Annotated in this window: 107 protein-coding genes and 2 pseudogenes (2 of these 109 cut by a window edge); 50 read left to right on the top strand and 59 right to left on the bottom strand. The window is 59.9% G+C overall.

The genetic code is table 11. The features are described from left to right. Positions 1–68 carry the 3' portion of an amino acid ABC transporter ATP-binding protein gene (locus tag AB4P91_RS06825; protein ID WP_395604528.1) on the top strand. Its footprint begins 670 nt before the window's first position, so 68 of the gene's 738 nt are visible here — the last part of the coding sequence; its start codon lies off the left edge, out of view; it ends in the stop codon at positions 66–68. Between the two features lie 236 nt (positions 69–304). Then, positions 305–1807 carry an exopolyphosphatase gene (gene ppx, locus AB4P91_RS06820; protein WP_150593500.1) on the top strand — a complete coding sequence of 501 codons (1503 nt, stop codon included), beginning with the start codon at positions 305–307 and terminating at the stop codon, positions 1805–1807. 255 nt (positions 1808–2062) lie between these two features. Here ppx and ppk1 read toward each other — a convergent pair whose 3' ends face one another. Both ppk1 and hemB read right to left on the bottom strand, forming a co-directional pair. Further along, a complete protein-coding gene (ppk1, locus tag AB4P91_RS06815; protein ID WP_115146609.1) occupies positions 2063–4288 on the bottom strand; it encodes a polyphosphate kinase 1 in 2226 nt (741 codons plus the stop codon). A gap of 18 nt (positions 4289–4306) precedes the next feature. Continuing rightward, positions 4307–5320, bottom strand: a complete 1014-nt coding sequence (hemB, locus tag AB4P91_RS06810; RefSeq protein ID WP_150593499.1) for a porphobilinogen synthase — start codon at positions 5318–5320, stop codon at positions 4307–4309. A 207-nt stretch (positions 5321–5527) separates the two neighbouring features. Between hemB and AB4P91_RS06805 the strand changes: the two genes are divergently transcribed. Then, positions 5528–6178 carry a DedA family protein gene (locus tag AB4P91_RS06805; protein ID WP_150593498.1) on the top strand — a complete coding sequence of 217 codons (651 nt, stop codon included), beginning with the start codon at positions 5528–5530 and terminating at the stop codon, positions 6176–6178. 290 nt (positions 6179–6468) lie between these two features. Then, entirely contained in the window at positions 6469–7137 is a 669-nt protein-coding gene (elbB, locus tag AB4P91_RS06800) for an isoprenoid biosynthesis glyoxalase ElbB (protein ID WP_042561688.1), read from the top strand. Positions 7138–7267: 130 nt separating this feature from the next. Here elbB and AB4P91_RS06795 read toward each other — a convergent pair whose 3' ends face one another. Beyond that, positions 7268–7723, bottom strand: a complete 456-nt coding sequence (locus tag AB4P91_RS06795) for a YaiI/YqxD family protein (protein WP_042561689.1) — start codon at positions 7721–7723, stop codon at positions 7268–7270. A 137-nt stretch (positions 7724–7860) separates the two neighbouring features. Continuing rightward, positions 7861–9759 (bottom strand): FTR1 family protein, encoded by a 1899-nt coding sequence (locus tag AB4P91_RS06790; protein WP_150593496.1) that lies wholly within the window; start codon positions 9757–9759, stop codon positions 7861–7863. Positions 9760–10134: 375 nt separating this feature from the next. Here AB4P91_RS06790 and AB4P91_RS06785 point away from each other — a divergent pair, with 375 nt between their 5' ends. The 4 genes from AB4P91_RS06785 to AB4P91_RS06770 are packed head-to-tail and all read left to right on the top strand — an operon-like array spanning position 10135 to position 13290. Then, positions 10135–11529 (top strand): COG3014 family protein, encoded by a 1395-nt coding sequence (locus AB4P91_RS06785; protein WP_395604527.1) that lies wholly within the window; start codon positions 10135–10137, stop codon positions 11527–11529. A gap of 15 nt (positions 11530–11544) precedes the next feature. Next, complete coding sequence (locus AB4P91_RS06780; RefSeq protein ID WP_042561692.1) at positions 11545–11919, top strand: YcfL family protein; 375 nt, start codon at positions 11545–11547, stop codon at positions 11917–11919. Positions 11920–11955: 36 nt separating this feature from the next. Beyond that, positions 11956–12543 carry a penicillin-binding protein activator LpoB gene (gene lpoB, locus AB4P91_RS06775; protein WP_007911129.1) on the top strand — a complete coding sequence of 196 codons (588 nt, stop codon included), beginning with the start codon at positions 11956–11958 and terminating at the stop codon, positions 12541–12543. A gap of 3 nt (positions 12544–12546) precedes the next feature. Further along, positions 12547–13290, top strand: a complete 744-nt coding sequence (locus AB4P91_RS06770; RefSeq protein WP_150593494.1) for a penicillin-binding protein activator LpoB — start codon at positions 12547–12549, stop codon at positions 13288–13290. A 109-nt stretch (positions 13291–13399) separates the two neighbouring features. On the opposite strand, the gene AB4P91_RS06765 is transcribed toward AB4P91_RS06770, so the two are convergent. From AB4P91_RS06765 to AB4P91_RS06755, 3 genes are all read right to left on the bottom strand, one after another. Continuing rightward, entirely contained in the window at positions 13400–14032 is a 633-nt protein-coding gene (locus tag AB4P91_RS06765; RefSeq protein WP_395604526.1) for a LysE family transporter, read from the bottom strand. Between the two features lie 125 nt (positions 14033–14157). Then, entirely contained in the window at positions 14158–14739 is a 582-nt protein-coding gene (locus tag AB4P91_RS06760; protein ID WP_150593492.1) for a mechanosensitive ion channel family protein, read from the bottom strand. Further along, positions 14739–16649 carry an ATP-binding cassette domain-containing protein gene (locus AB4P91_RS06755; protein WP_150593491.1) on the bottom strand — a complete coding sequence of 637 codons (1911 nt, stop codon included), beginning with the start codon at positions 16647–16649 and terminating at the stop codon, positions 14739–14741. The genes AB4P91_RS06760 and AB4P91_RS06755 overlap by 1 nt, the downstream gene beginning before the upstream one ends. Before the next feature lie 50 nt (positions 16650–16699). On the opposite strand from AB4P91_RS06755, the gene AB4P91_RS06750 reads away from it, so the two are divergent. Beyond that, the gene (locus AB4P91_RS06750) at positions 16700–17161 is read left to right on the top strand and encodes a TIGR02444 family protein (RefSeq protein WP_395604525.1); all 462 of its coding nucleotides are present in this window, start codon (positions 16700–16702) and stop codon (positions 17159–17161) included. Here the strand turns inward: AB4P91_RS06750 and AB4P91_RS06745 are convergent. Then, complete coding sequence (locus AB4P91_RS06745; protein ID WP_395604524.1) at positions 17158–18324, bottom strand: AlgP family protein; 1167 nt, start codon at positions 18322–18324, stop codon at positions 17158–17160. The genes AB4P91_RS06750 and AB4P91_RS06745 overlap by 4 nt on opposite strands. Positions 18325–18516: 192 nt before the next feature. Between AB4P91_RS06745 and AB4P91_RS06740 the strand changes: the two genes are divergently transcribed. Beyond that, positions 18517–19182, top strand: a complete 666-nt coding sequence (locus AB4P91_RS06740) for an FKBP-type peptidyl-prolyl cis-trans isomerase (RefSeq protein WP_150593488.1) — start codon at positions 18517–18519, stop codon at positions 19180–19182. Between the two features lie 57 nt (positions 19183–19239). Here the strand turns inward: AB4P91_RS06740 and AB4P91_RS06735 are convergent, their stop codons facing one another. From AB4P91_RS06735 to AB4P91_RS06700, 8 genes and pseudogenes are all read right to left on the bottom strand, one after another. Continuing rightward, positions 19240–19698: an Rsd/AlgQ family anti-sigma factor gene (locus AB4P91_RS06735; protein ID WP_042561701.1), complete on the bottom strand. Its 459-nt coding sequence runs from the start codon at positions 19696–19698 to the stop codon at positions 19240–19242. A gap of 183 nt (positions 19699–19881) precedes the next feature. Then, positions 19882–20433, bottom strand: coding sequence for a disulfide bond formation protein B (locus tag AB4P91_RS06730; RefSeq protein WP_395604523.1), 552 nt, complete (start codon positions 20431–20433; stop codon positions 19882–19884). A 218-nt stretch (positions 20434–20651) separates the two neighbouring features. Continuing rightward, positions 20652–21890, bottom strand: coding sequence for a heme biosynthesis protein HemY (locus AB4P91_RS06725; RefSeq protein WP_150687912.1), 1239 nt, complete (start codon positions 21888–21890; stop codon positions 20652–20654). Next, positions 21887–23029: a uroporphyrinogen-III C-methyltransferase gene (locus tag AB4P91_RS06720; protein WP_395604522.1), complete on the bottom strand. Its 1143-nt coding sequence runs from the start codon at positions 23027–23029 to the stop codon at positions 21887–21889. The genes AB4P91_RS06725 and AB4P91_RS06720 overlap by 4 nt, the downstream gene beginning before the upstream one ends. Before the next feature lie 16 nt (positions 23030–23045). Then, positions 23046–23813, bottom strand: coding sequence for a uroporphyrinogen-III synthase (locus tag AB4P91_RS06715; protein WP_395604521.1), 768 nt, complete (start codon positions 23811–23813; stop codon positions 23046–23048). Then, positions 23810–24751 carry a hydroxymethylbilane synthase gene (gene hemC / locus AB4P91_RS06710; RefSeq protein WP_395604520.1) on the bottom strand — a complete coding sequence of 314 codons (942 nt, stop codon included), beginning with the start codon at positions 24749–24751 and terminating at the stop codon, positions 23810–23812. Before hemC ends, AB4P91_RS06715 begins: the two co-directional genes overlap by 4 nt. Positions 24752–24887: 136 nt before the next feature. Next, on the bottom strand, positions 24888–25634 hold the full coding sequence (locus tag AB4P91_RS06705) for a LytTR family DNA-binding domain-containing protein (protein ID WP_042561707.1): 747 nt from the start codon (positions 25632–25634) through the stop codon (positions 24888–24890). After that, positions 25631–25771 (bottom strand): annotated as a pseudogene (locus AB4P91_RS06700) (sensor histidine kinase); the annotation flags it as partial. The gene AB4P91_RS06705 and the pseudogene AB4P91_RS06700, both read right to left, overlap by 4 nt. A 334-nt stretch (positions 25772–26105) precedes the next feature. On the opposite strand from AB4P91_RS06700, the gene argH reads away from it, so the two are divergent. After that, positions 26106–27500, top strand: a complete 1395-nt coding sequence (argH, locus tag AB4P91_RS06695) for an argininosuccinate lyase (RefSeq protein WP_150604795.1) — start codon at positions 26106–26108, stop codon at positions 27498–27500. Positions 27501–27619: 119 nt separating this feature from the next. Here argH and AB4P91_RS06690 read toward each other — a convergent pair whose 3' ends face one another. After that, a complete protein-coding gene (locus AB4P91_RS06690; protein ID WP_150593482.1) occupies positions 27620–28279 on the bottom strand; it encodes a glutathione S-transferase family protein in 660 nt (219 codons plus the stop codon). 123 nt (positions 28280–28402) lie between these two features. On the opposite strand from AB4P91_RS06690, the gene AB4P91_RS06685 reads away from it, so the two are divergent. The 3 genes from AB4P91_RS06685 to AB4P91_RS06675 all read left to right on the top strand — a co-directional run bounded on the left by AB4P91_RS06685 (position 28403) and on the right by AB4P91_RS06675 (position 32216). After that, on the top strand, positions 28403–28687 hold the full coding sequence (locus tag AB4P91_RS06685) for a hypothetical protein (RefSeq protein WP_042561710.1): 285 nt from the start codon (positions 28403–28405) through the stop codon (positions 28685–28687). Between the two features lie 245 nt (positions 28688–28932). After that, on the top strand, positions 28933–29178 hold the full coding sequence (locus tag AB4P91_RS06680) for a TIGR02647 family protein (protein ID WP_150593481.1): 246 nt from the start codon (positions 28933–28935) through the stop codon (positions 29176–29178). Between the two features lie 194 nt (positions 29179–29372). Continuing rightward, positions 29373–32216 carry a class I adenylate cyclase gene (locus tag AB4P91_RS06675; RefSeq protein WP_395604519.1) on the top strand — a complete coding sequence of 948 codons (2844 nt, stop codon included), beginning with the start codon at positions 29373–29375 and terminating at the stop codon, positions 32214–32216. Between the two features lie 6 nt (positions 32217–32222). On the opposite strand, the gene rnk is transcribed toward AB4P91_RS06675, so the two are convergent. The 3 genes from rnk to cyaY form a co-directional block, all read right to left on the bottom strand. Next, positions 32223–32633, bottom strand: a complete 411-nt coding sequence (gene rnk, locus AB4P91_RS06670; protein WP_042561713.1) for a nucleoside diphosphate kinase regulator — start codon at positions 32631–32633, stop codon at positions 32223–32225. Between the two features lie 166 nt (positions 32634–32799). After that, a complete protein-coding gene (locus AB4P91_RS06665; protein ID WP_150593479.1) occupies positions 32800–33018 on the bottom strand; it encodes a DUF1289 domain-containing protein in 219 nt (72 codons plus the stop codon). A 3-nt stretch (positions 33019–33021) separates the two neighbouring features. Then, complete coding sequence (gene cyaY, locus AB4P91_RS06660; RefSeq protein WP_042561714.1) at positions 33022–33354, bottom strand: iron donor protein CyaY; 333 nt, start codon at positions 33352–33354, stop codon at positions 33022–33024. A 303-nt stretch (positions 33355–33657) separates the two neighbouring features. Here cyaY and AB4P91_RS06655 point away from each other — a divergent pair, with 303 nt between their 5' ends. From AB4P91_RS06655 to AB4P91_RS06630, 6 genes are read left to right on the top strand one after another with little or no spacing between them, the layout of a single operon-like run. Continuing rightward, positions 33658–33831 (top strand): lipoprotein, encoded by a 174-nt coding sequence (locus tag AB4P91_RS06655; RefSeq protein ID WP_042561715.1) that lies wholly within the window; start codon positions 33658–33660, stop codon positions 33829–33831. A gap of 9 nt (positions 33832–33840) precedes the next feature. Further along, positions 33841–35088, top strand: a complete 1248-nt coding sequence (gene lysA, locus AB4P91_RS06650; RefSeq protein WP_395604518.1) for a diaminopimelate decarboxylase — start codon at positions 33841–33843, stop codon at positions 35086–35088. 3 nt (positions 35089–35091) lie between these two features. Continuing rightward, positions 35092–35922 (top strand): diaminopimelate epimerase, encoded by an 831-nt coding sequence (dapF, locus tag AB4P91_RS06645; protein WP_395604517.1) that lies wholly within the window; start codon positions 35092–35094, stop codon positions 35920–35922. Between the two features lie 13 nt (positions 35923–35935). Beyond that, positions 35936–36661 (top strand): DUF484 family protein, encoded by a 726-nt coding sequence (locus AB4P91_RS06640; protein ID WP_042561718.1) that lies wholly within the window; start codon positions 35936–35938, stop codon positions 36659–36661. Positions 36662–36663: 2 nt separating this feature from the next. Further along, on the top strand, positions 36664–37563 hold the full coding sequence (gene xerC, locus AB4P91_RS06635) for a tyrosine recombinase XerC (RefSeq protein WP_042561719.1): 900 nt from the start codon (positions 36664–36666) through the stop codon (positions 37561–37563). Continuing rightward, positions 37560–38267: an HAD family hydrolase gene (locus AB4P91_RS06630; protein ID WP_150593476.1), complete on the top strand. Its 708-nt coding sequence runs from the start codon at positions 37560–37562 to the stop codon at positions 38265–38267. Before xerC ends, AB4P91_RS06630 begins: the two co-directional genes overlap by 4 nt. A gap of 189 nt (positions 38268–38456) precedes the next feature. Here the strand turns inward: AB4P91_RS06630 and sutA are convergent, their stop codons facing one another. The 4 genes from sutA to glnK all read right to left on the bottom strand — a co-directional run bounded on the left by sutA (position 38457) and on the right by glnK (position 41236). Then, positions 38457–38783: a transcriptional regulator SutA gene (gene sutA, locus AB4P91_RS06625; protein WP_042561721.1), complete on the bottom strand. Its 327-nt coding sequence runs from the start codon at positions 38781–38783 to the stop codon at positions 38457–38459. Positions 38784–38883: 100 nt separating this feature from the next. Beyond that, positions 38884–39309 carry a secondary thiamine-phosphate synthase enzyme YjbQ gene (locus AB4P91_RS06620; RefSeq protein ID WP_150593475.1) on the bottom strand — a complete coding sequence of 142 codons (426 nt, stop codon included), beginning with the start codon at positions 39307–39309 and terminating at the stop codon, positions 38884–38886. Positions 39310–39522: 213 nt separating this feature from the next. Then, positions 39523–40860 (bottom strand): ammonium transporter, encoded by a 1338-nt coding sequence (locus tag AB4P91_RS06615; protein ID WP_150593474.1) that lies wholly within the window; start codon positions 40858–40860, stop codon positions 39523–39525. A 37-nt stretch (positions 40861–40897) separates the two neighbouring features. After that, positions 40898–41236: a P-II family nitrogen regulator gene (glnK, locus tag AB4P91_RS06610; RefSeq protein ID WP_002555808.1), complete on the bottom strand. Its 339-nt coding sequence runs from the start codon at positions 41234–41236 to the stop codon at positions 40898–40900. 414 nt (positions 41237–41650) lie between these two features. Here glnK and AB4P91_RS06605 point away from each other — a divergent pair, with 414 nt between their 5' ends. The 4 genes from AB4P91_RS06605 (at position 41651) to AB4P91_RS06590 (ending at position 44687) form a co-directional block, all read left to right on the top strand. Continuing rightward, positions 41651–41911, top strand: a complete 261-nt coding sequence (locus AB4P91_RS06605; protein ID WP_007920416.1) for an accessory factor UbiK family protein — start codon at positions 41651–41653, stop codon at positions 41909–41911. Positions 41912–42454: 543 nt separating this feature from the next. After that, positions 42455–42817 carry a hypothetical protein gene (locus AB4P91_RS06600; RefSeq protein WP_395604516.1) on the top strand — a complete coding sequence of 121 codons (363 nt, stop codon included), beginning with the start codon at positions 42455–42457 and terminating at the stop codon, positions 42815–42817. A 34-nt stretch (positions 42818–42851) separates the two neighbouring features. Next, positions 42852–43022, top strand: a complete 171-nt coding sequence (locus AB4P91_RS06595; protein WP_395604515.1) for a hypothetical protein — start codon at positions 42852–42854, stop codon at positions 43020–43022. Between the two features lie 171 nt (positions 43023–43193). Then, on the top strand, positions 43194–44687 hold the full coding sequence (locus tag AB4P91_RS06590) for a YifB family Mg chelatase-like AAA ATPase (protein WP_150593471.1): 1494 nt from the start codon (positions 43194–43196) through the stop codon (positions 44685–44687). Here the strand turns inward: AB4P91_RS06590 and AB4P91_RS06585 are convergent. The 3 genes from AB4P91_RS06585 to AB4P91_RS06575 form a co-directional block, all read right to left on the bottom strand. Then, complete coding sequence (locus AB4P91_RS06585; RefSeq protein WP_395604514.1) at positions 44684–45898, bottom strand: aldose 1-epimerase family protein; 1215 nt, start codon at positions 45896–45898, stop codon at positions 44684–44686. The two genes, AB4P91_RS06590 and AB4P91_RS06585, sit on opposite strands and share 4 nt — an antisense overlap. 219 nt (positions 45899–46117) lie before the next feature. Next, positions 46118–48094: a methyl-accepting chemotaxis protein gene (locus AB4P91_RS06580; protein ID WP_150593469.1), complete on the bottom strand. Its 1977-nt coding sequence runs from the start codon at positions 48092–48094 to the stop codon at positions 46118–46120. A 186-nt stretch (positions 48095–48280) separates the two neighbouring features. Beyond that, positions 48281–49201: a LysR substrate-binding domain-containing protein gene (locus tag AB4P91_RS06575; RefSeq protein ID WP_150593468.1), complete on the bottom strand. Its 921-nt coding sequence runs from the start codon at positions 49199–49201 to the stop codon at positions 48281–48283. Between the two features lie 157 nt (positions 49202–49358). Here AB4P91_RS06575 and AB4P91_RS06570 point away from each other — a divergent pair, with 157 nt between their 5' ends. Continuing rightward, positions 49359–50753: a NorM family multidrug efflux MATE transporter gene (locus AB4P91_RS06570; protein WP_395604513.1), complete on the top strand. Its 1395-nt coding sequence runs from the start codon at positions 49359–49361 to the stop codon at positions 50751–50753. Positions 50754–50861: 108 nt separating this feature from the next. Here AB4P91_RS06570 and AB4P91_RS06565 read toward each other — a convergent pair whose 3' ends face one another. After that, positions 50862–52535 (bottom strand): bifunctional diguanylate cyclase/phosphodiesterase, encoded by a 1674-nt coding sequence (locus AB4P91_RS06565; protein ID WP_150593466.1) that lies wholly within the window; start codon positions 52533–52535, stop codon positions 50862–50864. A 264-nt stretch (positions 52536–52799) separates the two neighbouring features. Between AB4P91_RS06565 and rep the strand changes: the two genes are divergently transcribed. Together rep and AB4P91_RS06555 are read left to right on the top strand one after the other, a co-directional pair. Next, complete coding sequence (gene rep, locus AB4P91_RS06560) at positions 52800–54809, top strand: DNA helicase Rep (RefSeq protein WP_042561732.1); 2010 nt, start codon at positions 52800–52802, stop codon at positions 54807–54809. A gap of 54 nt (positions 54810–54863) precedes the next feature. Further along, positions 54864–55436 (top strand): xanthine phosphoribosyltransferase, encoded by a 573-nt coding sequence (locus AB4P91_RS06555; protein ID WP_042561733.1) that lies wholly within the window; start codon positions 54864–54866, stop codon positions 55434–55436. Between the two features lie 140 nt (positions 55437–55576). Here AB4P91_RS06555 and AB4P91_RS06550 read toward each other — a convergent pair whose 3' ends face one another. From AB4P91_RS06550 to dadA, 6 genes are all read right to left on the bottom strand, one after another. After that, positions 55577–57499 (bottom strand): acetyl-CoA hydrolase/transferase C-terminal domain-containing protein, encoded by a 1923-nt coding sequence (locus tag AB4P91_RS06550; protein ID WP_395604512.1) that lies wholly within the window; start codon positions 57497–57499, stop codon positions 55577–55579. Positions 57500–57892: 393 nt separating this feature from the next. Next, positions 57893–58306 (bottom strand): cytochrome c5 family protein, encoded by a 414-nt coding sequence (locus tag AB4P91_RS06545; RefSeq protein WP_150593750.1) that lies wholly within the window; start codon positions 58304–58306, stop codon positions 57893–57895. A 182-nt stretch (positions 58307–58488) separates the two neighbouring features. Then, the gene (locus tag AB4P91_RS06540) at positions 58489–59037 is read right to left on the bottom strand and encodes a cupin domain-containing protein (protein ID WP_025112726.1); all 549 of its coding nucleotides are present in this window, start codon (positions 59035–59037) and stop codon (positions 58489–58491) included. An 88-nt stretch (positions 59038–59125) separates the two neighbouring features. Further along, on the bottom strand, positions 59126–60199 hold the full coding sequence (gene alr / locus AB4P91_RS06535) for an alanine racemase (RefSeq protein WP_150593463.1): 1074 nt from the start codon (positions 60197–60199) through the stop codon (positions 59126–59128). A gap of 95 nt (positions 60200–60294) precedes the next feature. Further along, positions 60295–60648, bottom strand: a complete 354-nt coding sequence (locus AB4P91_RS06530; RefSeq protein ID WP_038359209.1) for a RidA family protein — start codon at positions 60646–60648, stop codon at positions 60295–60297. Then, the gene (dadA, locus tag AB4P91_RS06525) at positions 60620–61924 is read right to left on the bottom strand and encodes a D-amino acid dehydrogenase (protein ID WP_150593461.1); all 1305 of its coding nucleotides are present in this window, start codon (positions 61922–61924) and stop codon (positions 60620–60622) included. Before dadA ends, AB4P91_RS06530 begins: the two co-directional genes overlap by 29 nt. Before the next feature lie 155 nt (positions 61925–62079). Between dadA and AB4P91_RS06520 the strand changes: the two genes are divergently transcribed. Then, positions 62080–62568 (top strand): Lrp/AsnC ligand binding domain-containing protein, encoded by a 489-nt coding sequence (locus AB4P91_RS06520; protein WP_003206849.1) that lies wholly within the window; start codon positions 62080–62082, stop codon positions 62566–62568. A gap of 144 nt (positions 62569–62712) precedes the next feature. Here AB4P91_RS06520 and AB4P91_RS06515 read toward each other — a convergent pair whose 3' ends face one another. Next, positions 62713–63066 (bottom strand): YkgJ family cysteine cluster protein, encoded by a 354-nt coding sequence (locus AB4P91_RS06515; protein WP_395604511.1) that lies wholly within the window; start codon positions 63064–63066, stop codon positions 62713–62715. 146 nt (positions 63067–63212) lie between these two features. Here AB4P91_RS06515 and AB4P91_RS06510 point away from each other — a divergent pair, with 146 nt between their 5' ends. Beyond that, complete coding sequence (locus AB4P91_RS06510; protein WP_150688323.1) at positions 63213–64523, top strand: FAD-binding oxidoreductase; 1311 nt, start codon at positions 63213–63215, stop codon at positions 64521–64523. Between the two features lie 126 nt (positions 64524–64649). Here AB4P91_RS06510 and AB4P91_RS06505 read toward each other — a convergent pair whose 3' ends face one another. Continuing rightward, a complete protein-coding gene (locus tag AB4P91_RS06505; RefSeq protein ID WP_047304150.1) occupies positions 64650–64895 on the bottom strand; it encodes a DUF1127 domain-containing protein in 246 nt (81 codons plus the stop codon). 179 nt (positions 64896–65074) lie between these two features. On the opposite strand from AB4P91_RS06505, the gene AB4P91_RS06500 reads away from it, so the two are divergent. Beyond that, on the top strand, positions 65075–66493 hold the full coding sequence (locus tag AB4P91_RS06500) for a PLP-dependent aminotransferase family protein (RefSeq protein ID WP_150593459.1): 1419 nt from the start codon (positions 65075–65077) through the stop codon (positions 66491–66493). Here the strand turns inward: AB4P91_RS06500 and AB4P91_RS06495 are convergent. The 3 genes from AB4P91_RS06495 to AB4P91_RS06485 form a co-directional block, all read right to left on the bottom strand. Beyond that, positions 66476–68857, bottom strand: coding sequence for a fimbria/pilus outer membrane usher protein (locus AB4P91_RS06495; protein WP_395604510.1), 2382 nt, complete (start codon positions 68855–68857; stop codon positions 66476–66478). The genes AB4P91_RS06500 and AB4P91_RS06495 overlap by 18 nt on opposite strands. Positions 68858–68922: 65 nt before the next feature. Further along, complete coding sequence (locus AB4P91_RS06490; protein WP_150593457.1) at positions 68923–69630, bottom strand: fimbria/pilus chaperone family protein; 708 nt, start codon at positions 69628–69630, stop codon at positions 68923–68925. Positions 69631–69767: 137 nt separating this feature from the next. Next, positions 69768–70418: a DUF1120 domain-containing protein gene (locus AB4P91_RS06485; protein WP_150595970.1), complete on the bottom strand. Its 651-nt coding sequence runs from the start codon at positions 70416–70418 to the stop codon at positions 69768–69770. 279 nt (positions 70419–70697) lie between these two features. Between AB4P91_RS06485 and AB4P91_RS06480 the strand changes: the two genes are divergently transcribed. Continuing rightward, positions 70698–72266, top strand: a complete 1569-nt coding sequence (locus AB4P91_RS06480) for a phospholipase D family protein (protein ID WP_150595969.1) — start codon at positions 70698–70700, stop codon at positions 72264–72266. 11 nt (positions 72267–72277) lie between these two features. On the opposite strand, the gene AB4P91_RS06475 is transcribed toward AB4P91_RS06480, so the two are convergent. Both AB4P91_RS06475 and AB4P91_RS06470 read right to left on the bottom strand, forming a co-directional pair. Next, the gene (locus AB4P91_RS06475) at positions 72278–73420 is read right to left on the bottom strand and encodes an MFS transporter (protein WP_150688319.1); all 1143 of its coding nucleotides are present in this window, start codon (positions 73418–73420) and stop codon (positions 72278–72280) included. 188 nt (positions 73421–73608) lie between these two features. Beyond that, entirely contained in the window at positions 73609–75102 is a 1494-nt protein-coding gene (locus tag AB4P91_RS06470) for an aldehyde dehydrogenase (protein WP_150593453.1), read from the bottom strand. A gap of 236 nt (positions 75103–75338) precedes the next feature. On the opposite strand from AB4P91_RS06470, the gene AB4P91_RS06465 reads away from it, so the two are divergent. Continuing rightward, positions 75339–75701, top strand: coding sequence for a cupin domain-containing protein (locus tag AB4P91_RS06465; RefSeq protein WP_042561748.1), 363 nt, complete (start codon positions 75339–75341; stop codon positions 75699–75701). 204 nt (positions 75702–75905) lie between these two features. On the opposite strand, the gene rpmG is transcribed toward AB4P91_RS06465, so the two are convergent. Next, positions 75906–76061 carry a 50S ribosomal protein L33 gene (gene rpmG, locus AB4P91_RS06460; protein ID WP_016772554.1) on the bottom strand — a complete coding sequence of 52 codons (156 nt, stop codon included), beginning with the start codon at positions 76059–76061 and terminating at the stop codon, positions 75906–75908. An 11-nt stretch (positions 76062–76072) separates the two neighbouring features. After that, positions 76073–76306: a 50S ribosomal protein L28 gene (rpmB, locus tag AB4P91_RS06455; protein WP_007920377.1), complete on the bottom strand. Its 234-nt coding sequence runs from the start codon at positions 76304–76306 to the stop codon at positions 76073–76075. A gap of 447 nt (positions 76307–76753) precedes the next feature. On the opposite strand from rpmB, the gene AB4P91_RS06450 reads away from it, so the two are divergent. Then, positions 76754–78340 carry an ABC transporter substrate-binding protein gene (locus tag AB4P91_RS06450; RefSeq protein ID WP_395604509.1) on the top strand — a complete coding sequence of 529 codons (1587 nt, stop codon included), beginning with the start codon at positions 76754–76756 and terminating at the stop codon, positions 78338–78340. Between the two features lie 127 nt (positions 78341–78467). Here the strand turns inward: AB4P91_RS06450 and radC are convergent, their stop codons facing one another. Continuing rightward, complete coding sequence (gene radC / locus AB4P91_RS06445) at positions 78468–79142, bottom strand: DNA repair protein RadC (RefSeq protein ID WP_150595964.1); 675 nt, start codon at positions 79140–79142, stop codon at positions 78468–78470. Positions 79143–79277: 135 nt separating this feature from the next. Here radC and coaBC point away from each other — a divergent pair, with 135 nt between their 5' ends. The 4 genes and pseudogenes from coaBC (at position 79278) to argB (ending at position 83418) form a co-directional block, all read left to right on the top strand. Then, positions 79278–80486: a bifunctional phosphopantothenoylcysteine decarboxylase/phosphopantothenate--cysteine ligase CoaBC gene (coaBC, locus tag AB4P91_RS06440; protein WP_150593450.1), complete on the top strand. Its 1209-nt coding sequence runs from the start codon at positions 79278–79280 to the stop codon at positions 80484–80486. Between the two features lie 5 nt (positions 80487–80491). Beyond that, on the top strand, positions 80492–80947 hold the full coding sequence (gene dut, locus AB4P91_RS06435; protein WP_042561752.1) for a dUTP diphosphatase: 456 nt from the start codon (positions 80492–80494) through the stop codon (positions 80945–80947). A 171-nt stretch (positions 80948–81118) separates the two neighbouring features. Further along, positions 81119–82495, top strand: a pseudogene (locus tag AB4P91_RS06430) (phosphomannomutase/phosphoglucomutase); the annotation flags it as partial. A 17-nt stretch (positions 82496–82512) separates the two neighbouring features. Further along, positions 82513–83418 (top strand): acetylglutamate kinase, encoded by a 906-nt coding sequence (gene argB, locus AB4P91_RS06425; RefSeq protein WP_150593448.1) that lies wholly within the window; start codon positions 82513–82515, stop codon positions 83416–83418. Between the two features lie 701 nt (positions 83419–84119). Here the strand turns inward: argB and pyrE are convergent. Continuing rightward, on the bottom strand, positions 84120–84764 hold the full coding sequence (gene pyrE, locus AB4P91_RS06420; RefSeq protein ID WP_395604508.1) for an orotate phosphoribosyltransferase: 645 nt from the start codon (positions 84762–84764) through the stop codon (positions 84120–84122). Positions 84765–84846: 82 nt separating this feature from the next. Here pyrE and AB4P91_RS06415 point away from each other — a divergent pair, with 82 nt between their 5' ends. Continuing rightward, a complete protein-coding gene (locus AB4P91_RS06415) occupies positions 84847–85626 on the top strand; it encodes an exodeoxyribonuclease III (RefSeq protein ID WP_007920349.1) in 780 nt (259 codons plus the stop codon). Positions 85627–85704: 78 nt separating this feature from the next. On the opposite strand, the gene gltS is transcribed toward AB4P91_RS06415, so the two are convergent. The 3 genes from gltS to rph form a co-directional block, all read right to left on the bottom strand. Beyond that, positions 85705–86913, bottom strand: coding sequence for a sodium/glutamate symporter (gene gltS, locus AB4P91_RS06410; protein WP_395604507.1), 1209 nt, complete (start codon positions 86911–86913; stop codon positions 85705–85707). A 345-nt stretch (positions 86914–87258) separates the two neighbouring features. Then, positions 87259–87624, bottom strand: coding sequence for a DUF4870 domain-containing protein (locus AB4P91_RS06405; protein ID WP_150593445.1), 366 nt, complete (start codon positions 87622–87624; stop codon positions 87259–87261). A gap of 29 nt (positions 87625–87653) precedes the next feature. Then, positions 87654–88376: a ribonuclease PH gene (gene rph / locus AB4P91_RS06400; protein ID WP_042561757.1), complete on the bottom strand. Its 723-nt coding sequence runs from the start codon at positions 88374–88376 to the stop codon at positions 87654–87656. 270 nt (positions 88377–88646) lie between these two features. Here rph and AB4P91_RS06395 point away from each other — a divergent pair, with 270 nt between their 5' ends. From AB4P91_RS06395 to AB4P91_RS06370, 6 genes are all read left to right on the top strand, one after another. Beyond that, positions 88647–89510 carry a YicC/YloC family endoribonuclease gene (locus AB4P91_RS06395; protein WP_150593444.1) on the top strand — a complete coding sequence of 288 codons (864 nt, stop codon included), beginning with the start codon at positions 88647–88649 and terminating at the stop codon, positions 89508–89510. 12 nt (positions 89511–89522) lie between these two features. Beyond that, complete coding sequence (gmk, locus tag AB4P91_RS06390; RefSeq protein WP_042561759.1) at positions 89523–90143, top strand: guanylate kinase; 621 nt, start codon at positions 89523–89525, stop codon at positions 90141–90143. 167 nt (positions 90144–90310) lie between these two features. Beyond that, the gene (gene rpoZ, locus AB4P91_RS06385; RefSeq protein ID WP_016985812.1) at positions 90311–90574 is read left to right on the top strand and encodes a DNA-directed RNA polymerase subunit omega; all 264 of its coding nucleotides are present in this window, start codon (positions 90311–90313) and stop codon (positions 90572–90574) included. A gap of 57 nt (positions 90575–90631) precedes the next feature. Next, positions 90632–92737, top strand: coding sequence for a bifunctional GTP diphosphokinase/guanosine-3',5'-bis pyrophosphate 3'-pyrophosphohydrolase (gene spoT, locus AB4P91_RS06380; RefSeq protein ID WP_007920338.1), 2106 nt, complete (start codon positions 90632–90634; stop codon positions 92735–92737). A 24-nt stretch (positions 92738–92761) separates the two neighbouring features. Then, positions 92762–93142, top strand: coding sequence for a RidA family protein (locus AB4P91_RS06375; RefSeq protein WP_003229509.1), 381 nt, complete (start codon positions 92762–92764; stop codon positions 93140–93142). Between the two features lie 68 nt (positions 93143–93210). After that, positions 93211–93951 carry a hypothetical protein gene (locus tag AB4P91_RS06370; RefSeq protein WP_395604506.1) on the top strand — a complete coding sequence of 247 codons (741 nt, stop codon included), beginning with the start codon at positions 93211–93213 and terminating at the stop codon, positions 93949–93951. A 141-nt stretch (positions 93952–94092) separates the two neighbouring features. Here AB4P91_RS06370 and AB4P91_RS06365 read toward each other — a convergent pair whose 3' ends face one another. Beyond that, positions 94093–94950, bottom strand: a complete 858-nt coding sequence (locus AB4P91_RS06365) for an SDR family oxidoreductase (protein WP_150593442.1) — start codon at positions 94948–94950, stop codon at positions 94093–94095. A gap of 188 nt (positions 94951–95138) precedes the next feature. Between AB4P91_RS06365 and exbB the strand changes: the two genes are divergently transcribed. The 6 genes from exbB (at position 95139) to AB4P91_RS06335 (ending at position 102032) form a co-directional block, all read left to right on the top strand. Next, positions 95139–96092 (top strand): tonB-system energizer ExbB, encoded by a 954-nt coding sequence (exbB, locus tag AB4P91_RS06360; RefSeq protein WP_150593441.1) that lies wholly within the window; start codon positions 95139–95141, stop codon positions 96090–96092. 6 nt (positions 96093–96098) lie between these two features. Further along, complete coding sequence (exbD, locus tag AB4P91_RS06355) at positions 96099–96527, top strand: TonB system transport protein ExbD (protein ID WP_103302606.1); 429 nt, start codon at positions 96099–96101, stop codon at positions 96525–96527. Then, positions 96524–97270, top strand: a complete 747-nt coding sequence (locus AB4P91_RS06350) for an energy transducer TonB (RefSeq protein WP_150595960.1) — start codon at positions 96524–96526, stop codon at positions 97268–97270. The genes exbD and AB4P91_RS06350 overlap by 4 nt, the downstream gene beginning before the upstream one ends. Positions 97271–97537: 267 nt before the next feature. Beyond that, positions 97538–98467 carry a hydrogen peroxide-inducible genes activator gene (locus tag AB4P91_RS06345; RefSeq protein ID WP_042561765.1) on the top strand — a complete coding sequence of 310 codons (930 nt, stop codon included), beginning with the start codon at positions 97538–97540 and terminating at the stop codon, positions 98465–98467. A gap of 9 nt (positions 98468–98476) precedes the next feature. Next, positions 98477–100552, top strand: coding sequence for an ATP-dependent DNA helicase RecG (gene recG / locus AB4P91_RS06340; RefSeq protein ID WP_395604505.1), 2076 nt, complete (start codon positions 98477–98479; stop codon positions 100550–100552). A 79-nt stretch (positions 100553–100631) separates the two neighbouring features. Further along, on the top strand, positions 100632–102032 hold the full coding sequence (locus tag AB4P91_RS06335; RefSeq protein WP_115146639.1) for an aminoacyl-tRNA deacylase and HDOD domain-containing protein: 1401 nt from the start codon (positions 100632–100634) through the stop codon (positions 102030–102032). A 95-nt stretch (positions 102033–102127) separates the two neighbouring features. Here AB4P91_RS06335 and AB4P91_RS06330 read toward each other — a convergent pair whose 3' ends face one another. The 10 genes from AB4P91_RS06330 to AB4P91_RS06285 all read right to left on the bottom strand — a co-directional run. Next, the gene (locus AB4P91_RS06330) at positions 102128–102511 is read right to left on the bottom strand and encodes a helicase (RefSeq protein WP_150595957.1); all 384 of its coding nucleotides are present in this window, start codon (positions 102509–102511) and stop codon (positions 102128–102130) included. A 240-nt stretch (positions 102512–102751) separates the two neighbouring features. After that, the gene (locus AB4P91_RS06325; protein ID WP_395604504.1) at positions 102752–103123 is read right to left on the bottom strand and encodes a hypothetical protein; all 372 of its coding nucleotides are present in this window, start codon (positions 103121–103123) and stop codon (positions 102752–102754) included. 10 nt (positions 103124–103133) lie between these two features. Further along, positions 103134–103634, bottom strand: coding sequence for a hypothetical protein (locus AB4P91_RS06320; protein WP_395604503.1), 501 nt, complete (start codon positions 103632–103634; stop codon positions 103134–103136). Between the two features lie 44 nt (positions 103635–103678). After that, entirely contained in the window at positions 103679–106129 is a 2451-nt protein-coding gene (locus AB4P91_RS06315) for an alpha/beta hydrolase (protein ID WP_395604502.1), read from the bottom strand. A 9-nt stretch (positions 106130–106138) separates the two neighbouring features. Beyond that, a complete protein-coding gene (locus AB4P91_RS06310) occupies positions 106139–107533 on the bottom strand; it encodes a TIGR01777 family oxidoreductase (RefSeq protein WP_395604501.1) in 1395 nt (464 codons plus the stop codon). A gap of 87 nt (positions 107534–107620) precedes the next feature. After that, on the bottom strand, positions 107621–108499 hold the full coding sequence (locus AB4P91_RS06305; RefSeq protein WP_150593435.1) for a hypothetical protein: 879 nt from the start codon (positions 108497–108499) through the stop codon (positions 107621–107623). Further along, entirely contained in the window at positions 108496–109503 is a 1008-nt protein-coding gene (locus AB4P91_RS06300; protein ID WP_150593434.1) for a DUF2515 family protein, read from the bottom strand. Before AB4P91_RS06300 ends, AB4P91_RS06305 begins: the two co-directional genes overlap by 4 nt. After that, a complete protein-coding gene (gene tssI / locus AB4P91_RS06295) occupies positions 109500–111725 on the bottom strand; it encodes a type VI secretion system tip protein TssI/VgrG (RefSeq protein WP_395604500.1) in 2226 nt (741 codons plus the stop codon). Before tssI ends, AB4P91_RS06300 begins: the two co-directional genes overlap by 4 nt. A gap of 28 nt (positions 111726–111753) precedes the next feature. Continuing rightward, positions 111754–112755, bottom strand: a complete 1002-nt coding sequence (locus AB4P91_RS06290; RefSeq protein ID WP_395604499.1) for a serine/threonine-protein kinase — start codon at positions 112753–112755, stop codon at positions 111754–111756. After that, positions 112752–113389 carry the 3' portion of a PP2C family serine/threonine-protein phosphatase gene (locus AB4P91_RS06285; RefSeq protein ID WP_042561783.1) on the bottom strand. It continues 91 nt past the right edge of the window, so the window shows 638 of its 729 coding nt (coding positions 92–729); its start codon lies off the right edge, out of view — the gene reads right to left on this strand; it ends in the stop codon at positions 112752–112754. The genes AB4P91_RS06290 and AB4P91_RS06285 overlap by 4 nt, the downstream gene beginning before the upstream one ends.

Genomic DNA, 113389 nt, shown 5'->3' with positions numbered 1-113389 from the left:
TGTTGTTTGCCAATCCGCAAACGGCGGAGCTGGCGAATTTCATTGGCACGGTTGAAGCGGTGGCCTGAAAAAGAGATGCAGGGGCTTTTAAGGCCTCATCGCGGCAAGCCCGCTCCCACACGGTTCTATGCAGGAACACGATTGTGCATTCGACGCCAAAACCTGTGGGAGCGGGCTTGCCCGCGATTGACCGCGCAGCGGTCACCTGCATTCCTGTGTCAGATCAAGGGTTTGAACCGTGCGCGTTGGCGTCAGCCGTTGATCGTGGCACGATGTCGGGGTTATCGACCGAGACCCCCTGACCATGCCGCAATCCAAAGCCAAGAATCTGTCCCTGATCGCTGCCATCGACTTGGGCTCCAACAGCTTTCACATGGTCGTGGCCAAGGCGCAGAACGGCGAAATCCGTATCCTTGAGCGCCTCGGCGAGAAAGTCCAACTGGCCGCCGGCATCGACGACCAGCGCCAGCTCAACGAAGAGTCGATGCAACGTGGCCTCGATTGCCTCAAGCGTTTTGCCCAACTGATCAACGGTATGCCGCTGGGCGCCGTGCGGATCGTCGGCACCAACGCCCTGCGTGAAGCGCGCAACCGCATTGAATTCATTCATCGCGCCGAAGAAATCCTCGGTCATCCGGTGGAAGTTATCTCCGGCCGCGAAGAAGCGCGGCTGATTTATCTGGGTGTGTCGCACACCCTCGCCGACACCCCGGGCAAGCGTCTGGTCGCCGACATCGGCGGCGGCAGTACCGAATTCATCATCGGTCAGCGCTTTGAACCGTTGCTGCGTGAAAGCCTGCAAATGGGCTGCGTCAGCTTCACCCAGCGCTACTTCAAGGACGGCAAGATCACCCCGGCCCGTTACGCCCAGGCGTACACCGCGGCGCGGCTGGAGATCATGAGCATCGAACACGCCCTGCACCGCCTGACCTGGGATGAAGCCATCGGCTCCTCCGGCACCATTCGTGCCATTGGCCTGGCGCTGAAGGCCGGCGGGCACGGCACTGGCGAAGTGAATGCCGAAGGCCTGGCCTGGCTCAAACGCCGACTGTTCAAGCTGGGCGATGTCGACAAAATCGATTTCGATGGCATCAAACCTGACCGTCGGGCGATTTTCCCGGCAGGCCTGGCGATTCTCGAAGCGATCTTCGACGCCCTCGAACTGCAACGCATGGATCACTGCGACGGCGCGCTGCGTGAAGGCGTGCTCTACGACCTGCTTGGCCGTCATCATCACGAAGACGTGCGCGAACGCACCCTGACCTCGTTGATGGAGCGTTATCACGTTGACCTGCAACAAGCGGCCAGGGTTGAGCGCAAAGCCTTGCACGCGTTCGATCAAGTCGCCGCTGACTGGGAGCTGGATGACGGCATCTGGCGTGAACTGCTGGGCTGGGCCGCGAAAGTGCACGAAGTCGGCCTCGACATCGCTCACTACCACTATCACAAGCACGGCGCCTATTTGATCGAACACTCTGATCTGGCCGGGTTCTCCCGCGTAGACCAGCAGATGCTCGCCCTTTTGGTGCGCGGCCATCGCCGCAATATCCCCAAGGACAAGTTTGCCGATTTTGGTGCCGACGGCGACAAGCTGATCCGCCTCTGCGTGCTGCTGCGCTTTGCGATCCTGTTCCACCACATCCGTGGTACGCAGACGATGCCGCAGGTGGTGCTGCATGCCAAAGGCAATAACCTTGATGTGGAATTTCCGCAGAACTGGCTGGATGAAAATCAGCTGACTCAGGCGGATTTCGGGCTTGAGGCTGATTGGCTGACGCGGGTGGGGATTGTTCTCACGGTTCACTGAGTAATTGGCTGGGACAAAAAAGGCGATCCTTCTGGATCGCCTTTTTTATTGGGTGTTCGGCTGGGATTTAGTGGTGTGCGTGAGATCAATGCCCCTCACCCAACCCTCTCCCGAGGGAGAGGGGGCCGATCTTCGTGCTTTTCAAATCTGTGTTCGACTCGATATCTCAGGTCGGCGTAGCTCGACCACTCAGCTCGGTCAGTCCCCCCTCCCTCGGGGAGAGGGTTAGGGTGAGGGGCTTTTGACTTTCAGCCCTCAGCTGCTCACCGGCAGAATCGGGCTACCCAACCGCTCCAACAACGTCGCCTGCGCACTCCTCGGGTTCTGGTTACCCGTTGGCGTGTTGCGGATGTAACGGCCATCCGACTGCAGGCTCCAGCTGTGGGTGTTGTCGGTCAGGTACAGCTCCAGCTCTTTCTTCACCCGGGTCAGCAGCTTCTTGCCTTCCACCGGGAAGCAAGTCTCGACGCGCTTGTCGAGGTTGCGCTCCATCCAGTCGGCGCTGGAGAGGAACATCTGCTCCTCGCCGCCATTGAGGAAGTAGAACACCCGGGTGTGCTCAAGGAAGCGACCGATGATCGAGCGCACGTGAATGTTGTGCGAAACCCCGGCGATACCCGGCCGCAGGCAGCACATGCCACGCACCACCAGATCGATGCGCACACCGGACTGGCTGGCCTTGTACAGCGCGCGGATGATCTTCGGATCGGTCAGCGAGTTGAACTTGGCAATGATGTGCGCCGGTTTGCCTTCGACAGCGAACTGGGTTTCGCGGGCAATCATGTCGAGCATGCCCTTTTTCAGGGTGAACGGCGCGTGCAGCAGCTTCTTCATGCGCAACGTCTTGCCCATGCCGATCAACTGGCTGAACAGTTTGCCGACGTCTTCGCACAAGGCGTCGTCGGAGGTCAGCAGACTGTAGTCGGTGTAGAGCTTGGCGTTGCCGGCGTGGTAGTTACCGGTACCCAAATGCGCGTAACGCACAATCTCGCCCTGCTCACGGCGCAGGATCAACATCATTTTGGCGTGGGTCTTGAAGCCGACCACGCCGTAGATCACCACCGCACCGGCCGCTTGCAGACGGCTGGCCAGTTGCAGGTTGGACTCTTCGTCGAAGCGTGCGCGCAGCTCGATGACCGCCGTCACTTCCTTGCCGTTACGCGCGGCATCCACCAGCGCATCGACGATTTCCGAGTTGGCGCCGGAGCGATACAGGGTCTGACGCACAGCCAGAACGTGCGGGTCTTTCGCGGCCTGACGCAGCAGGTCGACCACCGGAGTAAACGACTCGAAGGGGTGCAGCAACAGGATGTCCTGCTTGCTGACCACACTGAAAATGTTCTCGCTGTTCTGCAGCAGTTTCGGGATCTGCGGAGTGAATGGCGTGTATTGCAGCTCCGGATGGCTGTCCAGGCCGGTGATGCTGAACAGACGCGTCAGGTTGACCGGGCCATTGACCTGATACAACTCGGTCTCGCTCAGGTTGAACTGCTTGAGCAGGTAATCCGACAGGTGTTTCGGGCAGGTGTCGGCCACTTCCAGACGCACCGCGTCGCCGTAACGACGCGAGAACAGCTCGCCACGCAGCGCGCGCGCCAGGTCTTCGACGTCTTCGGAATCGAGTGCCAGGTCAGCGTTTCGAGTCAGACGGAACTGGTAGCAGCCCTTGACCTTCATGCCTTGGAACAGGTCATCGGCGTGAGCGTGGATCATCGACGAGAGGAACACATAGTTGTCGCCAGCGCCGCCGACTTCTTCCGGCACTTTGATGATGCGCGGCAGCAAACGCGGCGCCGGGATGATCGCCAGACCGGAATCACGGCCGAAGGCGTCGATGCCCTCCAGTTCGACGATGAAGTTCAGGCTCTTGTTCACCAGCAACGGGAACGGGTGCGTCGGGTCGAGGCCGATCGGGGTGATGATCGGCGCGATCTCGTCGCGGAAATAACGGCGCACCCAGGTCTTGATCTTGGTCGTCCAGTTGCGGCGACGGATGAAACGGACCTGATGCTTTTCAAGCTCCGGCAAAAGAATGTCGTTGAGGATCGCGTATTGGCGATCAACATGGCCGTGCACCAATTCGCTGATGCGAGCCAAGGCTTGATGCGGCTGCAAGCCATCGGCACCGGCCTGTTCGCGGGCGAAGGTGATTTGCTTCTTGAGGCCGGCGACGCGAATTTCGAAGAATTCGTCGAGGTTGCTGGAGAAGATCAGCAGGAACTTCAGCCGCTCGAGCAACGGATAGGACTCGTCCAGCGCCTGTTCGAGCACGCGGATGTTGAACTGCAATTGCGAGAGCTCACGGTGGATGTACAGGCTGCTGTCATCCAGGCCGGGAATGGCGATCGCCGGCACCGCCGCAGCGGTTTCGGTGACCGGCGCGGGTGGCGCTGGCTCCAGTTCCGGCGGGGTTTCGGTGATTTGTTCGACCACCGGCTGAGCTTCTTTTACGGCAACTTCAGTGAGTCCTTCGGTATTCATGGAATGTTCCTGGGAGGGCTATTTCTGCTCTCGTAACAATTGAGCGGCACGGACAGCAAAGTAAGTCAGGATGCCATCAGCGCCAGCACGTTTAAAGGCGGTCAGTGATTCGAGAATCACCGCTTCGCTCAACCAGCCATTCTGGATCGCCGCCATGTGCATGGCGTATTCGCCACTGACCTGATAGACGAAGGTCGGCACCTTGAAGGCATCTTTTACCCGGAAAAGAATGTCCAGGTACGGCATGCCCGGCTTGACCATGACCATGTCCGCGCCTTCAGACAAGTCCGCACCGACTTCGTGCAGCGCTTCGTCACTGTTGGCCGGGTCCATCTGATAGGAGGCCTTGTTCGCCTTGCCCAGGTTCGCGGCCGAACCCACGGCGTCGCGGAACGGGCCGTAATAGGCGCTGGCGTACTTGGCCGAGTAGGCCATGATGCGCACGTTGACGTGACCGGCAATTTCCAGCGCTTCACGAATCGCCTGGATGCGCCCGTCCATCATGTCCGATGGCGCGACAACCTGCGCGCCGGCTTCGGCATGGGACAGTGCTTGCCTGACCAGCGCATCGACAGTGATGTCGTTCTGCACATAGCCGTCTTCGTCGAGGATGCCGTCCTGACCGTGGGTGGTGAACGGATCGAGGGCGACGTCGGTGATCACGCCCAGCTCGGGAAATCGATCCCGCAGAGCGCGGGTCGCGCGCTGGGCAATGCCCTGCGGGTTCCAGGCTTGCGCAGCGTCGAGAGATTTCAGTTCCGGTGGCGTCACCGGGAACAAGGCCAGCGCCGGAATCCCCAACTCGACCCATTTGGCAGCTTCTTCCAGCAGCAGATCAATCGTCAACCGCTCTACGCCCGGCATCGACGCCACGGCTTCGCGGCGGTTTTCACCGTCGAGCACGAACACCGGCAGGATCAGGTCATCGACCGTCAGCACATTTTCCCGCACCAGCCGACGCGAAAAATCATCACGACGGTTGCGACGCAGGCGGGTTGCAGGGAACAGACGATTGGCGGGGGTAAAGCTCACGGCGGACTCCTGAGCCCGCGCAAACGGGCGAGCGTGACAGTTATAGACGGCCATTATGACGAACAGATGACAGTTGTGCGTGCACCGTGACATGTAGCCGCATTCCATTGTCAGTGCAGGAATAGTTCACGTCGAGACACATTTGGACACTTTCATGAATGTGCCCGAAGGGTTAGGCTGCGCGTTCATTTCGCCAGCACCCAGACAATGCTCCAACAATTTCTGCATGACTTTGGCTACTTTGCCCTGTTTCTCGGGACGTTCTTCGAAGGCGAAACCATTCTGGTGCTCGCGGGCTTCCTTGCGTTCCGTGGCTACATGGACATCAATATTGTGGTCGTCGTGGCGTTCTGCGGCAGTTATGCCGGTGATCAGCTGTGGTACTTCCTGGGGCGCAAGCACGGGCGCAAATTACTCGCGCGCAAACCGCGCTGGCAATTGATGGGCGATCGGGCGCTGGAGCACATTCGTAAGCATCCTGACATCTGGGTCCTGAGCTTCCGCTTCGTGTATGGCTTGCGCACGGTGATGCCCGTGGCGATCGGCCTGTCGGGTTATCCACCGGGGCGTTATCTGCTGCTGAACGGCATCGGCGCAGCCATCTGGGCCACCGCGCTGGCGGCTGCGGCTTACCATTTCGGCGCAGTGCTGGAAGGCATGCTTGGCAGCATCAAAAAATACGAACTGTGGGTCCTCGGCGCCCTACTGGTACTGGGTGTTGGCCTGTGGCTGCGTCGCCGCTTCAAGAATGCCCGTCTGGCGAGGAAGATCTACGCCGACGAGCAAGCCGCAAAAGCCGCGCAGTTGCAGCAAGTCGAACTGGCCAATCCCGCTGAACCCAAGACGCCAGCCGAGTAACTCGCTGGCGGGTGGCGCCCGCCATCCCACACTGCGCACAGCAGTGTGGTTCCTCCCGAAAATCATCAGTTCATCGTCGCCCTCTTCCTGGCGCGAGCCGAACAGTCTACTCAAATAATGAACACCCCGCCGTCGTTGCGATCCATGTAGAAAGCGCTCTGTGCATGCTGTGTCCGATACTTGGACGGCGTGAGTCTTGAGGCTGATCCCAAGGGTCGCCGCCCATGAACCCTATGGCAACCCGCGATAAATTAGTGGACATTTAGCGCTATGAATCTGGAGAGAAAACCATGAGCAAAAAAGTCGCAGTGATCCTGTCCGGCAGTGGCGTTTACGACGGCGCCGAGATCCATGAAAGCGTCATTACCCTGCTGCGCCTCGATCAACGCGGCGCGCAGGTGCAGTGTTTCGCCCCGAACATCTCGCAATTGCACGTGATCAATCACCTGACTGGCGAGGAAATGCCCGAGTCGCGCAACGTGCTGGTGGAATCGGCGCGCATTGCTCGCGGCAATATCAAGGACATCCGCGAAGCCGACGTCGAAGACTTCGATGCGCTGATCGTGCCCGGCGGTTTTGGCGCGGCGAAGAACCTCTCGAATTTCGCCATCGAAGGCGCCGGCTGCACTGTGCAGCCGGACGTGCTGGCCTTGGCCGAGGCATTTGCCGAAGCGGGCAAACCGGTGGGGCTGATCTGCATCTCGCCGGCACTCGCGGCAAAAATCTACGGCCCGGGCGTAACCTGCACCATCGGCAACGATGCCGACACCGCCACGGCGATGAACAAGATGGGCGCCACCCACGAAGACTGCGCCGTGACCGACATCATCGAAGACAAGGCGCGCAAACTGGTGACGACTCCGGCGTACATGCTGGCGCAGAACATCAGCGAAGCGGCCTCGGGGATCAACAAACTGGTCGACCGTGTGCTCGAACTGACCCACGAGAACGACGCCTGATACCCCGGCAGCACAAAAAACCAAATGTGGGAGCGAGCTTGCTCGCGAAAGCGGTGTGTCATTCAACTCAATGTTGTCTGATACAACGCCTTCGCGAGCAGGCCCGCTCCCACATTGGATTTGTGCAGAGTCAGGGTTTGCGAGCAAGGCGAGTCAGGATGCGGTCCAGCGCATTGGCAAACGCCTGCTTCTCGCGATCGCCGAATGGCGCAGGGCCGCCGCTCATTTGGCCCTGCTCGCGCAGATCGGTGAACAGGTTGCGCACCGCCAACCGGTCACCCATGTTCTTCTCGTCGAACTCCTTGCCACGCGGATCCAGCGCTGCCACGCCCTTCTTCACGAGCCGATCGGCCAGCGGAATATCGCTGCATATCACCAGCTCACCGGGCACCGCGTGCTCGACCAGATAATCGTCCGCCGCGTCCGGGCCGCTCGGCACCACAATCAACTTGACGATGGCCAGCCCCGGCTTGGTCTGCGGCTGCCCGGCCACCAGCACCACTTCGTACTGTCGCTTGAGGGCAAACTTCACCACCAGATCCTTTGCCGCCCGCGGACAGGCGTCGGCATCGATCCATACACGCATTTTGTTTACCTCTTAAAAGCAAAAGATCGCAGCCTTCGGCAGCGCCGACAGGGTTTTCGGTGGGTCACAAATAGTGTGATCACCTCTATCCCCCTGTAGGCGCTGCCGCAGGCTGCGATCTTTTCAGGATCACACAATCAAGCAGCAGAAACCCGCTTCTTCTCCGCCACCCAACTACGCCCATACAACACAACAATCGCCAGAATCGCCACCGCCTGTGCCGCCAGCGAATACGCATCGGCGTGAATCCCCAGCCAATCGAAATCGAAAAACGGCACTGGCCGCGTACCGAAGATCCCGGCTTCCTGCAGCGCCTTGACACCATGCCCGGCAAACACCACCGACAACGCACACAGCAGCGCGGCGTTGATGCTGAAGAACAGCGTCAGCGGCAGTTTCGCCGAACCGCGCAAGATCACCCATGCGAGCCCGACCAGCAGCACCAGTGCAGTCGCGCCACCGGCCAGCACGGCGTCATGCCCGGCGGGGCCAGCCTGCAGCCAGAGGGTTTCGTAGAACAGGATCACTTCGAACAGCTCGCGATACACCGAAAAGAACGCCAGGATCGCAAAGCCGAAACGCCCGCCACCGCCGACCAGACTGCTTTTGATGTAATCCTGCCAGGCTGCCGCGTGCCGACGGTCGTGCATCCACACGCCGAGCCACAGCACCATCACGCTGGCGAACAGCGCCGTGGCGCCTTCGAGCAATTCGCGCTGCGAGCCGCTGACGTCGATCACATACGCCGCCAGCGCCCAGGTACCGAGACCGGCCAGCAACGCCAAACCCCAACCGACGTTGACGCTGCGCACGGCCGACTGCTGACCGGTGTTGCGCAGGAACGCGAGGATCGCCGCCAGCACCAGAATCGCTTCCAGACCTTCGCGCAGCAGAATCAGCAGGCCGGAGATGTAGCTCAGCGACCAGCTCAAACCGTCGCTGCCGAGCAACCCGGCGGACTCTTTCAGCTTCGCCTTGGCGGCGTCCAGACGCTGCTCGGCCTGCGCGACCGGCAAGCCATCCTGCAACGACTGCCGATAGGCCATCAGGGATTTTTCGGTGTCCTTGCGTACGTTGGCGTCGACGTTATCCAGCGAACTCTCGACCAGCTCGAACCCTTCCAGATACGCCGCCACCGACAGGTCGTAGGCCTGATCGTGCTCACCCGCGCGGTAGGCCGCGAGGCTCTTGTCCAGCGTCGCAGCGGTGTAGTCGAGCAACTGCGCCGGGCCACGTTTGACCTGCGGCGGCTGCGCACGCTGAGCGCGGAAGGTCGCGGCGGCTTGCGCGCCTTCGGCGGCCTGCACTTCGGTCGGTGTCTGGCGCGCCAGATCAGCGATGTTGTAATTCTTTTCGGATTTGGCCGCCGCTGCATCGGCACTGAACCCGGCGATGTAAGTGGCCAGATCCCAACGCTGGCGATCATCGAGCTGATCGGCAAACGCCGGCATGTCGGTGCCTTCGACGCCTTGGCCCAGCGTGCTGTAGATCGCGTACAGGCTGAGATGATCCATGCGCGCCGCATCACGCAAATTGGCGGGCGCCGGTGTCAGCCCCAGACCTGCCGGGCCGTCACCGGCGCCTGTATCGCCGTGGCACACCGAGCAATTCTGCGCATAGAGCGGCGCACCACGGGTTGGGTCCGGGGTGATGATCGGCGCCTGGCTCACTTCATACGCCACCGCCAGTTTCGCCCCCAGTTGCCGCGCCTGACGGGCCACTTCGGCGCCGTCCTGCTTGGCGGTAATGGCTGCATGCAACGCATCGACGCCCTGCTCCAGCGCAGCTTTCTCGGGTTTGGCCGGCAGGTTGGCGATCAAGCCTTGCAGCGCTTGGGTGAATTCCAGCTGTTCGCGGTATTCGGAGTCATCCATGACTTTGCCCGCGGCTACCGTTGGCGGGTAGTCAGCGCTGATGTAATCAAGCAGGTGCAGCGCTTGCGGCGCGCCTTCCACGGTGTCGGCCAGCAGGTTGAAGCTGCTCAGGGCGAACAACGGAAACACCAGCCAAGCCAGGAAGCGGGACGAGGCAGTCATGAATGATTCTCAAATGGAAATACGAAGTTACATATTGTTCACTTCGACGACGATTCACTCAAGCGTTGTCTGAGTTTCTGATCCTACTAGCAGGATTACCTGACAGATCTTTGGCATTTCGCACGCTTAGAATTCGTTCAACGCGCACCACTGTGGCTTCGGAGCGGATGATGGCCCATACCAACCGGTGCGCAATTAAAAAGCTATTACATAGCCATCATTGGTTGCTTATAATGCCGCGCCCTCGCTATCGCGAAGCGGCATTAAAGCTCCTCTGGTTATGAGGAATTGGCAGGAGGCCAGCGCCTCCGCCAAACGGTCCCAGCAGCCCGACCCGCACACGTGGCTGCAGTAATTCAGGGAAGAAGTACCCCTATGGCATTCCGCGCCCCTACTCTGATCGCCCTCAGCGCCGTCACTCTGCTGTCCGGCTGTTCGGCGTTTCGCAATTACGATTCCGAACTGGCACAAACCAACCAGCAACTGGCTTCCGGCAATGTCGACGCCGCGCTGACCCTGCTGGAAAAGAACAACACCAGCCCCGACAAAGACCTGCTCTATTACTTCGAGAAAGGTGAGTTGCTCCGCGCCAAGGGCGATCTGTCCGGCAGCCAGAATGCCTGGTCCAGCGCTGATAAGGTCGTCGGGCAGTGGGAGGATTCGGTCAAGCTCGATACCGGCAAATACCTCGCCCAGTTCGGCAGCTTCGTGGTCAACGACAAGGTCCGCCGCTACGAAGGCTACGACTATGAAAAAGTCATGCTGACCACGCAGATGGCCCTGAACCTACTGGCGGTCAACGACTTCGACGGCGCTCGCACTGCGATCAAGAAGACCCACGAACGTGAAGCGGTGATCGCCGACCTGCGCGACAAGGAATACCTCAAAAGCGAGGAAGAGGCCGAGAAAGAAGGCATCAAGACTCAGTACAAGGATCTGCAAGGCTACCCGGTCGCCAGCCTCGACGCACCGGACGTGGTCAGCCTGAAAAACAGCTACCAGAGCGCGTTCAGCCATTATCTGGCCGGTTTCGTCTACGAAGCCCTGGGCGAGAAAGACCTGGCTGCACCGGGCTACCGCAAGGCTGTCGAACTGCGCCCGAACACGCCGCTGCTGGAACAGGCACTGGTCAACCTCGACAAGCCGGGCAAAAGCGATGACAGCGACATCCTGATCGTGGTGCAAAGCGGTCTGGCGCCAGCACGCGATTCGATCCGCGTGCCACTGCCATTGCCGATCTCCAACAACGTGGTGATCACACCGCTGTCGTTCCCGATCATCAAGGCCGACACCTCTACCGCGCCGTTCGCGCAGATCGGTGTCGATGGCCAGCAAGTCAACCTGACTGCGCTCAACAGCACCACCGCCATGTCCCGTCGTGCCCTGCGTGATGACATGCCCGGCATCATCCTGCGCACCACCGTGCGCGCAATCACCAAAGGTGTCGCGCAGAAGCAGATCAACGAAACCAACCCACTGGCGGGTCTGGCAGTAGGTATTTCTTCAGCCGTGCTCGAAGGTGCCGATACCCGTACGTGGCGCACCCTGCCAGACAACACCCAAGTGGTGCGTCTGCGCTTGAAGAAAGGTGAACACCAAGTGACTCTGCCGAGCGCCGTGGGCGGATCCGTGGTCAGGGTCACCGTCGATCAGCGTTATCAGGTGATCAGTCTGCGCGCCGTAGGCAATCAGGTGTTCGCTGGAGGTCTCGCCGCCCACGTGATCCCGAGCGCCCGTGCGACCAACGTCGCCAGCCTCAAACAACCTTAAGAACGGAGTCTTTACATGCGCTTCAAACTCATCGCCGTCGCCGCCCTCGCCTTGCTGGCCAGCGGCTGCGCCACCCCGCCACCTCCAGAGCCGGGCAGCGCCGCGAGCAAAGTCGTGGCCATGGGCCCGCAGAAACACATCGTGGTCGGCGCCATGCGCGTCGCCCGCGAAAACGGCTTCATGACCGTCAACGTGCAGTTGAGCAACACCCTCAACAGCAACAAGATTTTCTACTACCGCTTCGCCTGGCTCGGCGCGGAAGGTTTCCCGGTTGCTGAAGAAGAAGTCTGGAAAAGCCAAATGATGTATGGCGCCCAGACCAGCTTCATTCAGGCGATCGCCCCAACGCCTAAAGCCGTGGACTTCCGTCTGGAAATCAAGACGCCTTAAGCCCGCCACCCTATTCCTGTTTTAGAGAGCACTGACATGTTTGTTCGCTTTTCCTGCATCGCCGTTATCGCCCTGCTGGCCTCCGGTTGCGCCAACACCTCGCCGACCCTGGGCAGCAAGAACATCAGCTACGGCGACACCAAGGCTGTTGAAACCGTCACCAACGAATTCGGTTCGACCGACCTGCAGATGATCGCCGAGTCGATGACCCGCTCGCTGGCTCAGTCCGGCATTCTGCAGGGTCGTCCGGTGGTTCAGGTCTACGACGTGAAGAACAAGACCAGCGAGTACATCGATACCCGCGAAATCACCACCAGCATCAAGACCCAGCTGATGAAGACCGGCGTTGCCCGCTTCGCCAGCGACAACAACGCGATGCAGAGCCAGGTTGACCAGCTCAAGCTGCAAAACCAGAGCGGTCTGTACAAGAAGAGCACCGTGGCCAAGACCGGCAACATGGTGGCTGCCAAGTACCGCATCGAAGGCTCGATCAGCTCCATCGTCAAGCGCAGCAGCGATTACAAGGACGTCTTCTACAAATTCAGCCTGCAATTGATCGACGTTGAAAGCGGTCTGGCCGAGTGGATGGACGAAAAAGAGATCCGCAAAACCACGGAGCGTTAATCGATGCGCACATGGATTGGCATCATGGCCCTGGCTTGCGCGTTTGGCGCGCAAGCGGCCCCGAAAGTCGCGGTGACGGATCTGGCGTATCAGGAACGTGTGGAGCAATACATCCACATCGTTTCGGCGCAGAGCAACTATCGTGAGGGTTACTACAGTGCCAGTGGTTCTTCGAGCTATAACGAGATCGAAGCCACCACCAGCTACATCGAGCAGACCGAGCTGCGCAAGTTCACCGGCGACATCAAGGGTGAAATCCTGCGTACCGGCATGTTCCAGCTGGTGCAGGGCACGCCGTACACCGCGTCATCCAAGGGTGACATTTACGACGTGATCAAGCGGATCAAGGCCGGCAACTTCAAGGGTGCCGACTATGTGCTGTTCGGCACCGTGTCGGACATCGACTTCACCCAGGACATGAACGAGCTGGCGCACACCGACAGCTATTCAGCGGTACTGGGCCTGACGTTGGTGGCGGATTTCAGCCTGATCAACACCAAGACCTTCGAGATCACTTCGGCCTTCACGGCGATGGGTGAAGCGCAAGACACCAAACTGGTGAACGGCCGCGACATCAAGATCTCGCTGAATCGCCCACGGGTGGTGCGCGAGGTGTCGAAGGCGCTGGGCGAAGACGTGGCCGGGCAACTGAGCCAACAGCTCGGTGGCGGTGGTTACGAGCAGCCGCGCGAGGCGCAGCAGCGCAACAATCTGCCGCGCGATACGGCGCCAGTGATTTTGCGCTGATTCATGGGATGACCTGTGGCGAGAGGATTTACCCCTCGGCGCAAGTCAGTGCCAGACAGAGCAATAAAAAAGGCGACCCCACAGGGTCGCCTTTTTTGTGTCTTGCGGTTTAGACCGCCGCTTTGCGCAACGTCGCCATAAACGCTGCGGCGCCAATGAACAACCCGGCAAACGTGCGGTTCATGCGTTTTTGCTGCTTGGGCGTACGCAACAGGCGCAAGACCTTGGACGCCAGACCGGTGTAGGCGGCCATGACAATCAGGTCGACAAACACCATTGTCGCGCCGATCACCAGATACTGAATAAGCAGCGGCGCATGGGGATTGATGAACTGCGGTAGCACCGCCAGCATGAACACCAGTGCTTTGGGATTGCCCATGTTGACCAGGAAACCACGGAAGATCAGAACCAGTGGCTTGCCCATTGGGCGAATGGCCGCGTCATCGCTCATGTCGCTGGGCAGTGCGCGCCATTGCTTGATCCCCAGGTAGACGAGATAGCCAACGCCGAACCATTTGATTGCATAGAAGGCTGTAGCGGAAGCCGCGAGGATCGCGCCGACACCGGCGCCGACAATTGCGATTTGCAGGGCCAGCCCCAATTGCAACCCCAGCGCGTTCCAGTAACCACGCCAGAAACCGTATTGCAGACCACTGGACATCGACGCGATAGCACCCGCGCCGGGCGTAAGACTGATCAACCAGCAGGCGGCAAAGAATGCCAGCCAAGTTTCAAGCTCCATCGCACACCTCAACTCTGACTCGTGACGAACGACTAAGCTAATTCGACTTGGCGCCGCTGACTATCGATTTTTTGTAGGAAAAGGGGACTACAGAAAACCCAAAATAAAGGATCCTGCTTTAAAAGTTACTTCTCGAATCCGCTCGAAGGAAACACATCAGTCCCCCGCCAACGCCGCACTGATCGCTGGAAGAACAAGCTGTTCGGCACCTGCACCATCGCGCTACCGGTGCCCAACTCCTCGGCCTCGATCAACGTGGTGTAGAGCAGATTGATCGCCACCACCCGGCCTTTGACCCCAGGCTTGTCGGTGGTGTCGACCAGTTCGACCACATCGCCCAACCGAAACGGGCCAACGGTGAAAATCAGAATCGCGCAGAGCAGGTTCGAGAGCACGCTCCACATGGCGAAAAACGCCACCGCCGCCACTGCAACGAAACCCGACAGCGCCGTCCACAACACCGTGGCCGACACGCCGAGGCGTTGCAGCACAAAGATCACCGCACTGCCCATGATCAGCCAGCGCAACACGCCACGCAGTGGCATCAGCAGTTGTGGCGGAAACGGATAGCGTTCGCCCAGACGGGTCAGACATTTGGCCACGAAGCGCTGGGCCAGGTAACCGGCCAGCAGGATGAGCAGAATCTGCACGCCGAGCCAGATCGGCTCGACCCACATCGCCGGCAGCGGCAGCTTGAACGCTTCCATCAGGACAGCGCCTCCAGCTCCGCCTGCATGCTTTCCAGCGTCTCCAGCGCTTCCATCCACGCCTCTTCCAGCTCGCCTTCGCGCACTTTCAATTTCGCTTGCTCGGCCAGCAGATCACGCAAATCGTTCTTGCGCGCCGGCTCGTAGATGTCGCTGTCGCCGAGGCTGGCGTCAACCTTGGCCAGCTTCTCGTGGAGCTTGCCCAATTCGGCTTCGAGCTTGTCGGCCTCGCGCTTGTGCGGCGCCAGTTGCTGACGCAACGCAGCCGCAGCTTGACGCTGGGCTTTCTTGTCAGTCTTGTCCGGGTTCACCGGAGTATTACTGACCGGCGCATTGCGCTGACGGTATTCCACCAGCCAACGGGCATAGTCTTCGAGGTCGCCATCGAACTCTTCAACCTTGCCATCGGCCACCAGGTAGAAGTTGTCGGTGGTGCTCTTGAGCAAGTGCCGATCGTGAGAGACCACCAGCACCGCGCCGCTGAATTCCTGCAGCGCCATGGTCAGCGCCAGGCGCATTTCCAGGTCGAGGTGGTTGGTCGGTTCATCGAGCAGCAACAGGTTCGGCCGTTCCCAGGCGATCAGCGCCAGGGCCAGACGCGCCTTCTCGCCACCGGAGAAATTCAGCACAGGCTCATCGAGCCGCGCACCGCGGAAGTCGAAACCGCCGAGGAAGTCGCGCAACGCTTGCTCACGCTCAGTGGGCGCCAGACGCTGCAAATGCAGCAACGGGCTGGCCTTGGCGTCCAGCGAGTCGAGTTGATGCTGGGCGAAGTAACCGACCACGGTGTTTTCGCCACGGGTCAGGCGCCCGGACAGCGGTTCGAGCTCGCCGGCGAGGTTCTTGATCAGTGTCGATTTACCCGCGCCGTTAGGGCCGAGCAAACCGATCCGCGCGCCGGGGGTCAGTTGCAGTTTGACCTTCTCCAGCACGGTTCGGTCGCCGTAGCCCAGGTTCGCATCGGACAGATCGATCAGCGTGCTGGAGATCTTGGTCGACTCGCGGAACACGAAGTCGAACGGCGAATCAACGTGAGCCGCCGACAGCTCTTCCATGCGTTCCAGTGCCTTGATACGGCTTTGTGCCTGACGGGCCTTGGTCGCTTGCGCCTTGAAGCGGGCGATGTAGCTTTCCATGTGCGCACGCTGCGCCTGCTGCTTCTCGTAGGCCTGTTGCTGCTGGGCCAGACGTTCGGCACGGGCACGTTCGAACGCGGTGTAGCCGCCGCGATACAAAGTGATTTTGCGCTGATCGACATGGGCCACATGGTCGACGACTTCGTCGAGGAAGTCGCGGTCGTGGGAAATCAGCAGCAAGGTGCCGGCGTAACTTTTCAGCCAGTCCTCGAGCCAGATGATGGCGTCGAGGTCCAAGTGGTTGGTCGGTTCGTCGAGCAGCAACAGGTCCGACGGGCACATCAATGCCTGCGCCAGATTCAGACGCATCCGCCAGCCACCGGAGAAATCTCCGACCTGACGATCCATCTGTTCGTTGGTAAAGCCCAGACCGGCCAGCAACTTGCGGGCGCGGGCGTCGGCAGTGTAGCCGTCGGCGCTGTCGAGTTCGACGTGCAGACGCGCCAGGGCAACGCCGTCGTGCGCCTCTTCGGCCACGGCGAGATCACGTTGCACCTCGCGTAGACGCAGGTCGCCATCGAGCACATAGTCGACTGCCAGGCGCTCAAGCGTGTCGACCTCCTGGCGCATGTGCGCGATCCGCCAGTCGGCCGGCAGCAGGCAATCGCCCGAGTCCGGGTGCAATTCGCCGCGCAGCAAGGCAAACAGGCTGGATTTGCCGGCACCGTTGGCGCCGATGAGGCCAGCTTTGTGGCCGGCGTGCAGGGTCAGCTCGGCGTCTTCTAGCAGACGTTGCGGGCCACGCTGTAAAGTCAGGTTCTGAAGTCGGATCATAATGGCGGCGGAGTCTACCAGCTTCGCTCACAACTAGCGCGAGTAGCACGATGTCCTCTGACCTGTGGAGCTTTTCCCTTGCCACCTACGCCCGTCCGGGCGTGGAAGACGCTTGTCTGCAACTGCAAACGGCGGGGGTCAATGTGTGCCTGTTGCTGTGCGGTTTGTGGCTGGAGCAACGCGGCGCGATTTGCGATGAAAAGCGTGTGGAGCAGCTTCAGGCGCTGACCGGGCCTTGGGATATCGAGGTTGTGCAGCCGCTGCGAACCCTGCGCATGCAATGGAAGGCGCGGGCTGTGGATGATGGGGTGTTGAAGGGCATGCGCGAACAAGTCAAAGCGCTGGAGCTGGAAGCCGAGCGTACGTTGCTGTCGCGGCTGGAGGGCATTGCTCAGGTGTGGGGGCGCAGCGGAGCGGGATCAGTTGGCTGGCTGGAAGCGCTGGCTGGCTCGGCGGCCAACCTGAACCACGACGCGCTGCAAGTGCTGCGCGTCGCGGCGAGCAGCACTTAGGAAGCGCTGGTCGGGTTGCTGCTGATGCTCGACGCAGCGGCTGGCGATGGCGCAGTCGAAGTGGTCGAGGTAGTGGCGGCAGGTGCAGCTGGCGCAGCCGGGGTTGCCGGTGCGGCAGGCTTGGCAGCTTGCGCGGTAGCCGGTTTGGCAGCGGCTGGCTTGGCGGCCACTGGTTTTTTAGCGGCAGGTTTTGCGGCTGGCTTGGCTGCAGGTTTAGCAGCTGCAGGCTTGGCTGCGGCAGTTGCCGGTTTAGCGGCGGTAGCTGGTTTCGCGGCTGGCTTGGCTGCCGGTTTGGCGGCGGCTTTCACTGCTGGTTTCGCAGCTGGCTTGGCGGCCGGTTTTGCGGCAACTTTGGCCGCTGGTTTTACTGCTGTTTTAGCAGCAACAGGTTTGGCGGCAGACTTGGCTGCAGGTTTCGCAGCGGCAGTTTTAGCAGCAGGTTTCACTGCGACCTTGGCAGCCGGCTTAGCGGCTGCGGTTTTCGCTGGAGCAGCTTTGGTCGCGGCGGGTTTGGCAGCAGCCGTTCTGCGCGCAGCTGGTTTCGCAGCGGTGGTTTTAGCCGCTGGTTTCGCAGCGCTCGCCGAGGCTGGTTTTTTCGCCGCAGGTTTTGCAGCAGGTTTCGCCGCGGCTTTCACTGGCGTTTTGGCAGCCGGTTTTGCGGCAGCTTTCGCCGCGGGTTTGGCTGCAGCGGTTTTAGCCGGGGCTTTGGCAACAGCGGGTTTGGCTGCGGCTTTCTTCGCCGGTGCCGAAGCAGGTTTGGCCGCACGGGAGGTCAACACCTTGCCCACCGCTTCTTGCACACGGCCCACACCCTGGGCCAGTTTCAGGCTTTCCTGGGCATCGCGCTTGAGTTGCAGAATGTAGCTGCGGGTATCGGACTGACGATCCTTCAAGGCATCAAGCAGTTCTTCAAGTTCTTTCACGGAGCCTTTGGCTTTGGTCTGCGCCTTGGCTTTGCCGGCGGCAGCTGCGTCCTGCAATTTGGTGCGGGATTTGTGCAGTTTTTCTTGCGCCTTGCCGCGTTGCTTTTCGAGTTTGGCGAGCAGTTTTTCAGCATCAGCCAAGGCTTGCGAGCAAGCGTTTTCCAAATGCTCGAGCAAGCTGCCCGAGAGTTGTTGGAGTAAGTGCAACGGAGTATTTACAGGCTTCTTGGTGGCCGACATGGTTTACCTCCTGGCTGACGTGAGTGCGGCTCATACTAGACCTCTGCTGCTACCGCCGCTAGGTCATCTTGACAGTATCAATTGCGTTGCGTTGCACCGAGGTAAAAATGTTATGCCCGCAGCCAAAAGCAGTTCACCGATGCAGACGTTCGCGCTGGCATAATCCACCGCATCTCAGGACGGAGAGTGCCCATGTCGCGCTACCTTTTTTTATCCCTCTGCATGATTTTTTCCAGCGCCCACGCCGATGAAAAAACCACCGCGAACGACGCTCATGATCTTGCCTACAGCCTGGGTGCCAGTCTCGGTGAACGGTTGCGCCAGGAAGTCCCGCAACTGCAGATTCAGGCCCTGATTGATGGCTTGCAGCAGGCTTATCAAGGCAAGCCGCTGGCCCTGAGCGAAGCGCGGATCGAACAGATTCTGGCCGATCACGAATCGCAAAATGCCGAACACAACGCGCAGCCTTCGAGCGACGCCGCAATGGAAAACGAACAACGTTTCCTCACCGCGGAAAAAGCCAAACCGGGAGTAAAGGAACTGGCTGACGGCATCCTGCTGACCGAGCTTGCCCCTGGCACGGGCACCAAGGCCGGGCCCGATGGAAAAGTGCAGGTGCTGTATATCGGTCGTTTGCCGGACGGCACCGTGTTCGATCAGAACAGTCAGCCGCAATGGTTCAACCTCGACAGTGTGATTGCCGGTTGGCGCACTGCACTGCAAAACATGCCGGTGGGGGCGAAATGGCGACTGGTGATTCCCTCGGATCAGGCTTATGGCGCCGATGGTGCCGGGGACCTGATCGCGCCCTTCACGCCGCTGGTATTTGAAGTCGAATTGCGCGGCGCGACGAGTTGATCAGGCATAAAAAAACGGTGCGCTTGAGGCGCACCGTTTCTTATTGAGCAAAGCCGATCAGGCCTGAACTGAATCTTCTTCCTTGTGCGCCGTGTGCAGCACTTCAATCAGGCAGTCTTCCAGCTCGAAGCGCTCGTGAAGCAGGCCGCCGAGCTCTTTGAATTTCTCGACAACGCACTTGCCTTCATCGCAAAGGTCGTTGAACGCGAGTAGCTTTTCGGTGATCACATCGATGCGCGGGTAGATCGTCTCGGCGAGTTCCAGACCGCGCTTGTCGTTGAACGCCTTGGCTTCGCCCGTCAGCTGTTCATAGATTTCGAAGTGCCCCGCCGATACGTAATCAACCAGCACGCCGCAGAATTCCTGCAAGGGCTTGCGGCTCTCGGACAGCGTCTGAGGCTCCGCGCCGAGATTATCGTAGGCATCGATCAGCTCCTTGCGTTCCTGGAGCCAGCGGTCGATCAGCAGATGAACTCCACCCCAACGTTCCTGAGCATTCTGACAACTTTCGAGCATGGCGATCTCTCTTCCCTTGTGGGTCATGCTGCTCTACGCCCGTGTCCCGCTTTAGGTTTTAGCATGGGGGACGGTCGGGCAGAGTGTCATCGAGCAACATAAATCCAATGACACGTGCGGGCCAGATTATGCCCGCACGCCTATGGCTTCAAGGTACGCAGGAGATAAAGTTCATACAAGTGTTTAATCCCGCAGCAGCTCCCGGTGCGACGCTTCGCCGCTGAGCGGCCGTTGCAGAGCACTCCAGACCAATCGCAATAATTGATATACCGCAAGAATTGACACCGCGACAAAGAACAACAGGCTCCATTCCGGGATCGTCAGGTCAAACAACGTCCAGGAGATTTGCGCGCAGTCATTGCCGCCTTTAAACAGTTTCTGCAATGCGCAGATCCACGACAATGCGCTGAACAGCGCTTCGGAGCTCGGAGCACATTGGACCGATTGCAGCACTGGATCACTCTGGATCAATACCTGCCGCCAGGCCGCCGTGGTGCCACCCACACTCGCGCCCAGCGCAAACAACCAGTAAAGCCAAAGACCGACACGCTTGGGGCCATGCACCGCCGCCAGACCACAGCAAACGCACAGCAAGGTGAGGAACAGCCGCTGCACCAGGCACAAGCTGCACGGCGTCAGACCCACCGCGTATTCGAGATAATAGGAAGCTCCCAGAGCAAAGGCACTCGCAGTGAAAGCCATGAAGAACAAGGAGCGTGAGCAGGCCAACGACATGGCTTTTCCGTAACAGTAGAGACAGATGGTTACGGTAGAGGAAAGCGTGTCAGCCTTTCAAGGCAAGGGCCTGCCGACAGTTCACCAGAGGTGTAGGGAAAACCCGACAGCTTCGAGAGGATTCTGTGTAGGCCGCTGTAGGACTTTGCCCCAATGGCTCACTAAAGGTGAATTTTCGCTCGGCAAAGGTGTGCGAGGGAGTGACCTCCCTCACCACTTCAGACGCGAGCCAGGGCCGGCAGTGGCGCGGCCAGCAGGCGTTCATCCAGCAAACCGAGGCCTTCCTGGAACAGCTGATTGCTTCGCTCGGTATCGCCAAGCTGTGCGAGCAAGCGCGCCAGTTCCGCGCAGGCTTCCGGATTGCGCTGCACACGCAGGCTGCTTTCCAGATAATCCCGGGCCTTGCCCCATAGACTCGATTGCAGGCACAGACGGCCCAGGGTCAGCAGCAGGCTCGGATCGTTCGGATGATCCTTGAGCCAACCTTCGGCAGTTTGCAACTGACGCGCCGGATCACTCCCGCGCACCAGCCCATAAAGACGCGCCAGATGACTGTCGTACTTGCGCTTGAGGGCCGTGCGCAGCACTTCTTCCGCCTCGACCTGAGCGCCCAGCTGACGCAGCTGTTCGGCATAAGCCAGCACCAGTGGCGGCTCCTGGCGTTGCGCCGAGGTCAGCTGTTGCCAGGCGCGCGTCAGCGACTGCAAACCCACCGCGCCGTCCTCTTCGCGCTGCGCGGCCAGCGACAGGTTTTCACCCCAGGCGCGACGCTCGAGTTCAGCCAGTTCGGCGGGCGGCAGGACTTTATCCTTGCGCAGCTCCGGCAGCAAGCGAATCACCGCCGACCATTCGCCGCGCTGTTGGTACAAGCGCTGCAACTGACGCAGCGTCTGCACGTTATGAGGGTGACGCTCGTGCATCGCCTGCAAGGTCACCAAAGCGCCGTCAGTGTCGCCACGGTCGGTCTGCAACTGTGCGTGGCTCAAGGCGATTGCCAGCTCTGCCTGAGGCTGGCGCTCCAGCGCACGCTCAAGCAGACGATCGGATTCCTCGTAATGGCCCTGCTCGTTCGCCGCACGGGCAGCGCCGAGGTAGAACAGCAGCGGTTGGCGCTCGGCTTCAGCGGCCCGGGACAAATGACGCTGGGCACTGGCCCAACGACCTTCGGCCAGATCCAGTTGGCCGTGCTCGATCGCCACTTGCACCCGACGGCTGCGGTTGCGCCGCGACCATGGATTGACCACGCCGCTGGACGCCATCACCAATTCGATTAGAGCCTTGATGCCCCAGACCAGCAACCACAACACTGCGATCAGCGCCAAAGTCGCCCACAGGCTCGACTCGTAACGGAACGATTGGTAAGCGACCAACACGTAACCGGAATGCTCGGCAATCGCCAGGCCCAGCGCCGCAGTCGCTGCGATCACCAGAAACACGATCACATAGAGGCGCTTCATGGCGTGGCCTCCTGCGCGGTGTCGGCGGCAGGTTTGGCGAACGGTTTCACCGATTCTTCGGCGTTGACGTTACGCCGCTCGAGATAGCCTTGCACCGCACTCAAGGTGCCGGTCAGATCCGGCGTCTTGACCGCGACCGGTTCCTTGCTCAGCTCACCCACCTGTTCCAGCATCACTTTGCTTTGCGGATTGTCCGGATTGAAGTTGCCCGCGAGCACGTCGCGTGCCTCGGCCAGGGCCTGGGTGTAAACCGCCGCCTGACCATTGAGGGCCGCCCATTGCGCCTGCTCCAGCGCAAGGCTCAGGGCCAGACGCACCTGGCTCAGACTCTGTCCGGCCAACAGTGGCTTCACATTCTTGTCTGCATTGAAATCGATACGGATGTAGTGCGAAATCTGATCCCACCACTGTGCCCAGCGACTGGCGCCGTCACCCTCTGCGGTCAAGCCGAGCAGCGATTCGCCACGATCCTTGTATTCCGGCGCCAGTTCGGTGAGGTCGATGACCTGATCACGCAGGGCCCCCAACCGCAGGAACAAACCCGTGCGATCCGGCTGCTCGGTGCTGCGCAGCGCAACCAGGGTTTTGGCCACTTGCTCACGGGCGGCAAAGGAGCCGGGATCATTCTGTTCGCGGAGGATTTCGTCGGCACCCTGCACCAGTGCCTGAGCGCTGCTGATGTCCTGCAACGCGGAAAGGCGCAGGCTGGCCAGACGCAGCAAGTGCTCGGCCTCGGCCAGACGCCAGTCCTTGCGGCTGGCGCCGAGGACGGTTTCCAGACGTTGATTGAGGCGCTGCTGATCACCCTGAAGTTGCGCCACCAGACGCTGGCGTTCGGCGAGTTCTTCGGCCCCCGGCAACTGCGCGAGACGCTCGGTCAGACGCTGCTCGTTGAGCTTCAGGGTCTGCGCCTGATCATTCAACGCCTGCACCTGACCCGATTGTTGCTGAGTGTTGGTTTGCAGGTGTCGCACCTGCCAGACTCCCCAGCCACCAATCGCGACCCCGGCTGCACCGAGCAACAGGGCGACGATGGCCAGGCCATTGCCTCGGCGCGGCGCTTGCGCCGGCGGTGGAGTTTCAACTTGTGCATCAATCACAGGTTGGACGTCATCTTTTGGCAAGGCTGTTTCGCTCACGTATCCATCCTTTGCATTAGAAAACGGGTACGGGATGCTCCCGCAACGCCGTCAGCAAAGCCGCGGCACTCGCGCCGCGGCAATCCACAACTGTTTGAGCCCCGGCGGCACGTGCCAGCTCGGCGACTCTTGGGCTTGGAACAAACAACGGTAACCGCGCAATCGACGGCCAGGTATCGCCGGCCATTTGGCGCAGGTGCTCGAAACCCTGTCCACTGCTGACCACCAGCCCGTTCAAGCGTTCCGCTGCGATCCGCTGCGGCAGTACTTGCGCTGCATAGGCCGGCAGCTCGCGTCGATACAATTCCAGATACTCGACACTAGCACCAAGCTCACGCAGGCGCTCGGCAAGCAGTTCACGGCCGCCCTCGCCGCGCAGGATCAACACCTGCGAATTCGGCTGGGCGACGGCTTCTCGCAGACGCGGCAATTGCAGCAACGCTTCGCTGTCATCGCCGTCGGCCGGACAATGTACGTCGAGGCCGCGCTCCTGAAGAATCTGCGCCGTTGCCGCACCGACACTGAACCACGGCATCGCCCACGACTGCGCCCCTTGGGCATCGAGCAGTGCCAGCGCAATCCGCGCTGCTGGCTTGCTCACCACAATCACTGCGCTGCAATCGGGCAATCGCGCCATCGCCAGACGTATGTTCTCAGAGACCGGCAACGGGGCAATTTCCAAAAGCGGCAGACAACTACCGAAAATCCCCTGCCCGGCCAACGTCTCTGCAAGCGCCGCACAATCATCCGCAGGGCGCGTCAGCAGCAGGCGCCAGCCAGTCACTCGTGACCTGCCTCGCCGTAGACTGCTTTAAGAATCTCTTCGGCACCTTGGGCGAGCAGATCTTCAGCGACTCTCACACCCAATGCTTCGGCATCAGCGCGAGGGGCCCGCGCTTCGGCGCTGATCAAGCGGCCGCCACTCGGCTCGCCCACCAGGCCACGCAACCACAACTGCTCGCCTTCAAGCACGGCGTAGCAGGCGATCGGCACCTGGCAGCCGCCATTCAAATGTTTGTTGAGGGCACGTTCAGCGGTAACCCGCGAAGAGGTATCAGCATGATGCAGCGGTTCCAGCAAAGCGTGGATTTCGCTGTCGGCGCTACGGCACTCGATACCGACCGCGCCCTGGCCACCGGCGGGCAGGCTGTCATCGACGCTGATTGCCGAGGTGATGCGATCCTCGAAACCGAGGCGGATCAAACCGGCGGCCGCGAGGATGATCGCGTCGTACTCACCCGCATCCAGCTTGGCCAGACGAGTGTTGACGTTGCCGCGCAAGAAACGGATTTCAAGGTCAGGACGGCGGGTCAGCAGCTGTGCCTGACGGCGCAGGCTCGACGTGCCGACGATGCTGCCGGCAGGCAGCGCCTCAAGGCTTGGATAGGTATTGGAAACGAATGCATCACGCGGGTCTTCGCGCTCACAGATGCAGAACAGACCGAGGCCTTCAGGGAAGTCCATCGGTACATCTTTCATCGAATGGACGGCGATGTCGGCTTCGTTTTCCAGCAGCGCGGTTTCCAGTTCCTTGACGAACAGGCCCTTGCCGCCGATTTTCGACAGCGGCGAATCGAGCAGCTTGTCGCCGCGACTGACCATGGGCACCAATGTGACCCGCAGACCGGGATGGGCCGCTTCCAGACGGGCTTTGACGTATTCGGCCTGCCAGAGGGCCAGCGCACTTTTACGGGTGGCGATGCGGATTTCGCGAGAGGACATGGATCAATCCGTACTGAATAGATACGGCGGATAATAACAGCTCAGTCAAATCCACTTTGACTTGAATCAGAAACGGCGCGGCCTCCCTGGCCTGCAATGCCCGCTAACGAGAAATGAGCCCTCCGAAAAGTCCGGGTTAAAGGCCCTGCATCATTTTGCGCACACCCGCCACATGCCGGCGACTGACAATCAGCGCATCGCCATTGAGGCCTTTGAGAAATAGCTGGAAATGCCCCAACGGCGTGCGTTGCAGACGCTCGATGCGGTCGCGGGCGACCAGCGCGTTGCGGTGGATGCGCACGAAGCGCTCGCCAAACTCGTCTTCGAGGGCTTTGAGCGGCTCGTCCAGCAGCACTTCGCCGCCTTCGTGGCGCAAGGTCACGTATTTGTGGTCGGCAATGAAATAGACCACCTGATCCAGCGGGATCAGTTCGATGCCTTTACGGGTACGGGCGCTGATGTGACTGCGCGGGCCGGTGCCACTTTCGGCAGCGGGACGGGTCAGGGCCGAGAGTTGCGCCCGATTGGGACGTTCAGCCCGTTTCAGGGCGTCATGCAAGTGTTCGGTTCGCACGGGTTTCACCACATAGCCCACGGCGCTGGCCTGCAAGGCTTCCACGGCAAATTCATCGGGACTGGTGAAAAACACCACGGCGGGCGGTGTTTCTCGCTCGCACAGACGGGCAGCAACCTGCAGGCCATCGAGGCCCGGCATGCGGATATCGAGCAGCACGATATCCGGTTTGTGGCTGTCGATCAGTGCCAACGCCTCTTCGCCATTCGTGGCGCTGGGCTCCAGGACTGTATAACCCTCAAGCTCGCTCACCATACGGCTGAGGCGCTCGCGAGCCAGTGGTTCGTCATCAACGATCAGGACATTCATATTGCGCTGGATTCCTGCGTGAGTCTCGCACAAGGATAGCGTAGACAGGTGAAGTGACGTCCGTCACCGCGATCCACGCTAAGACTAGCCCGAGCGCCAAAAAGTGCCGTACGTCGGCCAGCAATATTTGCCAGTGTCCGGGTCGTACTGCTCAAAGCCCGCTGTTTCCTGCGTTTCTCGCGGGGTTTGTCGAAGGACAAGACACCCACCTCCACTTCTTATAGTCGGCGGCCAGACCTTTACGCGATCCGCAGTCGCGCCGACCCTTATGTCCTACTGTAGACGCTCGTCGGGCCGATATTGCTCAATCGAAAAATATCGTTGTGCAAATTCCCCGCGCAGCACACCGACTATGCATGACACGTTGCGAAAAAAACGTATCGACCGGTGTCAACGACAGGATTGGCAACCCTGTTATTATCCGCGCCAGCGTTTCACGCCTTTTTTCTTCAAGCCGATACGAGCGAATTCATGAGCACTGACAAGACCAATCAGTCCTGGGGCGGCCGCTTCAGTGAACCCGTCGACGCCTTCGTCGCCCGCTTCACCGCCTCCGTCACTTTCGACCAGCGCCTGTATCGCCACGACATCATGGGCTCGATCGCCCACGCCACCATGCTGGCCAAAGTCGGCGTGCTGACCGATGCCGAGCGCGACACCATCATCGATGGCCTGAACACCATTCAGGGCGAAATCGAGGCCGGCCAGTTCGACTGGCGCATCGATCTCGAAGACGTGCACATGAACATCGAGGCGCGTCTGACTGACCGCATCGGCGTCACCGGCAAGAAACTCCACACCGGCCGGAGCCGCAACGACCAGGTCGCCACCGACATTCGCCTGTGGCTGCGCGACGAGATCGACCTGATCCTGGCCGAAATCACTCGCCTGCAACAAGGCTTGCTGGAACAAGCCGAGCGCGAATCCGGTAGCATCATGCCCGGCTTCACGCACTTGCAGACCGCTCAACCCGTAACCTTCGGGCACCACATGCTGGCCTGGTTCGAAATGCTCAGCCGCGATTACGAGCGTTTGGTCGATTGCCGCAAGCGCACCAACCGCATGCCGTTGGGCAGTGCCGCGCTGGCCGGCACCACCTACCCGATTGATCGCGAATACACCGCGCAACTGCTGGGTTTCGATGCCGTGGGCGGCAACTCGCTGGACAACGTTTCCGATCGCGATTTCGCCATCGAATTCTGCTCGGCCGCGAGCATCGCGATGATGCATTTGTCGCGCTTCTCCGAAGAGCTGGTGCTGTGGACCAGCGCGCAGTTCCAGTTCATCGATCTGCCGGATCGCTTCTGCACTGGCAGCTCGATCATGCCGCAAAAGAAAAACCCGGACGTGCCGGAGCTGGTACGTGGCAAGACCGGCCGCGTGTTCGGCGCACTGATGGGCCTGCTGACCCTGATGAAAGGCCAGCCACTGGCCTACAACAAGGACAACCAGGAAGACAAGGAACCGCTGTTCGACGCCGCCGACACCCTGCGCGATTCGCTGCGTGCGTTTGCCGACATGATTCCGGCGATCAAGCCCAAGCACGCGATCATGCGTGAAGCGGCTCTTCGCGGTTTCTCCACCGCAACCGACCTGGCTGATTACCTGGTGCGCCGCGGCCTGCCGTTCCGTGATTGCCACGAAATCGTCGGCCACGCTGTGAAGTACGGCGTCGACACCGGCAAGGACCTGGCTGAGATGAGCCTGGAAGAACTGCGTCAGTTCAGCGATCAGATCGAGCAGGACGTGTTTGCCGTGCTGACGCTGGAAGGCTCGGTAAATGCCCGTGACCATATCGGCGGCACTGCGCCAGCGCAGGTCAAGGCAGCCGTTGTGCGCGGTCAGGCCCTGATCGCCAGCCGCTAAAAGCATCGCTGGCAAGCCAGCTCCCACAGGTTCTGCGTCGAACACGTATTCGTGTTTCAACCCAGAATCCTGTGGGAGTTGGCGTGCCAGCGATTACTGACATAAGACCGCTAAAAAACTCACTTTTTGGCAGCGATCATCGCCAAAAACGCCGGCATCGCCGCATCTTTGTCCGCCGCAATCTTCTGCACATGCGGATTCTGCTCAAGCCGCTCCAACAGCGCCTTCGCCTGCGGCATTTCTGCCAGCAAATCGATCCCGAACAGCTTCTGCCCCACCGCACAGGCCAGCGGCACGCTGTAGAGGAAATACAAATCCGCGATGCTCAGACTGTCGCCCGCCACATACGGGGCGAACTTGCCGTGCCGGCCGAGCGCCGCGAAGCCCAGCAGCAATTCTGATTGGGTCTTTTCCTTGATGGCGTCCGGCAACGTCATGCCAAAAAACGCTTCGCCATAACAGGCACGTCCCGGCAGCTCGATGTAAAGCTCGATTTCCTTGGCAATTGCCAGCACCTGCGCCCGTTCGAAAGGATCGCTGGGCAGCAGCGGCGTGCCTTTCTGGGTCAGCTCGAGGTATTCAAGGATGATCGCTGTTTCGTTGATGTAACCGCCATCAACACCCAGCACCGGCACTTTGCCGCGCGGGCTGATAGCCAATGATTCAGCGGTCTGCGCGGGATAGAACGTGACCTCTTCAAACGGCAGGCCTTTTTCCAGCAGTGCCAGTTTGACCATGTTGTAGTAATTGCTGACAGAGAATCCGTAGAGCTTGAGCATCACATAGCCTCCAGGCCGTGCGGGGTGGGCAGTGCCTGTTTATAGATCGCCCGGACAATTCCTGCCAGCAGCATCACGCCGCTGAATGCGGGTAAACTGGCGCCTTTCCTTGAGGAGCCTGCCATGAGCGAGCCGACAGACATCGACAACGACGAAGAAGAGTTCACCGAGAGCACGCTGATCGAAGCGATCGAGAACCAGATCGAAAGCGACAACCCGCCTGCGGCCAAGGCTACGCTCAACAAGCTGACCCTGGTCGGCGTTGAACGCGAAGAAATCCTCAATCTGATGGCGCATGTGCTGGCCTACGAGATTGACGCGATGCTGGATGAAGATCGCCCATTCGATACCGCATGGTACGAAGCCGCACTGCGTGCGCTGCCTGAGTTGCCGCCCGAAAAGCAGTAATCGCGCTTTCCCTGCGGGAGCAAGCCTGCTCGCGACGAGGCAGTAGCCTTCGCCGGACACGCCGCATTCGCGAGCAGGCTCGCTCCCACACAATTTGTCACCCATCCCTCCGGCCATCTCCCCGGCCCCGACTACACTGGAATTCGCCTCAAGAGGAAATCCCTGATCTGAGCACTGGACATGCCGCACAAGCGGGTTCACCTTAGGGGCGCTGCGTTCCAATTCCTAGAAAGTCTGGAGTCCTTATGTCGCTTACCCCTGAGTTGGTTGCCGAACTGGAAGTCCTTGCACTCTTTCCCCTGGACAGTTCCCAGGAAGGTTTGAAAATTCATCAGACCGCTGCCCCGAAGCACATCGCTGCTGCCCAACGCCTCTTTGACAAAGAACTGACCGATCAGCCCGATGGCGGATACCTGACCAGCCTGGGTCGCGACGCCGCGCAAAATGTCCAAACCGTGCTGACGATCCTGAGAGAGCCGGAAACAGCCTGATTCTTCCTGACTTCGCCCACGGGAACCCCTGTCACGGGATTTCCGCGGGCTCGTCCAGACGTCAACAATCGCCTCGCGGTTGAAATCTGACGTCAAAAAACAAAATCTGCTTAAAACTCCCGCCGCGCAAAGGCTAAACTGCCCCCCATTCCGAGACCCTCTACGTCCGAGCCTGCGAGCCGGTTTGAGCTGACATGACGCGCACCCATGAAATCCGCCCCGACCTGGACGAAGGAATCGACCGCAAGGTGCTCAACCAACTGCGCGCGCGGTTTCTAAAACTCAATGAAGGCCGCCTCGGCCGCGCTCTTGAAGGTTTGTCGACGCGCCAGCAAGCGGTGCTGACGCTGCTGCCGCTGTTCTTTCACGTCAACCATCCGCTGCTGCCGGGTTACGTCTCGGGCAGTACGCCGGCCGGCCTGTCGAATTACGAGCCGGACGCCAATACCCTCGCCGAAGCCCAGCGCCTGACGCGTTCCTTCTCCTACAAGCCGCGCCACGGCAGCAATCCGCCGCGACCGATTCATGGCCTGTTTCTGATGGGCAGTCTCGGCACCCTGGCCCAGGCCGATCAAAGCGACATGGACGTGTGGGTGTGTCACGCGGCGGATCTGAGCGAAAACGAGCTCACGGAACTGAGCAAGAAATGCCAGCTCCTCGAAGCCTGGGCCGCGAGCCAGGGCGCCGAAGCGCATTTTTTTCTGATCGACCCGGTGCGTTTCGTCAAAGGTGAACGCGACACCCAGCTCAGCTCCGAAAACTGTGGCAGCACCCAGCACTACCTGCTGCTCGACGAGTTTTATCGCACCGCGATCTGGCTGGGCGGACGCACGCCGATCTGGTGGCTGGTGCCGGTATACGAAGAAACGGCCTACGACCTTTACACCCACACGCTGCTGTCCAAGCGCTTCATCCGCGCCGACGAAACCCTCGACCTTGGGCATTTGGCGACGATTCCACCGGGAGAGTTCATCGGCGCGGGGCTGTGGCAGTTGTTCAAGGGCATTGAGTCACCTTACAAATCGGTGCTCAAACTGCTGCTGACCGAGGTGTATGCCAGCGAACACCCGCAGGTGCAGTGCCTGAGCCTGCGCTTCAAAAAAGCCGTGTTCGCCAATCAACTCGATCTGGATGAACTGGACCCTTACATGGTCGTGTATCGGCGCATCGAGGAATACCTCATCGCCCGCAACGAACCGGAACGTCTGGAGCTGGTGCGACGTGCGCTGTACCTCAAGGTCAATCGCAAGCTCACGGGCAATAGCCGCACGCAGAGCTGGCAACGTTCACTGCTGGAACGACTGGCCAACGAATGGCACTGGGATCAGCGGCAACTTGCCCTGCTCGATAGCCGCAGCCAGTGGAAAGTCCGGCAGGTCAGCGCAGAGCGCCGTGCGCTGGTCAACGAGCTCAATTACAGCTATCGCTTCCTGACCCAGTTCGCCCGCACCGAGCAGACCGTCAGCCTGATCAACAAGCGCGATCTCAACGTGCTGGGCCGCAGGTTGTACGCGGCATTCGAGCGCAAGGCCGACAAGGTCGAGTTCATCAACCCCGGCATTGCTCCGGATCTGGCCGAAGACACCCTGACCCTGGTGCAATCGCGCAACAAGAAGGAACCGGGACAAACCCAGTGGGGCCTGTACAACGGCAGCCTTACGGCGCATGAGTGGGAACATTTCGCGCCGATCAAACGCAGCCGCGAGCTGTTGGAACTGTTGACCTGGTGCCACCGCAACGGCGTGATCGACAGCAGCACCCGCCTGGCCTTGCACCCCGGCAACAGCGACCTGAGCGAGTTCGAACTGTTCAACCTGCTTGGCAGCCTGCAACAGTGCATCGCCCTGCCCTTGCCCACTGTTGCCGAAGAGCCGCTGCTGCGCGCCGCCGTACCGAGCGAAGTACTGATGCTGGTGAATGTCGGCGTCGATCCGCTCAAGCATCACCGTGACCTCAACATCCTCATGACCACCGAGCGCACCGATTCGCTGAGCTATGCCGGCGTGCGCGAGAACCTCGTGCTGACCCTCGATCAGGTCACGCTCAACAGCTGGAACGAAGTGCTGGTCAACCGTTTCGACGGACCTCACGCCCTGCTCGACTGCTTGCGCGATTATCTCAACAACCTGCCGCGCGGGCCGTTGCAGCCATCGCTGAAGGTGCGCTGCTTCTGCCACAACCGTGCTCAGTTCATCGCCCGACGCGTGGAAGAAATCGTCGACACCGCGCAGAATTTGCTGCTCAGCGAATTGAATCACCGCTACCTGATTCAGGTGCAACAGCACTATCACGTGCTGGAACTGGTGCCCGGACAAGTCAACCACATCGCGCTCGCCACCCTGCCGGCGCTGCTCGATTACCTCGGTGAGGAGCAGGCGCGCTACAGTCCGCTGCACCTTGATCCGATGGCACTGGAAGATCACGACCTTGCGCTGATCCTGCCAATGGGCCAGCCGGAATGCATTCAGGTGTTCTACCGGATCACCGAGCAGCACGCCGAGGTCTGCGTTCTGGACGAATTCAATGCGCTGTGGCAACAGCGCTTGCCGTATCACGACGAGCAAAGCCTGCTGGCGCCGCTGCAACGTTTCCTGCAATCGATCCAGTATCGGCGTGAGGCGCTGCTGCCGATGGACGTCGCTCCCTCGGCCAGCCTCCAAATTTTGTATTACCAGCTCTTGCCTTCAGGCCCGGGACGGGCGCGGCGCGTCGAGGCGCGGCCAATGCCGCAGACGCCAGCCAACAAACCGTTCTACGACGTGCAGGCGATCATCGGCAAAGCCGCACCGGGGCAAGTGCAGGTCACGCTGTATTGCAATCAACGGGAGTTCAGCGAGCTGGAACATGGCGACCAGCTGTTCAGCGTGGTCGCCCGGGAGATCGTCGAGCAGCGTCGTGAGACCGAACGCTATCGTTGCTACATCACCGACCTGGACCTGTCCGGCCTGCTCGGTGACGGGCAAAGCTCAAGCAATCTGTATCTACGCTACAAGGCCGACCTGGAGCGCGCCCTGAACGAGGCACTCGAACAGGTCTGAGTGAATTTACTCGGGGAACGCGCCACCGTTGGCCGGTTGCGATTCGACTTCAAGCAGGGTCAGTTTCAGGGTCTTGCCGCCCGGTGCCGGCCAGTCGATGTGCTGCCCGACCTTCAGGCCAAGCAATGCGCTGCCGACCGGTGCGAGAATCGAAATCTTGCCTTCATCGGCATTGGCATCCTTGGGATAGACCAGCGTCAGATGGTAATCCTTGCCACTGCCTTCTTCGCGGCAGTGCACGCGGGAATTCATCGTCACGACATCGGCAGGCACTTCATCGTGGCTGACCAGCGTATCGGCGCGATCCAGTTCGGTTTGCAACGCAATCACGCCCGGCAGCGTGTCATCCAGGCTGTCGATCAGGCGCTCCAGACGTTGAACGTCCAGACGGGTAAGAGTGATGGAAGGTGCGGTCATGATCCGGGCAGACTCCTTTCTTCTGCGCAAAAAAAGCAAAAAACCCCGCCAAAAAAGGCGGGGTTTTCACCAGGCCTCGATGGGTTGAGGCGTTTCCGGACACTATCACAGCTCAAAAAATATACAAGTCATGCCCTGTGGGCATAAGAAAAACCCCTGCGGCTGATCAACGCTGGAGTTTGCGTGCAGCCGCCTGGGTGACGATCACTCGCCGCCGCTCATCATCCGCCGAGCGCCACTCACGAATGTCTTCAACATGCCGGAAACAGCCGAGGCAGACTTTTTGTTCGTCCAGCCGGCACACGCCGCTGCACGGCGAAGGCACCGCCGGGCTGATATTGCTGTAGAGCGGCTTGGGCGGACGAACGGGAGCGGTGTCAGTCACGAATCACAGGCCTTCGAAATCGAATTCGGCGCCAGCCTGTTGCTTGACGATGCGTTCAAGCATCTCGCCCAACTGCTCTTCGCTCTTGTCACACATCCAGCGCTCGCTTTCTTCGTCGTAATCGAAGTGAAAACCACCCGAGACGGCCGCCAGCCACAGCTGACGCAGCGGCTCCTGACGGCTGAAAATCAGCTGCGAGCCGTTTTCGAACTTGACGGTCAGCACACCGGCCGAACTTTCCAGATCGATATCCAGATCGCTCTCGTCAAAGATGTCTTCCAGTTTTTCCTGGGTGTCATCGACCAGATCGTGGAAACGGGCTTCGGACAAACTCATTGTGGCAACCTCAAAAAATGTCTGATCAGGCTCAAGCGCCGCAAGATACGGACGCTGCTGGCCGATTGCAAAGGATAACGACCAAGTGCCTGCACCGCCCCTGTGGGAGCTGGCTTGCCAGCGATGAGGCCGGCAGATTCACCATCGATAGCAACTGAAGCTCCGCTATCGCGGGCAAGCCCGCTCCCACAGGGTTTTGTGTGTAACCGGTCAGCCCCGCCGGACGGGAGGCCCGTCGCATAGGCAAGCTGCCGGGTGGTCGGTATACTCCGGCGCAATTAACGTATTTTCAAGGATTTCGCCATGAAGCGCCTGATCTCTTCCCTTGCTGCGCTCGTCGCGGTTGCCTGCCTCGTTTCGGCCTGTGGTCAAAAAGGCCCGCTGTACCTGCCGGATGACGATCAGGACCCGGCCGAGCAAGCCCAGTCTTCGCAAAAGCAGCCTGCTTCCAAAGCACACAAGCACGACGTTTACTAAGGGATCGCCATGGACGCTTTTAACTACCGTGGCGGGGAGCTGTTCGCGGAAGGTGTGGCGCTGTCCGCCATCGCCGACCGCTTTGGCACGCCCACTTATGTCTACTCGCGCGCGCACATCGAAGCCCAGTATCTGGCCTACGCCGATGCGCTGGCCGGCATGCCGCACCTGGTGTGCTATGCCGTCAAAGCCAACTCCAACCTCGGCGTGCTGAATGTCCTGGCCCGTCTCGGCGCCGGTTTCGACATCGTCTCCCGTGGCGAGCTGGAACGCGTGCTGGCCGCTGGCGGCAGCGCCGACAAGATCGTGTTCTCCGGCGTCGGCAAGACCCGTGACGACATGCGCCGTGCGCTGGAAGTCGGCGTGCACTGCTTCAACGTCGAATCCACCGACGAGCTGGAACGCCTGCAAGTTGTCGCCGCCGAGCTGGGTGTTCGCGCCCCGGTTTCGCTGCGTGTGAACCCGGACGTCGATGCTGGCACCCACCCGTACATTTCCACCGGTCTCAAAGAAAACAAGTTCGGCATCGCCATCGCCGACGCCGAAGACGTGTATGTACGCGCCGCGCACCTGGCGAACCTGGAAGTGATTGGTGTCGACTGCCACATCGGTTCGCAACTGACCACGCTGCCACCGTTCCTTGATGCGCTCGACCGTTTGCTGGATCTGGTCGATCGTCTTGGCGATTGCGGCATTCACCTGCGCCACATCGATCTCGGTGGTGGTTTGGGCGTGCGTTATCGCGACGAAGAGCCGCCATTGGCTGCCGACTACATCAAAGCCGTGCGCGAACGTCTGAACGGTCGTGATCTGGGACTGGTGTTCGAGCCGGGCCGTTTCATCGTCGCCAACGCCGGCGTGCTGCTGACTCAGGTCGAGTACCTCAAGCACACCGAACATAAAGATTTCGCCATCGTCGATGCGGCGATGAACGACCTGATTCGCCCGGCGCTGTATCAGGCGTGGATGGACGTCACGGCAGTCAAGCCGCGCGACACCGCCGCGCGTCAATACGACGTCGTTGGCCCGATCTGCGAAACCGGCGACTTCCTCGCCAAGGATCGCGCGCTGGCCCTGGCCGAAGGCGATCTGCTGGCGGTGCATTCGGCCGGCGCGTACGGTTTCGTCATGAGCTCCAACTACAACACTCGCGGCCGTGCGGCCGAAGTGCTGGTGGACGGTGATCAAGTATTTGAAGTGCGTCGCCGCGAAACCGTGGCCGAGCTGTTTGCCGGCGAAAGCCTGCTGCCGGAGTAACCCATGCTGCTGCGTTTTACTAAAATGCACGGTCTGGGCAATGACTTCATGGTTCTCGACCTGGTCAGCCAGCACGCGCATATTCAGCCCAAGCACGCCAAGCAATGGGGCGATCGACACACCGGCATCGGTTTTGACCAGTTGCTGATCGTCGAAGCGCCGAGCAACCCGGACGTCGATTTCCGCTATCGGATCTTTAACTCCGATGGCTCGGAAGTTGAGCAGTGCGGCAACGGTGCACGCTGCTTCGCGCGTTTCGTGCTCGACAAGCGTCTGACTGCCAAACGACAGATCCGCGTCGAAACCAAGGGCGGCATCATCGAACTGGATGTGCGTAACGATGGCCAGATCGGCGTGAACATGGGCGCCCCGCGCCTCGTGCCGGCGGACATTCCGTTTGAAGCACCGGCGCAGGCCTTGAGCTATCAGCTGGACGTCGACGGCACCACAGTCGAACTGGCCGCCGTGTCGATGGGCAACCCGCATGCCGTATTGCGCGTGCAGGACATCAACAGCGCTCCGGTGCATGACTTGGGGCCGAAAATCGAGCACCACCCGCGCTTTCCGGCGCGGGTCAATGTCGGTTTTATCCAGATCATCGACCGCAACCGTGCCCAACTGCGCGTCTGGGAACGTGGCGCCGGGGAAACCCAGGCCTGCGGCACCGGCGCCTGTGCGGCGGCGGTCGCTGCAATCAGTCAGGGGTGGATGGATTCGCCGCTATTGATCGACCTGCCTGGCGGGCGTCTGTCCATTGAATGGGCAGGTCCTGGCCAACCGGTGCTGATGACCGGCCCGGCAGTGCGTGTATACGAAGGACAAGTGCGTCTTTGAGTGAGCAGAAACCATGACCGATAAGCCTCAGGTACCCGCCCGACAGTCCGACGAATCAGCGTCCGAGAGCCTGGAGGCGGCAGCGGTTGCCGCGTACCTGGAGGCTCATCCGGAGTTTTTCGTCGAGCACGAAGAACTGCTGCCAGCCATGCGCATTCCCCACCGACGGGGTGACACCGTGTCGCTGGTCGAGCGGCAGATGACCATCCTGCGCGAACGCAACATCGAGATGCGTCATCGCCTCTCGCAATTGATGGACGTCGCCCGCGACAACGATCGCCTGTTCGACAAGACCCGTCGCCTGATTCTTGCCCTGATGGACGCGACCAGCCTGGAAGACGTCGTCATCAGCGTCGAAGACAGCCTGCGTCAGGATTTCCAGGTGCCCTTCGTCAGCCTGATCCTGCTCGGCGACAACCCGGCGCCGGTCGGGCGCTGGGTCAGCCACGCCGACGCACAAGTCGCCATCGGCGGCTTGCTCACCGAAGGCAAAAGCGTGAGTGGCACCCTGCGTGACCATGAGCTGGACTTTCTGTTCGGTGAAGAACAACGCAAACAGATCGGTTCCACCGCGGTGGTCGCCATCAGTCATCAGGGCATTCACGGCATTCTGGCCATCGCCAGCCGTGATCCGCAGCACTACAAGAGCTCGGTCGGCACACTGTTCCTCAGCTACATCGCCGAAGTCATGGGCCGCGTGCTGCCACGGGTCAACAGCTCGCTGCGCTCGGTACGCTGAGCATGGAACGACAACTGGACGCTTACTGCGAACACCTGCGCAGTGAGCGACAGGTGTCGCCGCACACGCTGTCGGCCTACCGCCGCGACCTCGATAAAGTCCTCGGCTGGTGTGTCAAACAGAACATCGGCAGTTGGGCCGCACTGGACATCCAGCGCCTGCGCAGCCTGATCGCCCGCCTGCATGCTCAGGGCCAGTCCTCGCGCAGCCTCGCCCGCTTGCTCTCGGCAGTGCGCGGGCTCTATCACTATCTGAACCGCGAAGGCCTCTGCGATCACGATCCGGCCACCGGCCTCGCGCCACCGAAAGGTGAACGTCGTCTGCCAAAAACCCTCGACACCGACCGTGCGTTGCAGTTGCTTGAGGGTGCGGTCGAGGATGATTTTCTTGCCCGGCGTGATCAGGCCATTCTGGAGTTGTTCTATTCCTCCGGCCTGCGCTTGTCGGAGCTGACGGGGCTCAATCTCGATCAGCTCGACCTCGCCGACGGCATGGTTCAGGTGCTCGGCAAGGGCAGCAAAACCCGTCTGCTGCCGGTCGGCAGAAAGGCCCGTGAAGCCCTCGAACAATGGTTGCCGTTGCGGGCCATGACCAACCCGGCAGATGACGCCGTTTTCGTCAGCCAGCAAGGTCGGCGCCTCGGCCCGCGAGCCATTCAGGTGCGGGTCAAATTGGCCGGTGAGCGTGAATTGGGGCAGAACCTGCATCCGCATATGCTGCGGCATTCCTTCGCCAGTCACTTGCTGGAATCCTCGCAGGACCTGCGCGCGGTGCAAGAGCTGCTCGGCCACTCTGATATCAAAACCACGCAGATCTACACCCATCTGGACTTCCAGCATCTGGCGGCGGTCTACGACAGCGCCCATCCACGGGCCAAACGCATGAAAGGCGATGATTCATGAGCATCCAGTTGATCACCTTCGACCTCGACGACACCCTGTGGCACACCGCTCCGGTAATCGTCAGTGCCGAAGCGATATTGCGCGAATGGCTGAGCGAACATGCGCCGAATCTGGGCGCGGTGCCGGTGGAGCATTTGTGGTCGATCCGCGAACGGGTGCTGGCTAATGAACCGGGCCTCAAACACCGCATCAGTGCCTTGCGCCGACGGGTGTTGTTCCACGCCCTGGAAGAGGCGGGTTACGCCCATGGCGAAGCATCGGAGCTGGCGGACAAGAGTTTTGAAGTGTTCTTGCATGCGCGGCATCAGATCGAGGTGTTCCCCGAGGTCGAGCCGGTACTGGAAATTCTCGCCAACCATTACGCCCTCGGCGTGGTCACCAATGGCAATGCTGATGTGCGTCGATTGGGGCTGGCGGATTACTTCAAGTTTGCGCTCTGCGCCGAAGACATCGGCATCGCCAAACCGGATGCACGACTGTTTCACGAAGCGTTGCAGCGCGGTGGCGTGAGCGCCGAAGCCGCGGTGCATATTGGCGATCATCCGGGCGATGACATTGCCGGGGCGCAGGAGGCAGGGTTACGCGCGGTGTGGTTCAACCCCGCGGGCAAGGTATGGGAAGCGGAGCGCTTGCCGGATGCCGAGATTCGCAGCCTGACGGATCTACCGGCGGTGCTGGCGCGCTGGAATGCCGTGTCCAGCTAACACTGGACACCTGTGGGAGCTGGCTTGCCAGCGATGAGGCCGGCGCATTCAACATCAATGTCGTCTGACAGGCCGCCATCGCTGGCAAGCCAGCTCCCACAGGGTTTGTGTTTCATTCAGATTTTTTTGTTTCACCCATGAAAAAGCCCGCAGCGACGGCGGGCTTTTTCAGCAAGCAATCGGCACGCCTCAGATAGGGCGGCTGCCGTACTTGTTGTCCGGCTTCTTGGGCGGATCGGCGACCACATTGGCCTCCACTTCCTGCACTTTTCCGCCACGCGACAGAAACTCTTCCATGGCCTTGGCCAGGGCATCGCGCTCTTTGTTCTTGGCTTCAATGCTCGGCAAATCGTCTACCGACACCGCAGCCTTGGCTTTGCCTTTGGCAGCCGGGGCCGGCGTATCTTCGCCGCCATCGTCGTCAGCAACGTCTTCCGCTGCTGCTTCCAGGCCTTCCTCGGCCTCGTCTTCGTCGCCTACTTCGAGGTCGTCGTTTTCCAGATCATCGTCGCTCATGTTCTACCTCATGACTTGCGAAAAGCAGATTAGTTATAGACCAGCTTTGGCAACTGTCGAAGTCGCCGTTAAAAAATCGTTCGCCGCTGCTGACCAGCGGCTATGCCCCTTCACCGTGCAAGGTGGCGAGGACTTTACGAGCACCGCCGTGATCACGGTGCTCGCCCAGATAAACACCTTGCCAGGTTCCCAGTGCCAATCGACCTGCCGAAACCGGCAGACTGATCTGGCAGCCAAGCACGCTGGCCTTGAAGTGCGCCGGGAGGTCGTCCAGGCCTTCGTCGTTATGCTCATAGCCGTCTGTTCCTTGTGGGATCAGACGATTGAAAAATCGTTCGAAGTCGCGACGGACCGCCGGATCGGCGTTCTCGTTGATGGTCAACGATGCCGAGGTGTGCTGCAGCCACAAATGCAACAGACCGACCCGACACTCCCTGAGTTCAGGCAAGCCATGAATCAACTCGTCCGTTACCAGATGAAAGCCCCGGGGCCTTGCCCGCAGGGTTATCAGAGTCTGTTGCCACATACAGTTCTCCGCACGTTCGGGGCGCATTCTAGCGCGCTCTGGGAAAAAACAAAGGCCCTAATATTCCTGCAATGATGTAAGCCTTTGGCCGTAGAAAAACGCTCGTCGTAAACGCGACTAAAGGCGTACGAAAAATCCTTTCAGCTGTTCCTTTAACGACAAATCCCGGACAAAAAAATGCCCGGCAAGCCGGGCAATTTTTTACTTCGCGTCTTACAGGTTGTAGCCGCGTTCGTTGTGTTGTGCCAGATCGAGGCCAACCGACTCTTCTTCCTCGGTCACACGCAGACCCATTACGGCGTCCAGGACCTTGAGAATGACGTAGGTGACGATCGCGGTGTAGATGACCGTGAAGCCGACGCCTTTGAGCTGAATCCAGACCTGCGCACCGATGTCGGTGACAGTGCCGAAGCCACCCAGGGCAGGCGCGGCGAAAACACCGGTGAGGATCGCGCCGAGGATACCGCCGATGCCGTGCACGCCGAAGGCATCCAGGGAGTCGTCGTAACCGAGTTTGCGTTTCAGGGTAGTGGCGCAGAAGAAGCACACCACGCCTGCCGCCAGACCGATCACCAGTGCACCCATCGGGCCGACGGTGCCGGCAGCCGGCGTGATCGCCACAAGACCGGCAACCACACCCGAAGCAATGCCCAGTGCGCTTGGCTTACCGTGGGTGACCCACTCGGCAAACATCCAGCCCAGTGCAGCAGCAGCGGTCGCGATCTGGGTGACCAGCATCGCCATGCCTGCGGTGCCGTTGGCCGCCGCAGCGGAACCGGCGTTGAAGCCGAACCAGCCGACCCACAGCATCGCGGCGCCCATCAGGGTGTAACCAAGGTTGTGTGGCGCCATCGGCGTGGTCGGGAAGCCTTTGCGCTTGCCCAGTACCAGGCAGGCAATCAGACCGGCAACACCGGCGTTGATGTGCACCACGGTGCCGCCCGCGAAGTCGAGTACGCCCCAGTCCCACATCAGGCCGCCGTTACCGGACCAGACCATGTGCGCGATTGGTGCATACACCAGAGTGAACCAGATGCCCATGAAGATCAGCATCGCGGAGAACTTCATCCGCTCGGCGAACGCACCGACGATCAACGCCGGCGTGATGATCGCGAAGGTCATCTGGAAGGTGATGAACACCGCCTCAGGGAACAGCGCCGCAGGACCAGTAATGCTTGAAGGCGTGACACCGGCGAGGAACGCCTTGCCCATGCCGCCGAAGAACGAGTTGAAGTTGACGACGCCCTGCTCCATGCCGGTGGTGTCGAACGCAATGCTGTAGCCATAAATGACCCACAGGATGCTGATCAGACCGGTAATGGCGAAGCACTGCATCAACACGGAAAGAATGTTTTTCGAGCGAACCATGCCGCCGTAGAACAGCGCCAGGCCGGGAATGGTCATGAACAGCACGAGGGCCGTCGAGGTGAGCATCCAGGCAGTGTCGCCGGAATTGAGGACTGGGGCCGCCACTTCGTCTGCCGCCATTGCAAGGCTGGGCATTACGATGGACAACAGGGCTCCTAGCCCTGCGAATTTACGCAGAGTCATATTGTTTTCTCCTGGGGCGTTGGGTTTGTGGCGGCGCTTAAATCGCGTCGGTATCGGTTTCGCCGGTACGGATGCGAATCGCCTGTTCCAGATTGACCACGAAGATCTTGCCGTCACCGATCTTGCCGGTGTTGGCCGCCTTGGTTATCGCTTCGATAACCCGATCCAAATCCTTGTCGTCGATGGCCACGTCGATTTTCACCTTGGGCAGAAAATCGACCACATATTCCGCGCCGCGATACAGCTCGGTGTGACCCTTCTGCCGGCCGAAGCCTTTGACTTCAGTAACGGTAATGCCCTGCACGCCGATTTCGGACAGCGACTCGCGCACGTCGTCCAACTTGAACGGCTTAATGATGGCAGTGACTAGCTTCATGAAAACTCTCTCCCGAATTGGTGGACTTGCCCCAGGAAAACAAACCCGACTCAAGTCTAAGCGCAGTGCCTGGCTTTGTAACGCATCGTCGGCCATACCTGCCCGACTGACGCCAGCTAACCGCTGCGGACGAAACTCCCCGCTTCGTCTGCCGCACTGCATTCGTCACAGCGACTGCATCAGTGCATGGGTCAAGAGTGACTAAGCAGAAACCTTGCCATCTCGGCAAAAACCTCTGATTTCAATCCCTTGGCCGCTACCGCAAGCACTCGCGTGCAAAACGCTTCGCGGATACGCACAACAACGGTGCGTCACCGTCCGTCCGCCTGCGCGAAAAGCGTGCATCCCTGACGACGAGATTGACTATAGACACTGCGTGATACACTGCCGGCCATTGTTTCCAGGACATTTCCCATGCTCGCGCCCAAAGACTTCCTCGACGCCCTGAGCGGCACCGCTTCCCGCCTGTTCAGCGGCGACACCCCGCTGCCAAAAGCCGAAATCGAAAGCCAATTCAAGATGCTGCTGCAAAGTGCCTTCAGCAAACTCGATCTGGTCAGCCGTGAAGAGTTCGATAGTCAGATGGTGGTGTTGGCCCGCACCCGTGCCCGCCTCGAAAGTCTCGAAGCGAAAGTTGCCGAGATGGAAGCGAAGCTGACGCCGCCCGCCGAGTAACACTAAATCCCCCTGTAGGAGCTGCCGAAGGCTGCGATCTTTTGATCTTCAGCCTTTCAATCATCTCGGCTACGTCCTACAACCTGAATGACCGCCGTCCGAAGGATTCTCAGACCTTGGCCTCACTGTGGCCTGCAAACTGAAAGCGCCTCCTCTAGGAGGTTTTTTTCATCTCGATTTTAATTGGGCGCACTCCTTTCTCACATCTATCTCATGGCGTGTGGCGCCTGCCACCAACCATGAACTAGCCAACTCCAATGTCCTTCACTTACGTAAGCAGCGTCCTACAACGCCTGTCCCCTACGGCTGATTACGTAACCACTCCTGCCTTGGATACTGTCTGCTGCCTGATACAAACAGAACACAAATAATGCGAAGACAAGGGAAAGGCACCGAGCTCCGAAACCAGACATACAAATCTGAAGCCCGCAAACTTGCACATCAAACAATGTCGATGGACCTAGAGGCATTGGCAGCCGGAATTGATGCTCTATCACTCAGGATCGATCCCATTACTCCATTGGCAATCAATGCATATCACCAGTGGATTGGACCATTGGCTATCCATGGGACGCCGTGCAGGACTGGAAGATTAAAGATCCAAAAGGCTTGGATCTGGCTTTTTGGTACGAAGAAGAACTGTGCGGCTTGTGCTACGCAACGCCGCGAAGAAGCAGGATCTGTATGAAAATCGTTCTTTTGCAGGGACGCACTTGTAACGCGCATCCCTTGCGGGGCTGGATCGCTCCGATGGCATTGCTGACAACGGAGTTCTACGCCCGGAAGCTGGGATGTACGCAAATCGAAGTACAAGAGCCAGACTCAGGCGCTATTCCTTACTATCAAACGCTGGGATTTTATTTTGATACAACCGGCAGCCTTGTCTTTGCATTGGACGATCAATAAGATCGAATCAAGCATCCCGGCACGTGAGGTGTCCATGAAACAGAAGAAGCAAAAAGCCCAACCGGCACCGGCTTCGAAACCTGGTACCGAGGCACTCGGTTTGCCGGACAGAGTTTCAGCCAGTCAGCGGCATTTTCTGAAAGTGGCCGCGACCTATGGCAAGGAAATGGAGCCCGATGGTTGGCTCGCCGGTGGTGAAACCTGAGTAACGCCAAATGACCGCCTGATGGGCGGTTTTTTTATGCCTGAGGATTAATGTCTCCTGCAACATCCAGTGAAAATTCGATCTCAAAACCATCCCACCAACACCCTCTCCCAAGACTACCCTTCAAAAACCCGCAGGAAGCGGCTCCCCGATTCAGCTCAAGGAACGACCATGTCCCTCTCCATCGTCCACAGTCGCGCCCAGATTGGCGTGGATGCTCCCGCCGTTACCGTCGAAGTCCATCTGGCCAACGGCCTGCCGTCGCTGACCATGGTTGGCCTGCCCGAGGCGGCGGTGAAGGAGAGCAAGGATCGGGTGCGCAGCGCGATCATCAATTCCGGGCTGCAGTTTCCGGCGCGGCGGATCACCCTAAATCTTGCACCGGCGGATTTGCCCAAGGATGGCGGGCGGTTTGATCTGGCGATTGCCTTGGGGATTCTGTCGGCGAGTGTGCAGGTGCCGTGTCTGACGCTGGACGATGTTGAGTGTCTCGGTGAGCTGGCGTTGTCCGGTGCTGTGCGGCCGGTACGAGGGGTATTGCCGGCGGCATTGGCGGCGCGCAAGGCCGGGCGGGCGTTGGTGGTGCCGCGAGCGAATGCCGAGGAGGCGTGTCTGGCGTCGGGGCTGAAGGTGTTTGCGGTGGATCATCTGCTGGAAGCGGTGGCGCATTTCAATGGGCATACGCCGGTGGAGCCTTATGTATCGGACGGTTTGATCCATGCCGCCAGACCCTATCCCGATCTCAATGAAGTTCAAGGGCAGATGGCCGCCAAACGCGCGCTGCTGATTGCCGCAGCGGGTGCGCATAACCTGCTGTTCAGCGGGCCGCCGGGGACAGGCAAGACGCTGCTGGCCAGTCGACTGCCGGGCTTGCTGCCACCGTTGTCCGAATGCGAAGCGCTGGAGGTGGCGGCGATTCAATCCGTCGCCAGCGGCGTGCCACTGACCCATTGGCCGCAGCGCCCCTTTCGCCAGCCGCATCACTCGGCGTCAGGCCCGGCACTGGTCGGCGGCAGTTCGAAACCACAACCCGGCGAAATCACCCTCGCCCACCACGGCGTGCTGTTTCTAGACGAGTTGCCGGAGTTTGATCGCAAGGTCTTGGAGGTGCTGCGCGAGCCGCTGGAGTCCGGGCATATCGTGATTGCCCGGGCCAAGGATCGCGTGCGTTTCCCGGCGCGGTTTCAGTTGGTGGCGGCGATGAACCCGTGTCCCTGTGGATATCTTGGTGAGCCGAGTGGCAAATGCTCGTGCACGCCGGACATGGTGCAGCGCTATCGCAACAAGCTCTCGGGACCGTTACTGGACCGGATCGATTTGCACCTGACGGTGGCGCGGGAAGCGACGGCGTTGAACCCGCAAGTGAAACCGGGAGAGGACAGCGCCAGCGCCGCGGCGTTGGTGGCCGAGGCCCGTGAGCGGCAGCTGAAGCGTCAAGGCTGCGCCAATGCATTTCTCGATCTGCCTGGACTGAAAAGGCACTGCAAGTTATCCACAGCCGACGAAACCTGGCTGGAGTCAGCCTGCGAAAGGCTGACTTTATCGCTTCGCTCGGCACATCGGTTGCTCAAGGTTGCCCGCACACTGGCAGACCTTGAGCAAGTCGATGCAATCAGACGTGAGCACCTGGCCGAAGCGCTGCAATACCGGCCGGCGACGCCTTAATGCTCGGTCAGATCAACCAGCGGCGTTTGCCGCACTTCGGTTTCACGCCCGGCCTGAATTTCGGTCACTCGCTTCAAGGCGTTATCCACGGCAGCTTTGTCCGCGAGCAGGCTGTAGCTGATCTGGAACTGTTTGTATTCCTTGGGTGCAATGGTCGGGACCAGATTCAGCGGACGCTGATAGCGGCGGTTGTAGGAAAAACTGGTGCCCGGCTCCAGTCCCGTGACATAGCCCTGCCCTTGGGTGTCAGTGTTTTTCCACAGGGAAAACACCGGCAACTGCCGGGTATTGAAACCGACAGAGACACCAAGGCTACCGGCCTTGTTGTGCAAAACGGTCAGGGTTTCACCTTTGGCATCCGCATAGGGCACAACGTTGTAGACGGTTTCGTCGTAATCCTTGGTTGGCGCGCGGTAGGTCTGCCAGTCGGCCAAATCGCCCTTGGCCTTGTCGTTGAAGGGCGACACCTGTTTTACCGGTGCAGCAAAACGTGCGCCCTGCTCAAGGAATGGCGTACTGAAGTTGCTGTGATACAGCGCCTGGTATTCCTTTGGATAATCGCCATTGTTGGTCAAAGTATCGTTGAGTGCGAAACGCACGCTGCCAGGCTCGGTGACCAGTTCAGTGACGACCGAAAAGTCGACTTTCTTGAACGCCTGCTCCTTCAGTTCGCCGCGCAAACTGATGGCGTAGGGAGGCTTTTCATCGATGTGCAGCGTGACGGTACTGGCCGGAATGTTGGCGGCGCGTCCGTGCAGGGTCAGCAGCTCACCCTTGTCCATGCCGGGATGGCCGACCCATTCGTAGCCACAGCGGGTCACCAACTCGTTGAAACCTTCCAGCCAGCCCAGACCACCGCGCCCATTGAGCTCAATGAATGCCGGGTTGACCACGTCCTTGACCGGCGAATCCCAGCCCATCCGCACGCTGCCAACGGAGGCGTGCAGGACATTCATGCCACGGGTTGGCACCACCGACAGTTTCATCGTGCCGTTATCGATGTCGACAATGCTAACGCCTTCCTGCCGCCCACCGTGCAAGGTTCGCAGGCTCACAGAGAAAGGTTTGTCGGTTTTCACGCCGAGCTGCTCACTGGTGACAGTCCAGTTTTGCGCGGGTTTGTCAGTGTCGAGGAGGACGTAATCCCAAGCCATGGCGTGGGAGGCAGCGGACAGTGCGCCGAGTGCGGCGACAAGTTTGAGCGGGGTCATGGCAGCAGCCTTTATTGGAGTTGTGCCATTTTTATAGCGCTGCGGAAACGTTTCAGCAAGTAGAGATGGGAGATGCATAGGCTGATTTGTCACGGGTCGGCGGCGTTGCCTTCGCGAGCAAGCTCGCTCCCACAGGTTTTTGGGTTGTTCACACGATTAGTGAGCGACCCCGCAAACTGTGGGAGCGAGCTTGCTCGCGAAAGCTACTTCAGGCGCACATCAACGGAAGCGATCAACCTCCGAACGCAAATCCGCCGCCAGCTTCTCCAGCTCTTTAGCAGTGACCGCGAGGTTCGACACCACCTCACGCTGCTCACTGTTAGCCAACGCAATGCTCTGCAAGTTGCTGCTCAACAACGTCGCGGTACTGCTCTGCTCCTGAGTCGCCGTCGTGATGGCCGCAAACTGCTGCCCCGCCGAGCGGCTTTGCTCATCGATGCGCGCCAGTGCCGAGGCAACGTTGGCGTTACGCGACAAGCCTTCCTGCATCAGCACGTTGCCCTGCTCCATGGTGCTGATCGCGTTGCCGGTTTCCTGCTGGATGCTGTGGATCATGCTGGAAATTTCATCCGTCGCCTGACGGGTGCGCGAGGCCAGGCTGCGCACTTCATCAGCCACCACGGCAAAGCCGCGCCCTTGTTCACCGGCACGGGCCGCTTCAATCGCAGCGTTGAGCGCCAGCAGGTTCGTCTGTTCGGCAATCGAGGTAATCACGCCAACGATGCCGCCAATTTCCTGCGAGCGCTGACCGAGAGTGTTGATCACTGTTGCGGTACTGTTCAGAGCGCCAGCAATCTGCTCCAGAGAAGACGAAGCTTCTTCCATCGAGCTGCGGCCGATCTGCGTTTGCTGAGCGTTTTCCTGTGCCAGGCGCTGGGTCGACCCCATGTTGTCGGCAATATCCAGCGACGTTGCGCTGAACTCTTCAACCGCGCCGGCCATGCTGGTGATCTCGCCGGATTGTTGCTCCATGCCTTCGTACGCGCCGCCGGACAATCCGGACAGCGCCTGGGCACGGCTGTTGACCTCTTCCGAGGCGCGGCGGATGTGCTCGACCATGGTCGACAGTGCTTGGCTCATTTGATTGAAAGCGCGGGACAGTTGACCGATTTCATCGTTGCTCGACACGTTCAGCCGCACGCTCAGATCACCAGCGCCCAAGGCCTCGGCCTGACGCACCAGGTCACCCAACGGCGCCAATTTGCTGCGCAGCAACCAAACCACAGAGCCAACCGCCAGCAGCATCGCCAGCAAACTGCCAATGGCCAATTGCGTGCCTACACTCCAGGTCACCGCACGAATTTCGGCTTTCGGCATGCTCGCCACCACCGACCACGGTCCGTCCTCGAAAGGTACGGCAACGCTGTAGAAGTCTTCGGACGAGTCACTCCAGAACTGACCCTTTCCTGGCGCTTTCACCAGGCCGTTGATGACCGGAGCAGCTTTATCCAGCGCATCGACGCCAGCGATCGGCACCAGCCATTTGTTCTGTTCATCGAGCAACGCCAGAGAACCGGTCTGACCGATACGGAAGCGCTTGAGGTTGGCGAACTGCGCATTTTGCGCATCGGTGTAATCAAAACCTACGTACAAAACGGCGATGACCTTGCCGCTGCCGTCGCGCACCGGAGTGTATTGCGACATGTAGTAGCGCTCGAACAGCAGAGAACGACCGACGTAGCTCTGGCCTGCCATCAAACGTGCGTACGCCGGGTTGGCATGGTCAAGCACTGTGCCGATGGCGCGGCTGCCGTCCTGCTTGCTGACGTTGGTACTGACGCGAATGAAGTCCTCGCCACTGCGCACGAACAACGTGGCCACGCCGGCGGTCATCTGCTTGAACTCGTCGACTAGCTTGAAGTTGTTGTTCAACACTTCATCGCCCAGGTGCAAGCCCGGCGTCTGCGTGCCGGCCACGGTTACGGGCTCATCCGGGTGAATGCTCAGACCACTGCCAAAACGCTTTTCAAACAATCCGCTCAGACGCAGCGTGCTTTCACGCAACGTACCGTGGAAGGTGCTGAGTTGGTCGGCCAGCAGCCGAGCCTCACTGGCCAAATGCTCTTCACGGGTGGCGAGGTTGGCAGTATCCAGCGAACGCAGAGCAAAAACTGTACTGCCGCTGATGACAATCGCCAGTATCACAGCGAGCGCGAGGCCCAGCTGTGAGGCGATCCGAGCGCGAGGTTGAGACATGGACAGCTCCTGGCCGAGCTACCGGATCCTCCTTGATCGCAGCCATGCTCGGAAATTTTTTAATAATGGGGTGAATCGTGAAACCGGCACGACAGTTCCACCTGCTCGTAGTCGGCGGTAAAACCGAATACTTGAGCGAAAAGCGGGGATATGGCGTAAGGCCGCTATTGTCGCGGCTCTAACGTTTCAGCTCAAGCGCGCAACCGCCGGCAGTTCCATGGCACGGACCTCGCCTTGCAGGAAGTCGCTGAGACGACGCAAACGTTCACCTCCCGGACGGGTTTTGGGCCACACCAGGTAATAATTCAGGCCACTGGCAACAGCCGTAGGCCACGGCAGGCTCAAGCGGCCTTGCGCCACATCTTCAGCCACCATCAACAAATCGCCCATCGACACACCGTAACCCCGCGCCGCAGCGATCATCCCCAACTCCAGCGTATCGAACACCTGCCCGCCCTTGAGCGACACGTGATCGGCCAACCCCATGTGCTCCAGCCAACTGCGCCAATCGCGGCGATCCGGGGTCGGATGGAGCAACTCGGCAGCAGCCAGTCGGGCCACATCCCAAGGTTGATCGTGCAGCAGAGTGGGCGCGCCAACGGGGATCAGTTCCTCGGGAAACAACAGACTGGCCTCCCAGTCCGGCGGAAAATGGCCGTCGCTCAGCAACACCGCGCAATCGAACGGCTCATCGTTGAAGTCCACCGAGTCGATGTCCATCCACGCACTGGTCAACTGCACCTCGTTGCCCGGCTGCAAATGCCGGAAGCGACTCAGGCGCGCCAGCAACCAGCGCATGGTCAGGGTCGACGGTGCCTTCATGCGCAGGATGTCGTCCTCGGCGCGCAAGGTATTGCAGGCGCGCTCCAGCGCCGTGAACCCGTCGCGGATGCCCGGCAACAGCAGGCGTGCCGCTTCGGTCAGTTGCAAATGGCGTCCGCTGCGGTGAAACAGTCGACAGGCGAAATGATCCTCAAGCGTTCGAATATGCCGACTCACCGCACTCTGGGTGATGGATAGTTCCTCGGCCGCACGGGTAAACGAGCTATGTCGCGCTGCCGCTTCAAATGCGCGCAGGGCATACAACGGAGGAAGTCGACGGGACATGCACAAAGCTCCTGTAGCGGGATGCGGCCAACTTAGCAGAATTCTTTCATGATGAGTTTTAATCATGCCAGCCATCCTTTTTATCCCTTTGTGCAATCCCTTCCAAGCGCCGAGAATCGACGTTCTCTTGTTCCCCTATTGATGGCGGGTGATGACCATGCAGCATCCTGTGCGTACTGAACTCTGGGCCATCCTGCGGCTGGCGGGGCCGTTGATTGCCTCGCAGTTGGCGCACATGTTGATGGTGCTGACCGACACCTTGATGATGGCGCGCCTGAGCCCTGAGGCGCTGGCCGGCGGCGGCCTGGGCGCAGCGACTTACTCGTTCGTGTCGATTTTCTGCATTGGCGTGATAGCGGCGGTCGGCACGCTGGTGGCGATCCGCAAGGGCGCGGGCGACATTATTGGCGCCGCACGCCTGACCCAGGCCGGGTTGTGGCTGGCGTGGCTGATGGCGCTCGGTGCCGGACTGCTGTTATGGAACCTGAAACCGGTGTTGCTGCTGTTCGGCCAGACTGAAACCAACGTCAACGCCGCCGGGCAATTCCTGATTGCCCTGCCGTTCGCCCTGCCCGGCTACCTGAGTTTCATGGCCCTGCGCGGCTTCACCAGTGCCATTGGCCGGGCGACGCCGGTCATGGTCATCAGCCTGGTCGGCACAGTGGCGAACTTCCTGCTTAATTACGCGCTGATCACCGGCATGTTCGGCCTGCCGAAACTGGGCTTGATGGGCATCGGTCTGGTCACGGCGATCGTTGCCAACTGCATGGCACTGGCCCTGGCGTGGCACATTCATCGGCATCCGGCGTACGACGCTTATCCATTGCGCGCAGGGTTGTCGCGGCCAAACCGGCAGTACCTCAAGGAGCTGTGGCGCCTCGGCCTGCCAATTGGCGGCACCTACGCGGTGGAAGTCGGGCTGTTCGCCTTCGCCGCGCTGTGCATGGGCACCATGGGCAGCACGCAACTGGGCGCGCATCAGATTGCTTTGCAGATCGTGTCGGTGGCATTCATGGTGCCGGCGGGGATGTCATACGCCATCACCATGCGTGTCGGTCAGCATTACGGTGCTGGGCAATTGGTCGCTGCGCGAATGTCCGGGCGAGTCGGGATCGTGTTCGGCGCGGTGGCGATGCTGGGTTTTGCGATGGTGTTCTGGCTGCTGCCGAATCAGTTGATCGGCCTGTTTCTCGACCATAACGATCCGGCGTTTGCCGAGGTGATCCAATTGGCCGTGAGCCTGCTGGCGGTAGCGGCATGGTTCGAGCTGTTCGACGGTACACAGACGATTGCCATGGGCTGCATTCGTGGGCTCAAGGACGCCAAGACCACGTTTTTGGTCGGGCTCGGCTGCTATTGGCTGATCGGTGCGCCGGCGGCGTGGTGGATGGCGTTCCACCTCAACTGGGGGCCGACGGGTGTCTGGTGGGGGTTGGCGCTTGGGCTGGCGTGTGCGGCAGTGAGTCTGACGCTGGCGTTCGAGTGGAAGATGAAGCGGATGATTCGGCGTGAGCCGCAATCTCGGGGCTTCAACATCCCTCAGCCTGAATGAAGTTCCCCTGTGGGAGCGAGCTAGCTCGCGAAAGCGGTGTACCTGACACATGTATGCTGAATGTGTCGCAGCCTTCGCGAGCAGGCTCGCTCCCACAGGGTTATGTGTTCAGCTTACGATTTCGAGCGCTGGCTGTTGGCTTGAGCCGAAGGTGAGATATTCAACCAGCTCCGCCAACGGCAACGGCCGGCTGATCAGATACCCCTGCACCTGATCGCAACCAAATCCGCGCAGCAGTTCAAGTTGCTCCGTGGTTTCCACGCCTTCAGCCACCACTTCCAGATGCAGGTTGTGCGCGAGGTTGATCATCGCGTGCACCAGTTTGCGGTTCTCTTCGCGCTGTTCCATGCCACCAACAAAGCTCTTGTCGATCTTCAGCAACGTGATCGGCAGGCTGTTGAGGTGCACGAACGATGAAAACCCTGTGCCGAAGTCGTCCAGCGAGAAGCGCACGCCGAGGCGGCCGAGGGCGTCCATGGTCTGTTTGACCAGATCACTGCGGCGCATCACTGCGGTTTCGGTCAGTTCAAATTCCAGCCACTGCGCCTCGACGCCACGTTCGGCGATCAAACGGCTGAGCGTCGGCAACAACTGGCTGTCCTGAAACTGACGGAACGACAGGTTGATCGCCATGTGCAGCGCCGGCAAACCGCGCTCGCGCAAGGCCTGCATGTCGCGCAGGGCCCTGGAAATCACCCAGTAGCCCAACGGCACGATCAAACCACTCTGCTCGGCCAGCGGCACGAATTCACTGGGTGGCAGCAGCCCACGTTCACCATGGCGCCAACGCACCAAGGCTTCGAGGCCGACGATCTGGCCGTCTTCGATATTCAGACGCGGCTGGTAATGCAGCTCCAGCTCGTCGCGACGCAAGGCCCGGCGCAGTTCGCTTTCGAGGTCGGCCATGCTCCGCGCGTTGCGGTTGATGCGTTCGTTGAAGATGTGAAAGGTGCAGCCCTGCGTGCTTTTCGCCTGCTGCATGGCGATGTGCGCATGCCACATCAACGGGTCGGCGCCACCCTGCGCGCGGGCATGGGCGATGCCGAGGCTGGAACCGATCAACAGGCTTTCGCCGTCGACCCAGTAGGGTTCGGCCAGGGCTTCGGTGATGCGTTCGGCCATCCACTCGGCGCGTTGCGGCGCGCGGCGAGTGTCGATCAGCAGGGCGAATTCGTCACTCCCCAGGCGCGCCAGTTGATCACCGGCCTCCAACTGACTTTTCAGCCGCGCAACGACTTGCAGGATCAAGCGGTCGCCAGCCTGATGGCCTAAAGCGTCGTTGGCGTGACGGAAGTTGTCGAGGTCGAGATGCCCGAGGGCCAGGCCTCGTCCGTCGTTTTCCGCCAGGCGCGCGGCGAGCAAGGTCTGGAATCCCTGACGGTTGGCGATACCGGTCAACGGATCCTGTTCGGCGAGGCGCTGCAGAGTGTTTTCCAGTACGCCGCGTTCGCGAACGTGGCGCAGGCAACGACGGAGCATGCCAGCGTCGAGCGCATCAAACACCAGCCAGTCGCTGACGCCAACGGGCGCGGTGACCGGTTCGTGCTCCAGCAGCAACACCGTCGGCAGGCTGCAACGGCCCGGCGCCGGTTGCAATGCAGGGAGGGTCAACAACACCGCGTTACGGTTGTCTTCGAACAAACGGCTGACCGACTCCCAGTTCGGCGCGCTGATCAGCACTGCCGCGCTCCCCATTGGCGCCAGACACTCGCGCAATAGCGCTGTCCACGCTGGCTCTTCGGCCAGTAACAGCAAACGCAAGGGTTCCACAGGCGTAGTCAAGCTGACTCCCTAGACTCTGCAATGATGTGGGCGGCGGGCATTATGCCGGTGCGCAGACCAATCTCCAAATGACAACGGTTATCAAAAACCGAACACGCGTCATGAATGAGAACATTAGCCGCAAAATCACCATGCATCCTGCGTGAAAGTAACAAAACCGGCAAATTTGAATCGCGTGGTGCGTCACAAGTCGGACAGAGCAGCACAAATCGCTGAGCCTGTTAAAATGCCGGCCCATTTCGTCAACGACTCCCGAATTTTCGTATGTCCCGACTCAATCCCCGGCAGCAAGAAGCCGTGAGCTACGTCGGCGGCCCTCTTTTGGTGCTCGCCGGCGCTGGCTCCGGCAAAACCAGCGTGATCACGCGCAAAATCGCGCACCTGATCCAGAACTGCGGTATCCGCGCCCAGTACATCGTCGCCATGACCTTTACCAACAAGGCTGCGCGCGAGATGAAGGAGCGGGTCGGCAGCCTGCTCAAGGGTGGCGAGGGCCGTGGCCTGACCGTGTGTACATTCCACAACCTGGGCCTGAACATCATCCGCAAGGAACACGTGCGGCTGGGCTACAAACCGGGCTTCTCGATCTTCGACGAGACCGACGTCAAGTCCCTCATGACTGACATCATGCAAAAGGAATACGCGGGCGACGACGGCGTCGACGAGATCAAGAACATGATCGGCTCGTGGAAAAACGACCTGATCCTGCCGGCCGAAGCGCTGGAAAACGCGCGCAATCCCAAGGAACAGACCGCCGCCATCGTCTACACCCACTATCAGCGTACGCTCAAAGCGTTCAACGCAGTGGACTTCGACGACCTGATCCTGCTGCCGGTGAAGCTGTTCCAGGACAACGCCGACATCCTCGAAAAGTGGCAGAACAAGGTCCGCTACCTGCTGGTGGACGAATATCAGGACACCAACGCCAGCCAGTATCTGCTGGTAAAACTGCTCATCGGCACGCGCAATCAGTTCACCGTGGTAGGCGACGACGACCAGTCGATCTACGCCTGGCGCGGCGCGCGGCCGGAAAACCTGATGCTGCTCAAGGATGACTATCCGTCGCTGAAAGTGGTGATGCTCGAGCAGAACTACCGCTCCACCAGCCGCATCCTGCGCTGCGCCAACGTACTGATCTCGAACAACCCGCACGAATTCGAAAAACAGCTGTGGAGTGAGATGGGCCACGGCGACGAGATCCGCGTGATCCGCTGCCGCAACGAGGACGCCGAAGCCGAGCGCGTGGCCATGGAAATCCTCAGCCTGCACCTGCGCACCGACCGCCCGTACAGCGATTTCGCCATCCTCTATCGCGGTAACTATCAGGCCAAGCTGATCGAGCTGAAACTGCAGCACCATCAGGTGCCGTATCGCCTGAGCGGCGGCAACAGCTTCTTCGGCCGCCAGGAAGTAAAGGACCTGATGGCCTACTTCCGCCTGATCGTGAACCCGGACGACGACAACGCCTTCTTGCGGGTGATCAACGTGCCGCGCCGCGAGATCGGTTCGACCACGCTGGAAAAACTCGGCAACTACGCCACCGAACGCAAGATCTCGATGTACGCCGCCACCGATGAAATCGGCCTGGGCGAACATCTGGACAGCCGCTTCACCGATCGCCTGTCGCGCTTCAAGCGCTTCATGGACAAAGTGCGCGAGCAATGCGCCGGCGAGGACCCGATCTCCGCCCTGCGCAGCATGGTCATGGACATCGACTACGAGAACTGGCTGCGCACCAACAGCTCCAGCGACAAGGCGGCGGACTACCGGATGAGCAACGTCTGGTTCCTGATCGAGGCGTTGAAAAACACCCTTGAGAAGGACGAGGAAGGCGAAATGACCGTCGAGGACGCCATCGGCAAACTGGTCCTGCGCGACATGCTGGAACGTCAGCAGGAAGAAGAGGACGGCGCCGAAGGTGTACAGATGATGACCCTGCATGCGTCCAAGGGACTGGAATTCCCCTACGTGTTCATCATGGGCATGGAAGAGGAAATTCTTCCGCACCGCTCCAGCATCGAAGCCGACACCATTGAAGAGGAGCGCCGCCTGGCTTACGTGGGCATCACCCGCGCCCGCCAGACCCTGGCCTTCACCTTCGCCGCCAAGCGCAAACAGTACGGCGAGATCATCGATTGCGCGCCTAGCCGCTTCCTTGATGAACTGCCGCCGGACGATCTGGCCTGGGAAGGCAACGACGATACACCGACCGAAGTCAAAGCCGTGCGTGGCAACAGCGCATTGGCTGATATACGCGCGATGTTAAAGCGCTAGAATTGACCACTTTTCAAGATTAGGGCGCGCGTGCGCCAATAGAGGAAAAGCTTCATGGAAGCACTGCACAAGAAAATTCGCGAAGAAGGCATCGTGCTTTCCGATCAGGTCCTGAAAGTCGACGCCTTTCTGAACCACCAGATCGACCCGGCCCTGATGAAGCTGATCGGCGACGAATTCGCCTCGTTGTTCAAGGACTCGGGCATCACCAAGATCGTCACCATCGAAGCCTCGGGCATTGCCCCGGCGATCATGACCGGGCTGAACCTTGGCGTGCCGGTGATCTTCGCCCGCAAACAACAGTCCCTGACCCTGACTGAAAACCTGCTGTCGGCGACCGTTTACTCGTTCACCAAGAAGACTGAAAGCACCGTGGCCATCTCCCCGCGTCACCTGACCAGCAGCGACCGCGTGCTGATCATCGACGACTTCCTGGCCAACGGTAAGGCATCCCAGGCGCTGATCTCGATCATCAAACAGGCTGGCGCCACCGTCGCCGGTCTGGGCATCGTCATCGAGAAGTCGTTCCAGGGCGGCCGTGCCGAACTGGATTCGCAGGGCTATCGCGTTGAGTCGCTGGCTCGCGTGCAATCGCTGAAGGATGGCGTTGTAACCTTCATCGAGTAACTGCTGAAAGCCGCAAGCACACCCTGATACCTGTGGGAGCTGGCTTGCCAGCGATGAGGCCCTGTCAGCCAACATTGATGTTTGCTGAAACACCGCCATCGCTGGCAAGCCAGCTCCCACAATGGTTTCTGGGTCGGTGCCTATTGCGCGGTGGCTTTGAGGCCGGTGAGCAGTAATCGCTGGAACAGGTCCTCTTTCAAGCCTTCCGGGTTCGCCAGTTGCATCCGCTCCAGATGCTCCGGATACAGCGAAGCCTGCGGGGCATCCAGCGCTGCCTTGCCCAGCTCCAGAATCTCGGTCAGCTTGAACTTGCTCTTCAGCCAGTTCAACGCCCGCAACAGATCCCGCTCGATCGCTGTGAAATCACAGCCCAACGGATATTCCGGAAACAGATTCGGATGGCGTGCGGCAATTGCCTGCAAACGCTCTGGCGTGTTGTCGGCAAAGCGCGGATCAATACGGAAATCCTTCGGCAATTTGCCGACCTTCTGCGCTTGTTCGATCAGTCCCGGCTGGAAGCGTGAGTCGCTGATATTCAGCAGCGCTTCGATCACGGCCGCATCGGTTTTGCCGCGCAGATCGGCGATGCCGTACTCGGTGACCACTATGTCGCGCAGGTGCCGCGGGATGGTGCAGTGACCGTAATCCCAGACGATGTTCGAATTCACCTCACCGCCGGACTCGCGCCAGCTGCGCAGAATCAGCATCGATCGCGCACCTTGGAGGGCATGACCCTGGGCGACAAAGTTGTACTGCCCGCCGACGCCGCTGAGCACCCGACCGTCTTCCAGTTGATCGGCCACACCGGCTCCGAGCAACGTCATGTTGAACACCGTGTTGATGAAACGCGCATCAAGGCGTTGCAGCCGCTTGAGCTCTTCCTGCCCGTACAACTCGTTGATGTAGCTGATACGGGTCATGTTGAATTCGAGGCGCTTGCTCTGCGGCAATTCACGCAGGCGCTCGTAGAAACTGCGGGGGCCAAGGAAGAAGCCGCCATGCACCGAGATGCCGTCAGTCTGCGCCGCTTCATCAAGCGTGCCGGCGATGGCTTGTTCTTGCGTTGGCACATCCGGGTAAACCTTGCGCCGGATAATCCCGGCATCCGCCAGCACCAACAGGCCGTTGACGAACATTTCGCTGCAACCGTACAGGCCTTTGGCGAACGGCCCCGTCCCGCCCTCGCGCTCAATCAATTGCGCCCACTGGCTGAGGTTTACATCCGCGAGCAAGGCTTGATAACCCGAGTTATCGGCCTGACGCGCCAACAGTGCGGCGGTCAGCGCATCGCCCATCGAGCCAATGCCGATCTGCAACGTGCCGCCGTCGCGCACCAACACACTGGCATGCAGGCCAATGAAGTGATCCTGAAAACCGACGGGCATGTTCGGGGTGGAAAACAGCGTGCTGCTGTCCTTCTCATCGACCAGCAAGTCGAACGTGTCGATATCAACCTCGGCGTCGCCGGGCATGTACGGCAGCTCGGTGTGTACCTGACCGACCAACAAAATCGTCTCCCCGGCGACCCGGCGCTTGGCGATCATCGGTAACAGGTCGAGGGTGATGTCCGGGTTGCAGCTCAGGCTCAAACGATCCGGATGTTCGCTGCTGCTGGCCAGCAGTTGCGCCACCAGGTTCAGACCGGCGGCGTTGATGTCACGGGCGGCATGGCTGTAGTTGCTGCTGACGTAATCCTGCTGGGCCGGCGCGCTATTGAGCAGGCTGCCGGGCTGCATGAAGAACTGCTGAATGCGGATGTTGGCGGGCAGGCTGTCGCGGTGCAGATCGGCGAGAAAATCGAATTCCGGGTAGTCACCGAAGACGCGCTCGACGAAGGGCTCGATAAAGCGCTTCTGCAAACCGTCGCCCAGACTCGGACGGCCCAGACACAGCGCCGTGTAAATCGTCAGTTGCCGATCGGGCAGCCCTTTGACGCGCCGGTACAACGCGTTGACGAAGTGATTGGGTTTGCCCAACCCCAGCGGCAGGCCCATGTGGATATGCGCCGGCAACCGCGCCAGCACGTCATCCACTGCCTGTTCGATCGAACACAACTGCACCATCTGAAGCCTCCCGCCCGTTCCGTTGATAGGGGTAGACCGAGATTGCCTTGAGATTGCTGCAATGGATAGCCTCTGAGTGATTGCGTGCTGTTTTTGAAATGCTTTTTTGACTTGAGATTTTTGCCCCTCACCCTGGCCCTCTCCCGGAGGTAGAGGGGACTGATTGGGGGATACTTTGAAGTTACATCGACCTGAAAGTGCTCTACCGAATTCGTAATCGACGTGAAAGAGGTTGTGCCGAATCCATAATCGATGAAGTCTTTCAGGTCGATGTCGGACGCCAGACACCTCGGTCGGCCCCCTCTCCCTCTGGGAGAGGGCTGGGGTGAGGGCTCTTGAATCGCAGACACAAAAAAACCGTCCGAAGACGGTTTTTTTCATCAGCAGTACGCCCTACTTCAGGCCGGACATCTTCTCGATTGCACCTTTCAGATCGGCATCCGAGCAATCCGCGCAGGTACCTTTCGGCGGCATGGCGTTGATGCCGGTGATCGCCTTGGCCAGGATGCCGTCGAGGCCGCCCTGGTGATCGGCGCGTTCTTTCCACGCTGCGGTGTCACCAATTTTCGGCGCGCCCAACAGGCCGGTGCCGTGACAAGCGTTGCAATGCTTGGCAATGATTGAATCGGGAGTCTTGGCATCACCACCACCGGCAGTCGCTGCCACTTCCATCCCTTTGCATTCCTGACCTTGCACACACACCTGGCCGACGGGCTCAAGGCGTTTGGCAATGTCGTCGTTCGTCGCAGCTTGAGCGCTGACAGCCCAGAGGGCCAGTACGGTTGCTGGTGCAGCCAGCATTTTCATAATTAGGTTCACGCGTTCACCCTCAATGGTGGCTATTCACGCCTGCGGCCACGGTTCGCAGGCGGGCGCAAGTATAGCGGTTAGCCCGCTACACTGAAACAACCCCATAGTCGAAGGGGTTATACCGCGCTGTGGAAAAACTGTTCGGATGCCTTTGCCGTTATGGCTTGGCGCCTCTTTGTTTAAAAATTCGCCGGCGTCGCTGCGCTGATTAGTCGCGCAGGCAAGTCGAACGGATTACGAAAACGATGCGGCTTGGTACTTTCAAAGTAGTAGCTGTCGCCGGCTTCGAGAATAAAAGTTTCAAGACCCACCACCAATTCCAGACGACCCTCCACCAAGATCCCGGTTTCCTCGCCCTCGTGGGTGAGCATTTCTTCGCCGGTGTCGGCGCCCGGCGGGTAGATTTCGTTGAGAAACGCGATGGCCCGGCTAGGGTGCGCGCGACCGACCAGCTTCATGGTCACGGCGCCGTCGGAAATGTCGATCAGCTCGTTGGCTTTGTAAACGATCTGGGTCGGTATTTCCTGCAGGATCTCTTCGGAAAAGAATTCGACCATGGACATGGGAATCCCGCCCAGAACCTTCCTCAGCGAACTGATCGAAGGGCTGACACTGTTCTTTTCGATCATCGAAATGGTGCTGTTGGTGACGCCCGCGCGCTTGGCGAGTTCACGCTGGGAAAGCCCTTTGAGCTTGCGGATCGATTGCAGTCGTTCACCGACGTCCAAGGCTTAAGCCTCCTGATGTTGTAGAAATATTGAGCGTTATCATGGCGACAGCGTTCAGTATTTACAACACGTGGGCTCTGTAGCGCCCTCAACCCTCGGAATAGAGCCTTGGCACTCGACGCAGGTTGCAGAAAATCTGGTAGGGAATGGTACCGGCCCACTGCGCCACTTCGCTGGCGAGGATGTTTCTGCCCCACAGCTCGACGGTCGAACCCAATCCGGCTTCTGGCACATCGGTGAGGTCGATGCAGAGCATGTCCATCGATACCCGGCCGATGATGCGGCTGCGTTTGCCCGCGACCAAAACCGGCGTGCCGGTCGGCGCCTGACGCGGGTAACCATCGGCGTAACCCATGGCAACCACGCCAATGCGCATCGGTTTGTCGGTGATGAACTTGGCGCCGTAACCAACAGGTTCGCCGGCCGGCAACTCACGCACGCAGATGACTTTCGATTCGAGGGTCATCACCGGCAGCAGACGCCCGGCCACGGTGTGGGATTCTTCGAACGGCGTGGCGCCGTAGAGCATGATCCCCGGGCGCACCCAGTCGCTGTGAATCTGTGGCCAACCGAGCACGGCTGGCGAGTTGCGCAGACTGACTTCGGCGGCGAGCCCCTGCCGCGCGGCTTCGAACACGGCGACCTGATCGGCGCTGCTCTGCTCGTGCAGTTCGTCGGCGCGGGCGAAGTGGCTCATCAAGACGATCTTCGCCACTTTGCCGCTGGCCAGCAGGCGTTGATAGGCGGCCGGGTAGTCCTTGGGATGCAGGCCGACGCGATGCATGCCCGAATCAAGCTTCAGCCACACGGTGATCGGCTTGCTCAGCGCGGCCTGTTCAATTGCTTCGAGCTGCCACAGCGAATGCACCACGCACCAGAAATCATGCTCGACGATCAACGCCAGCTCATCGGCTTCAAAAAAGCCTTCAAGCAACAGCACCGGCGCACGAATGCCGGCGGCGCGCAGCTCCAGAGCCTCTTCGATGCAAGCAACGGCAAAACCGTCGGCCTCTCCTTCCAGCGCCTGGGCGCAACGCACCGCGCCATGGCCGTAGGCATCCGCCTTGATCACCGCGAGCGCCTTGGCGCTGGTGACTTCACGGGCGATTCGGTAGTTGTGACGCAGGGCTTGGAGGTCGATCAGGGCACGGGCTGGACGCATGGCGGCAGACTTCTAGGCGGTCAGGGGAATAAAAACCGGCGCTGGCTGACGGCGGGAACCGCCAACAGCGCCGGGAGAGGGATCTTTACAACGTATTACGGCAGTGCGGCGACGATGGAGATCTCAACCAGGATGCTCGGTTTGGCCATCTTCGCTTCGACGGTGGCACGGGCCGGGGCAGCACCTTTGGGCAGCCACTGATCCCACACCGAGTTCATCCCGGCAAAGTGTGCCTCGATGTCGTTGAGGTAGATGGTCGCCGACAGCAGATGCTGCTTGTCAGTGCCCGCCAGATCCAGCAAGCGCTCGATGTTGGCGAGCACATCGCGGGTCTGCTGTTCAATTCCGGCGTCGAAGTCGTCGCCGACCTGCCCGGCCAGATACACAGTGCCGTTATGGCTGACGATCTGACTCATGCGCTCATTGGTGAGCTGGCGCTGGATTGCCATGTTTTGCGGACTCCTGAATTTTGTTGCCGTAACGGGAAATATCGAGGCCTTCGGCGCTGATTTGCGGCTTTTTCTTCGCCATCAGGTCGGCCAGCAAACGACCGGACCCGCACGCCATGGTCCACCCAAGCGTGCCGTGACCCGTGTTGAGGAACAGGTTCTTGAACGGCGTCGCGCCCACGATCGGCGTGCCGTCCGGAGTGGTCGGACGCAGGCCGGTCCAGAAGCTCGCCTCGGCGAGATTGCCTCCCTGAGGATAAAGGTCGTTGACGATCATCTCCAGGGTTTCGCGCCGACGCGGGTTCAAAGACAGGTCAAAACCGGCGATCTCGGCCATGCCGCCGACGCGGATGCGGTTATCGAAACGGGTGATCGCGACCTTGTAGGTCTCGTCAAGAATGGTCGAAGTCGGGGCCATTGCCGGGTTGGTGATCGGCACGGTCAGCGAGTAACCCTTGAGCGGATAAACCGGCGCCTTGATGCCCAGCGGCTTGAGCAGTTGCGGCGAGTAGCTGCCGAGGGCCAGCACGTAGCGGTCGGCGGTTTCCAGCTTGCCGTCGATCCACACGCCGTTGATGCGATCACCGGCGAAGTCGAGTTTCTGGATGTCTTGGCCGAAGCGGAATTCCACACCCAGTTGCACCGCCATTTCGGCGAGACGCGTGGTGAAGATCTGGCAGTCGCCGGTCTGGTCGTTCGGCAGGCGCAGGGCACCGGCGAGAATATCGGTAACGCCCGCCAGGGCCGGCTCGACGCGGGCAATGCCGGCGCGGTCAAGGAGTTCAAACGGCACGCCGGATTCTTTCAGCACGGCGATGTCTTTGGCGGCGTTATCGAGTTGCGCCTGGGTGCGGAACAGTTGAGTCGTACCGAGGCTGCGACCCTCGTAGGCAATGCCTGTTTCGGCGCGCAATTCGTCGAGGCAGTCGCGACTGTACTCGGACAGACGCACCATGCGCTCCTTGTTCACCGCGTAACGATTGGCGGTGCAGTTGCGCAGCATCTGCGCCATCCACAAGTACTGGTCGATGTCAGCGGTGGCCTTGATCGCCAGTGGCGCGTGGCGTTGCAACAGCCACTTGATGGCCTTGAGCGGCACGCCCGGCGCTGCCCACGGCGAGGCATAGCCCGGCGACACCTGCCCGGCGTTGGCGAAACTGGTCTCCATGGCGGCGGCTGGCTGCCGGTCCACCACCACCACTTCAAACCCGGCACGGGCCAGATAGTAAGCACTGGCGGTACCGATGACGCCGCTACCCAAGACCATAACGCGCATTTTTGTATCCCTCATCGCGGCGTGCCGCGTACGTCTGTTGTTAGAGCAATGATGCGCGCAGTGTAAGAAAGATTTGCCAGTGCTTTTCACTGTATAAGCGCCTATATTTGGCGACAATTCTCGGCAAAAACCCTTTTCACGGAGGCGCATCCCCTATGCGTACCAACACTCAGACCAAACGTGAGCTGGACAAGATCGACCGCAACATTTTGCGGATCCTGCAGGCGGACGGACGGATTTCCTTTACCGAACTCGGGGAAAAGGTCGGCCTCTCCACCACGCCGTGCACCGAGCGGGTGCGGCGTCTGGAGCGCGAGGGAATCATCATGGGCTACAACGCCCGGCTGAATCCGCAGCACTTGAAGGGTAGCTTGCTGGTGTTCGTCGAGATCAGCCTCGACTACAAATCCGGCGACACTTTCGAAGAGTTCAGACGCGCGGTGCTGAAGTTGCCCCACGTGCTGGAGTGTCACCTGGTGTCAGGGGATTTCGACTATCTGGTGAAGGCGCGGATTTCCGAGATGGCCTCTTACCGCAAGCTGCTCGGCGACATTCTGTTGAAGCTGCCGCATGTGCGTGAATCGAAGAGCTATATCGTGATGGAAGAGGTTAAGGAAAGCTTGAACTTGCCGATCCCGGATTGATATGTGTGGCGTCTGACCTGGCCCATCGCTCGCAAAGCCAGCTCCCACAGTGATCATGGGTGCTCACGATACTTGTGTTCACCCAGAAAACCTGTGGGAGCTGGCTTGCCAGCGATGGCGTCAACTCGGTTCGAAGCGAACCTGTTAGACCAACACCTGCCGATTCGCCGCCATGTATTCGAAGATTTGCTTTTCAGCGCGGGGATGAATGAGTTCCACCGGCCCGCGCCCATTCGGACACGGCAACGTCTTCGTCGTACCAAACAACCGGCAAATCAGCGGCCGTTCGACGTACACCGTGCAGCCATTCGGCCCAAGGTGCACGCAGTTCAGCTCGTCCATCGCCGCATCCTGTTCGGCGCGGGTCTTGCGCGGCAGGCGCGCCATCTCTTCGGGCGAGGTGGTCACGGGCCCACAGCAGTCGTGGCAACCCGGCACGCACTCGAACGTGGGGATCTGCTGACGCAGGGTGCGGATTTTCTCGCTGTTGCAGCTCATCGAAACATCGACCGACGTGGAGTAGGCGGCAATTGTGCCGCAAAAGCCGTGATCCAGACACCGCAGGCCGACCAGTGTTGCCCGACTTCGCACGTGCGGCTTATGCTCCGTCAAATTTTCTCGACACCCCGCTCAGGATGACGCCCATGACTGCCCGCGCCCACACCTCCGCGAGCCAACCTCACGCCGCCTCTTATTACGCCGCCAGCAGCCTGCCGCAACCGGACCATCCGTTGCTGCAAGGCGAGGTGATTGCGGACGTGTGCGTGGTCGGCGGTGGCTTTTCCGGGCTGAACACCGCGCTGGAACTGGCCGAACGCGGCCTCAGCGTGGTGTTGCTGGAAGCGCACAAGATCGGCTGGGGCGCCAGCGGTCGCAATGGCGGGCAACTGATTCGCGGGGTTGGCCATGGTCTTGATCAGTTCACAAACGTGATCGGCGCCGATGGCGTGCGGCAGATGAAACTCATGGGCCTGGAAGCCGTGGAAATTGTCCGTCAGCGCGTCGAGCGTTTTCAGATTGCCTGCGATCTGACCTGGGGCTATTGCGACCTCGCCAACAAGCCGTCGGACCTCGAAGGCTTTGCCGAAGATGCCGAAGAACTGCGCAGCCTCGGTTATCGACACGAAACCCGACTGCTGCAAGCCAATGAAATGCACACCGTGGTCGGCTCCAAACGCTACATCGGTGGTTTGATCGACATGGGTTCCGGCCATCTGCACCCGCTGAATCTGGCGTTGGGCGAAGCCGCAGCAGCGCAGCAACTGGGCGTCAGACTGTTCGAGCAGTCGGCCGTCACACGCATCGATTACGGCCCGCAAGTCCGCGTACATACCGCCCAGGGTTCCGTTCGCGCCAAGACCCTGGTGCTGGGCTGCAACGCCTATCTGAACAACCTCAATGCGCAGCTCAGCGGCAAAGTGTTGCCCGCCGGCAGCTACATCATCGCCACCGAGCCGTTGAGCGAACAATTGGCTCAGCAGCTGCTGCCGCAAAACATGGCGGTCTGCGACCAACGTGTGGCGCTGGATTACTACCGGCTCTCGGCGGATCGCCGCTTGCTGTTCGGCGGTGCCTGCCATTACTCGGGGCGCGACCCGAAGGACATCGGCGCGTACATGCAGCCGAAGATGCTTGAAGTATTTCCGCAGTTGGCCGGGGTGAAAATCGATTATCAGTGGGGCGGGATGATCGGCATCGGCGCCAACCGTTTACCGCAGATCGGCCGGCTCGCGGATCAGCCGAATGTGTATTACGCCCAGGCGTATTCGGGGCACGGCGTGAATGCCACGCACCTCGCGGGCAAGTTGCTGGCCGAAGCGATCAGCGGGCAGCACGGCGGCGGGTTTGATCTGTTCGCCAAAGTGCCGCACATCACCTTCCCCGGCGGCAAGCATTTGCGCTCGCCTTTGTTGGCGCTGGGGATGTTGTGGCATCGCCTCAAAGAGTTGGTCTGAGGGCATTGCTGCGAACCTGAAGCCAGCTCCCACAATGATCATGGGTGTTCACGATATTTGTGTTCACCCAAAAACCTGTGGGAGCTGGCTTGCCAGCGATGGGGCCCGAAAGCGCACCACAACCCTTCAGATCCGCCAGAACGGCTTCAAACCCTCCTCCAGCGCCTGCTCGCGCGACAACCCGACATCCTTGAGCTGATCGTTTGTCATGTTCAGCAATGCCTTGCGCGTGTGCAGACGATGCCAGAACAGGCCCCAGCGACTTAGGCCGGACGGTGCGTTGCGCATGGCGCTGTTCCATGCACTGTCCTCCTGCCCTGCCTCCAGTTCCTGACTGTGTAACGTCAGCCGCACATCGCTCAAGCCGTTCATTTTTGTCGCTCCTGTTTACTTGGGTAGCCAGAGATTCCATGATGCGCGGGCCGGCAAAAGCATTACAGATTCAACGCATCTGTATTACTTCCATACAGATTTGCTAATCCTGCTACTGAATTGTCGATTTATGCCGCATCTGTACTGGTTTTTCGAATCACCTGCATCGAGGCAGTGCCATGACGCTTTATGTGAATCTCGCCGAACTGCTCGGCACACGCATCGAACAAGGCTTCTATCGACCAGGTGATCGACTGCCGTCGGTGCGCGCCCTGAGCGTAGAACATGGCGTCAGCCTCAGCACGGTGCAGCAGGCTTATCGCATGCTTGAAGACGGTGGCCTGGCCACACCGAAACCCAAATCCGGTTACTTCGTGCCGGTCGGACGCGAGCTGCCGGATCTGCCCGCCGTCGGCCGGCCGGCACAGCGACCGGTGGATATCTCGCAGTGGGATCAGGTGCTGGAGCTGATTCGCGCGGTGCCGCGCAAGGACGTGGTGCAACTCGGTCGCGGCATGCCCGACATCAGCTCACCGACCATGAAGCCGTTGCTGCGTGGACTGGCGCGGATCAGTCGCCGCCAGGACATGCCCGGCCTGTATTACGACAACATCCACGGCACCCTCGAATTGCGTGAGCAGATTGCCCGGCTGATGCTCGATTCCGGCTGCCAGTTGAGCGCCAGCGATCTCGTCGTCACCACCGGTTGCCACGAAGCGCTGTCCACCAGCATCCGGGCGATCTGCGAGCCCGGCGATATTGTCGCGGTGGATTCGCCAAGCTTCCACGGTGCCATGCAGACACTCAAGGGGCTGGGCATGAAGGCCCTGGAAATCCCCACCGACCCACTCACCGGCATCAGTCTCGAAGCGTTGGAACTGGCGCTGGAACAATGGCCGATCAAGGTCATCCAGCTCACGCCCAACTGCAACAACCCGCTTGGCTACATCATGCCGGAGTCGCGCAAACGCGCCCTGCTCAACCTCGCACAGCGCTTCGACGTAGCGATCATCGAGGACGATGTGTATGGCGAACTGGCCTACACCTACCCGCGTCCACGCACGATCAAATCGTTCGATGAAGACGGCCGCGTGCTGCTTTGCAGTTCGTTTTCCAAGACGTTGGCGCCGGGGCTGCGCATCGGCTGGGTTGCGCCGGGTCGATATCTGGAACGGGTGCTGCACATGAAATACATCAGCACCGGCTCGACCGCGCCACAGCCGCAAATCGCCATTGCCGAGTTTCTCAAGTCCGGACACTTCGAACCGCATTTGCGGCGGATGCGCACGCAATACCAGCGCAATCGCGACATGATGATCGACTGGGTGACCCGCTACTTCCCTGCCGGCACGCGCGCCAGTCGCCCGCAAGGCAGCTTCATGTTGTGGGTCGAACTGCCGGAAGGGTTCGACGCCCTGAAACTGAATCGTGCGCTGCTCGAGGAAGGCGTACAGATTGCTGTTGGCAGCATCTTTTCCGCCTCGGGCAAGTACCGCAATTGCCTGCGGATGAACTACGCCGCCAAACCAACACCGCAAATTGAAGAGGCGGTGCGTAAGGTTGGCGCGGCGGCGATCCGGCTACTGGCCCTCGGCTGATTGGCAGATCGCGTCGACCGTTGCATAGAGTTTATCGGTGTCGCTGCTTGCCGGTGCATCGACCTCGACCTGACAGGCTTGACCGATGCCGGAGTCGATCCGCAACCGCACCAGGGCTGGTGCATCGGTCAGGTACACCAGCCCGGCATCCACCACACTGGTCAGGTAGTTACCCTGGCCATCCTGCACCGCTACGCCTTTGGGGACGGGCAAACCGTCAGGCGTACGCACCTGCAGCATCAGACGGCGCACGGTGTCTACGGGAAAGTCCAGGCGCGGCACGGCGCCACGTCCGGCTTCGACTTCCTGATAACCATTGAGCACATCAACATTGCGCGGCAGGCTGCGGGTGTCGATTTCGACTCGATTCGTGCGCCACGCCGACAAACTCGAAGCCACTGCCCGCCCCGCGCCATCGGTCCAGACCGGACCTTGCGGCGTGCTCAGCTGGATACCGGCACTCTCACCTGCCTTGACCAGCGCAAAAGTCTCGCGCACCGGATAAGGCGAAAGCGTCACGCCCCCTTCGTGCAGCACCAGACCCCCGCGCAGCCCGGCGTCATAACGGCTCAAGCCGACGCTGTTACGCGAGTAGCCAAGGTCGACGCTGGTGTAACGCGGCAATGCGCTGAGTCGGGCACTGAAGTCGGTTTGCCCGTTCTGTACGCGCGTCATTTCCACGCTGTAATTCAGCGTGTCGCTCAATGGTTCGGCATAACGGGTACCCGTGCGCAATCCCCGCTGCTCGTCGTGCCGGGCGAATGTGTTCACCCTGCCTTTGCTTCCCAGCGGAAAACCAACGGTCAGATAGGCACTGCCACCTCGCCCTCCCATGGTGGAACCGCTGCTTTCGCGCTGAACACTGAGCGATAAGTTGGCCTTGGAAAAAGTCTGCGACCATGTCGCCCCCATCCGCGAATGTTGCGTGCTGCCCTGCCCCGCATACGTTGACCAGAAGCCGGAAAAGGCGCCCCAGTCACGACTCGAGTAGTTGACCCCGGCGCCCCATTGTCGCTCGCCCTGCTGGTCGAGCTCCTCTTCAGCACCCTGCCCCGTTTGCGCCAAGTTACGAAAACCCGCACTGCGCCGGCTCATGTTGAGACTGGCTGACAGGCCATAGCCCAAAGGCATACCGAGCGCCGCTTGCGTTCTCCGGCCCTGGCCCGAATTCACGGTCATGGAATTCAGCTGCTGCACGCTGACCACCGCCCCCATGCCCAGAGCCTGCTTTAACTCCCATCCTGCGGAGCGATAGTCGTCGGCAGCCATGATCCCGGCACTGAAGCCAGTCGCCGACCCCAGCAACCAGTCTTTGCTGGCCGCCACGAAAGCCGGCGCTTCGCGGTCATCATTGCGCATTCGCCGGACCTTTCCTGCCGCGAGCCCATATCCGGGTTTCGCCGGCAGGGTCGGGGCTCTCAAAGAGGCGGCCGGAACGAGAAATACGTGACGCTCACCACTTTCGGCCACGACGGTGACTTCCAGATCCAGATGACGGCTCAACAGCGGCAAATTACGCAGTGCAAATGGCCCGCCGGGTACCACTGTGGAATAGACCAACACGCCGCTCTGCCGAACTTCGATGCGCGCGGGCGATGGTGCATGACCTTCCACGACCGAGCCGCTACCGGGATCGTCTGCCACGGCCCCGGCCAAGGCCGAGTCAGGCAAGATTTGCACACCCGTGAACGGCTCCCCCGCGAACAACGATGAACGCATGTTGAGCTGCCCGACTTGCACCTCCGCCGCATACGCCTCCCATGTGCGCGAAGCGTGGGTATAGAGAAGATCGAAACGCTCGACACCCGCAGATGAGTTGTAGTTCTGCCGACTGCGCACCACCCAGTCGGCGGCGTTGAACCCCAACTCGGTAGCAAGGTTTAGATAGTGGTTCGACTGGCCGGGGCTGGAGTCGCGCACCACGAGCGCGTCGTAGTTGAACAACCCGGCACTGCCGCCCGATTGCCAGCCGCGCGCGCCAGACTTTGGTTCAAGCAGCAAACCTGTCGGTACCAACAGCATCACTCTTTGCGAACCGGGATCAAGCCGTACCTGCACGCCGGGCAGATGCTGGTCCACGTGAACACAGCTGCCCTTGTTGGCGTTGTCGGGCAAGCCGGAAGGCACTGCGATGGACGCCTGATCCAGCAACCGGTTATCGAGACATAACTGCCCGTCGCCATCAAACCTCGCCACAACCGAACCCACAGCCCTGCCGTTGACCTCAAGCGCCACTCGACTGCGTCCGGCCGTGAATCGGGGTTCCACGCCGAAAAACCGAGCGGTGGCAGGGTCGATGCCGCGAGCTTCCAGTACCGCCGGATCGAATTCGGTATATGTCTGAGCCGCGGCTACTGAAGGCATCAGAAGGACCGGTGCGAGCCAGCCGGGGACAGCGCAAAATGCCCGCAGGAGCAGCGCGCCGCGTTTCATCTTTGAACGATCAACGGCGCGTCGTAGCTGTCGACGGCAAAACCGTACGTTGTCGCCGGAAACAACCGTACGTGAGTGCCCAATGTCGACGATGTGTCGAGCATCAGCACTTCGCCCGGCAGAATGTAAGTGCGTTGCAGATCGAGGGTGACGCCACCGGGAATCAGGTTCACCGCTTTGGACAGCCTGACCACATACGGACTCGGGTTACTCACGCGAATTTGTTGACCGGCAACGCTCCAGACCAGGCGTTTCCAGGGCATGCGGTCGATAGCCAGATTGGGCGGCCGGACAATCACCGGGATGTTCTGGCGCACGGTCAGATGCACCTGCGCGCCGCTCCCGCCTTGCCGCGGGCTGATCCCTTCGAAAACCACGCGTTGCAGGCGCTCGGTTTTCAGCGGTCCGACCTCTCGCAAAATGAACCGCACCTGCTGACTTTTGCCCGGCTCGACACGAGCCACCGGCGGATTGAGCAATAGCAGCGGCTCGGCATCCTCAGGAATGTGCTCGATGGTGCTGTAGAGCAGTGCCGGCTGGTCGTCGGAGTTGCGGACATTCAGGGTCGCCTCCCCCGACGCTTGATCGACCACCACAACCGGCGTTTCCGGAACCATGCCAGCGGCATGGCTACTGGCGCTCATGAATGACAGGCACACGGCCACGAAGGCGGCAGGCACCTGGAAAGAAAAAAGGGGATACATGAAAATCTCCAGCGGGTATCGGCCAAATCCGCCAGGCGATTTCGGCCGATACCTTGATGCGAAAAAATATGCGCTAACGCTATTCAGGCCCTGCGAGGCGCATCACGCGATCCGCACGGGCTCGTCAGTTTTTCGACTCAGAGGTAGAACACGTTGAACGTCACCGAACCATCGAGCTGGAACTCGTCGGTGGTCGGCGGCAGATCGGCGGTCGGGCGAATCGCTGCCGCGACTTGCATCGGGAACGTGTGCAACCGAGCAGCGGCAGGGCCCGCCGCAGCACTCGGCCCCCACGAATACGTAACAGGTGCGTTGGATACCAGGCCGGCGGCCGGTACACGCCATACGCGGTTTTGTGGGTTGCGCACCAGGAAGGTTTGTGGAGTGCCATCGGCCAGTGGCTGGCCGGTCAACAGACCGAAACCGCCAATGCCGACACCTTTTGTGTTGCCTAGACCGAAATAAAGCGTGTCAGAAGTCCGGCCATTGAACGTCAAGCCTGTCACTTTGGTGGCGGCACGGTTGTCAGTCGCCGAGATTTCAACCGCCGCCGGTGCATCGCACGCAACCTTTAGGGTGATGTCCCTTGGGGGCAGATCGTTCTGCTGAGTCGCGCTCAGACTGGCGGAAAAAATACGCCCCAGATTCACGTCGCCGCCACCGGCGAACGCCGGAACGCAGGCCGTTGGAATCACTGTGCCGGAGACTGTCAGGTCGAGGGTGTTGGCCTGAGCCGCAAAGGGTGACAGCGCCAATATCAAGGCACTGGCTGCAGAGAGTTTTTTCATTGTTATTTACCGGTTGATGGTTGGATTCATAAACGGGTCGTTTCAGGACGTTGCGCAGTCCTGAGCGGCCGTTATGCCCGCACATCATTCCCGGTTCAGAAAGGCTTTTCTGTAGGTTCCAGTCACCTGGTAGGCATAGCGTTTTCGACGTACTGCGTAGTCCGTTTCAGCGAGCTTCGACAGAGCTGACTCAAAGTCCAGAGTGAATTTAATCTAAACAAAGAATGTCCTACGCCCGTGCCATACTTCGACCTTCGACCCGCCATGAGATGATCCTCCTTGAGATCCAGAACGGTCCTACTTTTCCCTGTACTTCTCGTGCTCCTGCTCAGCAGTTGCGCGAGCCTGAACGCCCCACGCGAACAGAGCCAGGCGTTGCCAGCGTCCGACTCGGCTTTCGGCCGGTCGATTCAAGCTCAGGCGGCGCCGTACGGAGGGCAATCCGGTTTTCGTTTGCTATCCAACAGCACCGAGGCGTTCACCGCCCGTGCCGAACTGATCCGTCACGCGCAAAGCAGCCTCGATTTGCAGTACTACATCGTGCATGACGGCGTCAGCACACGGATGCTGGTGGAAGAATTGTTGAAAGCCGCCGACCGTGGCGTACGTGTGCGGATTCTGCTCGACGACACCACCAGCGACGGTCTCGACCAGATCATCGCGACACTGGCGGCGCACCCGCAGATCCATATCCGTCTGTTCAATCCGCTGCACTTGGGGCGCAGCACCGGCGTGACCCGGGCTGCCGGACGACTGTTCAACCTGTCGCTGCAACACCGGCGCATGCACAACAAGTTATGGCTGGCGGATAACAGCGTGGCCATCGTCGGCGGACGCAATCTGGGCGACGAGTACTTCGATGCCGAGCCCAATCTGAATTTCACTGACATTGACATGCTCAGCGTGGGGCCGGTGGCCGAGCAGCTGGGGCACAGTTTCGATCAGTACTGGAACAGCGCGTTGAGCAAACCCATCGACGAGTTCCTCAGCAGCAAACCGACGGCCAGGGACTTGCAAAACACCCGCATGCGCCTCGAAGAGTCGCTGGAGGAAACCCGAAAGCAGAACCACGCGCTGTATCAGCAGTTGATGACGTTCAAGACCGACCCGCGCATGGACATCTGGCGCAAAGAGCTGATCTGGGCCTGGAATCAGGCGCTGTGGGATGCGCCGAGCAAGGTGCTGTCCAAAGGCGAGCCGGACCCGCACTTGCTGCTGACCACGCAACTGGCGCCAGAGCTTACGGGGGTCAGCAAAGAACTGATCATGATTTCGGCCTATTTCGTACCGGGCCAGCCGGGGCTCGTGTACCTGACCGGGCGTGCTGATGCCGGGGTTTCGGTAAGCCTGCTGACCAACTCGCTGGAGGCCACGGATGTCCCAGCGGTGCATGGCGGGTATGCGCCGTATCGCAAGGCGCTGCTGCAGCATGGCGTGAAACTGTACGAACTGCGCCGCCAACCGGGGGACGGTGGCGGCAGCGGCCCGCATGTGTTTTACAGCAAGTCGTTTCGCGGCTCGGACTCCAGCCTGCACAGTAAGGCGATAATCTTCGACCGGCGTAAATCATTTATTGGCTCTTTCAATTTCGACCCTCGTTCAGTGCTGTGGAATACCGAAGTCGGCGTGTTGGTCGACAGTCCCCAGCTTGCCGAGCATGTGCGCGAGCTGGCGCTGCAAGGCATGGCGCCGGCACTCAGCTACGAAGCGAAATTGCAGGACGGGAATATCGTCTGGGTGACTGAGGATAACGGTCAGATGCACACGTTGAGCAAGGAACCGGGCAGTTGGTGGCGCCGGTTCAATGCGTGGTTCAGTACAACGGTCGGCTTGGAACGGATGCTATAAAAGCAAAGGATTCAAGCCGCCTGCGCCGCGCCAAATGCCCCCTGACGCATGAGCAGAATCACCAACCCGAACGCCCCCGCCGCCATCAACCACGGCAACGCATGGCCGCTGATCCACTGACTGCCCGCCCCCGCCGCCAACGGCCCGAGCAGACAGCCAACGCCCCACAGTTGCGCGATATGCGCATTGGCTCGCACCAGCGCGTCATCACGGTAACGCTCACCGATAAGGATCAGCGACAGCGTGAACAAACCACCGGCACTGGCGCCAAACAACACCCACAGCGGCCAGATCAGTAACGTGTCGATCAGCATCGGAATCGCCAGGCTCGACAGCATCAATATCACCGCGCACCCGGTGAACAGGGTGCGCCGCGACAGGTAATCGGCTAATGCGCCAATCGGCAATTGCAGCAGCGCATCGCCCACCACCACAGTACTGACCATCGCCAAGGCGATTTCGGCGGTAAAACCCTGTTGCAGGCAATACACCGGCAGCAACGTCAGGATCATCGCCTCGAACGCGGCAAACAACGACACCGCCCAAGCAATCGCCGGCAACTCGCGGGCAAAGCCCCACAGGTCGCGGAAGGTCACGCTGCTCGCTTCACTGCTCGGCGCACCGCTACGGCGCAGCAACAGCAAAGGGGAAATCATCAGCAGCGCGACACCGACCCAAAAGCCGTAATCATTTTCGGTGCCGAGCGCGCCCAGCAGCAAAGGGCCAGACAGCTGGCTCAGCGCATAACTGCTGCCATACAGCGCCACCAGTCGACCACGCCAATGCTCGACCACCAGCTGATTGATCCAGCTCTCGCCGAGGATGAACACGATGGTCAGGATCACGCCGATCATCAGGCGCAGCACCAGCCAGACCGGATAGCTCGGCAATAACGCCAACAGGCCAATGGACAGCGCTCCGGCCCACAGGCACAGACGCATCAGGTTCGCCGTGCCGAAACGCGCCGCCAGGTGACTGGAGATTTTCGCGCCCAACAACACGCCGATGGCCGGCATCGCTGCCATAACGCCAATGGCGAAGGCGCCGTAGCCCCAGCTCTCCAGCCGCAACGACACCAACGGCATGCTGACCCCCAGGGCCAGGCCGACACTCAAGACAGACGCCAACACGGCGAAATACGTCGCCCACCGCATGTTCCACGCTCCTGTGGATATTCTTTTTGTATTCACCCAAAACACTGTGGGAGCGAGCCTGCTCGCGAAAACCGTTTCACATTCAGCACCTGGGCTGACTGATAAACCGCTTTCGCGAGCAGGCTCGCTCCCACAGGGGATCTCTGCATGGCTGGGGAGCCCGACTGAATCAGGCTCCCTTCAACGGTTTACAGTTTGATCCACGTCGCCTTCAGTTCGGTGTACTTGTCGAACGCGTGCAGCGACTTGTCACGACCGTTGCCCGACTGCTTGAAGCCACCGAACGGTGCAGTCATGTCGCCGCCGTCGTACTGGTTGACCCACACGCTACCGGCGCGCAGCGCCTTGGCGGTCAGGTGTGCCTTGGAGATGTCCTGAGTCCACACCGCAGCGGCCAGGCCGTAAGGCGTGTCGTTGGCAATCTGGATGGCTTCTTCAGCCGTGTCGAAAGCGATGACCGACAGCACCGGGCCGAAGATCTCTTCCTGTGCGATCTTCATCGCGTTGCTCACGCCGTCGAAAATCGTCGGCTCGACGTAAGTGCCACCGGTTTCCTGAAGAATGCGCTTGCCGCCAACCACCAGTTTGGCGCCGTCGGTATGACCGGACTCGATGTAGGACAGCACAGTGTTCATTTGCTGGGTATCGACCAGCGCGCCGACGTTGGTCGCCGGATCCAGCGGGTTGCCCGGCTTCCAGGCTTTCAGCGCCTCGATCACCATCGGCAGGAATTTGTCCTTGATCGAACGCTCGACCAGCAGACGCGAACCGGCGGTGCAGACTTCGCCCTGGTTGAAGGCGATGGCGCTGGCGGCGGATTCGGCAGCGGCTTGCAGATCGGGGGCATCGGCAAAGACGATGTTCGGGCTCTTGCCACCGGCTTCCAGCCACACGCGTTTCATGTTCGATTCGCCGGAATAAATCATCAATTGCTTGGCGATCTTGGTCGAACCGGTGAACACCAAAGTATCCACATCGTTGTGCAGGGCCAGCGCCTTGCCCACGGTGTGGCCGTAACCCGGCAGCACGTTGAGCACGCCTTTCGGAATGCCGGCCTCGACAGCCAGCGCCGCGATACGGATGGCGGTCAGCGGCGACTTTTCCGACGGTTTGAGGATCACCGAGTTACCGGTCGATAGCGCCGGGCCGAGTTTCCAGCACGCCATCATCAGCGGGAAGTTCCACGGCACGATGGCGCCAACCACGCCGACTGGCTCGCGGGTCACCAGACCCAGTTGATCGTGCGGCGTAGCGGCGACTTCGTCGTAAATCTTGTCGATCGCCTCACCGCTCCAGCTCAGCGCTTGCGCCGCGCCCGGCACGTCGATGTTCAGCGAATCGCTGATCGGCTTGCCCATGTCGAGGGTTTCGAGCAGTGCCAGCTCTTCGGCATGCTGTTTCAACAGGCCGGCGAAGCGAATCATGGTGGCTTTGCGTTTGGTCGGCGCCAGGCGCGACCACACGCCTGAATTGAAGGTAGCGCGAGCGTTTTCCACAGCACGCTGGGCGTCGGCGGCGTCACAGCTGGCAATTTTGCCCAGCAGACGGCCATCGACCGGGCTGATGCATTCGAAAGTCTCGCCGGAGACGGCGTCGGTGTATTCGCCATTGAGGTAGGCGCGGCCTTCGATCTTCAGGTCGCGGGCGCGTTGTTCCCAATCGGCACGAGTCAGGGTGGTCATTCAGGTGTCCTCCTCTTGTTGAATACGAGCGCCGCGCGATCTTCGCCGACGTCCTCAGCAATTCTGCCCGGCCAGCCTGCATTTCGGCCCGAGGCACCCGCCACCCTAAACCAGCGGCCGGGTTTGTTTCAATATATTTGACATAAGGCGGCCATACGACCTTGCAGTGTTGATTTTAATCAACATAGACTTTGGCCTTTTCCAGCCTTGCGCCGCATTTACGGGAGATAACAACAATGAACATCCAGAACGTCGTCGACATCAGCCTGACCTCCAGCGAAGCCGAACGCTATCGCCCGGACCCGGCCAAAGTACTCAAGGGCGATCCCGAGCAGGCAGTGTTCCATCAATATGAAAGTCCTTGCGGGCAGATGGGTGTCGGCGTGTGGGAAGGTGCGGTGGGTCAGTGGACGGTGAACTACACCGAGCATGAATACTGCGAAATTCTCCAGGGTGTTTCGGTGCTGCGTGACAGCGACGGCAACGCCAAGACGTTGCGCGTGGGTGATCGTTTTGTGATTCCGGCAGGGTTTCGCGGCACGTGGGAAGTGCTGGAGGCTTGCCGCAAGGTCTATGTGATCTTCGAACAGAAGGGCTGAGGATTTTCGCTGGCTGATCTGGCCACATCGCTGGCAAGCCAGCTCCCACAGGTTTTTGGTGAACGCATAATTTGTGAACTCCCCCAGTTACTGTGGGAGCTGGCTTGCCAGCGATGAGGTCCGGACGGGCGCGACAAAACCTGAGAAACAAAAAAGGCCCGTATCGTGAGATACGGGCCTTTTTTGTAAGTCGGGAAAAATCAATTACTTGATTTTGCCTTCCTTGTACATCACGTGCTTGCGAACAACCGGATCATATTTCTTGATCTCGATTTTGTCCGGGGTAGTACGCTTGTTCTTGTCGGTAGTGTAGAAGTGACCAGTACCGGCGCTCGAGATCAAACGAATCAATTCACGCATGATTAGCTCCCTTAAATCTTGCCATCGCGGCGAAGTTCGGCGAGCACGACAGTGATGCCACGCTTGTCGATGATACGCATGCCTTTGGCAGATACGCGCAGACGCACAAAACGTTTCTCTTCTTCAACCCAGAAGCGGTGATGCTGCAGGTTCGGCAGGAAACGACGACGGGTTTTGTTGTTTGCGTGGGAAATGTTATTCCCAGTCACCGGACCCTTACCGGTAACTTGACATACTCTCGACATGCCTCAGCCCTCTAAAACCACATGCCCAACCCGGCATGGGTTGGCCGCTTAATCTCTCAGTCATTTGGCGCCAGGCGCCGCGTTTCTTTAGAGGTCTTACCGGCTACACCTACAGTGAAGGAACCGGGCCCCTAGAAAAGAGCGCTGCTTTATACCAGAAAGACTGGGGTGCAACAACTTTCCGTGTGCAATCAATCCACAAAAAGGCGCAGATTCTGCTCGCGAACGCCTTGGACAAAGGCCGCGACGGGGTTTTACCACTCGTCGAAGAAAACCGCTCATGCGCCCGACTCTTGCTCGTCGTTGCACCGGGCACACACCGGAGCTGCGTAAAAACGTCCCCAAAAATACAAAAGGGGATAGTCATTTGCAATCGCGACCTCTAGGGTAGGACTTTTCCAGACTGCACTTGCAGATGGGCCTTCGATCTGTAAAAGGAAACCGACCATGCGCCTCGCTGCCCTACCCCTGCTGTTCGCCCCGCTCCTGCTAAGCCCTCTGGCCCAGGCCGCCGCGCTAAGCGTCTGCACCGAGGCGAGCCCTGAAGGCTTCGATGTGGTGCAGTACAACTCGCTGACCACCACCAATGCATCGGCCGATGTGCTGATGAACCGCCTGGTTGATTTTGACACTGCCAGCGGCAAGGTCATCCCGAGCCTGGCCGACAGCTGGGAAATCAGCACCGATGGCCTGACTTATATCTTCAAATTGCACCCGCAGGTCAAATTTCATACAACCGAATACTTCAAGCCAACCCGCGAGCTGACTGCCGAAGACGTCAAATTCAGTTTCGACCGCATGCTCGATCCGGCCAATCCTTGGCACAAAGTTGCCCAAAGCGGCTTCCCTCACGCGCAATCGATGCAGCTACCGGCGCTCATCAAGAAGATCGACGCGCTGGATCCGCTGACTGTGCGCTTCACACTTGATCACCCGGACTCGACGTTTCTGGCGACCCTGAGCATGGGTTTCGCCTCGGTCTATTCCGCTGAATACGCCGACAAACTGTTGAAGGCCAACGCCACCGACAAGCTCAACAGCCAGCCCATCGGCACCGGCCCGTTTGTCTTTACGCGATTCCAAAAAGACGCCGCGGTCCGCTACAAGGCCAACCGGGACTACTTCCGTGGCAAGCCCGCCGTGGACCCGCTGATCTTCGCGATCACGCCAGATGCCAACGTGCGCCTGCAAAAACTGCGACGCGATGAATGCCAGATTGCCCTGTCGCCAAAACCCTTGGACGTACAGGCTGCGCTGAAAGAGCCGACGCTGAAAGTCGAAAAAACCGACGCGTTCATGACCGCCTTCGTCGGCATCAACAGCCAGCATCCGCCACTGGACAAACCGGAAGTGCGCCAGGCGATCAACCTTGCCTTCGACAAGGCCAACTACATCAAAGCCGTGTTCGAAGACACGGCTGAAGCGGCCAATGGCCCTTACCCGCCGAATACCTGGAGCTACGCGAAAGGCCTTCCGGGCTACCGGCACGACGTGGCGAAAGCCAAGGCGCTGATGGCCAAGGCCGGCTTGAAGGATGGCTTCCAGACCACCATCTGGACGCGGCCGTCGGGCAGTCTGCTCAACCCGAACCCGAGCCTGGGCGCACAGATGCTGCAATCGGATCTGGCGCAAATCGGCATTCAGGCGGAAATCCGTGTGATCGAATGGGGCGAGCTGATTCGCCGCGCCAAGGCTGGCGAGCATGATCTGTTGTTCATGGGCTGGGCCGGCGACAACGGCGACCCGGACAACTTCCTCACGCCGCAGTTTTCCTGCGCCGCGGTCAAGTCCGGCACCAACTTCGCACGCTACTGCAACGCTGATCTCGACAAGCTGATCAGCGCCGGCAAGACCACCAGCGAACAAGGCGTGCGCACCAAGCTCTACGAGCAGGCGCAGACGCAGATTCAGCAGCAGGCCCTGTGGCTGCCGCTGGCACACCCAACGGCGTTCGCGCTGACACGTAAAGACGTTCAGGGTTACTCGGTCAGCCCGTTTGGCCGGCAGGACTATTCCAGGGTCAACCTCAAGTAACCGTCACGCTATAAAAACCTGTGGAAACTGGCTTGCCAGCGATGAAGGCGGCACATTCAGCTTGAATGTTGCCTGTCGGCCATCGCTGGCAGGCCTGCTCCCACAAGGTTGTGCATGATCCTGAGACTTACATCCAGCCGCACTCCGCCATCGACAGCGGCTCACCCTCCCCCACGATGAAGTGATCGAGCACCCGCACATCAATCAGGTCCAGCGCCTCTTGCAAACGCTTGGTCAACAACTGATCCGCCTGACTGGGATCGCTGTTACCGGACGGGTGGTTGTGACAAAGGATCACCGCCGCCGCGTTATTGGCCAGACAACGCTTCACCACCTCGCGGGGATGTACGCTGGTATTGTCGATGGAGCCGCGAAACAGCGCCTCGAACGTCAACACTTGGTGCTTGGAGTCCAGAAACAGACAACCAAATACCTCATGCGGCTCGTGGCGCAGCATCGATTTGAGGTAATCGCGGACCGCCTGCGGATTCTCCAGTGCGGGTTTCTTGCGCATACGCTCAGCCAGATGCCGACGGCCCATTTCCAGCACCGCCTGTAACTGAGCGAACTTCGCCGGCCCTAATCCCAATTCCTTGCTGAATTGTGCAAGATCGGCCTCCAGCAACACGCGCAGGCTGCCGAATTGAGTCAACAGGTGTCGCGCAAGATCCACCGCGCTTTTTCCAGTGACTCCAGTGCGTAAGAAGATCGCCAGCAATTCGGCGTCGGAAAGGCTCGCAGAGCCCTGTTCAAGTAGCTTCTCCCGCGGTCGCTCCGCCGCAGGCCAATCACGAATACTCATACACTTTCCCTGTCTGTGGGCGCCGCTGTTCCGTAGCGGTCGCTGTGATATCTTAGCCCATCTTTTTTGCGGGCGGATTCACCCTGGGGAGGGGGTTTCGCCACGTATGTCACCCACGAAATCAAAGGCAGACCTATGCAGCGGCTGTATCGGAAACGCATCGTTCTGGGCGTCGGCGGCGGCATCGCTGCCTACAAGAGCGCCGATCTGGTTCGTCGCCTGATCGACCAGGGCGCCGAAGTGCGTGTGGTCATGACCCATGGCGGCGCCGAGTTCATCACCCCGCTGACCATGCAGGCGCTGTCCGGGCACCCGGTTCACCTGGATTTACTCGACCCTGCCGCCGAAGCGGCGATGGGCCACATCGAACTGGCCAAGTGGGCCGATCTGGTGCTGATCGCCCCGGCCACCGCCGACCTGCTCGCCCGCCTGGCCCAAGGCATCGCCAACGATTTGTTGACCACGCTGGTGCTGGCCACCGACGCCGTCGTGGCGCTCGCTCCGGCAATGAATCAGGCGATGTGGCGCGACCCCGCGACCCAAGCCAACCTGCAACTGCTTCAAAGCCGCGGCCTGAAGACGTTCGGCCCGGCCTCCGGCAGCCAGGCCTGCGGCGACGTCGGCATGGGCCGCATGATGGAAGCTACCGATCTGGCGCAGTGCGCGGCGGACTGCTTCCAGCGTCAGGCGCTGACTGGCAAGCACGTCGTCATTACGGCCGGCCCGACCCAGGAAAACATCGATCCGGTGCGTTACATCACCAACCATAGCTCCGGAAAAATGGGCTTCGCCTTGGCCGAAGCGGCGGTGGAAGCCGGCGCCCGCGTGACCTTGATCAGCGGCCCGGTGCACCTGCCGACCCCGGATCGCGTCACGCGCATCGACGTGGTCAGTGCCCGCGACATGCTCGCGGCGTGCGAATCCGCGATCCCTTGTGATGTGTTCATTTCCTCGGCAGCGGTGGCGGATTACCGTCCGGAAGTCATCGCCCCGCAAAAACTCAAGAAAGATCCTACGAGCGGCGACGGCTTCGTCCTGCAAATGGTGCGCAACCCAGACATCTTGGCCACCATCGCGACCCGCCCCGATCGTCCGTTCAGTGTCGGTTTCGCCGCCGAGACCGAACACCTGCTCGACTACGCTGCACGCAAGCTGAAGGACAAGAATCTCGATTTGATCGTCGCCAACGACGTCGCCAACCCGAGCATCGGTTTCAACAGCGAAGAAAACGCCTGCAGCGTAATTGACCGTGAGCTTCACGCCACGGTTTTCGCCCAGACCAGCAAGAGCAAGATCGCTCGCCAACTGGTCACTTTTATCGCCGAACGTCTGAACCAGGTTTAATTTACATGCACGCTTTGCAAGCCAAGATCCTCGACCCACGCATCGGCACCGAATTCCCGCTGCCACAATACGCCACCCCGGGCTCCGCCGGCCTCGACCTGCGCGCCATGCTGGAGCAGGACATCGTGATCAAACCGGGTGAAACCGTACTGATCCCGACTGGTCTGTCGGTCTACATCGGTGACCCGAACCTCGCCGCGCTGATCCTGCCTCGCTCGGGCATGGGCCACAAACACGGCATCGTGCTGGGCAACCTGGTTGGCCTGATCGACTCCGATTACCAAGGCCCGCTGATGGTTTCCTGCTGGAACCGCGGCCAGACCGATTTCACCATGGCCGTCGGCGAACGCCTGGCGCAACTGGTGCTGGTGCCGGTGGTACAGGCGCATTTCGAGATGGTCGAAGCGTTCGTCGAAACCGAACGCGGTACCGGCGGTTTTGGCCATACCGGCACCAAATAATTCGTGCGGGAGCCATGCCATTTGCCCTGTCATGGCCCTTTCATACCACGAACTCTCTGCGGAAAACGCCGTCATACCCTTCAGTTTGAGCTTGCCGTCGAATGAGTCGTCGGTCTGTCCAGTCACTTTTGAGATGGAGCATTTCCGCAGATGACCACCCCCGCCCAAGTTGCACCAAAGCTGCCCGACAGCATCTTCCGCGCCTATGACATTCGCGGCACCGTGCCGGAATTCCTCAACGCCGAAACCGCTTACTGGATCGGCCGCGCCATCGGCTCGCAGAGCCTTGCCCAAGGCGAACCCAATGTGTCCGTCGGTCGCGACGGCCGCTTGTCCGGGCCGGAACTGGTCGCTGAACTGATCCGCGGTATCGCCGAGAGTGGCTGCCACGTCAGCGATGTCGGCCTGGTGCCCACTCCGGCGCTGTACTACGCCGCCAACGTCTTGGCCGGCAAGTCCGGCGTGATGCTCACCGGCAGCCACAACCCGTCGAACTACAACGGTTTCAAGATCGTCATCGCCGGCGACACGCTCGCCAACGAACAGATTCAAGCTCTGCACGAACGCCTCAAGACCAACAATCTGAGCAGCGGCAACGGCAGCGTCACCCAGGTCGAGATCCTCGACCGCTACAACACCGAGATCGTCCAGGACATCAAACTGGCGCGGCGCCTGAAAGTCGTGGTCGATTGCGGCAACGGCGCGGCTGGCGTGATCGCACCGCAACTGATCGAAGCGCTGAACTGCGAAGTCATCCCGCTGTTCTGCGAAGTTGACGGCAATTTCCCCAATCACCACCCGGACCCGGGCAAGCCGGAAAACCTCGTCGACCTGATCGCCAAGGTCAAGGAAACCAACGCTGATATCGGTCTGGCGTTCGATGGTGATGGCGACCGTGTCGGCGTAGTAACCAATACCGGCAGCATCGTTTTCCCGGATCGCCTGTTGATGCTGTTCGCCCGTGACGTGGTGGCGCGCAACCCCGACGCGGAAATCATCTTCGACGTCAAATGCACCCGTCGCCTGGTACCGCTGATCAAGGAGTACGGTGGTCGGCCGCTAATGTGGAAGACTGGTCATTCGTTGATCAAAAAGAAAATGAAACAATCCGGCGCGCTGCTGGCCGGTGAAATGAGCGGGCACATTTTCTTCAAGGAACGCTGGTTCGGTTTCGACGACGGTATCTACAGCGCCGCACGTCTGCTGGAGATCCTCAGCAAGGAAAAATCCACCGCGGAGGAGCTGTTTGCGACCTTCCCGAACGATATTTCTACGCCGGAAATCAATATCCATGTGACCGAAGAGAGCAAATTCAGCATCATTGATGCACTGCACGACGCACAGTGGGGCGCAGGCGCTGACCTGACCACCATCGACGGCGTGCGTGTCGACTACGCCAAAGGCTGGGGCCTGGTGCGCGCGTCCAACACCACACCGGTGCTGGTGCTGCGCTTCGAGGCCGATGACGAGGCTGAATTGCAGCGCATCAAGGATGTGTTCCACGCCCAACTGAAACGCGTTGCACCTGATCTCCAACTACCGTTCTGATCCACCCGGAGCCCTGAATGACCCTCGAACGCGAAGCCGCCGCCAACACTGCCAAGGTCCTGTCCGAAGCACTGCCTTACATCCGACGCTATGTCGGCAAGACCCTGGTGATCAAATACGGCGGCAACGCGATGGAAAGCGAGGAGCTGAAAACCGGCTTCGCCCGCGACATCGTGCTGATGAAAGCCGTGGGTATCAACCCGGTGGTTGTGCACGGCGGCGGTCCGCAGATCGGTGATCTGCTCAAGCGCCTGTCGATCGAGAGCCACTTCGTCGACGGCATGCGCGTCACCGACGCCGCAACCATGGACGTGGTGGAAATGGTCCTCGGCGGCCAGGTCAACAAAAGCATCGTCAACCTGATCAACCGTCATGGCGGCAGCGCCATCGGTCTGACCGGTAAAGATGCCGGGCTGATTCGTGCGAAGAAACTGACGGTCACTCGCCAGACCCCGGAGATGACCCAGCCGGAAATCATCGACATCGGTCACGTCGGCGAAGTGGTCGGGATCAACACCGAACTGCTGAACCTGCTGGTCAAAGGCAATTTCATCCCGGTGATTGCGCCAATCGGTGTGGGTGAGAACGGCGAGTCGTACAACATCAACGCCGATCTGGTGGCCGGTAAAGTTGCCGAAGCGCTGAAAGCCGAGAAGCTGATGCTGCTGACCAACATTGCCGGCCTGATGGACAAGTCAGGCACGGTTCTGACCGGCCTGAGCACCCAGCAGGTTGACGATCTGATCGCCGACGGCACGATCTACGGCGGCATGCTGCCGAAGATCCGTTGCGCACTGGAAGCGGTTCAGGGTGGTGTGGGCAGCTCGTTGATCATCGACGGGCGCGTACCGAATGCGATCCTGCTGGAAATCTTCACCGACACCGGTGTGGGTACGCTGATCAGCAATCGCAAGCGTCCCTGATCGCTGAAACGTAAAGGTCGCAGCCTGCGGCAGCTCTTACAGGAACTTCATTTGTATGAAGCCCCTGTAGGAACTGACAAAGTCTGCGATCTTTTTTATGCGCGCAGGAAGCGTCTGACTTAACACAGCGAAACGTCCGACATCCCCTCAGAACAAATCTCCCTAGGATCTTCCCCTCATCCACCGGAGATTTACCCATGCAAAAAGACTACGTTCCATACGGCAGTGACATTTCAGCAGGTAGCTACGCCTGCCTGGACTGTGGCCGAGAGTATTCAGGCCCCTCGCAAACATCGATGCCACCCTGCCCTGACTTCACCGAAGTCTCTCACCCTCTGAAAGGCTGGAAAGTACTCACGGGCCAAGGGGATGCCTCCCAGGATCCGTACCCGGCAGACAGCGAAAAATAACCCCGGGGACTTAGTAAGTTGTGCGGTGCCGCTGACTTGCGCTTTTGCAGCGATGTTTTACGTCAACCTGCCCGCCGCTGTGCGCATCTTTCGCAGCAGCACGCTGGGCCTTTGGGCCTTCGATGCCGATCGCACGCTGTGCGTGATGGTTGGTGATGGCGCTACTGGCATTTGCACTGTTTAACGCCGGATTGACGGCGAAATTGCTCAGAAAATAGCGAAGTCTGCGATACAAAAAGACCCCGTTCAGCCTGACTGAGCGGGGTCTTTTTTATTTCTGCAGGCGCCGCGTCAAACGCCGAACTGGGCGCGGTACGCTTCCACGGCTGGCAAATGCTGCTTGAGCTGCGGATCGTCAGCGAGGAACTCCAGCACCTGGTTCAGCGACACAATGCTGATGACCGGGATGCCGAAATCGCGCTCCACTTCCTGGATTGCCGACAACTCACCGTTGCCGCGCTCCTGACGGTTCAGGGCGATCAGCACGCCGGCGGCCTTGGCACCGTCCTGGGAAGCGATGATCTGCATCACTTCGCGGATCGCGGTACCGGCGGTGATCACGTCGTCGATGATCAGCACATCACCGGTCAGCCGGGCGCCAACCAGACTGCCGCCTTCGCCGTGGGCCTTGGCCTCTTTGCGGTTGAAGCACCATGGCAAGTCACGGTCGTGATGCTCGGCCAGCGCGACGGCGGTGGTCGCTGCCAACGGAATGCCTTTGTACGCCGGGCCAAACAGCACGTCGAAAGAAATGCCGCTCTCGGCAATGGCTGCGGCGTAGAACCGACCCAGCTGCGCCAGGGCCGAACCCGTGTTGAACAGGCCGGCATTGAAGAAGTAAGGACTGGTGCGCCCGGACTTCAGGGTGAACTCACCGAAGCGCAAAACGCCGCGATCGATGGCAAAACGAATGAAATCGCGCTGATACGCTTGCATGAAAAAAACCCCAAATACCACGGATTTAGCTAATTAGCTTGACGCCGTGTATCATACACGCACGCGATTTTTGGGGCCATTTATGCGGATCATCAGTGTGAACGTCAATGGTATTCAGGCTGCAGTCGAGCGTGGTTTGCTCAGTTGGCTGCAAGCACAGAATGCCGACGTCATCTGCCTGCAGGACACCCGTGCCTCCGCCTTTGAACTGGATGACCCAGCCTTCCAACTGGATGGCTACTTCCTTTATGCCTGCGATGCTGAAGTCCCCGCCCAAGGTGGCGTGGCTTTGTACTCGCGGTTGCAACCGAAGGCTGTCATCAGCGGTCTCGGTTTCGAGACGGCCGACCGCTACGGGCGCTACCTGCAAGCAGATTTCGACAAAGTCAGTATTGCCACCTTGCTGCTTCCTTCGGGGATGAACGGCGATGAGGATTTGAACCAGAAGTTCAAGCTCATGGACGACTTCGGCAAGTACCTGGACAAACAGCGGCGTAAACGTCGCGAGTACATTTATTGTGGCTCGCTGTACGTCGCGCAGCAGAAGCTCGACATCAAGAACTGGCGCGACAGCCAGCAATCCCCGGGCTTCCTGGCGCCAGAACGCGCCTGGATGGACGAGATTGTCGGCAACATGGGCTATGTAGATGCCCTGCGCGAAGTCAGCCGTGAAGGCGACCAGTACAGCTGGTGGCCGGACAATGAACAGGCCGAGATGCTCAATCTGGGCTGGCGCTTCGACTACCAGATCCTGACGCCAGGCCTGCGGCGCTTTGTGCGCAGCGCACGCCTGCCGCGTCAGCCTCGGTTCTCGCAGCACGCGCCGCTGATCGTCGACTACGACTGGACGCTGACCATCTAAGCTTCGTTTCAGACAAAAAAATGCCCGTATCGCGAGATACGGGCATTTTTTGTGCCTCAGATTAAAGTGGTCCGAAGCTCAGACGGCGACAAAAAACGGCAAGACCAGGTAGAGCTTGATCACGATGACATTGATGATGTCGATGAAGAATGCACCCACCATCGGCACCACGAGAAAGGCAATCTGCGAAGGACCGTAGCGTTGTGTCACCGCCTGCATGTTAGCGATGGCCGTCGGTGTCGCACCCAGCCCAAAACCACAGTGCCCCGCTGCCAATACCGCCGCGTCGTAGTTACGGCCCATCATTCTGAACGTCACGAAAATCGCAAACAGCGCCATGACCAGTGTTTGCGCAGCGAGGATGATGAATATTGGTAGTGCCAATGCCGCCAGGTCCCACAGCTTGAGCGACATCAAGGCAATCGCCAGAAACAGCGACAGACTGACATTGCCCAACACCGAGACTTCGCGCTCGAATACCTGATACAAGCCCAGCGCTGACAGGCCGTTACGCAGAACGACACCCACGAACAAGACGCAGACAAACGTCGGCAACTCGAATGCGGTGCCGTGCAGCAACCCATTGAGCAGATTGCCGGCCAACAGGCTGACGGCGATCAGCGCAAGCGTCTCGATAAACGAAAACGGGGTGATCGAGCGCTCCTTGTTCGGCTGCTCGAAACCTTTTGGCAATCGCGGCGTTTCTTGCGGGTGGCATCCGGGCACCCGAACACGCTTGATGAGCAGGCGAGCCACGGGACCACCAATCAACCCACCCAACACCAGACCAAACGTCGCAGATGCGATGGCGAGCTCGGAAGCGGATGCCAGACCGTACTTTTCACTAAACACCGTGCCCCACGCAGCGCCTGTGCCATGACCGCCCGCCAGCGTTATCGAACCTGTCAGCAGGCCCATCAACGGGTCCAGCCCCAGCGCAGTGGCAAGACCGATGCCCAAGGCATTCTGAACCACCAGCAAGCCGGTCACCGCCAGCACGAATATGCCCACTACACGCCCGCCTTTCTTCAGGCTTGCAAAATCGGCACTCAAGCCAATAGTGGCGAAAAACGCCAGCATCAAAGGGGTTTGCAGTGAAGTGTCGAAGCGAACCTCGATGTCGAACGTTCGTAGCAACAGAAGAGCCAGCGCGACGACCAGGCCACCGGCGACGGGCTCAGGAATATTGTAATTACGCAGAAAAGCAATACGTGTAACAAGTCCGCGTCCTAGCAAAAGCACCACGGAAGCGGCCACAAGCGTTCCATAAAAATCGAGCTGAATCATTGGGATTATTCTTGGCTATATATTCAGAGGCGAACTTTATACCCGTCCACACCTCATGAATTGGCTGACTGTCTCAACACTGATTGAATTGGATTTCAAGGACCTTCGCTGGCCTGAATATATCGAAATATTCTGCAGGAATATGACGTGCGGGGACTTTAACAACCACTCCGTCTGATTGCCAAGGATGTGGGCAATACTATGTTGGCGCAGTTGTGACTAAAGATGTAAAACACTGATGTATATAGCAATCTCAACGACCACTCATCGCAGCAAGATTATTCCTACACACTTTTCAAACTGGGTTAATTGCATAAATGCAAAATCTTTTGTAGGTGTTGATCGCTACTTGATCAGGCGCCAAGTAAACGGATAGCGATAGGGAAAACCTTCGTTAGCTTTCACACCACCGATGATCGCCAAAACCAACGCAGCAATGGTAACCAGCCCATAAAGGAAGAAACCTACGATGACCAGCATCAGCAGAATGCAGATCGCCGTAGCAATCGCGACGGTGATCTGAAAATTCAGCGCCTCTTTGCCCTGTGCATCGATAAACGGATCCGACTCACGCTTCATCTGCCACAAAATCAGCGGCCCGATCAGATTGCCGAAAGGAATCCAGATCCCCAGCAAGGCGGACAAGTGACAAAACATCGCCCATTGACGAACCTTCTGGCTCGGTTTGGGCAGCAACTCCTGATCACTCATCGCGTCCTCCTTGCGGGTTATCAACCTGATCAGTCAGCCAATGCTGACTTCTGCAGTTCGAAGATTTCGTTCATGCCTTTCTTGGCCAGTTCCAGCATGGCGTTCAGGTCTTCAGGCTGGAACGGCGCGCCTTCAGCGGTGCCCTGCACTTCGATGAAGCCACCGGAGCTGGTCATCACCACGTTGAGGTCGGTCTCGGCGGCGGAATCTTCAAGATAGTCCAGATCCAGCACTGGCTCGCCTTGATACATGCCCACCGATACAGCGCCGATCATTTGCTTGAGCGGGTCGCCGCCCTTCAGGCCGCCGCGCTTCTTGATGACCTTCAACGCATCGACCAGGGCCACCATGGCGCCGGTGATGGAGGCGGTGCGGGTGCCGCCGTCAGCCTGAATCACGTCGCAGTCGACATAAAGGGTGACGTCGCCCAGCTTGGACATGTCCAGCGCAGCGCGCAGGGACCGGCCGATCAGACGCTGGATCTCCAGGGTGCGGCCGCCCTGCTTGCCGCGACTCGCTTCACGCTGGTTACGCTCGCCGGTGGCGCGCGGCAGCATGCCGTACTCGGCAGTCAACCAGCCCTGACCCTGGCCTTTGAGGAAACGCGGCACGCCGTTTTCGACGCTGACGGTGCAGATGACTTTGGTATCACCGAATTCGACCAGTACGGATCCCTCGGCGTGTTTGGTGTAGTTGCGGGTAATGCGGATCGAGCGGAGCTGATCGGCAGCGCGACCACTTGGACGTTTCATAGGAAATACCTGTACTGGGGACGGAAAACTGCCGAGCATTATAGAGCGGTGCACCGCCACTGGGCACGGGTTAAAAATCCGCGACGACGACCGAAGGCCCTCAAACACCTATTACCGACGGGCTGCAGCCCTTTGTCACACCGTGTGTTTGGGCGCATTCGCCGCACTGCGCTACAATCCTGCGCCTTTGCTGCCAGTCGGCTTAAATTCATTGATATCGCGCCTGCGGAACTCAGTTTCCGCGCCGATCTGCATTGCGAGGTCACCGCCATGGTGCACAGCATGACCGCCTTCGCCCGCGTCGAAAAAGCCGGCGCACAGGGCACCCTGAGCTGGGAATTGCGCTCGGTCAACAGTCGCTATCTGGAACCCCACCTGCGTCTGCCGGAGTCGTTTCGCGACCTCGAAGGGGCCGTTCGTGAAGCACTGCGTCAGGGCCTGTCGCGGGGCAAGCTGGAATGCACCCTGCGATTCACTGAAGAAAGCACCGGCAAAACGCTGCAAGTTGATCGCGAGCGCGCCGCGCAATTGGTCGCCGCCGCCGAAACGATTGCCGGCCTGATCAAAAATCCTGCTGCTCTCAATCCGCTGGAAGTGCTGGCCTGGCCCGGCGTTCTGGTCGCCGATGCCAGTGACCCGCAAGCACTGAATGCCGAAGCCCTGGCCCTGTTCAATCAGGGGCTGAAGGAACTCAAGGCCGGTCGCGAGCGTGAAGGCTCGGAGTTGGCACGGCTGATCAACGATCGCCTGACTTCCATCGAAGAAGACGTCGTGACCCTGCGTGAACTGGTTCCGCAGATGCTCGCCACCCAACGTCAGAAAGTCCTCGACCGCTTTGCCGACATGAAGGCCGAGCTGGATCCGCAGCGTCTGGAACAGGAAATGGTCATCCTCGCGCAAAAGAGCGATGTGGCCGAAGAACTGGATCGCCTGAGCACTCACATCATAGAAGTACGCCGAGTGCTTAAATCCGGCGGTGCAGCCGGACGGCGCCTCGACTTCCTGATGCAGGAGCTCAACCGCGAAGCCAATACACTGGGCTCCAAAGCCTTCGACCCGCGCAGCACCCAGGCGGCCGTCAACCTCAAAGTGTTGATCGAGCAGATGCGCGAACAAGTACAGAATATTGAGTAAGGCTACCCCGACATGACCCACAGTACCGGCACCCTGTACATCATTTCCGCGCCATCGGGCGCGGGCAAGAGCAGCCTGGTCAAGGCTTTGACCGATGCCAACCCGGAGATCCGCGTGTCGATCTCCCACACCACCCGCGCTATGCGCCCGGGAGAAGTGAACGGCGTGAACTATCACTTCGTAACCCGCGAAGCCTTCGTAAAGATGGGCGAGCACGGTGATTTCCTTGAACGCGCCGAAGTCTTCGGCAACTTCTACGGCACCTCGCAAAGCCATCTGCAACAGACCCTCGATGAAGGCCACGACCTGATTCTGGAAATCGACTGGCAGGGCGCCGAGCAAGTGCGCAAGCTGATGCCGCAGGCACGCTCGATCTTCATTTTGCCGCCATCGCTGCAAGCGCTGCATCAGCGTCTGACCAATCGCGGCCAGGACAGCGACGAGATCATCGACGGGCGGATGCGCGAAGCGGTCAACGAGATGAGCCACTACGTCGAATACGATTACCTGATCATCAACGACGACTTCGCTCATGCGCTGGACGATCTGAAGGCGATTTTCCGTGCCAATCAGTTGCAACAGAAACGCCAACAGGTGCGTTTCGGCAAATTACTGGCCGAATTGCTCGGTTAATCAGCACTTCCCAAAAGCGCTGCAAGGGCTTTACATTGGCACTTGCAGCGCGTTGAAGAGGTTGATCAAAAAATCAGCGCTTCCCTAATCGCTGGTGTTTTTTTAAACTGCTCAGTCCGCTCGCCCAACCGGGCAGCGCGCATATTGCATTCGCTCCGAGGAATACCATGGCCCGCGTAACCGTTGAAGACTGCCTGAACCACGTGGAAAACCGTTTTGAGCTGGTCATGCTCTCTACCAAACGTGCCCGTCAACTGGCCACCGGCGGCAAAGAGCCACTGGTTCAGTGGGAAAACGACAAGCCTACCGTTGTAGCGCTGCGTGAAATCGCTGAAGGCCTGATGAGCTACGAGTTCATCGCCGAACAGGAAATCGTCCAGGATGAACCGCTGTTCGCAGCGTTCGAGGACGAGTCCAACGAGGCCGTCTAAGCCTATGCCTGGTCGACGTAGCACGGCGCAGGGTCACAACGTACGGCAGGAGTCATCATGCCGAGCATAGACGCCCTCGCCGATCGCTTATCGACCTACCTCGGCAATGACCAGGTTAACCTGGTCCGCCGAGCGTATTTCTACGCCGAACAAGCCCACGACGGTCAACGCCGACGCAGTGGCGAGGCGTACGTCACGCATCCTCTTGCCGTGGCAAATATTCTTGCCGACATGCACATGGACCATCAGAGCCTGATGGCTGCGATGCTGCATGACGTGATCGAAGACACCGGTATCGCCAAAGAGGCGCTGCAAGCGCAGTTCGGTGAAACCGTGGCCGAACTGGTCGACGGGGTCAGTAAGCTGACCCAGATGAACTTCGAGACCAAGGCCGAAGCCCAGGCTGAAAACTTCCAGAAAATGGCCATGGCCATGGCACGCGACATCCGCGTGATCCTGGTCAAGCTCGCCGACCGCCTGCACAACATGCGCACGCTGGAAGTGCTGTCCGGAGAAAAACGCCGCCGGATCGCCAAGGAAACCCTCGAAATCTACGCGCCCATCGCCAACCGGCTGGGCATGCATGCCATTCGCATCGAATTCGAAGACCTCGGCTTCAAGGCCATGCATCCGATGCGTTCCGCGCGGATCTACCAGGCGGTCAAGCGCGCTCGGGGCAACCGCAAGGAAATCGTCAACAAGATCGAAGAATCCCTCGGCCATTGCCTCGCTATCGACGGCATCCAGGGCGAAGTCAGCGGTCGCCAGAAACACCTCTACGGCATCTACAAGAAAATGCGCGGCAAGCGTCGGGCCTTCAACGAGATCATGGACGTCTACGCGTTCCGGATCATCGTCGACAAGGTCGACACCTGCTACCGCGTACTGGGTGCTGTGCATAATTTGTACAAACCGTTGCCGGGGCGCTTCAAGGATTACATCGCGATCCCCAAGGCCAACGGCTATCAGTCGCTGCACACCACGCTGTTCGGCATGCACGGCGTACCGATCGAGATCCAGATCCGCACCCGCGAAATGGAAGAGATGGCCAACAACGGCATCGCCGCCCATTGGCTGTACAAATCCAGCGGTGACGAGCAGCCGAAGGGCACTCACGCCCGCGCTCGCCAGTGGGTCAAAGGCGTGCTGGAAATGCAGCAACGGGCCGGCAACTCGCTGGAATTCATCGAGAGCGTGAAAATCGACCTGTTCCCGGACGAGGTCTACGTGTTCACGCCAAAAGGCCGGATCATGGAGCTGCCGAAAGGCTCCACGGCGGTCGACTTCGCCTACGCGGTGCACACCGATGTCGGTAACAGCTGCATCGCCTGCCGGATCAACCGCCGCCTCGCACCGCTGTCCGAGCCGTTGCAAAGTGGCTCCACGGTCGAGATCGTCAGCGCTCCCGGCGCACGACCGAATCCGGCCTGGCTCAACTTCGTGGTCACCGGCAAGGCGCGTACGCACATTCGCCACGCGCTGAAACTGCAACGCCGCTCCGAATCCATCAGCCTCGGCGAACGCCTGCTGAACAAGGTACTCAACGGTTTCGACAGTTCGCTTGAGAAGATTCCGGCCGAGCGCGTCAAGGCGATGCTCACCGAGTACCGCCTCGAACTGATCGAAGACTTGCTCGAAGACATCGGCCTGGGCAATCGCATGGCCTACGTGGTCGCCCGTCGCCTGCTTGGCGAAGGCGAGCAACTGCCTAGCCCGGAAGGCCCGCTGGCGATTCGCGGCACCGAAGGTCTGGTGCTGAGCTATGCCAAGTGCTGCACGCCGATCCCGGGCGACCCTATTGTCGGGCACCTGTCGGCGGGCAAGGGCATGGTCGTGCACCTGGACAACTGCCGCAATATCAGCGAAATCAGGCACAACCCGGAAAAATGCATCCAGCTCTCGTGGGCCAAGGATGTCACCGGCGAATTCAACGTCGAACTGCGTGTCGAGCTGGAACACCAGCGCGGCCTGATCGCCCTGCTGGCCAGCAGCGTCAACGCAGCCGATGGCAATATCGAGAAAATCAGCATGGACGAACGCGATGGTCGTATCAGCGTCGTCCAACTGGTGGTCAGCGTTCACGACCGTGTGCACCTGGCCCGCGTAATCAAGAAACTGCGCGCACTGACCGGGGTGATCCGCATCACCCGCATGCGTGCATAAGTCCACCCTTACAAGGAGTCATGCATGACCAAGACAGTTATCACCAGCGACAAGGCCCCGGCCGCCATCGGCACTTACTCCCAGGCGATCAAGGCTGGCAACACCGTCTACATGTCGGGCCAGATCCCGCTGGACCCAAAAACCATGGAACTGGTTGAAGGCTTCGAAGCCCAGACCGTCCAGGTGTTCGAGAACCTCAAAGCCGTGGCCGAAGCCGCCGGCGGTTCGTTCAAGGACATCGTCAAACTGAACATCTTCCTCACCGACCTGAGTCACTTCGCCAAGGTCAACGAGATCATGGGCAAATACTTCGACCAGCCGTACCCGGCCCGCGCCGCCATTGGCGTTGCTGCCCTGCCAAAGGGTTCGCAGGTTGAAATGGATGCCATTCTGGTCATCGAGTGATGCGCACGGCGCGGCCTTCATACGCCTCGCCGACTGCTCTGCAAGAAAGGTTTTGAAAGGATTCCACCATGCGCAAAGCGCTTGCTCTCTCGCTATTCGCCATTTTCCTCGGCGGCTGCGCCAGCGACCCTGCCGACCGTGACATCAGCGGCACCTGGATCAATCAGGTGGCGATTGATGCTGCCACCCGGGGCGGCTCCCTGCGCGAAGCGCTTCAGGCTTACGGCCCGAACCTGGAGTGGGACGTCAACACCAAGGCCGGCCAAGCCCGCTACACCAACGGTTTTGAGAAAGTCGAAGGTCGGCTGCTGGGCGAACAGTCTGGTGCCTGGAAAGTCGACTTCTATGGCAGCTCCGCCAGCGAGCTGAAGCGCGACGGCAAGCAACTGCAACAGGCCGCCAGCGACAACGAACCGGAACAGCTCTTCGACCGCGCGCAGATCCCGGTGCCCGAGGGCGCGCCGCTCGGTGCGAGCTTCGAACGCGCACTGTATTCAACCTACATGGGCGGCACTTGGAAAATCGCCAATGGTCAGGGCGAAGGCAGCACCGTGCAGTTTCAGGCCGACGGCCAGGTCTCCGGTCTGCCGGGCGCCGATCGTTACGCGTTGTGCCTGGCGGGCGATTGCGCCTCGATGAGCAGTGGCAACGACAGCATGTGGTTGCAGCAGAACGGCCAAGGCAACAACTGGATCTTTGTGCGCAAGGGCAAGGAACTGGAAATCCTGCAAGCGGTAAACACCGCTCTGGCGGATGAACAACCACAGTTCACTGCAGGTGAGCGCAAGTGGTTGCTCGAGAAGCAGTAACCCGCTGCTGAAATCATCGAAGATCCAAATGTGGGAGCGAGCCTGCTCGCGAAAGCGGCGTCACAGTCAGCAGAGATGTTGAATGTGACGACCCCTTCGCGAGCAGGCTCGCTCCCACAGTTGTGTTGGGGAGCCTGAGATTCAGCATTTACCTTCGAGAATCGCCGCATACCCTTCTCGATAACTCGGATACTTTGGCGCCCAACCCAGCGCTTTCGCCCGCGCGTTGCTGCAACGCTTGCTACCGGTACGCCGAACGCTTTCATCTTCCGACCATTCAGTGACCCCCATAAACTCGCGCAGCCAGCCCACCACCTCGGCCAGCGGCGCCGGCGCATCATCGACACCGATGTAGACCGGTTCAAGCGCCACGCCCCGACGGTCAGCCTCAAGCAGAAACGCCAACAACCCCGCCGCGTCATCAACATGAATACGATTGCCATACAGCGGCGGATCAACGGCCACGCGATAGCCACGCCGTACCTGAGTCAACAGCCATTCCCGGCCCGGGCCGTAAATACCGGTCAGGCGCAAGATGCTCGCCGGGATACCACTGTTGAGCGCTACCTGCTCGGCTTCAAGCATCAACCGACCTGAGTAACCGGACGCGACGGTCTCGCTCGTTTCATCAACCCACTCGCCGTCCAACTGCCCAAAAACACTGCTGCTGGACACGAAAATCAGCCGATCCGGCACTTGGCCGTAGTCGTCCAGCCAACTCAGTACATTCTGCATACCCTGCACGTAAGCCGCGCGATAACCGGCCTCATCGTGATCGGTGGCAGCGGCGCAATACACCAGGTAATCCACCGCGCCGACCGGCCAGGTCGCCGGGCAGTCTTCATTGAACAGGTCGCCGGCAACGCCGATGACCCCTTCAGGCAGACGCGAAACATTTCGGCGCAAGCCATGAACTTCCCAACCGGCAGCCAACAACTGCGTGGCCAGACGGCTGCCGACATCACCACAACCGGCGATCAAAACAGAAGGCGCGGACATCAAAAAACTCCCATCGGAAAGGCACAGACTAGCCTCGGCAGAGGACGAGCGGCTAGTAATGAAGGAAAAAAAGTTACTCTATTACTTTTGTTAACAAGAATTACTTGCAATAATGCCTGCCACTTTTGTTCTCGGCCTCACGAGGCCTGGAAGAGCATTACCGTTTTTCTATCTCAGGTCCGGCCAGCATGAATCGTAATCAAATCCCCGCTTCGCCAACCAAACGACCTCGCGCCTGGAGCGCGGTGGCGGCTCTGTTGCTCAGCCTGATGCTGACGCCAACCGCCGCTTTCGCCGACGCTCAGGCACCTGCTGCTCCGGCCGCCTCCGAACAGAGCGCTCCAGCGGCGGCTGCACCGGATGCAACGGCTCCGGTCCAAACCCTCGACGCCACCCCTGCCGAAGCGCCAGAAGCCCTTGAAGCCGACAACACCCTGGGCATGGCCCACGACCTGTCGCCCTGGGGCATGTACCAGAACGCTGACATCATCGTGAAAATCGTGATGATCGGCCTGGCCATCGCGTCGATCATCACCTGGACCATCTGGATCGCCAAAGGCTTTGAGCTGATGGGCGCCAAGCGTCGTCTGCGTGGCGAAATCGCCGCCCTGAAAAAAGCCACCACGCTTAAAGAAGCCAGCACCACTGCCGCAAAAGAAGGCACCCTTGCCAACCTGCTGGTCCACGACGCCCTTGAAGAGATGCGCCTGTCGACCAACAGCCGAGAGAAAGAAGGCATCAAGGAACGCGTCAGCTTCCGTCTTGAGCGTCTGGTCGCAGCCTGCGGTCGCAACATGAGCAGCGGCACCGGCGTGCTGGCCACCATTGGCTCCACCGCACCGTTTGTCGGTCTGTTCGGCACCGTGTGGGGCATCATGAACTCCTTCATCGGCATCGCCAAAACCCAAACCACCAACCTTGCCGTCGTGGCACCTGGTATCGCTGAAGCGCTGCTGGCTACCGCACTGGGTCTGGTGGCTGCGATTCCTGCGGTAGTGATCTACAACGTGTTCGCGCGCTCCATCGCCGGTTACAAGGCGCAGGTCTCCGATGCCTCGGCAGAAGTCCTGCTGCTGGTCAGCCGTGACCTCGATCACCAGCCTGAGCGCAGCTCGCAACCGCACATGGTGAAAGTGGGGTAATCGGCCATGGGCCTGCATTTGAAAGAAGGCGCAGACGACGATCTGGCCGAGAACCACGAAATCAACGTCACGCCGTTCATCGACGTGATGCTGGTGCTGTTGATCATCTTCATGGTGGCCGCGCCGTTGGCCACAGTGGATATCAAAGTCGACCTGCCCGCCTCGACTGCCAAACCGGCGCCGCGGCCAGAGAAGCCGGTGTTCCTCAGCGTCAAGGCTGATCAGCGCCTGTTCCTCGGCGAAGACGAAGTGAAGCCTGAAACACTGGGCGCCACTCTCGACGCCCGCACCAAAGGCAAGAAAGACACCACCATCTTCTTCCAGGCCGACAAAGGCGTGGATTACGGCGACCTGATGAGCGTGATGGATAACCTGCGCTCTGCCGGTTACCTGAAGGTTGGTTTGGTGGGACTTGAGAGCGCAGTCAAAAAATGATCACGACGCGCCATAAGCTGACGCGTTACAGCGGTAGCCTGGCCGTGGTGCTGGGCGTTCACGCGCTGGCCATCGCGCTGGCGCTGAACTGGACCACCCGCCCGCCCATCGAACTGCCTCCCCAGGCAATGATGGTCGAGCTGGCGCCGGTTCCAGCCCCGCCACCGCCAGCTCCGCCAAAAGTCGTCACCCCGCCGCAGCCACCGGCTCCGGTTGAAGAACTGCCGATTCCGAAACTGGCCGAAGCACCGAAAGCCGAAATCGCGGTGCAGAAACCAAAACCGAAGCCAAAGCCTAAACCGCCGAAGCCTGTCGAGAAAAAGCTGCCCGATCCACCGAAGGAAAAACCTTCCGAGGAAAAACCGGCCGACACGCCACCGACACCAGCGCCGACGGAGAAATCTGCTGCACCAGCGCCAGGCCCGTCGCCAGCCCAGATGGCTGCCAAGGCCAGCTGGCAAGGCACTCTGCTTGCGCATTTGGCCAAGTACAAAAAGTACCCGCAAAGCGCACAGGCTCGCGGCAAGGAAGGCTTGAATCGTCTGCGTTTCGTGGTCGATGGCGAAGGCAACGTGCTGTCGTTCGAACTGGTGGGCCGCTCCGGCAACGCCGATCTGGACCGGGCCACCCTGGAAATGATCCGCCGCGCACAACCGCTGCCCAAGCCACCGGCCGACATGTTGACCAATGGCTCGATTGAAATTGTTGCGCCGTTTGTTTACTCGCTGGAACGCCGTCGCTAAGACACACCGCGATACCTGTGGGAGCTGGCTTGCCAGCGATAGCGGTGGGTCAGTTGATAAACCCTCGACTGACGCGCTGCAATCGCTGGCAAGGCAGCTCCCACTGAATTCTTCTCCAACCGGAATAATCCACCCAAAGGCACCAAAAGGTGCCTTTGGCGTATCTGCCTCGACATTGGCCGCTGTCGCACGCCTCCCTCAGTCTGATAACGTGCGTCTATCGATTGCAGCCGGTATGCTTGGCCCGCATCTTCATGGACGCTTGCTATGACCCTCACAGAATTACGCTACATCGTCACCCTCGCCCAAGAGCAGCATTTCGGCCACGCCGCCGAAAAATGCCACGTCAGCCAGCCGACCCTATCGGTGGGCGTGAAGAAACTTGAAGACGAACTCGGTGTGCTGATTTTCGAGCGCAGCAAGAGTGCCGTGCGTGTGACGCCGGTCGGCGAAGGCATCGTCGCCCAGGCGCAAAAAGTACTGGAACAGGCCCAAGGCATTCGCGAGCTGGCCCAGGCCGGCAAGAACCAGCTGACGGCTCCGCTGAAAGTCGGCGCGATCTACACCGTTGGCCCGTACCTGTTTCCACACCTGATTCCACAACTGCACCGGGTCGCCCCGCAGATGCCGTTGTATATCGAAGAAAACTTCACCCACGTGCTGCGCGACAAACTGCGCAACGGCGAACTCGACGCGATCATCATCGCCTTGCCGTTCAACGAAGCCGACGTGCTGACCCTGCAACTCTATGACGAGCCGTTTTACGTCTTGATGCCAGCGCAGCACCCTTGGACCCAGAAAGAAACCATCGACGCCGGCCTGCTCAACGACAAGAGCCTGTTGCTGCTCGGCGAAGGCCACTGCTTCCGCGATCAAGTACTGGAAGCCTGCCCGACCCTGACCAAGGGCAGTGACGGCGCCAAGCACACCACCGTCGAATCCAGCTCGCTGGAAACCATTCGCCACATGGTCGCCTCCGGTCTGGGCATCTCGATCCTGCCGTTGTCGGCGGTCGACAGCCATCACTACGCCCCGGGCGTGATCGAAGTGCGGCCCTTGTCGCCGCCGGTGCCATTCCGCACCGTGGCGATTGCCTGGCGCGCGAGTTTCCCACGGCCCAAAGCCATCGAAATCCTCGCCGACTCCATTCGCCTGTGCTCGGTGGCCAAGCCAGCAGCACCGGTTACAGCCGGTTAAGCGAGCGTCATGACAGAGCTGTCGCAAGTGTCAGTGACGGCACTCAAGGGTGTCGGCGAAGCCATGGCCGAGAAATTGGCCAAGGTCGGCCTGGAGAATCTCCAGGACGTGCTGTTCCACCTGCCGCTGCGCTATCAGGATCGCACCCGCGTGGTGCCGATCGGCCACTTGCGACCGGGACAGGATGCCGTGGTCGAAGGCACCGTCAGCGGCGCCGACGTGGTCATGGGCCGTCGTCGCAGCCTCGTCGTGCGCTTGCAGGACGGCACGGGCGGCCTGAGCTTGCGCTTCTACCATTTCAGCAACGCGCAGAAAGAAGGCCTCAAGCGCGGCACGCGCATTCGCTGCTACGGCGAAGCCCGGCCCGGCGCGTCGGGACTGGAGATCTACCACCCGGAATACCGCGCCATCACGGGCGACGAGCCGCCACCAGTGGATGAAACCCTGACCCCGGTCTATCCGCTGACCGAAGGCCTGACCCAAGCGCGCCTGCGTCAACTGTGCATGCAAACGCTGACGATGCTCAAGCCTGACACCCTGCCCGACTGGCTGCCGACCGAACTGGCCCGCGACTATCAACTCGCGCCACTGGCCGATGCGATCCGCTACCTGCACAACCCGCCCGCCGATGCCGACGTCGACGAACTCGCCCTCGGTCATCACTGGGCCCAGCATCGCCTTGCATTCGAAGAACTGCTGACGCATCAACTGTCGCAGCAACGTCTGCGCGAAAGCATGCGTTCCCTGCGCGCGCCAGCCATGCCGAAAGCGGAAAAACTGCCGCCCAAATACCTGGCCAATCTCGGCTTCGCCCCGACCGGCGCCCAGCAACGCGTCGGCAACGAAATTGCCTACGACCTCAGTCAGCACGAACCGATGCTGCGGCTGATTCAGGGTGACGTTGGCGCGGGTAAAACCGTGGTTGCCGCCCTCGCCGCGCTGCAAGCGCTGGAGGCCGGGTACCAGGTCGCGTTGATGGCGCCGACCGAAATCCTCGCTGAACAACACTTCATCACCTTCAAGCGCTGGCTCGAGCCGCTGGGCATTGAAGTCGCGTGGCTGGCCGGCAAGCTCAAAGGCAAAAATCGCGTTGCCGCGCTGGAGCAAATCGCCAGCGGCACGCCGATGGTGGTGGGCACGCATGCACTGTTTCAGGAAGAGGTGAAGTTCAGGAACCTCGCGCTGGTGATCATCGACGAGCAACACCGCTTCGGCGTGCAGCAACGTCTGGCGTTGCGGCAGAAAGGCGTCGGTGGGCGCATGTGCCCGCATCAGCTGATCATGACCGCCACGCCGATTCCGCGCACGTTGGCGATGAGCGCCTACGCCGACCTCGACACCTCGATCCTCGACGAATTACCGCCCGGGCGAACCCCGGTCAACACCGTGCTGGTCACTGACACTCGCCGCGTCGAAGTCATCGAACGGGTCCGTGGCGCCTGCGCCGAAGGGCGTCAGGCCTACTGGGTGTGCACGCTGATTGAAGAATCCGAAGAACTGACCTGTCAGGCCGCCGAAACCACCTACGAAGACCTAACTGCCGCCCTTGGCGAACTGAAAGTCGGGCTGATCCACGGCCGCATGAAACCTGTCGAGAAAGCGGCAGTGATGGCCGAATTCAAGGCCGGCAACCTGCAATTGCTGGTCGCTACCACGGTGATCGAAGTCGGCGTCGACGTCCCCAACGCCAGCCTGATGATCATCGAAAACCCGGAGCGCCTGGGCCTGGCGCAACTGCACCAATTGCGCGGTCGCGTTGGCCGAGGCAGTGCGGCCAGCCATTGCGTGCTGCTCTACCATCCGCCGCTGTCGCAGATCGGCCGCCAGCGTCTGGGCATCATGCGCGAGACCAACGACGGTTTCGTCATCGCCGAAAAAGACCTCGAACTGCGCGGCCCCGGCGAAATGCTCGGCACCCGTCAGACCGGTCTGCTGCAATTCAAAGTCGCCGACCTGATGCGCGATGCCGACTTGCTGCCCGCCGTGCGCGACGCCGCCCAAGCCTTGCTGGAACGCTGGCCGACCCACGTCAGCCCCTTGCTCGACCGGTGGCTGCGCCACGGGCAGCAATACGGCCAAGTGTGAGCACCGTCGCAGTTTCTGACAGCCTGCTCTTACAGAGCTGGTTATACTCCAGCACTTGTTTCAAAAACGGATCCAGACCATGACCGAAGCTGCTCTCGCCACCGAATCCCCGCACGCTCCGTCTGTTATTCGACTGCTGCTGGACAAGCTCGGGATTGCCTACGAAGAAGTGCTCGACCACCACGGCCTGAATGCATCGCGCAAGGTCCAAGCCGTGTTGCTGGACGACGCTGTCGGCGCGCTGATGGTGCTATTTCCACAGAGCCAACTGCTCGATCTCAATCGCCTCGCCGAACTGACGGGCCGTCGCCTGACCGCCGTGTCGACTGAGCGCCTGCAAAAAATGCTCGGCAAACACAGCCTGAGCCTATTGCCAGGGCTGCCGGCGCTGACCAGTTCGCCATGCCTTTACGAAGAAAGCCTGCTGCGCGAGCCGAAGTTGCTGATCAACTCCGGCGAACCGGGCGTGCTGCTGGAAATCACCAGCGAACACTTCAAGACCATGCTCACCAAGGCCAGCGCCGCCAACTTCGGCGAGAACCTGACCAGCATTCGTCCGAACCTCGACCGCCCGGATGACGACCGCAAGGAAATCACTCAGGCTGTGCAGGCGTTCACCGCGCGACGCATCCAGCAGCGACTGGAAGCAACCATCGAGATTCCGCCGCTGGCCGAAACCGCACAGAAGATCATCAAGCTGCGCGTCGACCCGAATGCCACCATCGACGACATCACCGGCGTGGTCGAAACCGACCCTGCGCTGGCCGCACAAGTGGTGAGCTGGGCGGCGTCGCCGTACTACGCCTCGCCGGGCAAGATTCGTTCGGTGGAAGACGCGATCGTCCGCGTGCTCGGGTTCGATCTGGTGATCAACCTCGCGCTGGGCCTGGCCCTCGGCAAGACATTGAGTCTGCCGAAAGACCACCCACAACAAACCACGCCGTACTGGCAGCAATCGATCTACACCGCTGCCGTCATCGAAGGCCTGACCCGCGCCATGCCGCGCGCCCAGCGCCCGGAAGCCGGCCTGACTTACCTTGCCGGTCTGCTGCACAACTTCGGCTACCTGCTGCTCGCCCATGTGTTCCCGCCGCACTTCTCGCTGATCTGCCGTCACCTGGAGGTCAACCCGCACCTGTGCCACAGCTACATCGAGCAACACCTGCTGGGGATCAGCCGCGAACAGATCGGCTCGTGGCTGATGCGCTACTGGGACATGCCGGACGAACTGGCCACCGCCCTGCGCTTCCAGCACGACCCAAGCTACGACGGCGCCTACGCCGAATACCCGAACCTCGTCTGCCTGGCCGTACGCCTGCTGCGTAGCCGTGGCATCGGCTCCGGGCCGGATGAAGACATCCCCGACGCCCTGCTAGAACGCGTCGGCCTGACCCGCGAAAAAGCCAACGACGTTGTCAGCAAAGTGCTTGAGGCTGAAGTCCTGTTGCGCGAACTCGCTTCGCAGTTCAGCCAGGCCTAAACGCATCGCGGGCAAGCCCGCTCCCACAAGATCTATGCGATTCCTGTGGGAGCGGGCTTGCCCGCGATGAATTCACCTCGGTCCAACTGCCCGCATCAAGCCTTAGGCTTGGCCTTGCGCGGCTTCAAATACTTCATCAACCCCTGAAACCACATCACCAGCGCCGGATTGCCCTTGATCTGGATCGACTTGTCCTGAATCCCCTGCATAAACGCCAATTGCTTGTTCTTCGCCTGCATCGTGGCAAAGCCATAACCCGCATCTTTAAAGGCAATCGCAAACGCCGGCTCTGCCACCACGCCAGACTTGCTGGTAATTCGTTGATCCTTCACCACGAAATGCCGCGCCACCTTCCCGTCCAGCGTCTGCATCTGAAACACCAGATCCTTGTCACCCAACTGCTGCTGAAACGCAGGATTTGTCCGGCTGGCCTTACCCATCAACAAACCCATCATCCACAGAAGAAAACGAAATTTCATGCGCACAGCCTCAAAAGAAAAATGAACGGCCGGGGCAGTGTAAGGGATTCGGACGATAACGCCACTATTGGCAAACGTTGGAAGAGGATGCTGTTATTTTCCTGCACGATGACTACCAAGTCACACCTCTCCTACACGTACCTATAAGCATCTGCCGGCGCAGCGAACGCCGGCGCAGAGAGCAGCAACGACAGGCTGCCCGCGAGATAGAACTGATTCATCGGGAATTCCTTTTCGCCGTTATCCGGCCTGTTTATCCGTCAGACAATTTGCGTAGCCATCGGCGAACCTGGCGTCGAAAGACAATTCCACCGGCTCGTCCAGTTCCGCCGAGGTACTGAGCAACACGCGCGTTGCCGGGGTGTATTTGATCCAGCCAATGGTGCCGGTGCCGTCGGTGTCAAAGAACAACTGCGCTCGAACGGTTTCACCGTCATCGTCGTCGATAAGCAGATTGACCTTGTCCTTGCCGACGTACTGAAACGGGAAGTCGCTGCTCCTGACCATTTCGGTGAGGTAGCCATAGCAACTACCCTCACTGGCAATCGCCGGCATGGCGTAAGGCAAAAGCAGAAGCACACTCAGCACGCGCCGAATGAAAAAACGGTTCATCCCATCATCCTTAATCAAGCGGCGGCGATTCCGCGTCGGTCATGCTCAGCAGCCGGAATTCGTTGTTCACAAACTCGTAGTAGCGATCCCGGTTGACGCTTTCTAGCGAATTCCCCTGGGCATCTTCTTCACCGTCGAGGGTGATGCCGGAAATAAGGATCAAGCGGCTGTCAGGTTGGTAGAGCATGGCGAACGTGCTGCCGTCGTAGGCATTCGGCAGGCCGCCAGCGACTTCTCCGGTTTGTGCATCGAGGACTTCGGCGCAGATGGCACCGCCGCCACAACCCAGCGGATTGAGAATGTAATGGCCGGCGAAGTTGACCTTGCCTTTCAAGGCCTTCGCTCGCGCACTGTCCATCACCGGATTGCTGTTTTCCTGCGGCACCAGCGCATGGTGGGGGCCGCTGAAAATTGGCGCGACGGGATAATCCTTGAAGTCGGGGTCGGCGGCGAATGCCAGTGAAGCGGCGACCAACAAGATGCCGCTGAGTAAAACCGAAAATCCTTTCACGCTGTAACTCCGTAACTGAAGGCTTACTGGCAAAGGTGATGGTTTCACTTCATATCCTTCGAATTGATCAATTCCAACTCACCATCCCGATACACCACCTCACACCCCACCCACGCCGGATCAACCTGCGGCATCACCGCCGACGGTTTGCGCAACTCGCGCAGCAACGTCGAGCCATGGGACAAGCGCCCACCCATTCGCGCAATCACCGCCCGCGCAGCTTGATAGTGCGCATGTCGCCCGGGATCGAGCGTGTCCTCCAGCAAAATGTCCTCCCCGAGAACACCCTGCACCAGCCCCGGATAAATCATGAACCCGGTGGCCTGCTCCGCACCTTCTCGGCCGTCCTGCCAGAAACTGCCGTCGCGGCTTCGAACGTCAGGATGCGCCGTGAACCAGTGCTCGCGATCCGCCAGCGGCATGGCGTGGTGTAGACGAAAGAAGATGCGCATCAGGTTGTCGCGGTACCACTCGCGCACTTGCAGGTAGTAACCGCGCAGGCCCGGTAGGCCGGTCGCGTTGGCGAGGCGGATTAGCCGTGACCATTGTGGGAATGGCTGGAGCAGCAGATCGCTCGACGCGGGCCGAGGGGTGGCCGGATCGGTCTCCCAAGGCAAACGATGCGGGCTGTTTTTAAGATTGTCGTAAGCGGTCGGCGGGCGGCCCAGCCAGTCGCCGCCACTGCTGGCCAGCGCCGTGGCGATGCACAGATTGCCTTGCACCACAAACACGTAAAACCGGGTGAACCAGTCCGCCAGTTGTTGGCCATCGGCACCTTGAGTGACGAGTTCGGCCAGTTCCTTGTCGAAGCGCTGCAAACCTCGTTCAAGCGTCAGTAGATGACCGCGAGCGATGTGTTGCATGCGCAGGAACAGCGGCAAAGAGCGCAGCATCTTCAGCGGTTGCCACGGCAGATGCGGGGTCGCGCCACCGACTTCACCAGCGTAGTTACTCGCGCTGATGCCCCAGTCGGCCAGCCGTGCAAGAAACAGATCATTGTTGATGTAGGACGCGCCGCCGAACACGGCAGTGAACGGCTCGTTGTCCTGCAACACTCGCGCATCCCACCGCGCCATGATCGCCGGAATACTCGCTGCCGCGCGGCGCTGAGCGTACTCGACAAAAACGCTCGGTTGTGGCGGCAGGATCTCGGCGATGTTGGCTGCGGTGAGGTGCCGGCGCCAGCCGTAATCGCTGATCGGCCGGTATTGCAGCAGCCACAGTTGTGAGCCGTCCCAGGCCCATTCGACGTCGCCGGGCACGTAGTGGAACACCCGCAACACGTCTTGCAGAAATTGCCATAGCCGCTCTTCGGTCAAGCCGTGGGATGGCGTGAACGCGCCGCTGCGCCAGGCATCGCCAACCCTTGAAAGCGTTGCCCGCGAAGGGCTGACGTGACCGTCGGCCAGCGATTCGAGATGGCCTTCAACCCATTCGAGTTCTACCGAAAGATGGCGCACGAAGGCAATCCCGGACACTACCGGGGTGATGAAGCGCTGCACCACCACTTCCTCGACGCCTTCAGCAGTCAATTCGGCGATGCGTTTCGGCACATTGGCGGGCGGCTCGCGCAGATAGGTTGTGCTCAAACCGGCATTCGCCGAATCGGCCTGATCCTCGCCATAACTGGAGGAGCGCACCGCCCAGGTCACATCGGGTTGGGCGGCGAGAAACGCGGGCAGACGCGGATCATCGCAATCGTTAAGCGTCAGCGCCGCCGGCACCGGTTGCCGGGCCAGTTCAGCCAAGCGCAAACGCCCGCCCTTGGTGTGCGCAACAAACCCGCGCTCGCCCGACTCCAGCCACTGCGCGAACTGCGCGGGCGAGTCGATCCACGGGTAGTGACCCCATCCCGGTTTGAGGCTGATGGTCAGATCAGCGCGGGCCAGAATCGCCGACCACGCCGCCGCTTGCTCGATGCCCAGCACGTTGTCCTGATCGCCCCAAACCAGCTCGACCGGATCGGTGATCCACTCCAGCAGCGGCAGCGCGGTGTCGGCCCGCACCAGATCCCAATGCGGCACGAATGCCCGGCAGCGCGCATAACCGGCGCCCATGCGTTGGTACTGCGTAGGCGTCCAGGTCTGGTTGGAGAACTTGCGGGCGAACAGCGTGGGTTTGTTCGACAGCAGCCAGTGAATGGTCTTGCGGATTGGCAGCGGCGACATCAATGCCGGCAAGCGACGCTGCCACAAAAACGCCCCGACCGGCGCCAGCAAAACACTGCGAGAAAAGTGCCCCGGCCGACGTTGCAACGCGTGCAGCACCAACAAGGCATTGACCCCGACCGCCATGATCGCGCTGCCCTGCTCCGTCATCGCCAGCAACGTCTGCGCGTAGTCCGCGAGATCCTCACAGGGTGGCTGCGGATTGGCGCCGAAGCCCGGCAATTCCAGCGGCACCACGTCGTAGCGGTGGAAGTGCGGCAGCGCATCGTCCCACCAATCGGCGGCGCTGCCGTTGCCGGCCAGCAGGTACATCAAGGGCTTGCTCATGAGCGATCCTCAGGTCAGATCGCGCAGAGCGGCGTCGAGGGTGGGATAACGGAATGTGTAACCGGCCTCGGTCAAACGCTGGGGCACCACGCGCTGACCGTCGAAGAACAACTGCGCCATCTCCCCCGCCAATGCACGCACTGGCGCGGCGGGAATGTGGAACCACACCGGGCGTTTAAGGACCTTGCCGACGTTCTCGGCGAACGCTGCCTGACTGATCGTTTCCGGGGCGACCATGTTGTAGGTGCCGCGCAGGTTTTCATCGTGAAAGGATCGAGCGATCACCTGAAGCACATCGTCGCGGTGTACCCAGCTCATGATCTGCCGTCCATCACCCATGCGCCCGCCGAAACCCAGGCGGAACGGCAGCAGCAACGGCGTCAACGCACCGCCGGGGCCGAACACCACGCCGAGGCGCAGCACCACCTGACGCACGCCAAACTCGGTGGCCGGTTGCGCGGCGGCTTCCCAACGCGCGCAGAGTTCGGCCATGAAGCCGCCGCCCTTGCTGGCGTGTTCGTCGAGGCTTTCGCTGGCATCGCGCACGCCGTAGAAGCCGATGGCTGAGGCTTGAATCCATAGGGCTGGTTTGTGCCTGGCGTTTTTCAACCAGGTCATCAGCGCTTCGGTGGTGTTGACCCGACTGGCGATCAGTTGCGCCTGGCGCTTGGGGCTCCAGCGCGGCCCGGCGACAGGCGCACCCGCGAGGTTGATCACCACGTCGAAGGCTTCATCGTGGCTGAGTTCGCTCAGTGACTGCACGCTGCGAACGCGCCCGTCGAACAGATTGGCTGCTTTCAATGGATCACGTGCCAGCACACTCACGGTGTGGCCGGCGTCGAGTAATTGGTTGATCACGGCCTCGCCGATAAACCCGGTGCCGCCGGTGATCAGCACTCGTTTGTAAGCGCTGCTGGAAAAGGGGTTGGACGTGCTCTGAGTCTTTACTCGAGGGGATTTTCGACGGTCATGGCGATACAGACAGACCAGCGGCGGCAACAGCAGCAACAGCGCAAAACCGTCGAGCCACAGGTGCGACCAGACCTGTTGTTGCGCTGACAGCCACATATCCTGCGGCGCCCATAACAGGATGCCGGCGATCAACCAGCCCCACACCATCGGCGCTTTCGAGCGATTGCCGATGTGCACCAGCGCGAGCATGTACAGCGAATAACTTTGCAGCGTCGCGCCGAAGAGTGCGAGCCACCAGACCTGTTGTTCGTGACCGGCGGCGGGTACTGCGTCGGCGCCCCAGAATGCCAGTTCGAGAACTTGCAGATAGCCGTCGAGTAAACCGGAATGCCCGGCCCAGGTCAGGGTGAGACCGGCGAGAATGTGCACGATCGCGGCGGCGTACAGCCAGAGTACTAACGCTGGGCGAAGCGAGGTCGAGGGGGCTGGCATTCCGTGTCCTGAGCGCATTCTTTTGGGGTGGGGAGTTTAAAGGGGGACGGGTGAAACTTGGTACACAATCCGCCCCCTTTAACTTGCCTATTTCAATGCTTTGATGGAGGGATCTAGATAGCTCGAGTCAATTTCAATCCCAGCCTTTTCCGCCTTGTCTTCTCGGGACTGCCGAATAGCTGCGTATTCTTTCAACTTGGCTGGCAGTAGCTCTTTCCAGCGTTTTTTATCTTCAGTCTCGGGGAAAGCAGCACTCCAGTATTCACGCTCGGTGGTGAAGCTCAAATTCACCAAATAGGTTCCGCGCTCATCGGGAGCATCATCAGAATCTCGCCGCCATGCCTTCAACGTTAGATGATTGCCATCCTTGTAAAAATGCCAATTGTAAAACTTCCCAACCTTTAACCACCGTTCAAGATCCAATTCATGGTTCGGATCCAGCCACGGATGACTTAATACGTAATCACCCATGACTTCATCAGCGGAATCAATCTTGTCAGTCTGACTACCCGAAACCCTGGGATCAGAAGGTGCGTAATAGTGCACCCAGCCTGCGCTTTTTATATCTTTTATCAAACTGTAAAGAAAAGCCCGATACTCATCATGTTTGCTGCCATCCGGAAGGCTGCGAACTGACAAATCGAGATTCTCAATAGTCGAACCTACGTCACCATCCACTGCAGTGCTGACACTGGCGACTTGATTCAGTCGCAGAGCCTTGTTCACCTCAACCGACGGCAGGTCATCATCACCGAAAGACTTCTTAACTTTATACCAGCACATATTCACATCAGAGACGCACTCTTTTGAGAAAGGCACTGAAGAGTTGGAGAGTAGATCACTGATTTCTTCGCCAATTTCAACATTGATCAGCGGATTTTTATTCGCCATGGAACCAGCTCCTACACTGTTTGAATCGCCGCACGCAGCAAGCAATAAAAAAAACAATAATCCGTAAAATTTCATTTCCGGTTTTTCCAGGTAGAAATCATCCCTATTTGCTGCTCCATATAATCTTTCTTTTGCCCCATCATTTTATGGTACTGCTCTGCAATTTCTTGAATAAACACCATTCGATCAGACTCGCCAAACAAGTCGCCTTTGGTCATCTGAACTCTCAGCTCCTTATTGTTTACATCGCAGGCTGAACTGAAAGAGGCCACCCGCAAAGGTACAAACGGGGCACCTTCGGCAGTAGCTTGTGCCTGCAGAACCTTCTGAAAAAGAAAGCCGTTATAGATAAGCGGTTGAAGAATTCTTCTTTGCTCATGGTCAGCAATTGCCAAAAGCGATTGCTGCTGAAGATTTCGTTTCGCAACCGGATCAGATGTCGTCTCGGATTTCTTTATGAGGTTGAACCCGGCGGTAATATCAGGAGTCAGTCCCAGATTTTTCAGAACGGGGAGTGCTTTATCTGCCCAAGGCAAATCATCGATGTTCATCTGGACTTGCGCATCGCAGCTCTTCGCATTTCGCTTCGGAGCACAGTCATTAAATTGCTCCGGATACTTTTTATAGAACCAATGCCAGACAAAAATATCCTGAAACAGCCAAAAATTACCCATACCGAGACCGTTTTTGCCAATTCTATAGGGAATCTGAAACGGCAACGGCACTATCCCTGTCAGGTACGGTTCCGAAGGAATGTAATCGAGCCCGCACATGACCTGCTTACTCGCAAAAGCCGCTAACCCCATCCAGTAAAAGCGACCCTTTAAGTCAGGTTTGCCATCCTCACCACGCTCTAGATAGAACTCGGCATACGCTGCAGCAATGCGTGCAGCTCGTGCGCTGAAGTCACTCACCAGCACCATTTTGCTCGACGAAGAAAACCAACTCGTTTCCGTCACGCTCAGCCGACTGATCGCCTCTTGTTGGCCCATCGTCCACAGCTTGTCGCATTTGAGCGTGATTTCTTGGACGGAGCAGCTTTGGTTATTGGTTTTGAATGTAGCAACGGGTGCACTCATTTTTTTCTACTCGTTTCGTAATCGTCGGAGCCTTCCGGCACGATGAGTTCGTCCCACATGAGATGAACTTCAGCGGTTTCCTCGCTATCGCTCACAACACGAGGGTGCACACCATCTGTGTTGCTTGTGGAAATTTTCGGTGCTACCGACGAAGGGAGAACAATGGCGGCCTTCACCGATTTAATCGGTTGCCCCAATCCGGTCACAAAACGGATTTGCTCGTCGTACTTCGGACTATTGGCAGCGGCGGATTTGAGCGTATTCCCCGCCCGAGCCTGGTCCGCAACGCGCGGCAAGCCAGGAACCAGAATCCCGATGCCAGTGCCCGACCCAGCCGACCCACCGGCATTGATTTTGATCACCGGCCCAACCACGGTCACGCCGCCAGCATCGAGCTTGATAAAGCTCCCACCCCCAAGAATGGTCAGCTCCGTCCCCGCCTCAATAACAATCTTGTCCCCAGCCTTGAGGTGAATCTCTTTCCCCACACTGGTGAGCTGCGCCGTGCCCAGCTTCACATGCTGGTTCTGCCCCACCGTCAGGTGATCATCCAGCTTCGCTTCGATCTTGCGGTCGCTGATGGTGGTGCGGTGCTCTTCGGCCTTCAGCTCGGTATAGGTGTTCTTCTCGACGGTATCGTGACGCTCATTACCGACCCGAATCTTCTGGTCGTGCTCGATGTTTTCATCCCAATCACGCTGCGCATGAATGTAGATCTGCTCCGCGCCTTTCTTATCTTCGATGCGCAGTTCGTTATACCCACCACCACCCGGCGAGCTAAGCGTTTTGAACACGCTGCGCGTCTTGTTCGCCGGCAGTGCATACGGCACCGGGTTTTCCTTGTGATACAGGCAGCCGGTCACCAGTGGTTGATCGGGGTCGCCTTCTAGGAAGGTGACGAGGACTTCCATGCCGATGCGCGGGATGGAGATGGCGCCGTAGCGGTCGCCGGCCCAGGAGCTGGAAACGCGCATCCAGCAGCTGGTTTTGTCGTCGGCCTGGCCTTCGCGGTCCCAGTGGAATTGCACTTTGATGCGGCCGTACTGGTCGCAGTGGATTTCTTCGCCTTTGGGGCCGGTGACGTGGGCGGTCTGGCTGCCGAGGACGCGGGGTTTCGGGTGCTCCAGCGCCGGGCGGTAGAACACGTCCCACGGGGTGGCAAGGAAGGTGTTGCGGTAGCCCTGGTGGAAGTCGTCCTTGTTGTCGGTGGTGTCGCTGGTCACGCCTTCTTCGAGCACTTGCGGCTGTTTGCCTTCGTGGACGATTTCGGTGAGCAGCCACAGGTCGTTCCACTCGCTGCGCGGGTGGTCGGACAGTTCCATGAAGTGGCCGCTGACCAGTTTGGTCTGGTCGCCGCGACCTTCGGCCTGGCGGTAGTCGGCGCGGTGCCGTTCGAGGGCGCGTTGGCTGAGGAACTTGCCGCGCGCACGCTCGATGAAGCGGCCGGGGTAGTCGTAGTCTTCCAGGTCCGGCTCAGTGCTTTCACCCTCCGGTTTGTACGCCGCTTCCATTTGCAGGCGCGGCTTTTCGAAATCGTAATCGCGGCGGGTGACGCGGCTGGTGCGGGTTTCCAGACGCAGCTTGAAGCCTTTGATCACCGGTTCGTCGGCGACCATGCCGCTGCCTTGCACGTACGCAGTCGGCTGGCCGAGTTTCTGGAACACGGTCTGGTCGTCGCCGAACACCAGCAGGTGACCTTTGTCGCTGTGCTGGAAATGGTAGTGAATGCCTTCCTCTTCGCACAGGCGCTGGACGAAGTGCAGGTCGGTTTCGTCGTACTGCACGCAGTAGTCGCGATCCGGGCACGGCTGGCTCAGCTGGAAGCTGTAGGCGTTGCCCTTGATGCCGTGCTCTTCGAGGATCAGCGCGATGATGTTCGGCGCCGACATCTGCTGGTAGATGCGCTGGTTGGTGCGGTGATGCAGGTATTGCAGTTGCGGCACCAGCGAGACTTTGTAGCGGGTCAGGCGTTTGCCGGCATCGCCTTGGGCGACGCGGTAGATCTGGCCGTGGATGCCTGAGCCTTGCGGGTCGAACGCCAGGAATGCCTGCTTGTGCAGGAGCTTTTCCAGGTCCAGATCGGGGTTTTCGCTGACCAGTTCGAGGTCGAAGCGATACGGCTGGCTGATGCCTTCGGTGCCGGTGAACGACAGCACTTGCAGGTCGCCGACATAGTCTTCAACCGTCAGGCTGAAATGGGTCTCGTTAGCTGAGTTGAACATAAAGTGCTCCCTGTTCGAATGTCATCCGTTATGCCCGAAACCGCAGACGTTGCAGCCAGGATGAAGTGGCGCCCAAGGCGTCACGCAATTGTTGGGCAGTGATGGTGCGCTCTGCCGGGTCGAAGCTCAGCGCGGTTCGCAGCGCCGGCCAGCCGTGTTTCGGTAAGTTCGCCGGGGCTTGCAACTCAAGCTCCAGATGCTCGTCGCGGGCCTGGGTCGAGGGCAAGCGGCGGAACGGGTGTTTGCCGCTCGCCAGCTCAAAGATCACGCAGGCCACGCCGTACACGTCCGCGCTGGCCGACAACGGTTGGCCCTCCAGCAGTTCGGGGGCGGCGTAGCCCGGGGTCCAGGCGTTGAAGCGCTCGCGGCTCAGGTGCGGCAGGCCGGGCAAGGTGCCCTCTTCTGCCTGGCCCAAACCGAAGTCGAAGAGGCGCAAACCGTCTTCGCTGAGCATGACGTTGCTCGGTTTCATGTCACCGTGCAGCACGCCGCAACCGTGGGCATAAGCCAGCGTGTCGAGCAGCGGCAGGACGATGTCGCGCAGTTCTTTCCACGGCAGGCCGAGGGGCCGCTCGCAGAGCAATTTGTCCAGGGTCAGGCCACGCATGTATTCCATGGTGATGAAGGCCCGCTGGCAGTCGGTGTCGACTTCAAAGGTGTGCGCACGCACGACGTTGTCGTGGCGCAGGCGTCGGGTCAGCGCGAACTCGCTGTAGAGCAAGGCACTGGCGTCCGGCGATTCGGCAAATTCTTCGCTGAGGATTTTCAGCGCGATGTAAGGGTCGGGATCACCGAACTGTTCATGCAGCAGATCCCTTGCCCGGTAGACGGCGCCCATACCGCCCGCCCCGAGCAGACGCTCGAGGCGATAACGGCCCGCCAATACGTCAGGCAGTGCACCAATGCTGGCCTTGGTAGGCGCCAGCAAAGGCTCTGCATTATTGGGCTTGGCGAAGGCGAAGTAGGTCAGGTTGTTGGCCTGTTCTTCACTCATCAGCAAGTCATCGATGGGCGATTCGATTTCACTCATTGGCGGATTACCACGGCAGTCAGGTTGTCGCGAGCGGAGCCCCGCAGGGCGCCGTCGAACAAACGTTCCAGCGCCACATGCGGCGCGCTGAGGCTGAGGGCGGTGCCGAGGGCATCGCTGCTCAGGCCCTGATACAAACCATCGCTGCAGAGCAAAAACGCATCGCCCGGATACACCTCGAGTTCCAGCACATCCAGGGTCAGTGTGTCGGCCGCGCCGACGGCTCGGGTCAATGCCTGAGCCGCCGGGTGCGCCGCCGCCTGTTCGACGCTCATTTGCTGCTCGTCGATCAGTTGCTGTTGCAGCGAGTGGTCTTTGGACAGCTGATACAGACGCTGCCCGCGCCACATGTAACAACGGCTGTCGCCGGCCCAGATGCAGGCCGCGCGATTGCCTTCCACCAGCAGCGCCACCACGGTGCTGCCCATGATGCTGTCGTGACGGCCGGCAGTGACGGTCAACTCCTGCCCCAAACGCCGGTTCAACCAGTGCAGGCACTGGCGGATGGCTTTGAGGCGTTCGTCGAAGTCGTCGTGTTGCGGCAGTTCAGCCAGGCTGGCGACGATCAACTGGCTGGCGATGTCGCCACCCTGATGACCGCCCATGCCGTCCGCGACCACCCACAGCCCCTGCT

The sequence above is a fragment of the Pseudomonas sp. B21128 genome (assembly GCF_044218865.1).
Classification (GTDB): domain Bacteria; phylum Pseudomonadota; class Gammaproteobacteria; order Pseudomonadales; family Pseudomonadaceae; genus Aquipseudomonas; species Aquipseudomonas iridis.
This window is presented reverse-complemented; position numbering and strand designations above follow the sequence as displayed.

Excerpts from the sequence above, each read along its gene's own strand:
- ppx (WP_150593500.1), top strand. The coding sequence starts at position 305 with ATGCCGCAATCCAAAGCCAAGAATCTGTCCCTGATCGCTGCCATCGAC.
- ppk1 (WP_115146609.1), bottom strand. The coding sequence starts at position 4,288 with ATGAATACCGAAGGACTCACTGAAGTTGCCGTAAAAGAAGCTCAGCCG.
- AB4P91_RS06805 (WP_150593498.1), top strand. The coding sequence starts at position 5,528 with ATGCTCCAACAATTTCTGCATGACTTTGGCTACTTTGCCCTGTTTCTC.
- elbB (WP_042561688.1), top strand. The coding sequence starts at position 6,469 with ATGAGCAAAAAAGTCGCAGTGATCCTGTCCGGCAGTGGCGTTTACGAC.
- AB4P91_RS06795 (WP_042561689.1), bottom strand. The coding sequence starts at position 7,723 with ATGCGTGTATGGATCGATGCCGACGCCTGTCCGCGGGCGGCAAAGGAT.
- AB4P91_RS06790 (WP_150593496.1), bottom strand. The coding sequence starts at position 9,759 with ATGACTGCCTCGTCCCGCTTCCTGGCTTGGCTGGTGTTTCCGTTGTTC.
- AB4P91_RS06785 (WP_395604527.1), top strand. The coding sequence starts at position 10,135 with ATGGCATTCCGCGCCCCTACTCTGATCGCCCTCAGCGCCGTCACTCTG.
- AB4P91_RS06780 (WP_042561692.1), top strand. The coding sequence starts at position 11,545 with ATGCGCTTCAAACTCATCGCCGTCGCCGCCCTCGCCTTGCTGGCCAGC.
- lpoB (WP_007911129.1), top strand. The coding sequence starts at position 11,956 with ATGTTTGTTCGCTTTTCCTGCATCGCCGTTATCGCCCTGCTGGCCTCC.
- AB4P91_RS06770 (WP_150593494.1), top strand. The coding sequence starts at position 12,547 with ATGCGCACATGGATTGGCATCATGGCCCTGGCTTGCGCGTTTGGCGCG.
- AB4P91_RS06765 (WP_395604526.1), bottom strand. The coding sequence starts at position 14,032 with ATGGAGCTTGAAACTTGGCTGGCATTCTTTGCCGCCTGCTGGTTGATC.
- AB4P91_RS06760 (WP_150593492.1), bottom strand. The coding sequence starts at position 14,739 with ATGGAAGCGTTCAAGCTGCCGCTGCCGGCGATGTGGGTCGAGCCGATC.
- AB4P91_RS06755 (WP_150593491.1), bottom strand. The coding sequence starts at position 16,649 with ATGATCCGACTTCAGAACCTGACTTTACAGCGTGGCCCGCAACGTCTG.
- AB4P91_RS06750 (WP_395604525.1), top strand. The coding sequence starts at position 16,700 with ATGTCCTCTGACCTGTGGAGCTTTTCCCTTGCCACCTACGCCCGTCCG.
- AB4P91_RS06745 (WP_395604524.1), bottom strand. The coding sequence starts at position 18,324 with ATGTCGGCCACCAAGAAGCCTGTAAATACTCCGTTGCACTTACTCCAA.
- AB4P91_RS06740 (WP_150593488.1), top strand. The coding sequence starts at position 18,517 with ATGTCGCGCTACCTTTTTTTATCCCTCTGCATGATTTTTTCCAGCGCC.
- AB4P91_RS06735 (WP_042561701.1), bottom strand. The coding sequence starts at position 19,698 with ATGCTCGAAAGTTGTCAGAATGCTCAGGAACGTTGGGGTGGAGTTCAT.
- AB4P91_RS06730 (WP_395604523.1), bottom strand. The coding sequence starts at position 20,433 with ATGTCGTTGGCCTGCTCACGCTCCTTGTTCTTCATGGCTTTCACTGCG.
- AB4P91_RS06725 (WP_150687912.1), bottom strand. The coding sequence starts at position 21,890 with ATGAAGCGCCTCTATGTGATCGTGTTTCTGGTGATCGCAGCGACTGCG.
- hemC (WP_395604520.1), bottom strand. The coding sequence starts at position 24,751 with ATGTCCTCTCGCGAAATCCGCATCGCCACCCGTAAAAGTGCGCTGGCC.
- AB4P91_RS06705 (WP_042561707.1), bottom strand. The coding sequence starts at position 25,634 with ATGAATGTCCTGATCGTTGATGACGAACCACTGGCTCGCGAGCGCCTC.
- argH (WP_150604795.1), top strand. The coding sequence starts at position 26,106 with ATGAGCACTGACAAGACCAATCAGTCCTGGGGCGGCCGCTTCAGTGAA.
- AB4P91_RS06690 (WP_150593482.1), bottom strand. The coding sequence starts at position 28,279 with ATGCTCAAGCTCTACGGATTCTCTGTCAGCAATTACTACAACATGGTC.
- AB4P91_RS06685 (WP_042561710.1), top strand. The coding sequence starts at position 28,403 with ATGAGCGAGCCGACAGACATCGACAACGACGAAGAAGAGTTCACCGAG.
- AB4P91_RS06680 (WP_150593481.1), top strand. The coding sequence starts at position 28,933 with ATGTCGCTTACCCCTGAGTTGGTTGCCGAACTGGAAGTCCTTGCACTC.
- AB4P91_RS06675 (WP_395604519.1), top strand. The coding sequence starts at position 29,373 with ATGACGCGCACCCATGAAATCCGCCCCGACCTGGACGAAGGAATCGAC.
- rnk (WP_042561713.1), bottom strand. The coding sequence starts at position 32,633 with ATGACCGCACCTTCCATCACTCTTACCCGTCTGGACGTTCAACGTCTG.
- cyaY (WP_042561714.1), bottom strand. The coding sequence starts at position 33,354 with ATGAGTTTGTCCGAAGCCCGTTTCCACGATCTGGTCGATGACACCCAG.
- AB4P91_RS06655 (WP_042561715.1), top strand. The coding sequence starts at position 33,658 with ATGAAGCGCCTGATCTCTTCCCTTGCTGCGCTCGTCGCGGTTGCCTGC.
- lysA (WP_395604518.1), top strand. The coding sequence starts at position 33,841 with ATGGACGCTTTTAACTACCGTGGCGGGGAGCTGTTCGCGGAAGGTGTG.
- dapF (WP_395604517.1), top strand. The coding sequence starts at position 35,092 with ATGCTGCTGCGTTTTACTAAAATGCACGGTCTGGGCAATGACTTCATG.
- AB4P91_RS06640 (WP_042561718.1), top strand. The coding sequence starts at position 35,936 with ATGACCGATAAGCCTCAGGTACCCGCCCGACAGTCCGACGAATCAGCG.
- xerC (WP_042561719.1), top strand. The coding sequence starts at position 36,664 with ATGGAACGACAACTGGACGCTTACTGCGAACACCTGCGCAGTGAGCGA.
- AB4P91_RS06630 (WP_150593476.1), top strand. The coding sequence starts at position 37,560 with ATGAGCATCCAGTTGATCACCTTCGACCTCGACGACACCCTGTGGCAC.
- sutA (WP_042561721.1), bottom strand. The coding sequence starts at position 38,783 with ATGAGCGACGATGATCTGGAAAACGACGACCTCGAAGTAGGCGACGAA.
- AB4P91_RS06620 (WP_150593475.1), bottom strand. The coding sequence starts at position 39,309 with ATGTGGCAACAGACTCTGATAACCCTGCGGGCAAGGCCCCGGGGCTTT.
- AB4P91_RS06615 (WP_150593474.1), bottom strand. The coding sequence starts at position 40,860 with ATGACTCTGCGTAAATTCGCAGGGCTAGGAGCCCTGTTGTCCATCGTA.
- glnK (WP_002555808.1), bottom strand. The coding sequence starts at position 41,236 with ATGAAGCTAGTCACTGCCATCATTAAGCCGTTCAAGTTGGACGACGTG.
- AB4P91_RS06605 (WP_007920416.1), top strand. The coding sequence starts at position 41,651 with ATGCTCGCGCCCAAAGACTTCCTCGACGCCCTGAGCGGCACCGCTTCC.
- AB4P91_RS06595 (WP_395604515.1), top strand. The coding sequence starts at position 42,852 with ATGAAACAGAAGAAGCAAAAAGCCCAACCGGCACCGGCTTCGAAACCT.
- AB4P91_RS06590 (WP_150593471.1), top strand. The coding sequence starts at position 43,194 with ATGTCCCTCTCCATCGTCCACAGTCGCGCCCAGATTGGCGTGGATGCT.
- AB4P91_RS06585 (WP_395604514.1), bottom strand. The coding sequence starts at position 45,898 with ATGACCCCGCTCAAACTTGTCGCCGCACTCGGCGCACTGTCCGCTGCC.
- AB4P91_RS06580 (WP_150593469.1), bottom strand. The coding sequence starts at position 48,094 with ATGTCTCAACCTCGCGCTCGGATCGCCTCACAGCTGGGCCTCGCGCTC.
- AB4P91_RS06575 (WP_150593468.1), bottom strand. The coding sequence starts at position 49,201 with ATGTCCCGTCGACTTCCTCCGTTGTATGCCCTGCGCGCATTTGAAGCG.
- AB4P91_RS06570 (WP_395604513.1), top strand. The coding sequence starts at position 49,359 with ATGCAGCATCCTGTGCGTACTGAACTCTGGGCCATCCTGCGGCTGGCG.
- rep (WP_042561732.1), top strand. The coding sequence starts at position 52,800 with ATGTCCCGACTCAATCCCCGGCAGCAAGAAGCCGTGAGCTACGTCGGC.
- AB4P91_RS06555 (WP_042561733.1), top strand. The coding sequence starts at position 54,864 with ATGGAAGCACTGCACAAGAAAATTCGCGAAGAAGGCATCGTGCTTTCC.
- AB4P91_RS06550 (WP_395604512.1), bottom strand. The coding sequence starts at position 57,499 with ATGGTGCAGTTGTGTTCGATCGAACAGGCAGTGGATGACGTGCTGGCG.
- AB4P91_RS06545 (WP_150593750.1), bottom strand. The coding sequence starts at position 58,306 with ATGAAAATGCTGGCTGCACCAGCAACCGTACTGGCCCTCTGGGCTGTC.
- alr (WP_150593463.1), bottom strand. The coding sequence starts at position 60,199 with ATGCGTCCAGCCCGTGCCCTGATCGACCTCCAAGCCCTGCGTCACAAC.
- AB4P91_RS06530 (WP_038359209.1), bottom strand. The coding sequence starts at position 60,648 with ATGGCAATCCAGCGCCAGCTCACCAATGAGCGCATGAGTCAGATCGTC.
- dadA (WP_150593461.1), bottom strand. The coding sequence starts at position 61,924 with ATGCGCGTTATGGTCTTGGGTAGCGGCGTCATCGGTACCGCCAGTGCT.
- AB4P91_RS06520 (WP_003206849.1), top strand. The coding sequence starts at position 62,080 with ATGCGTACCAACACTCAGACCAAACGTGAGCTGGACAAGATCGACCGC.
- AB4P91_RS06515 (WP_395604511.1), bottom strand. The coding sequence starts at position 63,066 with ATGAGCTGCAACAGCGAGAAAATCCGCACCCTGCGTCAGCAGATCCCC.
- AB4P91_RS06510 (WP_150688323.1), top strand. The coding sequence starts at position 63,213 with ATGACTGCCCGCGCCCACACCTCCGCGAGCCAACCTCACGCCGCCTCT.
- AB4P91_RS06505 (WP_047304150.1), bottom strand. The coding sequence starts at position 64,895 with ATGAACGGCTTGAGCGATGTGCGGCTGACGTTACACAGTCAGGAACTG.
- AB4P91_RS06500 (WP_150593459.1), top strand. The coding sequence starts at position 65,075 with ATGACGCTTTATGTGAATCTCGCCGAACTGCTCGGCACACGCATCGAA.
- AB4P91_RS06495 (WP_395604510.1), bottom strand. The coding sequence starts at position 68,857 with ATGCCTTCAGTAGCCGCGGCTCAGACATATACCGAATTCGATCCGGCG.
- AB4P91_RS06490 (WP_150593457.1), bottom strand. The coding sequence starts at position 69,630 with ATGTATCCCCTTTTTTCTTTCCAGGTGCCTGCCGCCTTCGTGGCCGTG.
- AB4P91_RS06485 (WP_150595970.1), bottom strand. The coding sequence starts at position 70,418 with ATGAAAAAACTCTCTGCAGCCAGTGCCTTGATATTGGCGCTGTCACCC.
- AB4P91_RS06475 (WP_150688319.1), bottom strand. The coding sequence starts at position 73,420 with ATGCGGTGGGCGACGTATTTCGCCGTGTTGGCGTCTGTCTTGAGTGTC.
- AB4P91_RS06470 (WP_150593453.1), bottom strand. The coding sequence starts at position 75,102 with ATGACCACCCTGACTCGTGCCGATTGGGAACAACGCGCCCGCGACCTG.
- AB4P91_RS06465 (WP_042561748.1), top strand. The coding sequence starts at position 75,339 with ATGAACATCCAGAACGTCGTCGACATCAGCCTGACCTCCAGCGAAGCC.
- rpmG (WP_016772554.1), bottom strand. The coding sequence starts at position 76,061 with ATGCGTGAATTGATTCGTTTGATCTCGAGCGCCGGTACTGGTCACTTC.
- rpmB (WP_007920377.1), bottom strand. The coding sequence starts at position 76,306 with ATGTCGAGAGTATGTCAAGTTACCGGTAAGGGTCCGGTGACTGGGAAT.
- AB4P91_RS06450 (WP_395604509.1), top strand. The coding sequence starts at position 76,754 with ATGCGCCTCGCTGCCCTACCCCTGCTGTTCGCCCCGCTCCTGCTAAGC.
- radC (WP_150595964.1), bottom strand. The coding sequence starts at position 79,142 with ATGAGTATTCGTGATTGGCCTGCGGCGGAGCGACCGCGGGAGAAGCTA.
- coaBC (WP_150593450.1), top strand. The coding sequence starts at position 79,278 with ATGCAGCGGCTGTATCGGAAACGCATCGTTCTGGGCGTCGGCGGCGGC.
- dut (WP_042561752.1), top strand. The coding sequence starts at position 80,492 with ATGCACGCTTTGCAAGCCAAGATCCTCGACCCACGCATCGGCACCGAA.
- argB (WP_150593448.1), top strand. The coding sequence starts at position 82,513 with ATGACCCTCGAACGCGAAGCCGCCGCCAACACTGCCAAGGTCCTGTCC.
- pyrE (WP_395604508.1), bottom strand. The coding sequence starts at position 84,764 with ATGCAAGCGTATCAGCGCGATTTCATTCGTTTTGCCATCGATCGCGGC.
- AB4P91_RS06415 (WP_007920349.1), top strand. The coding sequence starts at position 84,847 with ATGCGGATCATCAGTGTGAACGTCAATGGTATTCAGGCTGCAGTCGAG.
- gltS (WP_395604507.1), bottom strand. The coding sequence starts at position 86,913 with ATGATTCAGCTCGATTTTTATGGAACGCTTGTGGCCGCTTCCGTGGTG.
- AB4P91_RS06405 (WP_150593445.1), bottom strand. The coding sequence starts at position 87,624 with ATGAGTGATCAGGAGTTGCTGCCCAAACCGAGCCAGAAGGTTCGTCAA.
- rph (WP_042561757.1), bottom strand. The coding sequence starts at position 88,376 with ATGAAACGTCCAAGTGGTCGCGCTGCCGATCAGCTCCGCTCGATCCGC.
- AB4P91_RS06395 (WP_150593444.1), top strand. The coding sequence starts at position 88,647 with ATGGTGCACAGCATGACCGCCTTCGCCCGCGTCGAAAAAGCCGGCGCA.
- gmk (WP_042561759.1), top strand. The coding sequence starts at position 89,523 with ATGACCCACAGTACCGGCACCCTGTACATCATTTCCGCGCCATCGGGC.
- rpoZ (WP_016985812.1), top strand. The coding sequence starts at position 90,311 with ATGGCCCGCGTAACCGTTGAAGACTGCCTGAACCACGTGGAAAACCGT.
- spoT (WP_007920338.1), top strand. The coding sequence starts at position 90,632 with ATGCCGAGCATAGACGCCCTCGCCGATCGCTTATCGACCTACCTCGGC.
- AB4P91_RS06375 (WP_003229509.1), top strand. The coding sequence starts at position 92,762 with ATGACCAAGACAGTTATCACCAGCGACAAGGCCCCGGCCGCCATCGGC.
- AB4P91_RS06370 (WP_395604506.1), top strand. The coding sequence starts at position 93,211 with ATGCGCAAAGCGCTTGCTCTCTCGCTATTCGCCATTTTCCTCGGCGGC.
- AB4P91_RS06365 (WP_150593442.1), bottom strand. The coding sequence starts at position 94,950 with ATGTCCGCGCCTTCTGTTTTGATCGCCGGTTGTGGTGATGTCGGCAGC.
- exbB (WP_150593441.1), top strand. The coding sequence starts at position 95,139 with ATGAATCGTAATCAAATCCCCGCTTCGCCAACCAAACGACCTCGCGCC.
- exbD (WP_103302606.1), top strand. The coding sequence starts at position 96,099 with ATGGGCCTGCATTTGAAAGAAGGCGCAGACGACGATCTGGCCGAGAAC.
- AB4P91_RS06350 (WP_150595960.1), top strand. The coding sequence starts at position 96,524 with ATGATCACGACGCGCCATAAGCTGACGCGTTACAGCGGTAGCCTGGCC.
- AB4P91_RS06345 (WP_042561765.1), top strand. The coding sequence starts at position 97,538 with ATGACCCTCACAGAATTACGCTACATCGTCACCCTCGCCCAAGAGCAG.
- recG (WP_395604505.1), top strand. The coding sequence starts at position 98,477 with ATGACAGAGCTGTCGCAAGTGTCAGTGACGGCACTCAAGGGTGTCGGC.
- AB4P91_RS06335 (WP_115146639.1), top strand. The coding sequence starts at position 100,632 with ATGACCGAAGCTGCTCTCGCCACCGAATCCCCGCACGCTCCGTCTGTT.
- AB4P91_RS06330 (WP_150595957.1), bottom strand. The coding sequence starts at position 102,511 with ATGAAATTTCGTTTTCTTCTGTGGATGATGGGTTTGTTGATGGGTAAG.
- AB4P91_RS06325 (WP_395604504.1), bottom strand. The coding sequence starts at position 103,123 with ATGAACCGTTTTTTCATTCGGCGCGTGCTGAGTGTGCTTCTGCTTTTG.
- AB4P91_RS06315 (WP_395604502.1), bottom strand. The coding sequence starts at position 106,129 with ATGAGCAAGCCCTTGATGTACCTGCTGGCCGGCAACGGCAGCGCCGCC.
- AB4P91_RS06310 (WP_395604501.1), bottom strand. The coding sequence starts at position 107,533 with ATGCCAGCCCCCTCGACCTCGCTTCGCCCAGCGTTAGTACTCTGGCTG.
- AB4P91_RS06305 (WP_150593435.1), bottom strand. The coding sequence starts at position 108,499 with ATGAAATTTTACGGATTATTGTTTTTTTTATTGCTTGCTGCGTGCGGC.
- AB4P91_RS06300 (WP_150593434.1), bottom strand. The coding sequence starts at position 109,503 with ATGAGTGCACCCGTTGCTACATTCAAAACCAATAACCAAAGCTGCTCC.
- tssI (WP_395604500.1), bottom strand. The coding sequence starts at position 111,725 with ATGTTCAACTCAGCTAACGAGACCCATTTCAGCCTGACGGTTGAAGAC.
- AB4P91_RS06290 (WP_395604499.1), bottom strand. The coding sequence starts at position 112,755 with ATGAGTGAAATCGAATCGCCCATCGATGACTTGCTGATGAGTGAAGAA.